Raw genomic sequence first — 114,027 nt, 5'->3', positions numbered from 1 at the left:
CGCCCTGCGGGAGCGGGGAGTCGTCCCCGTCGACTACCGCGCCGACGACCTGGCCGCACGGATCCGCGCCCTCGCCCCGCGCGAGGGCGTCCACGCCGTCTTCGACCACGTCGGCGGCCACGGCATCGTCGACTCCTGGCGCCTCCTCGCCCCCGGCGGCACCCTCGTCTCGTACGGCAGCGCCGCCACCCGTGACGCCGAGGGCTCCAAGCAGTGGCCCGTGCTGAAGCTCCTGGGCCGGGTGTGGCTGTGGAACACGCTGCCCAACCGCCGCCGTGCCTGCTTCTTCAACGTGTGGGCCGGCCGCGCCCTGGCCAAGAACCGGTTCCGGTCCCGGCTGCGTGCCGACCTCACCCAGGTCTTCGCCGCCCTCCAGCGCGGCGAGGTCACCGCCCAGATCGCCGCCCAGCTGCCGCTCGCCCGCGCCGCCGACGCCCTGCGGCTGGCCGAGTCCGGCACCGTCGCCGGAAAGGTCGTCCTCAACCCGTAGCGAGCGGACGCGTGCACCTGTGGACCTTCAGGAAGGTCAGAGGCTGTGTGCACGTCCACACCGAGGAGACCTGGACCGGCGCCCAGGTCGAGGCGGACGTCCCCACCGCCACGGCGGCCCTCGGCGCGGGCCTCGAGACATGGCTGCACGACCTCAGGTCCACCGCCGAAGGCCGGCGCACGGCACGGACGTAGCGCACGCCGGGCCCGCACCCGTGACATGTCGCACCCGAGACACGCCCCCGGACGGTCTATCCCGCCGCTTGCGAACTTTCAGGACATAACGTGCCGAATATGATGAGATTTCATATCTCCCGCCTGGCATGCACTGTGGCGATCATCGGGGCCGTGTTCGGGGCCGCCCCGCCCGTCGCCGCCGCCGACCAGATGACCCATGTGGTCTTTCCCGGGCAGTCGATCCAGCGGGCGGTGGACGCCGCCGAGCCGGGCGACACAGTCCTGGTGACCCCCGGTACCTACCGCGAGAGCATCACGGTGAGCAAACCCGGGATCACCCTGAGCGGCATGGGCCGCGCGACCGTCATCCAGCCGGGCACGGAAAAGGCCGGCAACCGCTGCGCCGAGGCCGGCAACGGCATCTGCGTGATGGGGACGAAGGAGCACGACGTCGAGCGCGTCACCATCGCCTCCCTCACCGTGACCGGCTTCACCAGTACGGGCGTGTTCGCCATGGCGACCGACGGGCTGACCGTGCGGAACGTGACCGCCGTGAAGAACGGGGTGTGGGGAATCGCCCAGGAGCGTTCGGCGCACGGGGTGTTCCGGAAGAACACCGCCCGGGACAACGGCGACGCCGGCCTGTTCCTCGCCAACACGATCAAGGAGGAGGCGGGCGCCGCGGACACCGGGGGAACCCTGGTCGAACGCAACCGCCTGGAGGGCAACCGGATCGGCATCACCGTCCGGCGCCTGAGGAACCTCACCGTCGCGCGCAACCACCTCACCGGCAACTGTGCGGGCGTCTTCGTCGTGGGCGACGAGAACAAGCCGAAGGCCGGTGCGCTGACCGTGCGCGACAACACCCTCGTCAAGAACAACAAGTCGTGCCCGAAGACCGCGCGGCTGGACGCGCTGCAGGGCTCCGGCATCGTGCTGACCGGCGCCGAGGACACCCTGGTGACACACAACCGGGTCATCGGCAACGTCGGCGCCTCCCCGCTGTCGGGCGGCATCGTCCTGTTCAAGAGCTTCGTGGGCACCACCAGCGACCGGAACCGGATCACCGACAACACGCTGGAGGGCAACGCCCCGGCCGACCTCGTCAACACGGACACCGGCAAGGACAACACCTTCACCCACAACACGTGCCGGGCCTCCCGGCCCGCCGGAATGTGCTGACCGGCCATGGTCACCCAGGAACTCGAAGAAGAAAGGCGGCCCATGACGACCGCTCAGACCGCCCCGCCGCCGTCCATGCGGCTCAGGGAACTGGCGTTCGGCGCGGCCTGCGCGGCCGCCCTGCGCGCGGCCGCCCGGCTGGGTGTCCCCGACGCCCTCGACGACAGCCCCCAGGCCGTGGAGGACCTCGCGGCCGCGGTGAAGACCGAGCCCAGGACACTGCGACGGCTCATGCGCGCCCTGTCCTGCTACGGCATCTTCGCCGAGCAGCCGGACGGGACCTTCGCGCACACCGACATGTCCCGGCTGCTGCGCGAGGACGACCCGAACAGCCTGCGCTCCATCGCGCTGTGGTGCACCGAGCCGTGGACCTGGGCCGCGTGGCCGATGCTGGACGAGGCGGTGCGCTCCGGCCGTAACGTCGTGGAGGACCTCTACGGCAAGGAGTTCTTCCAGTACCTCAACGAGGACGCCCCGGAATCGGCCGACGTCTTCAACCGCGCCATGACGACCTCCAGCGTGCAGTCCGCGCGGGACGTCGCGGACTTCCTCGACCTGTCGGGATGCGCGTCGGTGGCCGACATCGGCGGCGGGCAGGGCCATGTGGTGGCGAGCCTGCTGGAGAAGTACCCGACGCTCCACGGCACCCTGCTCGACCTGCCGCGCGTGGTGGAGAACGCCGACCCCCGGCTGCGTCCGGGAGGTGCGCTCGCGGACCGGATGCGCCTGGTGCCCGGCGACTGCCGCGCGGCCGTCCCGGTCAAGGCCGATGTGTACGTCATCAAGAACATCCTGGAGTGGGACGACGACAGCACGACCCGCACCCTGCGCAACGTCATCGAGGCGGGCGGCCCCGGAGCGCGGGTCGTGGCCATCGAGAACCTCGTCGACGACTCGCCGTCGATGAGGTTCAGCACCGCCATGGACCTGCTGCTGCTCCTCAACGTCGGAGGGGCCAAGCACACCACCGAGAGCCTGACCGGCAGGCTGACGGAGGCGGGCCTGGTCATCGACGACGTCCGCCCGGTCAACCCGTACCTGCACGCGTTCGACTGCACCGTCCCCGCCTGACGGCGGCGGATCCCCCGGACGCGCCTCGCCGGGCACGTGACCCTCACGTGCCCGGCGAGCGGCGGTCGTACGGCTGACGTACGGCGGTCGTACGGCGGTTCAGGAGCCGGCGTCGCGCTCCCAGCGGTAGAAGCACCGCGCCATCGCGTCCTTCGGTGACCGCCAGGTCGCCGGGTCGTACGCGCTGACGTACGCCGCGAGGCGCTCGCTGATGTCCCGGAACTCCGGGTGTCCGGCCGCCTTCGCGATGGCGGGCCCGGGGTCCTGCTCGGACTCGATGAGGTGCAGGTACACGTCGTCGAACTGGAAGAGGCTGCGCCGGGCGACCCCCACGAGGTGCGGCAGTTCGCCGCGGTCCGACTCCTCGAACACCTTGGCGATGTCCAGGGCCGACTCCGGGGCCATCCGGGCGACGATCAGGGACTGGTGCATCGTCTTGTCCTCCGTCCCTCTCAGTCGGACAGCATCTGGACGGGCCGGCGCTCTTCGGCGGCCTTCTCGATGCGGTCCCGGATCAGCTCCATCTGGACCTTGGAGTTCCGGTTGATGTTGTCCGTCATCCAGGCGTCGTCGACCGGCGCGTCCGGACGCATCGCGAAGTCCTGCGTCCACACCATCCGGGTGCCCTCGGGCACCTTCTCGTACTGCCACACGATGTTCATGTAGGCGAAGGGCCCGGTCTCGACCCGGCGAGCCCGCACGGTGAGCGTGTCGGGGTCCGGCTCCCGCTCCGAGACCCAGCTCCACACCTTGCCGTCCGCGTCCGGGTGCATGGTCAGCCGGAACGTGGTCCGGTTCCCCTCCCGGGACAGGATCTCGGCGGAGGCGTACTCGCTGAACAGCCGCGGCCAGCTCTCCACGTCGTTGGTCATGTCCCAGACCAGGTCCAGCGGGGCCGCGATGGTGATCTCGTTCTGCGTGTGTCCGGTCATCTCAGGCTCCCGCGAGAAGCGCGCTGTTGACGAGTTCGAGGAACTGCCGGGGGCTCTTGCTCTTCTCGGCGTCGGGGGGCATCGGAGTGCCGTACCGGTTCTCCAGTTCGCCCACGATGCCGAGCAGACCGAGCGAGTCGAGGCCGAAGGCGTCGAAGCCGGAGTCGCTGCGCTGCTGGAGCTCGTCGGGGGCGACGGTGACTCCGGCGGCCTTCTTCATGAGCTCGGCCAGCTCTTCCACGGTGATGCGGTCACTCATGGGGTTCCTCTCCTTGGGTCGTGATGTTCTGTGGTGATGGGTGGTCGCGAGGCCTCGCTACGAGGCGCCGGCGGCACCGCGCCGTAGCACCAGCGCCGCGTTCGACCCCATGAGTCCTCGGCTGAGGACCAGCGCCGTGCGCACCTCGGCGGCTCGCGCGCGGACGGTGACGAGGTCGAGGTCGTGGCAGACGTCGAAGACGTTCGGGGTGGGCGGGATCAGCCCGTGCTCCATCGCGAGCACCGCGGTGGCGACGTCCAGCACGGGAGCCGCGCCGTAGGCCCGGCCGACGGCGGTCTTCGGCGCCGTGACGGGCACGCGGGTGCCGTGCGGGCCGAGGGCGTCCGCGATCGCCAGCGCCTCGGCGCGGTCGGCCTCCGGGACCCCGAGGGCGTCGGCGAAGACCACGTCGATCTCCTCCGGCGCGCAACCGGCCTCGTCCAGGGCGCCCCGGATCGCCTGGGCCAGCCCTTCCCGGGACTCCTGCCAGCGGGAGGCGCCGGTGAACGTCGCCGCGTGTCCCGCGAGCGTGGCCCGCACGGGCACGCCCCGTTCCCGGGCCGGGCCCTCCGCCTCCACGACGAGCATCGCACCGCCCTCGGCGGGCACGAACCCGCAGGCCGCGCTGGTGAACGGGCGGTAGGCGCGGTCCGGTTCGTCGACCGTGCTCAGCTCCTCGTAACCGAGCTGGCAGACCATCGAGTAGGGGGCCAGCGGCGCCTCGGTCGCGCCGGCCACCATCACGTCGGTGCCGCGCCGCACGGCCCGCGCCGCGTGCGCAAGGGCGTCCAGACCGCCCGCCTCGTCGGAGGCGACCACCCCGCAGGGGCCCTTGAGACCGCGCCGGATGGAGATCTGGCCGGTGCTCGCCGCGTAGAACCAGGCGATGGACTGGTACGGCCCGACGAACCGGCTTCCCTTTCCCCACAGTTGCTGCAGCTCGCGCTGCCCGAACTCACCGCCGCCGGACCCGGCGGCGGTGACCACGCCCACGGAGAACGGCGCGGCGTCGGTGTCGGACCGGCCGAGCCCGGCGTCGTCCAGCGCCAGGTCGGCCGCGGCCATCGCGAAGTGCGTGAACCGGTCGGTCTGGACGAGGTAGCGCTCCTCGATCGCCGACGGCGGATCGAAGTCCCGGATCTGGCCGGCCACCCGCAGCGGCAGGTGCTCGCACCCGTCACGGGTGATCCGGTCCAGGACGGCGACACCCTCCATGGTGGCCTTCCAGAAGGCCTCGGTGTTGATTCCGTTGGGCGCGACCACGCCGATTCCGGTGACGGCCGCGCGCCGGGGGTGCGGTGCGCTCATTCGGTCTTCTCCCTCGGCAGGGTCATGATCACCGCGGACTGGAAGCCGCCGAACCCGCTGCCCACCGAGAGCACGCTGCGCAGTTTGCGCTCACGGGCGACGCGCGGCACGTAGTCCAGGTCGCAGTCGGGGTCCGGGGTCTCGTAGTTCGCGGTGGGCGGGACCACCTGGTGCGCCAGGGCCAGCGCGCAGGCCACCACCTCGATCGCCCCGATCGCGCCCAGGGAGTGGCCCACCATGGATTTGATGGAGCTCATGGGCGTGTCGTAGGCGTGCGCGCCCAGAGCGCGCTTGACCGCGGCCGTCTCGTGCCGGTCGTTCTGCAGGGTGCCCGACCCGTGCGCGTTGACGTAGTCGATCGCCGTGGCGTCGAGCCGGGCCTGACCGAGGGCGTCCTCGATGGCCCGGGCCATCTCCAGGCCCTCACCGGTCAGACCGGTCATGTGGTAGGCGTTGCCGAACGTGGCGTAGCCGCCGATCTCGCAGTACACGTGCGCGTCGCGGGCCCGTGCGTGTTCCAGTTCCTCCAGGACGAGCACCGCTCCGCCCTCGCCCATGACGAACCCGTTGCGCCGGGCGTCGAAGGGGCGTGAGGCGTGGGCGGGGTCGTCGTTGCTCGGGGAGGTGGCCTTGATCGCGTCGAAGCAGGCCATGGTGATCGGTGAGATCGGCGAGTCCGAGGCGCCGGCGATGCACACGTCGGCCCTGCCCTCCTCGATCGTGTGGAAGGCGTAGCCGACGGCGTCGAGACCCGAGGTGCAGCCGGTGGAGACCGTCTGCACCGGCCCGCGGGCCTCGAACCGCTCCGCCACCGCCGAGGCGAGGGTGCTCGGCGAGAAAGCCCGGTGCAGGTGCGGACCGGCCTCCCGGTGGTCCACGTCCCAGCGCTGCCCGCCGTGGCTGACCAGGACGTAGTCGTGCTCCAGCCGGGTGGTTCCGCCGACCGCGGTGCCCAGGGAGACCCCGACCCGCCACGGGTTCTCCGCGGCGAGGTCGAGACCGGAGTCCCGCACCGCCTCCGCCCCGGCGACCAGGGCGAACTGGAGGTAGCGGTCGCACCGGGCGATCTGCTCCGCGTCCAGCCCGTGGTCCGCCGGGTCGAAGTCGCACTCGGCGGCGATCTGCGAACGCAGCCCGGACGGGTCGAAGAACGTGATGCCGCGGGTCGCCGTCCGACCGCTGGTCAGCAGATCCCAGAACGCCGGGACACCGATGCCGCCCGGGGCGACGATCCCTATGCCGGTGACCGCGACGCGCCTCCTCATGAGCGCAACCCGGATCGCTCGGCCGCCCCGCCGGCGTGGACCGCCTCCGGGATCGGCATACCGTCGGCGTCCTCGGTGTCGACGTGTCCGAGCGGCGGGCTCGGGGCCAGCGGGCCGAGGTGGAAGACCATCCGGGCCTCCACGTTGCCGACGTTGCGGAAGCGGTGCCGCATGTGGGACGGGATCAGGAGCCCCTGCTCGGGCCGCAGTTCATGGGGCTCGCCGTCCAGGTCCACCTCGAGCTGCCCGCACACCACGTAGATGAACTCCTCGGAGTACGGGTGGTAGTGCTCGGCGATGCGGTCGCCGGGCTGCACGATGGCCACGCCCATGAAACCGCTGGTGGAGCCGACCGTGGCAGGGGTGAGCATGGCGCGCAGGTCGCCCCCGCGCCGGGTGTTGGGCTCGACCTCGCTGAGATCCACAACTCCGGGATGACGTTTGATCACGACGTTCCTCCGAACAGGTGCTGCATCGACATGAGGGCGTGGCCGGTCACGGCCCGGGGCCGGTGGATCAGGCGTCGGGCGCGCGGCGGTCGGTGACGAGGTCCATGCGGGAGACCGCGAGGAGGTGAGCGGGGGTGCTGTCCCGCAGCGCCGGACCGTCCACCCCGAGGGCTTCGGCGTCGAGGAGGGCCGTCAGTTCGGCCGCCCGGCCGTGATCCGTGAGACCGAGGACGGGGCCGGGGTCGCTGTCGAGGGGGCCGCGCACATCGACCAGCCGCATCACGACGTCGTCGCGCTGGAAGATCGTGCTGCGCAGCACCGGTCCCCGCGGGTCGTCCGCCGCCGCCTCGTCCTGCCGTGCGAGCAGCTCGGCAAGCTGCATGCCGCACCCCTCGCGGGCGGGGTAGTACAGCGCGTGCCGCACCGCCTCCGGGCTCTCCTGTCCGGCCGTCACATGGTGGACGGCGGGCAGCGCCGCGCGGGTGAAGAAGACCCGGGCGGACTCGGGGTCGTCCAGGTCCCGGTCCTGCTCCAGATAGGGGTTGATGGCTTCCTCGACGGCCCGCACCTCGGGCTGGCGGGCGACGTGGCGCAGCGCGGCGAGCAGGTCGCCCCGCACCTCGATGGCCCGGACCACCCGGTTGCCGTGCATGAACAGGGAGGTGCGGCACAGCCGGGTGGTGTCGTCGACCCGGGGTTCCGGCGAGGTGTAGCCGGCGAGGATCTCGGCGACGGTGGCCTCGCTGCCCGGCTTGACGGTGAAGGTGAGCGCGTGGCGGATGACTCCGTCACCGATCCGGGGCGCCGCCTGGAGCCGGCGCTTCTCGGGTCCGGTCGGCACCGCGGGACCGCCGGTCTCGCGGACGATGTGGAAGCGCAGCGACCTGGTGTCCCGGACGCAGCTGTGCAGCGGCTGCACCATCCGTACGTGTTCCTCGCTGTTGACCCAGGTGAGGAACGGCGGGGCGCTCTCCCACTCACTGGTGATGAGCCATTGGGAGGGGTTCTCGATGGACTGGCACAGCTGGTCGCTGACATGTCCGGGTACGGAGGCGACCTGGCTGCACAGGCTCTCGTACGCCTCCAGGAACTGCTGCTGGGCCCCGTCGTAGACGTCCACCAGCAGGACGACACGGAGCCTGGAGCCGTCGAACACGGACTGGGAGACCCGCTGCGACGCCTGTTGCGTAGGCGCTTTCGAAACACGGTCGGACGTGGTGGTCATCCTGCGCACATCTCCTTCGGGGGCAGGGGCGGACGAACGTCGGCCACGGGGCGTGACGTCGGCGTTCCTCGATCGTCAGCCCGCCCCGGGAAGCGCGCGACTCGGATGCACCGTGGGGGTGACCGGCGGTCCGGCGGCGGGGCGGGCGGGTTCAGAGCAGGTGGGCGAAGACCACGAGGTTGTCCTTGTAGTCCTTGGCCGTGTGGTCGTAGTCACCCGCACAGGTGATGAGCCGGACCTCGGGCCGGGCCGTGTCGTCGTACACCCGCCGGCTGGGGAAGTTGTCCTTCTCGAAGGTCTCCACGCTGTCGACCACGAAGGACGCTCTGCGCCCGTCGGCCCGGTCGACGTGGAAGACGTCCCCCTCCTGCAGTTCGCCGAGGTTCACGAACACGGCCGCCGACGTGGCGGTGTCCACGTGCCCGGCGATGATCGCGGTGCCCGGTTCCCCGGGGGACACGCCCTTGGCGTGCCAGCCGACGAGGTTGGTGTCGTGGGCGGGAGGAGGTTCGAGACGGCCCGTGGGGCCGATGGCGAGGTCCGTGAAGGGCGCGTCGACCGAGATCTTCGGAATGAGCAGACGTACCGGTCGCGAGCGCGGAAGTTGCCTGCCCGCCGGCTGTCCGGCCGCCTGTCCGGGCGGTGGGGCCGACGCGACCGGCACGGAGGCGGGTACGGACAGGGGCGGCCGGGAGGCCTCGGGCGAGGATCCCCCGTTTCCGCCGAACAGGCTCACCGCCAGCACCAGGACCGCCGCGGCGGCCAGCATCACCTTGGTGTGGGATCCCTCTCCGGCCGGGGCGGGATCGTCGGGGCCGGGACTGTCTGCGGGGGACGGAGGACCAACTGCCATCGGGCACCACCTCACCAGGCACGGCAGCAAAGAGGACGGACGGGGCTCGGGCCGGACCGGCCGGGCCGCCACGCGCCACGCGCGGGGCGGCCACGGCGGCTATCGCATCCGGCATGGGTCAGGCCAGGCTTCCGGCGACCCTCTTACGGCGTGCCGCGTACAGTCCGGTGCCGGCGACCATCAGCATGGCGAGCCCGCCCGTCGTCACCGCCGGGGAGGAGGCCAACCCGCCGCCCCCGGTGTGCATTCCACCGCTGGGCTTCTCGTGGCTGCCGCTCCAGCCGCCGTCGTGCTTGCCGCCGCCGGACTCCCGTCCCTGCTCGCTGTCCTTGTCCTTGTCCTTGTAGGTCTCCGGGTCGTACTTGGGGTTGGTGTGCTCCTTGCTGTAGGACGAGTCCGACGAGTCCCAGTCGTTCCCGGCCGCGTGCGCGCCGGGTGCGCCGAGAACGAGGACGGCCGAGGCCGCCGCCGTGGTCAGGAGGATGCGAGCAGAGCGCATGTGACGTTCCTTCCGCCGGTGGCAGGGCAGCTGGTGCTTCGTCAGCTGAGGTGACCCGCCCCCGACGTGATCCACCGTCAGTCAGCCTGGCGTTCGCCACCACTCAAGGCGGTCAGCCGGGTGAACCCGCCCGCATCCGGGGGACGTCAGGCCGATCCCAGGAGGGTGTCCAGGACCTGACGCAGCGCCGACTCGGCGTCCGGAACCGGCCCCGCCGACCGCCAGGCCACGAACCCGTCGGGCCGCACGAGTACGGCCCCTTCGGGCGTCGTACCGTGCACGGCCGGCCAGTCCGTGTCGCCCTCGGGTGTCAGCTCGGCGTCCGGTCCCTCGCCCAGCCGGTACGACGTCAGCGGGACGGACGTCCGCGCGGCGAGGCGGACGGCGGCCTCGTGCCAGCCGCTCGGCGCGTCGGCACCGCTGAGCAGGACGAGCGAGCGTTCGTAGAGGTCCAGCGTGGAGATCCGCTCGCCCTGGTGCCGTACCGCCATGTGGGGTGCCCTGCTGCCGGGTTCACCGGACAGGTCGAGGCGGTCCGGGACGACGGGGGTCGCGGGGTCGGCGCCCACCACGGCGCCCTGCGGATAGCGGTAGCCGAGGGCCACGTTGAGGATGCCGCGCTGCGGGCCGCCGCCGGTGCCGGGGGCCGGGGCGTAGCCGGGGTGGCTGTGCTCGGCCGAGCGGGCGGCGGCGCGGGCGCTGGTCGCCTCCGCCACCGGGCGGCGCTCGGCGTCGTACGAGTCGAGGAGCTCGTCCCCGGCCCAGCCGCCGAGGACCGCGGCGAGCTTCCAGGCGAGGTTGTGCGCGTCCTGGATACCGGTGTTGGAGCCGAACGCCCCGGTGGGGGACATCTCGTGGGCCGAGTCGCCGGCCAGGAACACGCGCCCTGACCGGTAGCTGCGGGCGACGCGCTGGGCGGCGTGCCAGGGGGCCCGGCCGGTGATCTCCACGTCGAGATCGGGGACGCCGACCGCGCGGCGGATGTGGGCGACGCACCGCTCGTCGGTGAACTCCTCCAGCGTTTCGCCGCGTTCGGGGTGCCAGGGGGCGTGGAAGACCCAGTTCTCACGGTTGTCCACGGGCAGCAGGGCGCCGTCGGCCGCCGGGTCGGTCAGATAGCAGACGATGAAGCGGCGCTCGCCCACGACCGCGGCGAGGCGGCGGGAGCGGAAGGTGATGCTGACGTTGCTGAACAGGTCACCCGGACCGCTCTGGCCGATGCCGAGCTGCTCGCGGACGGGGCTGCGGGGGCCGTCGGCGGCGACCAGGTAGTCGGCGAGGACGGTGGTGTGCTCGCCGGTCTCCCGGCTCTTGAGGATCGCGGTGACGCCGGAGGGCCCGCTGTCGAAGGACAGCAGTTCGGTGGCGTACCGCAGATCGCCGCCGAGCCGCGTGGCGTGGTCGAGCAGCACCGGCTCCAGGTCGTTCTGGCTGCACAGGCACCATGAGCTGGGACTGAAGCGGGCCAGTCCGCCGCCCGCGTCGATCTCCCGGAACAGCCACTCTCCCGCGTCGCCGACCAGGGTGGGGGTCTGCAGGATCCCGTGGTTGTCGGCCAGGGTGGCGGCGGCCTGACGGATCATCGGCTCGACACCGGCCGTGCGGAACAGCTCCATCGTGCGGACGTTGTTGCCGCGCCCGCGGGGGTGGATGGAGGTCCCGGCGTGCCGCTCGACCAGCGTGTGCGGTACGCCCAATCGGCCCAGGAACACCGAGGTCGACAGGCCGACCAGGGACCCGCCGACGATGAGGACAGGGACCCGGTGGGTCGTGGGGTCGGCATGGGCAGCTTTCTGGTTCATCACTCGCCTCCAGCGCGTCGTGTCCGCCGACTCGTCCGGATACGGCGGGGAGCTTCATGCATGCCCCGCGACACGATCACGGGCACAGGCTTCACCCGCTCAACACGCCGGGTTCCCCGAGTCGGCGGTCAGCCCGTCGCGCGGGCGTGCCCCCTCGCCGCCAGGACGACGCACATCACCGCCAGCGGCAGCTCCGCGCCGAGTGCCATCGCGGCCGCCGAGACCCGGTCCGCACCCGGTGCCGCGGTCAGCGTGTCGAACCAGGCGTCGACCACCAGCAGCACGGCCGTGGCGACGGCGGTGAGCGGGTGCAGGTGGTGGCGGCGCCGGGCCAGCAGTCCCGTCGCGATCAGGCCCACGGCCTCCGAGGCGTCCAGGCCGATCCAGACGGTGCGCCAGTTCGCGGCGGCGGCCGTCGCGGGCAGAGCGGCCGCCAGCACGAAGAGCCAGGGCAGCAGGACCAGCCCGCAGCCGACCAGGACGTGTTCCGTCCGGTGCCGTCGGCGCCCCGGCCGCACCGCCGGCACGCGCTCGGCACCCCGCGGCTGACGCTCGATCAGCGTGCTCATCGGATCGGACTCCTCGCGTTCCCGGCTCTCCTTCATGACCTCCAGCCTCACCGGCGCGACGGTCACCGTCAGTAACGCAGGTGTCCGTTCCGGGGTGGCACCACTTGCACCCCCAGGACGGAGGCCTGTGCCATGGACCGCCCCTGACCTGGGCACCTATCGTTCCCCCATGCACTCAACGGCCCGCCTGCGGCGCGTGATCTGCTCTTCGTCCCGGAAGCGATGGCGGCGATACCCGTCTCGGTGTGGACATCCCCCCGCCCCACGAGGGACCGCGTCCCCGGCTGCCCGGCCGCCGGGGGTACCGGGCCGGCGGGGTTGGCGGGCCGGGTCGCGTCGGTCGATGGCACGCTGTCGGTCGACAGCCCCGTCGGGGGGGGCTGACCGTCATGACCGTGGAGTTGCCGTGCGTGCTGTGATCGCCGAGGATTCCGTGCTGCTCCGGATCGGCGTGGTCAAGGTCCTGGAGATGGCCGGTTTCGAGGTGGCCGCCGAAGTCGGCGATGCCGAGGCCCTGCTGGCGGCGGTGGAGGAACACCGGCCGGACATCGCGGTGGTGGACGTGCGAATGCCTCCCGGCTTCGGGGACGAGGGGGTGCGGGCCGCGCTGGTCATCAGGCAGCAGTGGCCCGGGACGGCGGTACTGCTGCTCTCCCAGTACGTGGAGGAGCGGTACGCGGCCGATCTGCTGTCCGCCCACACCTCCGGGATCGGCTACCTGCTCAAGCAGCGGGTCGCGGACGTGGAGGAGTTCGCCGACGCGCTGCGCCGGGTGGCCGAGGGCGGCACCGCACTGGATCCACAGGTGGTCTCCCAGCTGCTGGTGCGCCGCCACAGCGACCCGCTGGACCGGCTCACCCCACGCGAGCGCGAGGTCCTGGAGCTGATGGCGGGCGGTCGGTCCAACGCCGGGATAGCCGCGCAGCTCGTCGTCAGCGAGAGCGCGGTGGCCAAGCACATCAACGGCATCCTCGCCAAACTCGACCTGCCGAAGGCCGATGCCGACCATCGCCGGGTGCTCGCCGTTCTGCGGTTTCTCGGGGTGGCCTGAGGACGGCGGAGTCCGGTTGGTCAGTGGGGGCCGGGGCCGGGGCTGGTGGTGGTGTTGGCGGCGCGGCGGTATTCGGCGTTGATGCGTTGTGCTTCTTCGAGTTGGTCTTCGAGGATGACGATGCGGCAGGCGGCTTCGATGGGGGTGCCGCGGTCGACGAGTTCGCGGGCGCGGGCGGCGATGCGTAGTTGGTAGCGGGAGTAGCGGCGGTGTCCGCCTTCCGAGCGCAGGGGTGTGATGAGTCGGGCTTCGCCGATGGCTCGCAGGAAGCCGGGTGTCGTGCCGAGCATCTCCGCGGCCCGGCCCATCGTGTACGCGGGGTAGTCGTCGTCGTCCAGGCGATCGCGCAGAGGCTTGTCCGGTGTCATGTGACCTCGTTGTGCAACGCGTCGAGGGGCCCCGACGCCGTACGGCATCGGGGCCCCGAGGGAAAGCGAACACCATCTGTCGGCCCTGACTCCGGTGCCGACCTTCTGTTTCCGCTACCCGGCCCGGCAGAGCGGGGTGCGGGGGGATCGCAACTGCCTGACCGGGGACCACCATCCGTTCCGGGGTCGTGCGGTACCCGGCCAAGGGCGTCCGGCCGGGCGGTACTGCTGTGTGGCAGCTCCTTGACGTGCGAGCCGCCCAGTGCGGCTCTCAGTCTCGTCGCCGTCTGGGAACACCTTGGCTTCGAGGCTCGAGAGCCGCACTGACCTGCGAACTTCGTGTACTGCTCCCCGACAGTTCGTGTCTGCCGGGTCTCGTTCGACCGTTTCTACGTGATGAAGCGTAACCATGTCGGAAGAGGATGTCTACTCTGGCGAGAGTAGATTTCACTCCTATGGCAGAGGAGAAACCCTTGCCCCTGTGCGGCGGGTCGGTCGGAGCCCTCCTTCTGCCCCGAATCTGCCGCCCGGACCGCGGGACGGTTCCGGGACTGAATAGGATCTGCTCTCATGTCGAACCCTGACGAGCTGCTCGTCGCGCTCTCCGCCGCGGTGGAGTCCGAACGAAGCAATCAGATGTCGTTGACCGTGGTCGTCGGCGGGGCCGTCATCACCGGCCGGCTGGCTCCCGAGGCCGTGTGGCGGGAGCGTGTGGCGGAGGTCCTGAAGGACTCCGACCGCCTCGGCCCGTTCTCCGACGTCTTCGCCCGCGCCCCGCGAGGGGACCGGCCCGACCGCGACGAGGCGCCCACACATCTGCACTTCCATCTCGCCCGGATCCTGCAGGGGAGCCTCGGTATCCCGGAGACGGGGGGCATGTACCGGGTCGCGATCAAGGACGTCAGCGCATGGACCGTGGGTGACCTCAGCTACTTCGACCGGTAGGCCGGGGCCGCGGGCCCGGCCGGTCACTGTGTGGAGAGCGCCGCCTCCGGGTTGCCGTAGTAGGCGCCGGGGCCGTGTTTGCGGGTGTAGTGGCGTTCCAGCAGGTGGGCGGGTGGTGGTGCCGTCGGGTTCAGGGACAGGGTGTGCAGGGCGATGTCGGCGACGGCCTCGCAGATGATCGCGTGTTCCAGGGATGTGCGGGCGCTGCTGCCCCAGGTGAAGGGGCCGTGCCCGGCGACGAGGGCGGCGGGGACCTCGACGGCCCGCTGGTCCTGTCCGTCCAGGAGGTCCACGATGACGCGGCCGGTGTTGTACTCGTAGTCCTTGGCGCACTCCTCCTGGGTGAGGTCGCGGGTGACCGGGATGGGCCCGTTGAAGGTGTCGGCGTGGGTGGTGCCGAGGACGGGGATGTCGCGACGGGCCTGGGCGAAGGCGACCGCGTGGGTGGAGTGGGTGTGGGTGACGCCGCCGATGGAGGGGAACGCCCGGTAGAGGCAGCGGTGGGTCTCGGTGTCGGTGGAGGGCCGCAACCCGCCCTCCACCACCGCGCCGTCGGAGAGGCTGACCGTGACCAGGTCGTCGAGGGTGAGTTCGTCGTAGGGCACTCCGGAGGGCTTGATGACGAACACGCCCGCCTCACGGTCGACCCCGCTGACGTTGCCCCAGGTCAGGGTCGCCAGGCCGACCTGGGGGATGGCCAGGTTCGCCTCCAGTACCTCCTGCCGCAGGCCGTCGCGGACTCGTGCGGTCATTCGGTCGTCTCCTCGCGGGTGGTTCATGGCGTTCACAGGGCCTGGGCCAGTCGGTGGTAGGCGGCGTTCCAGCGGATCTCCTTGGCGAACTGCTCGGTGGTGGTGTGCTCGTCGATGGTCAGGAGTTCGACGCCGGTCATGGCCGCGTAGTCGGTCAGGGTCTCCGGGTCGACCGCGGAGCTGAGCACGGTGTGGTGCGGGGCGCCGGCCAGCAGCCAGCTCTCCGCGGACTCGGCCAGCGAAGGGCGCGGCTTCCACACGGCCCGGGCGACGGGCAGGCGGCGCAGTGGTTCGCTGGGGGAGACAACGTCGACGGCGTTCGCGGTGAGGCGGAAGCGGTCGCCGAGGTCGCACAGGCCGACGACGACGGCGGGGCCCTCGGCCGCGTTGAAGACCAGACGCACGGGGTCTTCGCGGCCGCCGATGGACAGCGGGTGGATCTCGCAGCTGGGGCGGTCGGCGGCCACCGAGGGGCAGACCTCCAGCATGTGGGCGCCGAGGATGCGCGGGGTGCCGGGGCCCAGGTGGTAGGTGTAGTCCTCCATGAAGGTGGTGCCGCCGGGCTGTCCGGCACCCATGACCTTCATGGTGCGCAGCAGGGCGGAGGTCTTCCAGTCGCCCTCGCCGCCGAAGCCGTAGCCGTCGGCCATCAGCCGCTGCACGGCCAGACCGGGCAGCTGGCGCAGCCCGCCCAGGTCCTCGAAGTTGGTGGTGAACGCGGTGAAGCCACCCTCGGTCAAAAAGGTCCGCAGGCCCAGTTCGAGGCGGGCGGCGTAGAGCAGGGAGTCGTGGCGGATGCCGCCGGGGCGCAGGGCGGGGACGACGTCGTACGACTCGACGTACTCCTCGGCGAGTTTCGTGGCCGCCTTGTCCTCGACCGCGTCGACGACGGCCACCAGGTCGTTCACCGCGTAGGTGTTCACGGAGAACCCGAACCGCAGTTGCGCCTCGACCTTGTCCCCCTCGGTCACGGCGACGTCGCGCATGTTGTCGCCGAAGCGGGCCAGCCGCAGAGTGCGCGAGGCGTGCCGGCCGAGGGCGGCGCGGGCCCAGGCGGCGATGCGCCGGATCACGCGCGGGTCGGTGGCGTGACCGGCGACGATCTTGCGGTCGACGCCGACGCGGGACTCGATGTGCGCGAACTCGCGGTCGCCGTGCGCGGCCTGGTTGAGGTTCATGAAGTCCATGTCGATGCTCGGCCAGGGCAGCGACAGGTTGTACTGGGTGTGCAGGTGCAGCAGCGGCCGGTCCAAGGCGCTGAGTCCGGCGATCCACATCTTCGCCGGGGAGAAGGTGTGCATCCACACGATGACGCCCACGCAGGTGTCGGAGGCGCTCGCTTCCAGGCACATCCGGCGGATCGACTCGGCGTCGGTGAGCACCGGCTTCCACACGATCCGGGCCGGGAGCTTCCCTGGGGCGCCGAGGATCTCGGCGATGTTCCTGGACTGCTTGGCGACCTGGCGCAGGACGTCGTCGCCGTAGAGGCCCTGGCTGCCGGTGAGAAACCAGATCTCCTGGTCGGGGTGGGTGGTCTCGGTTTCCATGAGGGTTCCTTTCAGGAGGTCAGGCGGAGGCTTCGGCGCGCAGTCGGCGCAGTCGGCGCATGACGTCGTTGGTGCCGCGGCCGAAGTAGTCGTGCAGCACCCGGTACTCCGCGTACAGGCGTTCGTAGGCCGCCGCCCGCTGGGGGTCCGGCAGGTAGAGGCCGCGGTGGACCTTGCCCATGGCGTGGGCGGCGGCGCGGATGTCGGGGTGTGCCCCGGCGGCGACCGCGGCGTGCATCGCGGCGCCCAGCGCCGGGCCCTGGGCGGAGCCGATGACGCCCAGCGGGCGGCGGGTGACGTCGGCGTAGATCTGCATGAGCAGGGCGTTCTTCGTCAGTCCGCCCGCGACGATCAGTTCCCGTACCGGTACGGCGGCGGACTCGAAGGCGTCGATGATGGTGCGGGTGCCGAAGGCGGTGGCCTCCAGCAGGGCGCGGTAGACGTCCTCGGGGCGGGTGGACAGGGTCTGGCCGATCAGCAGGCCGCTGAGATCGTGGTCGACCAGCACCGAGCGGTTTCCGCTGTGCCAGTCCAGGGCGACCAGGCCGTGCTCGCCGACCTTCTGCCCGGCCGCGAGTGCGGTCAGGTACTCGTGCGCGGTCTGCCCGGCAGCCGCGGCCTTCTCCGCGTACTCGGCGGGGAAACCCGTGCGGACGAACCAGGCGAAGATGTCGCCGACACCGCTCTGCCCGGCCTCGTAGCCCCACAGCCCCGGCAGGATGCCGCCGTCGACGACACCGCACATGCCGGGCACGGTGCCGAGCCGGTCGGAGCTCATCACGTGGCAGGTGGACGTGCCCATGATGGCGACCATCTGGCCGGGCTCCACGGCCGCTGCCGCCGGGGCGGTGACATGTGCGTCGACGTTGCCGACGCAGACCGTGATGCCCTCGGGCAGTCCCGTCCAGGCGGCGGCCTCGGCGGTCAGCGTCCCGGCCGAGTCGCCGAGCTGACCGATGGGCTGGTCCAGCTTGTCGGTGACGAAACCGGCGAAGTCGGGGTGCAGAGCCCCCAGATGGGCGGGTGACGGATAGACCCCGTCCTGGTACTGGCCCTTGTAGCCGGCGGTGCAGGCGTTGCGGACGTACGTCCCGCACAGCCGCCACACGATCCAGTCCGCCGCCTCCAGCCATCGCTCGGTGCGGTGGTAGATCTCCGGGTCCTCCTCCAGGACCTGGAGCGCCTTGGCGAACTCCCACTCCGAGGAGATCTTCCCGCCGTAGCGTTCGAGCCACGGCTCCTTCGTCTCGGTGGCCAGCGCGTTGATCCGGTCGGCCTGTGCCTGGGCCGCGTGGTGGCGCCACAGCTTGACGTAGGCGTGCGGGCGGCCGGTGTACTCGGGCAGTTCGCACAGCGGAGTGCCGTCGGCGAGCGCCGGCAGGACCGTGCAGGCGGTGAAGTCGGTGCCGATGCCGATGACCTGCTCGGGTGTCACTCCGGCGCGGGCGAGGGCCTCGGGTACGGCGGTGCGCAGCACGTCGATGTAGTCGGACGGGACCTGCAGGGCCCAGTCCGGGGGCAGCCGGGTGCCGTCCGGCAGTTCCCGGTCCAGGACCGCGTGCGGGTAGACGTACTCCGCCGACGCGAGCTCCTCGCCGTCGCGGACGCGGACGACGACGGCACGGCCGGACAGGGTGCCGAAGTCGACTCCCACGACGCAGGGTTCCTCGGGCATGGCGGCCCACCTCTCTTGTTCGATATCTCGATCGATGTTCGGGATCTTGGGCGGAAGATCGGGGGCCCGGCCTCGGCCGGACCCCCGGCGGGTCAGTTGACCCGCACGACCTGCCACAGTTCGTCATCGGCACCGTTGTCGGCCGACTGCACGATCAGCGCGCCGTTGGCGGTGGAGGCCGAGGCGACGTCCGCCACCAGCCCGCTGCCGGAGTTGACGAGCTTGTAGTAGCCGCCTCCCGCGTCCGTGAGCGTCCACTTCTGGGAGCTCGCGGTGGACGAGGCGTTCTGGACGACGGCCGCGCCGGCCGAGGTCGAGCCGTTGCTGTCGAGGAACAGACCGCTGTTGACGTTCTTCACCGTCCACGCCCCGCCGCTCTGGGACGTGAACGTCCACAGCTGGCAGTTGTTGGCGGTGTTCACCCACTGGCCGGCCTGCTTGCCCGCGGCGGTGGAGGCTCCCGGCATCTCCATGAACTTGCCGCTGTTCTTGTTGACCAGGCGGTACTGGCCGGTGGCCAGGTTCGGCAGGGCGGTCTGGGCGAGGTTCCAGCGCTGGCAGGCGCAACCGGTGTCGGACCACTGGCCGGCGGCGGTGCCGACGGCGGTGGAGGCGCTGGGGATCTCCAGGTACTTGCCGCTGATCCGGTTGGTGGCGGTGAAGCCGCCCGCCGGGTTCGGGGCGATCGCCCACTCGTGGTCGAGGGTGCCGTTGTCGTCCCACTGCAGGACCTTGGCGCCGTTGGCGGTGGACTGGTTCTGCACGCCCAGCACCTTGCCGCTCGCCACGTTGAAGATCTTGAAGTAGCCGGACGTCTGCTGGACGAACCTCCACTGCTGGTCGGTGGCGTTGTCGGCGTTCTGCTGGGTGGCGCCCACGCCGTTGGTGGTGGAGCCGCCCGCGATGGTCAGGAACAGGTGGCTGTTGGCGTTCGACGCCGTGTAGGTGGCGCCGTCCGAGATGCCGCCGCCCAGGTCGATCGTGCCGTACGTGATGGGGTTCAGGCCGGTGCCGACGTGGCCGCCGCTGAGGACCAGCAGGCTGTGGCCGTCGGCCAGCGGGAGCAGGCCGCGGCTGTAGCCGCTGGGGACGGTGGAGGCGATGCGCGTCCAGGTGTTCGCGGCGCCGTTCTGCGTGTTCAGGAACAGGTCGTCGCTGCTGTTGGCGCTGACCACCAGGGTGCCGTTGGCACCGCCGGTGGGCAGCCAGGTGATGTACGGGGCGCTCTTGGGCTGGGTGCCGTCGGTCGCCTTGAGGGCGATGCCGGTCGCCGAGCCGAACGCCTCCGGGTTGGCGGAGATCTTGTAGTAGACGGCGAAGCCGCCCTCGGGAGCGCCCCAGAACTCGTACGTCATCACGTAGTTGCCGTTGGGGAGCTTGGCGACGACGGGCATGCCGGGGCGGTCGCCGTACGTCGACGTCGCCACGTCATCGACGACGGAACCCCAGGTGAGGCCGTCCGTGGAGACCTGGTGGACGATCTTCTGGCCGTGGTTCGGGTCGCGCTGGTCGGAGTAGTAGACGATCAGCTTGGTGCCCGACACCATCAGGAACGGCTCCCACACCGGGGTCTTGCCGTTGGTGGGGTCGGCCTCGCCGCCGGTGGCGATGGAGCTGACGTACGACCAGCTGGCGCCGTGGTCGGTGCTGGCGTACAGGTCGAGTTCGGTCGTCGACAGGTCGTTCGGGATGGAGTTGCCGGCGGCGAGGATCGTGCCGGCCGGGAAGGCGCCGATCTGCGTGGGCAGTTCGTACAGGAACGGCTGGTAGCGGTTGCCGAAGCCGTTGTGGGTGTCGCTGATGCTGGAGATCTGCGTCCAGCTGTTGCCGTTGTCGGTGCTGCGGTAGACCGGGAAGACCGGGGTGCCCGAGCTGTACTGCTCGAACGTGGCCAGCAGGGTGCCGTTGGACGATCCGCTGTTCTGGAGGCGGATGGCGCGCGGGTAGAGCGAGCCGGGCGCCGGGGCGCCCGACGGCGGGGTGTACATCGTCTGCGAGGCGCGCGAGATCGCGTGCGCCTGGCCGGCGGCCGGCAGGACGAGGGCGACGGCGGCTGCGAGCAGGGCCAGCAGCAGCGTGATCGCCTGGGTGCGGGGCAGGGCGCGGTGTCGGGCGCCTTCCCTGGTGGTGGACATGTGCGGCTCCCAAGGGATGTCCGGGAAGAGGGGTACTGCGGGGCCCGCCGCTCCCGGGAGAAAAGGGGGGAGTCGGGAGCGGCGGGTGTCGGAGGGGAGGTGTCAGCCGGCGCGGCGCAGCCGGATGACGTTCCAGGAGACCGGCGGCAGGCTCGCGGTGAGGCGGCCGCCGGTGACCGAACCGGTGTCGGCGGAGTACGGGCGGACCCGGTCGGGGTCGTCCTGGGTGTTGGCGGCGCGGATGTCCGGGTCGCTCAGTACCGCGTGCTCCACCGGGGCGTACCCGGGGAAGGCCCGCAGGTCCAGGGCGAGTTCGACGTTGTCGCCCTGGTGCCGGTTGATCGCGAAGACGGTGAGCTCCTCGCCGTCGTGGGTGGCCACGGCGTCCACGACGGAGACTTCGCCGAAACGTTTCGTCTCATAGGTGGGCGCCACCGGTTCCACCCGCAGGACCGTGCCGCGGGCGTGCCGGGCCGCCTGGGCGAAGGGGTGGAAGGTGGTCTGCCGCCAGCTCGGGCCGCCGGGCTCGCTGCGGATGGGGGCGATGACGTTCACGAGCTGGGCGAGACAGGCGGCGGTGACCCGGTCGCTGTTGCGCAGCAGGCTGATCAGCAGCCCGCCGACCACGACGGCGTCGGCGACGTTGTACTCGTCCTCGATCACCCGGGGCGCCACGGCCCAGTCGGTGGGCTTGTCCTGCGCCTCGAAACGGGTGTTGTACCAGACGTTCCACTCGTCGAAGGAGAGGTTGATCCGCTTCTTCCGGCCCAGCTTCGCCCGGATGTGGTCCGCGGTGGCGACCACCGACTCGACGAAGTGGTCCATGTCGACCCCGGAGGCCAGGAAGCTGCCGAGGTCGCCGTCGAGCTCCTCGTAGTAGGCGTGGCAGGAGATGTAGTCGACCTGGTCGTAGGCCTCCTCCAGGACGGTGGCCTCCCAGGCGCCGAAGGTCGGCATCGAGGAGCTGGAGCTGCCGCACGCGACCAGTTCGAGGCCGGGGTCGACCATGCGCATCGCCCGGGCGGTCTCGGCGGCGACACGGCCGTACTCCTGGGCGGTCTTGTGGCCGGTCTGCCAGGGGCCGTCCATCTCGTTGCCCAGGCACCACATGCGGATGCCGAACGGGTCACGGGCGCCGTTCTTGATCCGCTGGTCGGACCAGGCGGTCCCGCCCGGGTGGTTGCAGTACTCCAGCAGGTCGAGCGCCTCCGCCACGCCCCGGGTGCCGAGGTTGACGGCCATCATCGGCTCGACGCCGGCCTTCTCGGCCCAGCGCTGGAACTCGTGCAGGCCAAAGGCGTTGGTCTCGGTGCTGTGCCAGGCGAGGTCCAGGCGGGTGGGGCGGTCGGCGACCGGGCCGACGCTGTCCTCCCAGCGGAAGCCGGAGACGAAGTTGCCGCCCGGATAGCGCACGGCGGTCACGCCCAGCTCGCGCACCAGGTCCAGGACGTCACGGCGCAGGCCGTCCTCGTCGGCGGACGCGTGGCCGGGCTCGTAGATACCGGTGTAGACGCAGCGGCCCATGTGCTCGACGAACGAGCCGAAGGTCCGGGGGCTCACGTCGGCGACGCGGAAGGCGGGGTCGACGGTCAGGGAGGCGTGCAGCATGGAGGTCGCTCCGGGAGGTGCGCGTAAGGGGAGGGGCTGGGCTCACTTGAGGCTTCCGACGGTCAGACCGCCGCGCCAGTACCGCTGGAGAAGGAGGAAGGCCACGATCAGCGGGATGATCGCCACCAGGGAGCCCGCGATGACGAGGGTGAACAGCGCGTTGGCGCCCGACTGGATCAGCGCGCCCTGGTACCAGGACTGCAGGCCGACGGTCAGCGGGAACAGCTTGTCGTTGTTGAGCATCACCAGCGGCAGGAAGAAGTTGTTCCAGGTGCCGACCATGGAGAACAGCAGCACGGTCACCAGCGCCGGCTTCAGCGTCGGCAGCGCCACGGACCACAGCACGCGCAGCTCTCCGGCGCCGTCGACGCGGGCCGCCTCCAGCAGCTCGTCCGGCAGGGACTCCTGCACGTACACCCGCACCAGGTAGACGCCGAACGGGTTCAGCAGCGAGGGCAGGATGACCGCCCACATGGTGTTGGTCAGCGCCACCTTGCTCAGCAGCAGATAGGTGGGGATGGCCAGCGCGGTCGCCGGGACCATGATGGCGCCGAGCAGGCTGGAGAAGAGCAGGTTGCGGCCGGGGAAGCGGTACTTGGCGAAGGCGTACCCGGCGAAGGTCGCCACCGCGGTGGCGCCGACTCCGCTGACGCCCGCGTAGATCGCGGTGTTGCCCATCCAGCGCAGGTACTCGCCGTCGTTGTAGGTGAACAGCTGCCGGAGGTTGGTGAAGAAGGCGCCCGGCGAGTGGAACCACAGGGCCGCGGTGGAGAACAGGGCGTCGTTGTCCTTGGTGGCGGCGACGACCAGCCACCAGAACGGCATCAGGAAGTAGAGGATCATCGCCACCATCACCGCGTTGACGGTGACGCGTCCTTTGGCGGAGGACGTACGGCGGGGCGCCGGGACGGCGACGGCGGGGGCGGGGACGGCGGCGGTGGTCACTTCAGTCCGCTCCTTTTGCGCGCGGCGAACAGGAAGAGGTAGGAGCCGATGAAGACCACCGCTCCCAGGGAGAAGGAGATGGCGGCGGAGTAGTTGAACTCCGAGTACTGGAAGGCGAGGTTGTACGCGTAGAGGTTGGGCGTGTAGTCCGGTGTGATCACGGAGGACGCCGTCGGCTCCAGCACGCGTGGCTCGGTGAAGAACTGGAGCGTGCCGATGATGGTGAACATCATCGTGAGCACCATGGCCGAGGAGATCATCGGGATCTTGATGCGCAGGGCCGTCTGGATCTGCCCGGCGCCGTCGAGCTTGGCCGCCTCGTAGACCTCGCGGGGCAGGCCCTGGAGGGCGGCGTACAGGACGATCATGTTGTAGCCGGTCCACTGCCAGGTCACGATGTTGCCGAGCGAGGTCAGCATCAGGCTGTGGCCGAGCAGGTCGACCTTCCCCGTGCCGAGAGCGTGGCTGAGGGAGTTCACCGGGCCGAAGGTGGGGCTGTAGAGGAAGCCCCACATCAGGGCGCCGATCACCGCGGGGACGGCGTACGGCATGAACAGCGTCATCCGGAAGACCTTGGCGAGCCTGCTGGAGACCTCGTCGATGATGAGGGCGCCGAGCAGCGCGAGCCCCAGCATGACCGGGATCTGCACCAGGCCGAAGACCACCACGCGGCGCACACCGGACGTGAAGTGCGGGTCGGTGAAGGTCTGCTTGTAGTTGGCGAACCAGCTGAAGTGGTCACCGCCGACCAGGGTGGAGGTCCGCAGGCTCAGCCAGAAGGCGTACGCCAGCGGGGCCACCAGGAAGGCCGCGAAGAGCAGCCCGAACGGGGTGATCAGCAGCAGGCCCATGGCCTGGTGGCGGGTGTGGGCGGACTGCCGTCCGTTCCGGCGGCCCGCGCCCGATCCGGTCACAGGGGAGCGAAGTCCCTTTTTGCGGACGGTACTCGGTGTCGCGGCCGTCGCGGGTCCCTGCTGTCGGAGCAGGCTCATCACATCTCCTTGCGCGTCTTGCGGAGCCCCCGCCGGCGGGCGGTGCGACGCACGGGCACCGGCGGGGGCAGTGGGGGTCGGGGACTCGGGTCCGTTACTTGCTGACCTTGAATCCCTGCTTGCTCGCGTAGGAGGTCACCTGGTCCTGGACGTCGTCGTTGACGGACGACCAGGCGCTCTGGCCCTGGAGGGCCTTGCCCACCTCACTGGTGTCGGTGTTGTAGGCGAAGTCCTGGAACGGGCTCCAGTCGAAGGCACCGATGCCGTTCGCGGCGGGCACGAACACCTTGTTGATCTGCTGGCCGCCGAAGAAGTCGTACTTCTTGTCCTGGAAGTACGCCCCGTTGAGGACCGGGTTGACCAGCGGGAACAGGTAGGCCTGGTCGATGCCGATCTTCCAGGCCGCCTCGGAGGTGCCGAAGAGTTCCCGGGCGACCTCGGTGGCCTCCTTGGGGTGCTTGGTCTGCGAGGTCACCGAGAAGCTCGAACCGCCCCAGTCGCCCTGGGCGTTGCCGCCCGCCGTCCACTGCGGCAGCGGGGCGACCCGCCACTTGCCCGCGGTCTTCTGGGCGACGCTGGAGAGGTAGCCCGGACCCCAGCCGGCCGCGATGTACGTGGCGTACTTGCCGGTGCTGAGGCCGTTGTAGAAGTCCGTGGTGGCGTACGACTGGGTGTCGACCAGCTTGTTCTTGACCAGGTCGCCCCAGTAGGCGTACACCTTCTTGGCGTTGTCGTCGTTGAGCTTGACCCCTATGTCCGGCAGCTTGCTCGCCGAGTAGGTGTAGGGGCGCGAGCCGGCCTGCCACATCAGGCCCTGGCGCCAGCCGGCCGCGGTCTCGTCGCTGCCGAAGTCGGTCATGTACGCGCTGGGGTCGGCCTTGTGCAGCTTGGCGGCCTCGTCCTTGTACTCCGCCCAGGTGGTGGGGACCTTCAGGCCGTACTTCTTGAAGAGGTCGGCGCGGTACATCATCGCCATCGGACCGCCGTCGACCGGGATCGCGTAGACGTGGTCGCCGTCGGAGGCCTGCTTCCAGGCCCAGTCGACGTAGTTGCCCTTGTCGGCGTTGGCGCCGTACTTGCCCATGTCGAGCAGGCCCTTGGTGAGCTGGATGGTGGGCAGCTCCTGGAACTCCAGCATGACGACGTCGGGGGCGCCCTGGCCCGCCTTGAGCGCGGTCTTCAGCTTGGTGTACTCGTCCTGGCCGACACCCGCCTGCACCCAGTCGACCTGGACGTCCTTGTGGGTCTTGTTGAACTCGGCCACGACCTGCTTGAACTGCGGGTACCAGGCCCACACCTTGATGTGCACCGGGCCGCTGCCCGTGGTGCCGCTCCCGCTGCCGCCGCCCGAGCCGCAGGCCGCGAGGAGCACGCCGGCGAGGGCGGCGGAGGTCGCCGCGACCGCGGTCCGCCGCAGGGAACGGGGCGTGGGCTTTCTGGTGGAGGACATGAGCAATCTCCTGGGTGTGGTGCCCGAGGGCAGGGGCGAGGGAGGCAAGGCGGAGGTACGCCGGACACAGGGGTCGGCGAGGAGGGCCGAGGGCGTGCGGGCACCACGGCTTCGGTGAGGGCGGACGTCAACCGGCGCGGGAGGGTGGGCGCATGTGACGTCGGTGAAGGTGAGCGGGAGCTCGTGATCAGCGCACGGGCGCCGTCAGACCACCACGAGTAAAGAGTGAAGCCCTGTCAGGGCCGGTGCGGCTCCCGGGCCCTGAGTGGTGGCTGTTCCCACTGCGGCTCCTACGGTCCGGTCCGCGACGCGATGACGTCACGGTCCCTGGGTTCCCGACCCGGCTGGATCAGGCCCCCTTCTGCTACGCTTTGCAGCGCTGCAAAAGTGTTAACCGAGAACTTGCCGCGCTGCAAGAGGTAACCCGCAAGAAACTTTCAGCGCTGAAACCGGCATCCGGGACGAAGGTGTGCATATGGCAAATGGCGTCACACTCCGCGACGTCGCGGCGCTCGCCGGCGTCTCCAGCCGGACCGTGTCCAACGTGGTCAACGGCTACGCCCCGGTCTCCGAGGCCATGCGTGCCCGGGTGCAGAAGGCCGTCGACGAGCTCGGCTACCAGCCCAACGTCCTGGCCCGCAATCTCGCCTCCGGCCGCTCGGGCCAGATCGCGGTGGTGGTGCCGTACCTGGACACGCCCTACTTCGCCGAACTGTCCCAGGGCATCATCCGGGCGGCCCGGGTGCAGGGCTACAACGTCCTGATCGACCAGACCGACGGCGACGCGGAGCACGAGAAGCTGTTCCTCAGCCGCGGCTCCCAGCAACTGCTCTTCGACGGCGTCATCTTCAGCCCCCTGGGGCTCGCCCAGTCCGACCTCGGCGAGCGCGACGCGAACCTCCCGCTGGTCGTACTCGGTGAGCGGGTGAGCGACGGCGGCTTCGACCACATCGGCATCGACGACGTCACCGCCTCCCGGGAGGCCACGGAGCATCTGCTCGGCCTCGGCCGGCGCCGCGTCGCCGCGATCGGCGACCAGCCCTACCGCACCGGTGAGGCGGCCCAACTGCGCACCCAGGGTTACCGGTTGGCCCACGAGCGGGCCGGCATACCGGTGCGCGAGGAACTCGTCATCTCCACCCCGCGCTTCAACCGCTCCGACGGCGCGAGCGCCATGGCCCACCTGCTCGACCTGGCGGAACCACCCGACGCGGTCTTCTGCTACAGCGACCTGGTGGCCCTGGGTGCCCTGCACACGCTGGCCGCCCGCGGACTGCGGGTCCCCGAGGACGTCGCCGTCGTCGGCTACGACGACATCGAGGACGCCCGCTACTCCAACCCGCCCGTCACCACCGTCTCGCCGGACAAGAAGATGATCGCGGAGACGGCGGTCGAGCGACTGCTCAAGCGGATCGGCAGCTCGACTCCGGTCCCCGGCATGGAGATCCGGGCCCCGCACCGGCTCATCCCGCGAGCCAGCACCATGGGACGACAGGCGCCGGGCGCGGCCGACGGCGGGTGACCGTCCGGGCCGCCGCCCGTGGTGCCGGTCGCGACGCCCCGTACCCCTTTTGCACTAAGAAGCGGACCCCTTTTGCACTAATTGGGGAACGTGGAGGATCCCGCAGCCCTCCTTCTGTATGAAGGAAACCTCACAGGTAGGGAAATCGGGGATCAACCGGTATGGGTCTGACCAGCGAGACGACCGTGTATGTGATGGCGGCACTCGCCGCCGTGTCCGTGGCACTGCTGGTCTGGTGGTGGCCACGGTTCGCCCGGCAGGGCCTGCTGCAGGTGCTCGGACGCCTGGTGGCCCTCGGGACGACCCAGGTGGTGATCATCGCGGCGTTCGCGTGCTGGCTGAACTCGTCGTACCAGTTCTTCGGATCGTGGGGCGAACTCTTCGGCCACGTGGAGACGGCCCCCGTCGGCGTCACGCAGGCGGGCGGCACCGGCTCGGTGAACGGCGTCGCCGTGAAGGGGTCTCTGGTCCAGCCCGCCACCGACGAACAGCTGAGCCGGGTCAGCGGACTGCCCACCGGCCCCGCCGCGGTGAACGGGCGCGTGGAGTCGGTGAAGGTCCTCGGCCGCCGCACGGGTGTGATCGACCCGGCCTTCGTCTACCTGCCGCCGCAGTACTTCCAGAAGGCCTACCAGCGGCAGCGCTTCCCGGTGATCGTCGCGCTCAGCGGTTACCCGGGCAGCATCTTCAACCTCGCCCAGTACCTGCGGGTGTCACAGACGGCCGGGGCACTGCAGAAGAGCGGTCAGATGCAGCCGACCATCATGGTGATGATCCGGCCCACGATCGCCCCGCCGCGCGACACCGAGTGCGTGGACGTACCGGGCGGCCCGCAGACCGAGACCTTCCTGGCCAAGGACCTTCCCGAAGCCCTGAAGTCCGCCTACCGGGTCGGCCATGACGCCAGTGCCTGGGGCGTCATGGGCTACTCCTCCGGCGGCAGCTGCGCCCTCCAGCTGACGATGCGCGATCCGCACGTGTTCACGACGGCCGCCGCCCTGTCGCCCGACTACAAGATCAAGGACGATGCGACGACCGGCAACCTCTTCGGCAACGGCCCGGACCGCATCGAGCGGATCAACAGCCACGACCTGATGTGGCGGCTCAAGCACCTGCCCGTCCCCGACGTCTCCGTCCTGGTGGCCGAGAGCAAGCACGGTGAGCGCGGCTACCCGCAGACGCAGGCCTTCATCAAGGCCGTCAGGGCACCCATGCGGGTCGTGTCGATCCTGCCCGAGCACGGCAGCCACAACTTCCCGACCTGGGTGCAGGAGATGCCCCCCGCCCTGAAGTGGATGAACCAGCAGCTGACGTTCCCCCAGGACGTCGTGCCCCGCCACCACAAGAAGAAGGGCGCCGTGGTCGCCGACCCCCAGAAGCCCGGTCGTGCCCCCCTGCGCGCCGACGGCCCGGAGCCTACGCCTACGACCAGGACGCGCAGGTAAGGCCGGCGACGGCTACGTCGCCCGCCCGCCCGCCCGCACGAGCGAGAGCCGCGACCCTCACGGTGGGTCTGCCGTGCCTCACGGCTCTGCCGTGTCCGCCGTGCCGCCGACGGCCTCCCCTGGCAGCCACCTCGCCGTCGCCCCGAGCCACAGCCCCAGCCAGCCGAGGCCGAACAGCCAGCCGCCGATGACGTCGGTGAACCAGCGCACCCCGAGGTAGACGCGGGTGAGTCCGACCGACGTCCCCCAGCAGCAGGCGGCGAGGACCAGCAGGGTTCGGCGTTCTCGGCCTGTGCCGCGACGACCGGCGTGATCACCTTCCATCACGAGGTGGAGGTGGCGCAGGGTGAGGAGCCACGCTGACCGGACCCTGGTACTCCGGGGTGCCGGGGGCCGCGGGGGGCTGTAGGGGGCTGCAGGGAAACCTGCCCACCAGAAGCCCCAAAAGCGGGGTGGCCGCACAACGTGACTGCCGGAGTTGGCGGACCTGTGGAGATCAAGGAGATGGTGGGCGGAAAGCGAGCCGTTTTCCGCTCGACTCGGCTTCACCGTGCGGGAGTTGCCGATTCGCAGCGGGAACGGCGGCAACGCGTCTTTGCCCGTACTTTAGTCTGGTGCCGCGCCGGCAGCCTGGTGGGAACAGCTGTCCCGTTCCGTTCCCCGTGCGTCCGTGTCGCCTCGCTCGCAGCCGAAGACAGGGGGCCGCCTCATGGCGGATGAATTCAAGGTCGATCTGGGTCAATTGAACTCTTTTGGCCGGGTGCTGAAACAGTCCGTCACTGACCTGGAGGAAGCACGCTCAGCGCTCTCCGCTGTCAGTGCCGAACAGATCGGAACTCCGCGGCTGGACGAGGCGTGCGAGACCTTCCAGAACAGATGGAAGTACGGAACCGGCCAGCTGAAGGACATGATCAAAGCCGTGGACGAAGGCGTGGAAAAGACCGCGCTGAGTTACCGGCAGTTCGAGGAGAACCTCTCGAACGCCCTCAAGAAGATGGAAGAGACCAACGCCGCGAACACCGGGGGTAAGTGACCGGTGGCTGACAACCCGTTCCCGAGCCTCGGCTGGAATCCGGTACCCGGAGTACCCGAGCAGGTCACTTCCCTCTACCGCAAGGTGAAATCCGCGGCCGACACGCTCAACAACTGCCACCGTCAGATCGAGTATCTGCTCGGAGCGAGCTCCAGCTGGCACGGAGACGCCGCGAGCGCCTTCCGGGACACGCTGGACGGCGACCTCAAGACCGCCATGATGAACGCCGGGCATTCACTCGACAAAGCCGCCGCGGCGCTCGGTACATGGGAAGGCGACCTGACCTCCCACCGCGAACTGGCCAAGAAGTACGACGATGCCGCGCGCGAGAACAAGGCCGACGCCGACAAGGCCCGGGCCCGCTACGACCAGGCCGCGGGGAACCCGGACCTCAAGCTCGCCGGCAAGGAATACCCCAGCCAGGCGGAGGCGGACGCCGCGACGGAGCGCCTGCGTACCGCCGAGCGCGAACTGACCGAGGCCACCACTCACCTCAACAACGCCAACACCGCCTACAACGACGTCATCGCGAAGGCCAAGGAACTCGAGGGCACCCACACCGACGCGGCCGAGACCGTCGCCCGCAGCCTCGACGAGGCCGACGACAAGCTCGCCCCCAAGGAGCCGGGCTGGTTCGACAAGGCCCTCAGCGCCATCGGCGAGGGCCTGAAGGCGGTCGGCGAGTTCCTCGTGGAGCATGCCGGGACCATCGGCGCCATCGCGGGTCTGCTGGCCCTGCTCCCCACCCCCTTGGCGCCGGTCTTCCTCGGTATCGCGGTCGCGGCGAGCGCGGTCTCCATGGCCAAGAACCTCGCGAGTGAGGACTTCAGAGACTCGCTGATGGGTGAGTACGGCCTCAAGGAAGGTGCGTTCGCCTGGGCCTCCATGGTCGGTGACGGCCTCGGCATGGTGCCCGGTGTCGGCGCCCTCGCGAGGGCCGGCAGCGAGGCGGGTCTCGCGGCGGCGGTCGCCCGGGAAGGGGGCGAGGCCTTGTCGCTGGGCTCGAAGCTGGGTGCGTTCAGCAAGGAAATCGTTCCCGCCTTCAGTTTCAAGGCCCTCGATGCGGCGACCTCCCCGGCCACCGGAGCGCTCCAGTACGGCATCAACGGCGTCAACGTGGCGGCGAACATGGCGTCGTCCCTGGAGAACATGGGCGTGCTGCCGAAGAACGGTCCCGGACACGACGCGTCCGAGATCACCAAGGGTGCGGCCGCCTCGACCGGTCTGGTCGACGGTGTCAAGGGCATCGCCCTGGACGTCGGACAACTGATGGCGGGGATCAGGCTGTGAACGGATTCATTGACACGGTCGCGACCGAACCGAAGCCGGAGTTCTGGTACGGGCTGCCCCACGGATACCTCCAGCTGGACCTCCAGCCGTCACCCGAGGGCATCCAGGAGGTGGCCCGGCAGCTCAGCGCCCTTCCCGAAGACGTGCGGGACCGCGCCGACCAGGTGTTCCGCCTGTACGCCGTCGTCCTGACGATGTTGCGGAGTCAGCAGGTCATGGGGTGCGCGCTCGGCATGCACCCGGACGAGCGCGGCGAGCCCACGCTGTCCGTCCTCACGGCCTCCACCGTCCCGACGTCGGGAGCGCACCCCGAAGCCGTGCTTCTCCAGATGCTGGGAGACGGCGGGACGGGGCCGGACAACGGCCTCGTGCCCGTGGAGCTGCCCGTGGGCACCGGATACCTGTGGGAGACGGAACGGACCACGGTCGCGCCGACCGCTCCCCCCGAAGGTCAGGAAGGCCCCGCGGAGGGAACCGTCTGGCAGGGCACCGTGGCGATCCCGGTTCCCCGTACCTCGTCGATCATCACCGTGCAGCTGGTCACCCCGGCCGTGGAGCTCGCCGAGGACTACCGCGGCGTGCTGCTCGGTGTCGCCCGCACGGTGACGTTGGACGACCCGACGGTTCCGGACCCGGCCGAAGCGGACAACGCGTCCGGCCCGTTCCCGGGTTCCGGCTCAGGGACTGACGAGAGGAGCCCGTTCGGATGACAGTGCCAGAACGATGGAAGGACGGTCTGGAGTCGGACACCCCGCCCGCGCCGTACCCGACCGACGGAACGGACTTCAAGGGTGCGGTGCGCTACCACCAGCGCGTCGCGCTGAAGAAGTTCCTCAAGTTCTTCCCGGTGTTCCTGCTGTTGTGGATCCAGCTGTTCGTGTTCCACATCGACTATCTGCTGCCGGTGGGCATTGTCGGAATGTTCGGCATGGTGTGGACACTGTTCCTTCTCGCCGGCCGTCTGAGTCTGGCCCGGAAGTGCTCGAAGGTGTTCCGGACCTACCCGCTCGAATTCCGCACCCCCGTCGAGAAGATCGGCATGGAGTCCACCCACACGCTCTACCTGCGCTTCGGAGATCAGACCGGCACGCCCTTCACCCTGCGTGCCAAGGATGCCTTGGGGCGGGGTCGGTGGCCCGTCGGCATCACGGACGGTGTCTGGTTCGCGGGTGACGAGCCCTTCGGGGGCGCGTTCATCGTGCCGGGGAGCGGTGAAATGCTCTTCCTGCAGCCCAGGGACTGGGCCGAGACGGAGAAGTACCGGAAGGACGCCGGCCCGGAGCGCATCGAGAAGGCGAAGCGCGCGGGCATCAATCGCCCCGCCCGTCTCAGGTAGCCCCCGGCTGCATGCCCGAAGACTGTGAGCGGAAGGTTCGGCGGTAGGTGTCCGGAGGCACACCGACCGTGCGGTTGAAGTGCCGGCGCAGCGTCGTGGCGGTGCCCATGCCGGTGGCCGCCGCGATGGCGTCGACGATGTCGTCGGTGGTCTCCAGCAACTCCTGTGCGCGGCGGATCCGTTGGGTCAGCAGCCATTGCAGCGGAGTGGTGCCGGTCACCGCCCTGAACCGGCGGCCCAGGTGGCGCGAGCTCATCCCGGCCTGGCGGGCCAGGTCCTCCACGGTGAGAGGGCGGTCGAGGCGTTCGATCGCCCAGGGGAACAGGCCGGCGAGCGGATGGTCGTCCCGGGCGGGCACCGGGGCGGCCACGAACTGCGCCTGGCCGCCCGCCCGGTGGGGCGGCACCACCAGGCGGCGGGCGACGGCGTTGGCGACGGACGAACCGTGGTCGAGACGGACGAGGTGCAGGCACAGGTCCAGCGCGGCGGCCTTGCCGGCGGAGGTGAGCACGCTGCCGTTGTCCACGTAGAGCACGTCCGGATCGACCTCCACCCGCGGGTAGCGCGCGGCCAGGGCGTCCGTGTGCACCCAGTGCGTGGTCGCCCGCCTGCCGTCCAGCAGGCCGGCGGCGGCCAGCACGAAGGCGCCCGTGCACAGGGAGGCCACGCGCGCACCCGCCTCGTGGGCCGCCCGCACCGCGCCGACGAGCTCGGCGGGCGGGTCCTCGTCGGTGTCCGCCCAGCCGGGGACGATCACGGTGCCGGCGTGCCGGAGCCGGTCGAGCCCCTGGTCGGGCTCCAGCCGGAACCGGCCGAGCCGCACGGCGTCCGACCCGCAGAGCTCCAGGTCGTACCAGGGCACGGTCACGCCGATCGGAGCGGCGCCGAACACCTCGTAGGCCATGGACAGTTCGAAGGGCAGCATCCCCTTGGTGACGGCCAGCGCGACGACGGTACCCATGTCCGAAAGTGTACGGGGCGCGTCGTTCCGGACACTCACGCGGAAGCGCCCGCTCCCGACACGATGGTCGTGGCAGATCAAGCAGATCAGCAGATCAATTCGAGCACGGGGGAGAACCCATGGGACTGGGACTGGGACTGGCACCGGGAACGGGAACGGGCCGGACGGTGACGGTGTTCGGCGCGTACGGACACACCGGACGCTTCGTGGTGGCACAGCTGCGGAAGCGCGGGTTCGTCCCGGTCCTCTCCGGCCGCGACGCCGGCAAGCTGCGGGCGCTGGCGGCATCCGAACCGGGACTCGAGGTCCGGCCGGCGTCCGTCGACGACCCTGCCTCGCTCGACCGCGCCCTGGACGGCGTCGACGCCGTGATCAACTCAGCCGGGCCCTTCGCGGTGACCGCCGCTCCGGTGATCGAGGCGGCACTGCGCGCCGGGATCCCGTACGTCGACGTGGCGGCCGAGATCGAGGCGAACCTCGACACGTTCACGCACTTCGCGGACCGCGCCCGCGCGGCGGGAGTGGTGGTCGTCCCCGCGATGGCCTTCTACGGCGGCCTCGGCGACCTGCTGGCCACCGCAGCGATGGGGGACTGGACGGCGGCAGACGAGGCGAACATCGCGTACGGACTGAGCAGTTGGCACCCCACGCCAGGGACGCGCACCGCGGGTGCGGTCTCCGGTGAGCGTCGCGGCGGCCGGCGGGTCCGCTACACGCAGGGGCGGCTGGAGTACCACGACGACGCGCCGACGCTCCTGAAGTGGCCCTTCCCCGACCCGATGGGCACCAGGGAGGTCGTCGCGGAGTTCACGATGGCCGACGTGGTCACCCTTCCCAGCCACCTCTCCATCCCCGAGGTACGCACCCACATGGCGAGCGAAGCCGCCAGGGACCTCTCGGCCCCGGACACCCCGGCGCCGACCGCGGCCGACGACAACGGGCGGTCCGACCAGACGTTCCTCGTCGAAGCCGTCGTGCGTTCCGGCGACACCGAACGGCGCGCTGTGGCACGCGGCCGGGACATCTACGCGGTCACCGCGCCCCTCGCGGTGGAGGCGGTCCACCGCATCCTCACCGGCCGCACCCGCACACTCGGTGTCGCCTCGGCCGGCGAAGTCTTCGACGCGCCCGACTTCCTCCGGGCACTGTCCCCGCACATCACCGTCGAACTGCGCTACTCCTGATGCGCCTGGGGCTGCTGATACTCTCGTGCCGCTGTGCGTGGGGGGCAGCTCGGGGAGCTGGACGTTTTCACAGCACGTCGACGTGCGCCTGATCGGCCGCCGCCGTTCCGTCACGCCTTTTTCTGTTGAGAGGCCCAGGAGGCGACGATGGCCCGTCGTACCACCGCCCGCACCACCGTCCGGGGGATCGCCGCGCTTGCGGTCCTCGCCGTCACCGCAGGTCCCGGCCCGCTCGCCGTCACCGCCGCCGCGGACGACGGTGTCGCGAACTCCGTCCTCTCGACGGAGAAGGTCTTCCAGGCGGACCGCTACATACCGCGCGGGGACCGGATACACACCGCAGGACCCAGCGGCTATCTGCATGTCCAGGAGGGCCGTTCCGGCTATCTGTGGACGTCGTACGACACCGGCGCGACGACCGAGCTGGGCGCCCTGTCCCGGCTCGAACTCCCCGCCTACCTGGGGTCCTCGTCCGACGTCGTGACCGATGTGGTCTCGCCCACCCAGAAGGTGGTCCTCAGGGACCTGTCCGCCGGTACCGGCACGGACATCGCCCTCACCCACGGCACGTACCGGGCCACCTTCGGCACCCATGTGCTGACGCAGGCCCAGGACGCCGACGGCCATCGCGTGCTGTGGCTCTACGGCGACGGCGCTCCCGCCGACGGCACCCTCGTCGACGGCTGGCCGACCGGAATCACGGCCAACTTCGGCGTGCTGGGCGGCGACAGCGGCACCGCTGTCATCGGCTACCAGTCGGCAACGGGCGAGCGGCACCTGGCGCTCGTGGACCTCGCCTCCGCGAAGGTCACCGGAGACGTGGTCGTCCCCGTCGCCCCGACAGGGCTCGCGCTGAGCGCCGACCGGCTGGTCTGGTGGGCCGACCTCAAGACGGCCCACGTCCTGGCCCGGGCCGACCTCTCCGCCGCCGAGACGACCGTGCCGCTGCCCGGCACCGAGGGCACCCCGTCCGTGGGCATCGCCGGGCGCTGGCTGGTCGTGGCCCGTTCCGTCCCGTCGAGCCCGAGCGACTGGGTCGACAAGTCCGGCGAGCGTCTGATGGCCGTCCCTCTCACCGGCGGCGACCCGGTCACCCTGCTCCGGCACGCGAACAGCTCCCTCGTCACGGCACCCGACGGCGCTCTGCTGGCCGTCGGCGGCACCGACGCCGGGCACTGGGCGGTACGCAGGGTCACCGACACGGGGGCCGGCACCCCGACGCTGACGGAGCTGACCGCCGTACCGTCGATGCCCGCGAGGATCGCCCGGCTGTCGCTGCAGAACGGCACACTGGCCACCGACGAGGCCGACAGCAGCTTCATGGGCGCCTACTGGACCCGGCGGATCGCCCCCGACGGAAAGCCGAGCGCGCCGACCTGGCAGACCTGGGACGGCCGCGGAGCGGGCCCTTACACCACCGGCGACGGAAAGGTGGTGACCTTCACCGCCGCCTCCGACCCTGTCGACTCCTATGTCCAGTCCCTCGACAACCAGTGGGGCTTCTATCTGCCCTCGGCCTCCGGGACCGTCCTCGACATCACCGGCCGCTACGCGATCGTCAACGGTTCCTCCCCCGCCAAGCAGTACGTCGGCGACCTCGGCGTCTACTCCGACCTGCAGCCCGTCGTCACCCGCTCCGTCACGGCCGCCTCCGTCTGGGGGACCAGCCTGTGGACGCCCGGTTCCGGCACCGGTGTCGTCACCGCCAAGGACCTGAAGACCGGCAAAACCACCGACACCGTCGCCACCGGCGCCCCGTGCGTGCCCAAGGAGCTTCAGGCGGTGGGCCGTTGGATCTACTGGTCCTGCGGCCCGACCGCGACCGCGGGGGTGTACGACCGTACGGCGAGGAAGAACATCACCGTCCCGTCCGGGGAGGCCCTGCTCGGCGACGGCTATCTCGTCCGGCACGACACCTCGGCCGGGGCGCTGCTGCTCACCGCCTTCGCAGACGGCACCGCGACCACCCGCAGGATCGGCGACCTCGCGGCGGGCACGTCGAGCTCGCGCGGGGTGACCTGGACCGTGGACAAGTTCGGCGGACCCGCGGCCTACGTCGACGCGGACAAGCGGATCCATCTCGTCCCCAGCGGGACCGCCACCCAGCGACTCTCCGCCGTCGAGTCGGAGGCGACCGACAACATGTGGGAGATCAGTGCCGCGAGCAGCCCCTGGTGGCAGTGGCGCGGACTGCTCTCCAAGCCCGCCGCCTCCTGGACGGCCACCCTCACCGGCAAGGCCTCCGGCGCGGTGGTCCGTACGCTCTCCGGCGGCGAGGTGGAGGGGAACCTGACCGCGCGCTGGGACACGCGCGACAGCAGGGGCGCGCTCGTCCCCAACGGCACCTACACCCTCAAGCTGACGGCCCTGCCCGCCGACGGTTCGGGGCCGGCGCTGACGGTGTCCCGGACGGTGCAGGTGTCCGTCGGAGCCGCCGTACGCCACGACTTCACCAACGGCGGTACCTGGGCACCCGACGGGACCGGCGACCTCCTGACCCTCAGCTCGTCCGGCGTCATCAGCTACCGGCCGGGCGACGGCACGGGAGCCTTCGGCAAGGCCATGTCCGCCTCGGGCTGGCCCTCCTCCGTGACGCCGGTCCCCTTCGGCGACCTGAACGGCGACCGCCGCAACGACGTCCTCGTCCGGTTCAGCAGCGGCGAGCTGCGGGTGTACCGGACCATGCGCGGGCAGGCCTTCATCACGAGCACTCCGCACACCTCGCTGGGCAAGGGCTGGAACCAGTACGACGTGCTGACCTCGCCGGGCGACGTGTCCGGCGACGGCCGCCCGGACCTGATCGCCCGCAACTCGTCCACGGGGGCCGTGTATCTCTACAAGGGCACGAGCACCGGCAAGCTCTCCGCCCGCGTGAAGCTCTACGACAACTGGAAGACGTACAAGAAGATCGTGGGCGTCGGAGACCTCGACGGCGACGGCATCGGTGACCTGATCGCCCAGGACAAGTCCAACAACCTGTACCGCTGTACCGGCACGGGCAACGGCACCTTCAAGGCGCGCGTGAAGCTGTTCGGGGCGTGGGGAGGGTCGTACAACGTGGTCGTCGGCGTCGGGGACATCACCGGCGACGGCAAGGCGGACCTCGTCTCCCGCGACACCTCCGGCAACCTGTGGCGCAACAACGGCAACGGAAAGGGGTCGTTCGGCTCCCGCACGAGGATCGCCACGGGATGGCAGGCGTACAAGGGCGTCTTCTGAGGTCCTGACGCGGCAGCGCTGCGCTCCGTGCCGCCGGGTGGGTCAGTCGGGGCCGCTCCAGTCGAAGGGGAAGTGCTTGCTCGACTTGCCCGAGCGGTCCCAGGAGAAGCCGAACGCGTCCGCGCGGTCGACGGTGGCCCGGCCCCAGGTGGCGACCTGGCCGGGTCCGACTTCGGCACCCGGGGCGTTGTGGACCTGGACCCGCGCGCCGTCCGCGCTGGTCGGGCCGGTGAGCGCCTCGGCGGCCGCCGTGACACGGCCGGGGATCTCGGCCCGCCAGGTGGCGAGGTCATCGTCTATCTCGACGCGGATGGGTGCGACGTCCATGCCGCGTATCTCGGGGTGGAGCATCTGCCCGAACCGCGCCGGCCAGCCGCCCGCCTCGCCGCCGAAGACGGCCCCGAGAGCACCGCGCTGCTGATCATCGGCGCGTTCGTCGAGGAAGACCGCGGCGTAGGGGTCGCTGTGCTCGGCGGCCCAGACGTTGCCCGTGAAGGTGCCGAGCATCAGGACGTTGAGGCCGTCGAGACGGACGTCGCCGTAGCCGCCCTCCCGGACGTGCCAGACCAGGACGCCTTCGCACACTCCGTAGGTCGGGGGCTGCGCGAACGTGCACGGACAGGGGATGGCGCAGTTGCACACATCGAACCAGTCGCCGGTCAGATGCCAGCGCGTCGCGGTGGTGGCCTGTTCTGTCATCTCGCTTTCCTCCTGCCGAGCCCCAGGAGGCTCACTCGGAGTGGCGAGACCGCGTGTGCCGAGCCCGGGTCCGGGAACGGGAGACGGCCTCCCTTCCAGCTTGCACCTGTCTTCCCCGGTGGGGAACCCGGTCACCGGCAAGGGATCACATGTCGTCCATCGACGGCATCGAGTCCCGCAGCCCGGGCAGCAGCCAGTCCTGGAAGGGGGCGAGCACGGCCAGGACGAGGAATACGACACCCACGGCGCGGGCGAGCAGCGGGCCCCGGGACCACAGCTTCTCCACGAAGACCACCACGGCCAGCCCCGCCATCGCTGCCACGTTCATCACGCCCAGCGGAACGAGGACGACCATCAGCCCGACGCAGCAGCCGACGCAGTAGGCGCCGTGGTGGAGGCCCACCCGCAGGTCGCGGGCCCGCCCCCGGAAGCCGGAGTAGCGCACCAGATGGCCCAGGGGGTCGCGGCAGTGCCGCAGGCAGACGGTCTTCAGGGGGCCCAGCTGGTACAGGCCCGCGAGCAGGAGGGCGATCGAACCGATCCAGCGGCCGGCCGCGGGGTGGTCGCCCACCAGGCTGCCGGTGAAGGCCAGCGCCACGTAGGTGAGCAGCCCGAACGCCGTCCACACCAGCAGGTACCCGGCGACGAACTCGACGGTACGGGCGGTCCGGGCCCAGCCGGAGGACTGCCGGCCGATGCCCCGGACCCAGGTGATGGCCACCGGCGCCATGGACGGCAGCATCATGGCCGCCATCATCGTCACCCAGAGCAGCAGGAACAGCGGCAGCGCCATCCCCATCGTGCCGGGCTCGACCCCCATGTCCCGGGCCTGGCCGATCGTGAGCACCCAGGCGGGCACCGCGATCAGGACCACGAGCGACCAGGCGGCAGCGAGATCCCGCGTGGGCAGCAACCCCCCACCCGTTCCGGTCGGGGCGACCGACCGGCCGGCTGTGAGAGCGGAACTCCGGCTGTGACGCATCGGCGTGTTCTCCTGCGGCTCCTTCCAGGAGAGCATTTCGCCACCCTCGGCGCGACCGGGCCCGGGGTGTTCCGCGTGAGCGGCCGGCGGCGAGGTAATGGAAGGCTCAAGCTTCTGCCGTGCTGTGCTCTTCCAACGATCAGGCTTGTTCCCTCAATGCCTCATCGTCGGCAGGACATCCTGATTTCCATGGTCCGGCCGCCCGAACCCGCCGTACGGTTCCGCCAACTCCAGATGGGGACACCGTCCACGTGGCACGGAACAAGACCCAGTACGCCCCCGCGAACATCGGATCGGCCGGCACCGCGGACGCACCGGTCACCTTCGTCGGCGCTCCGGGCGACAATGCGGCCGCCACCGCCGCCGTCGTCCTTCTGACCAGGACCTCGACACCGGCGATGACCTTCTCCGGCGCCCGGTACGTCGACGTGTCGGGGTGGTCGTGAAGGTCGGATCATGCCGCTGTCGACCGTGGCTGTCCGCTCCTGCGGGCACGCGCTGGCACGGTGTCGCGGAGACGGGGAAGGCGGCCGGCGGGTGACCGGCGGGTCCGCGGTGCTGTCGAAGGCGTCCGGCCGGGAGCCCGGTGTCAAGGTCGGGTCGGGAGCCAGCCCTGCTGCACGGCGCGTACGCCGGCCTCGAAGCGGCTGCGTGCGCCGAGGCGGTCCATCAGTTCGGAGGCGATCCGCCGGGCCGTGCGATGCGACACTCCGAGCCGCTTGGCGATCGCCTCGTCGGTGTGGCCCTCGGCCAGTAGGCGCAGGGCGGTGGCCTGCTGGCCGGTGAGCCCGTTCGGATCGGTGGGGACGACTTGCCCGAGCGGCTGGGCGGCCTCCCAGGTGGCCTCGAAGAGCGCGCACAGCGCGGTGAGTGTGCCCTGCCCGGTCAGGAGGACCGCGCCGGCGGCGGTGTCGTCGCTGCTGACCGAGATCATGGCGATCCGCCGGTCCATCAGGATCATCCGGGTCGGCAGCGACGGCACCGTGCGAACCTGGCCACCCAGCCGGGCCAGCCAGTCGGCGTGTTCGACGGTGGGCCGGTTGGTGCGGACGCTGTCGAGGTAGATCGTGCGCATGCTCACCCCGCGGGCGAGCAGATCCTGGTTGAGCGGCCGTGACGCGGCCATGTTCTCGGCGGTCTGCGGCCCGCCCGGGGCGAAGGCCAGGAACTCCTCGCTCACCTCACGGGTGAGCACGGCCAGCCGGTCGCGTATCTGGTCGAGGCCGACCAGTTGCTCCACGTCGGGATGGCTGGCGGCCGGACGGAGCTCCGCGTACTCGGAGATGAGCTGGGCCGCGGCAGCCCGCGAGGCTTCCAGGCGCTGCTGGTGGGCCGCCAGTTGTGCCTGCTGCCGGGCCATCAGGATTTCCATCCCGATGTCCGGGGAGACCGCCCGGAGCCGGCCCGCGTCTCCGGCGGCGGGGCGCACCAGAGCCAGTTCACTGAGTGTGTCGAGCGCCTCTCGCACCTGTTCCTCGGGCACCCCTACGGAATCGGCGAGGGCCGCGACACCGGCGGCCGGCTGTCTGAGCATGGCGCGGTACACCGTCTCGCCGACGGAATCGAGTCCGAGTGTGGTCAGCATGTGGTCCCCCAGTATTCCTGCACGGAACATCCCCTTGTCCGAACGAGATCTTCGCAGAGGGGTGCGGGATCGTCACCAGGGAAGGACGGAACGGGCCCCGGCCGCAACCGGCCTGCCGCGGCACTGTCAGGCCGACGGCAACCGCTGAGACTCTGGAGCCCATGTACCTCGTCCACGCGCACCTGGCTCTGCCTTCGGGTGAACAACCGCCCCCGAACATCGCGGCTGTGGTGCGCTCCGCGATCAGTGCCGGCGACCGCGTCGAGCACGTCGCCGTACACACCCGTCCCGGGTCCGGACTCACGCTCGGCTTCTACGTGCTGGCCGGTGGGCTCGAGGAGGCGGAGGAGCGGGCGGTTCGGGTCTGCGACCGACTCCTGCGAGAGGTACCGCAGTTGGCGACGGCCCGGCTGACCGGGGCCGGGGTGCCGCTGATGCCGCTGGCCTTCGCGCCGCAGCCGGTGGACTGAAGCGGCCCGTGTGGACGCATGAGTCCAAGGCCCTTTCCGTCCATCCCTGAACTCTGTTCACAGGCCTGAGCTGCGACGAAGCTATCGATCACCGGCCGGCCGAAGCGTCACCGCGGGACGCGAGGCAGACCGGACACCGCAGTTCACCTCCGGATGGAACGGAAACAGCCATGCTTCGCACCCGCATCGCCAAGGCCGCCGCGGTCGCCTCCTTCGTCATCGTGGCGGCACTCACCGGCCCGGCCATCGCGTCCCCGTCCGAGGCAGACGCGGCTGCGACCTCCTCCGTTCTCGCTGACGCCGGCTGGCAGGTCGCCCCGGCTGACGCCGGCTGGCAGTAGTCCGCTCGCGCCGCCACTCACCTCAACGATCCTTCGTGCACCAACGCCCGCTCGTAGGTGATCGGTTGTGCCTTCTCCGCCGATTCCGGGCCACGCCATTTCCCACCGTCCGATGGCTGCCTGCCTGCCTGCCGGACCGCAACCGCCCCAGGGGGAACGAAAAATGATGAACATCCGCAAACCCGGCCGTAGAGTCGCGGGCCTGTTGGCGGTCGGCGCCCTCAGCACCGCGCTCCTCACGGTGACCGCGCCCCTGGCCGAGGCGGCCACCACCTGCTCGGGCGGCGTCAACATCTATGGCGTACTCGACGACGGCAGGCTGACGTTCAGTCAGCTCAACCCGGCCACCGGAGACCTCGCCAAGGTGCTCGTGGGGCCTGACCTCGGTTTCGAGCCGCAGGCCATGGCGACCCTCAACTTCAACACCGTCCTGCTGACGTCGACCTCCGGCGCCCTCTACCGCGTCGACATCAAGACCAACAACACCAGCCTCGCCCTGATGAACGCACCGGTGAAGATCGCCGACAGTGGCTGGACCCACGACAAGCTCACCTACGACGGTCACGGCCATCTCTACGGCACCACCGCGGCCGGTCTGCTGCTGCGCTACAACGTGACCGAGGACAAGCCGGCCGGCTCCCAGCACATCGGCGTGCGCACCGAGATCGACACGGGGTTCGTCCTGAAGACCCTCACCGCCACCGGCGACGACCGGCTCAGCGCCACCACCGAGGACGGACGGCTGCTCGACTACACCATCGCCGGCGCCGGCTCCTGGAAGGGCAACACCCTCAAGTCCTCCGGCTGGTCCGGCTTCAACCAGCTCGTCTCGCCCGGCTCCGGCCTCTACTACGGCCGCCTGTCCACCGGTGCCATGTACTGGTACAAGGACGCCAACCCGACCGACGGCTCCGGTTCCGACATCTCGTACCACCTCGACGACCCGGTCAACACCCGGGGCTGGACGCAGAAGCTGCTGTCCGCCCAGCCGGGCACCTACACCTGCACCACCCCCACGGACACGGTCGACCGCGACAACATCACCGAGGTCAAGGCCGCCGGCCGGCAGCTGATGAACAACAAGGACGCCTCCTGGGCCACCTCCGCGCAATGGGCCTGCCTGGAGACGCTCTGGGACCACGAGAGCAACTGGCGCTGGAACGCGACGAACCCGTCGTCCGGTGCCTACGGCGTTCCGCAGGCGCTGCCCGCCACCAAGATGGACGTCGCGGGCGACGACTGGAAGCAGAACCCCCTCACCCAGATCAAGTGGGGTCTGAGCTACATCGACGGCCGCTACGGCTCCCCGTGCAACGCCTGGAACTTCTGGCAGGCGAACAACTGGTACTGATACCGGCGGACCCGAAAAGGGCGGCGCCCCCTCGAACCGAGGGGGCGCCGCCCTTTTCGCGTGGGCGTAGGCGTAGGCGGATGGGAATTAGGTCCTCGGCGAGTCCATGGAGTCGACCGCACTGCTCACGGTATGCCGACGCCCCGTACTCGTGGTCCGGGACGTGCGCGGTGGTGTCGAAGCCGCCCTGGCGCTCTCCGTGTACGTCACATCAGCACGATCCGGGTGTCCTCGTCGGCGTTGCGCACGGGGACGGGCACGGGCACGGGCACGGTAGGTGAAACGCGAGAGGGCCCCGCCGGGGTCGGCGGGGCCTTCGAGGTAGGTAGTGGGGGCGCGTCAGGCGATCTTGTCGTAGCGCAGGGCGATGTAGGACGAGGCCGGGTGGCTGTCGATGGTGCCGCTGTAGACGTTCGCGGTCGAGTAGTTCATGTCCGAGGACGGGCTGCCCTCGGAGTAGTAGTAGAAGGAGCCGGCGTCCTGGTCCTTCCAGCCCGCGAAGAGGACCACGTGCCCCTCGCCGCTGGAGTTCAGCGCGTCACCGGGCCGGAGGTCGGCCTTGGAGATCTGCGTGCCCGCGCCGGGGAGGGACGACGTCGTCAGCGAGGTGGTGAGGTGCCAGGCCATGGAGACGAACCCGGAGCAGTCGGTGCGGTACGAGTGGTCGCCGTCGACGTCGCTCGCGTAGGCGCTCTGGCTGTACTGGACGTTGCGGCTGTACCAGTTTTTGGCTCGGTCGATGACCTCGTTGCGGTAGATCGTGCCGCCCTGGACGGACTTCGGCGGGGCCGGCGCCACGTAGGCGCAGTTGTCCGCGTAGGCCGACAGCAGGCTCTGGGTCCAGCCGGACGCGTCCACCGGGTCGTTGGGGTGGTACGCGATGTCGCTGCCGTCGCCGTCGGTCGGGTCCGAGTCGTGGTACCAGTACATGCCGCCGTTGGTACGGCCGTAGTAGAGGCCGCCGCCCGGCGAGGAGAGCGAGTCCACCCCCGACCAGCCGCTCGACTTCAGGACCGCGCGGTCCCAGTCGTTCACACCGTTGATCTTGTAGCTGAGCAGGCGGCCGTCCGAGGTCGAGGCGATGATGCGGTCGTCGCCCGCGGCGGCCAGCGTCTTGAGGACGAAGCCCGTGTCGATCACGACGTGCTGGCCTATGTGGGCCGGCCCTGTGGGCTTGTCCTGCGACACCAGGTACTGGTGGAGCTGCCCGTCGACCGTGCCGTAGAGGTGGCCGGCGCCGTCGTAGACCATCTTGTCGAAGGTCCAGCCGCCGTCCCAGATCTTGGCGACGCCGGCCACCGTGAGGGAGGTGTTGTTGGTCTGGACGTCGACGCGGTAGAGGTCACCGGCGGTCGAAGTGACCAGCACCGTGTTGAAGTTGAGGGTCGCCATCGCCTTGGGCGTGAAGCCGAGGTTCGGGCCGATGAGCGTCTTGACGCGATCCCCGGTGTTCGGCTCGACCTGCGTGTACGTCAGCTTGCCGTCCGAAAGAGTGCCGTAGATCGACACGTTGCCGGTGCACGAGGCGACGGCCTGCGCGGCTCCGCCGGCGACCGTGACCAGACCGAGGGACATCGCACCGACGGCGAGCGCGGCGGAGGTACGGCGGATGGTGTTGCTCAGCTTCATGAGTCTCTCCTGCGGCATGAAAGTCGAGCGGGCGAAGGCACATCCCTGGCCCGGACAGCTGCCCTGCAGGTGCAGCTGTGAAGGATGTCGTGGGGTGTGACGCCCGGTGGCGGTGACTACTTTCGCCGCAGGTCACGGGGGTTGGAAGAGAGATCGCCTGGACGCAAGCGTCCCTGGCCCGTAGCGTCCTGACGGGCCGTCGGCGCGCCGGAGCCGGGCCGGTGAGGCGGTGCGAGGCGTGACAGACGGCGGGCCGGCCGGTGGTGACGGCGGGGGCGGTGCCCGACGGCGCGCTCAGCGTCAGCGAGTGCGAGCGCCCGTCCCACCTCGTGGCGACCGGCGGCATCCCTGACGAGCACCGCCGCCGCCGGGCGCGTAGCGTGGAACGTGAGGCCGGATGGGCACGTAGGTGCGGGCAACTACTGACAGCCGCTGCAGCCGTTGCGGGCGACCGCCGTCGCGGGGCGGTGTTCCCCTTCCACGCCAGGAGGGAATGGCGATGCCGGAGCACAGAGTCGGCACCCTGGAGGAATTCGAGACAGCTCGACAGGAACTCCTCGCGGAGGAGAAGGCGCTCACCCGACGCGGCGACGAACTCGCGCGGAAGCGGCGGGAACTTCCCTGGGTGCCGGTCGACAAGGACTACGGCTTCGAGACCGAGAACGGCACCAAGGCGCTTGCGGACCTCTTCTACGGGCGTTCCCAGCTGCTCGTCTACCACTTCATGTTCGGCCCGTCGTACGAGGCCGGATGCCCGGTCTGCTCCTCGATCGCGGACACCCTCGACGCCAACGCGATCCATCTCAGGGCCAGGGACGTGACGCTGATCTGCTCCTCACGGGCTCCGCTCGACAAGCTCCTCGCCTACCGGGAGCGGATGGGCTGGAGCTTCGACTGGGTTTCCACGGTCGGCGGCGACTTCCACCGGGACCTCGGCTTCCTGTACACCGAGGACGAGTTGAGACTGTTTCTCGAGGGTGACATCCCACCGATGGTGAGCCAGATGGCACAGGCGACGGGCACGGACGTGTTCGGGTATGTCACCGAGGGCCCCGGGCTCAGCGCCTACGCGTTGTCCGACGGCATGGTCTACCGGACGTACGTCACCACCGCGCGCGGCCTTGAGCCCGCCATGGCCTACTACGGCCTCCTCGACCGGACCCCGTCGGGCCGCCATGAGCAGGACGAGGAGACCCACTGGCTGCGCCGCCACGACGAGTACGGGGGGACCTGAACGGCCTCGTACGACAACCCGGGCCCGATCGCTGCCTGCCAGGCATGGAGCCCGGAACCGGCGAGAAACGTGCCTGGCCGGCCGAGCTCCCTCGTCGGTGGGGGCGGGCAGTCGCCTGCAGAACCGCGGTGACTCGATGCCCTAGCGAGGGCCCTCAGCCGGAGCGGGGCCGCAGGCCGTTGTGGCTGCGGCCCCGCTCGGGCGTCGGGGTCAGGACGGGTCGCCGTACTGGAGGCCGCGTCCGTTGGTGCCGATGTAGACGCGTCCGTAGGTGTCGGGGTCGCCGGTGATCATGCCGAGGCTGCCGATGGCGCCCCACTGGTGGGCGTCGTCGTTGACGCGGAGCCAGGTGGCGCCCTTGTCGGTGGAGCGGAAGACTCCGGTGACGTCCTTGACGGTGCCGATCAGGTACAGGGCCTGGTAGTCGGTGCCCGTCTTGGCCTTGCCGAAGCCGAGGGCGGAGGCGGACTTCACCGACCCGAGCGTGGTGAAGGCGCGCCCGCCGTCGGTGGAGTGCAGCAGCCCCTTGTCACCACCGGCAATCCACAGGTCTCCCGCCATGCCCGGGACGGCCGCGAGCCGGCCGGAGGGCAGGTTGCCGGCGCGGGCGGTGAAGGTCGCGCCGCCGTCGGTGCTGGCGTACAGCGTGCCGCCGGACAGGGAGTAGAAGGTATTGGCCGAGGAGCGGTCGGCGACGACCACGGCGTCGGTGCCCAGGCCGCTGACCTTCGACCAGCTCGCTCCCTTGTCGGTCGAGCGGTACGGGGCCCGGCCGCCCTCGGTCCACACGATGGTGGAGCCGTCCGCGGAGAGGGCGACATGGCCGCTGTTCGCGCTGGGGACCGGTTCCGCGGTGAAGCCGTTCCAGGTGCTGCCACCGTCGGTGGAGTAGGCGCCGTCCTGCGCGCCGCCGGTGCCGACGCGGACCATCATCGCGGGGGACGACTGGGCGAAGTCGATGTCGGTGCTGCTGCTCATCAGCGGGTTCTTCAGCCGTCCGGCGGGTACCTCGGTCAGGGAGTCGTGGCGGAAGCCGCCCTGGTCGCCCATGGAGGTGATGACGGTGGCGCCGCCGGGCGGAGCGATCGCGTCCGCCAGCGAGGTCTCCTCCAGCCCGCGGGCCCCGGAGGCCCAGTGGCTGGTGCCACCACTGTCGGAGGCGTTCGCGTCCTTGCTGCGCCAGATGCCGTTGCCGGTGCCGTACAGCACGTGCCCGGAGTCGAAGGGGTCGATGGCCAGCGCGGTCATCCAGTGCCCGGTGTTGGTGCCGACGTACGGAGCGCCGGAGGCATCGCGCTGTGACTTGTCGGCCAGGGCCTTCCAGGTCGTGCCGCCGTCGGTGGTCCGGTAGATCTCGTCCTCGGGCCACCAGCGGTCCAGGGTGGTGACCATCACCGTGGACGGCTTCTGCGGATCGACGGCCAGACCGGAGAACCCGTAACCACCCTGCGACGGCGAGATGTTCTTCCACGCGCCGCCGGCCGGGGCGTACTTCCACACCGAGCCCGCCGTCGCGTCCATGGGGCCGATGCTGTTGCTGTAGGACAGGTACAGCGTCCCGTCACCGGTGACCACACCGTGCTGCGGCGTCTGGCCGGTGGGCTGCCCGGAAAGCGCCTGCCAGCTGCTGCCGCCGTCGGTGGAGCGGTACAAAGACGTGGACGTGTCGTTGACGCCGACGTAGACCGTGTTGCTGCCGGACGGGCCGTACGTCACGAAGGAGATGCCCGCGCCGGTGCTCGCCCCGCCCTTGACGGGGAACGCGGAGACCTGGCTCCATGTCACGCCGTAGTCGGTGCTGCGCCACAGGCCGTTCTTGCGGGTGCCCAGCAGCAGGGTGCCGTGGTTCGCGGGGTCGACCACGAGCCGCTCGCCCGCCCCGCGGCCGGGTTCGTTGCCGCCCAGCTTGAACGGCAGATCGGTCCGCTGGAAAGTACGGCCCCGGTCGGTGGAACGCAGGATCGCGCCGTTGCCCGCCCACTCGTTGGTGTAGGTGCCCGTCGCGAGGTAGAGCCGGCCCGGGTCGACGGGGTCGGTGGCCAGCGCGTCGATGCCCAGCAGGTTCCAGTCCTTCTCACCGAGCCAGTCGGTCAGCGGGATCCACTGCTCGGCCGCGGTGTCCCAGCGGTAGGCGCCGCCCATGTCGGTGCGCGCGTACAGCAGGCCCTTCTCCTTCTGGTTGAACACCAGCCCGGTGACGTAACCGCCGCCCACCACCTGGGCGTTCTTCCACACATACGGTCCGGCCGCGGCCGTGGTCTGCGCACCGCCGGTCCCGGCCGTCTGGGTCCCGGCCGTCTTCACCAGCTTCCACTGCTGGTTGGTGCTGCCCCTGCTGGGATATTGGATGATCGGCGCGCCCTGGGCCGTGGAGCCTCCGGAGACGTCCAGGACCTGGCCGCTCCTGCGGGAGGTGAAGGTGACGGCGTCGGAACCGCTCACATCGTCGATCCGCCACTCCTGGGAGGTGGAGGAGCTGTCGGTCTGCTGCTCGGCGGCGGCCGCCTGGGCGGTCGAATCGCCCGCTATGCCGAGCATCTTGCCGCTGTTGCGGTTCACCAGTTCGTAGTAGCCGTCCCCCGTGGGCTTCAGCTTCCACTGCTGGTTGGCGGTGTTCTGGTCGGTCCACTGCTGGATACGGGTGCCGTCGGCAGTGGAGAAGCCGTTGACGTCCATCACCTTGCCGCTGCGCACGGAGACCAGTCTGTAGTAGGCATCACCGTCGACCGTCGCGGCCTGCGAATCCTCCTGCGCGAACAGGAGATACGGCACGACTGCGAGGGGCACGCCGAGCAGCAGAGCAGTGGCGGTCCAGCGACGGCGGTGACGCCCGCGGCGCCCGCCGTTCGTGGGGTTGTTCATGGGGAGGTGCTCTCCTTGCATGCCGTTCACCGGAGGTCCGGATCCAGACACCGAACTGGCCGGATCCGATCCCTAGTGGTCACAGGCTCCGCAAAGGGTTGCCTCGAGCCGGGAACTTTTTCAGGGCCACGGTGATCGGGGTCGGCGGCTACCGGGACACCGGCCTGCTCATCCCGCACCACCACCGCAGGCGTGGCGGGCGCGGTCGAGCCGAGTCGCGGCCCGGGAGTGCGGAACCCAACGCCTCCGACCGCAAGGTCCGCTCCCGCCTCCCGGCATTCCTGCGCCGGGAGCTCCGCCGGCACCTGGACCTGTACGCCGAGAAGGGGTCGGTCGGGCTGCTTCTCGTAGGGGAGAAGGGGGGCAGCGTTTCCGGCGCACCCCCTTCGATCGCTCCCAGTCGCGCTGTCTCGGCGGCCAGGCAGGAGGGCGCGTCCTGTTCCGCCCGTTGCCCGGCCGCAGCCCTCTCCGCGCGTGCCGGCCGTCCCACGCCCTGAAGATGGAACACCCGGGCTTCGGCGAGCGCCCATGACAGGCTCAGTTGGGGGCCGTCCGCGATGGCGGCATCGCGCTCTGCCTCCTGCTGAGCCCGCTCGGACTACGGTGCGCTGAGGGCTCACCGACAAGTGAAGCCCCGGGCCGCTGACCTGGGGCTTCAAGAAGAGCGGGTGACGAGAATCGAAACCCGCTTCAGGGGTGCGGCCGAATCCTTGCCTGGGGTGCCCGGGGCTACTGCGTAGTGCTGTCCTGTCTGGTCAGCACCACGCGGCTTTGCGCTCGATCCCGCTCGTGACACCTCGTGCCAAACCGTCCGCTCACGCATACGAGGGGCGTCGTGGGATCGCGCTGGGCTCCTTTGAACCGTGCCACACGAGGTTCCGTCGTCACGGCGCCCGCCTCAATCTCCCGCCGCCACCGGCGGGTCAACGCGCAGCCCGAGAGGGCCACGACCGGATGTCGTGGCCCTCTCGGGCCCTACAGAGGAGCGGGGCCTCCCGTCACCGGGCCGACCGGGAGAGGGGCGGGATCCGCTCCTGGTCAGTCCTTTCCGGCGAGTCGCCAGATCTGGTTCTTCTTGGTGGTCAGGGTGCTGCCGGTGTCGCAGGTCCACTGGTGGACGAGGGCGCCGGGGGCGGTGGAGATGGTGCTGACGTCCACGCACTTGCCGCTGTGCACGGCGACGAGCTGGTAGTCGTGGCTGTTGCCGAGCGCGGTCACCGGCCGGAGCGTGAAGCGCTGGTTGGGGCCGTTGAGACAGGTCCATTGCTGGACAGCGGCGCCGTCGGCAGTGGAGATCTGGCTGATGTCCAGGCACTTGCCGCTGTAGTGGTTGACGACGGTGTAGGTGTCGGTCGTCCCGGCGACAGGGTGGAAGTCGAAGATCTGCTCCTGTCCGCTCCCGCAGGTGTTCTGCCGGTACTGGGTGCCGTCGGCGGTGGACTGGCCGGGGTTCTCCAGGCAGAGCCCGCTGTGCTGGGCGACGGCCGTGGAGGAGAAGCCGGCCGCGGCGCCGATGTGCAGGCTCGCGGGGGCGAAGGAGACCTGGTCGAGGTGGGGCGCGGAGCTGGACCGCATGGGCTGCCCGATGTCGCTGCCGCCGCCGGAGTAGACGACGCCGATGGTGGTGCCGTCCCAGTTGTACAGCTGTGAGGCGGTGAACTTGACGTTGTTGGCGCCCTTGGTGAGGGTCACGGGGACGGTGTAGTTCTGGAACTGGTTCCAGTGCAGGGTGCTGGCGAAGTTGACGCGGGTGGAGGTGCCGCCGTTGACGCTGACGTCGGCGTGCTCGGCGTACAGGTCGGGGTTGTAGTGGTTGGAGGGCAGTTCCTCGTTGTTGGCGAAGCGCATGGTCATGGCGTAGGTGCCGGCCGTGGGCGCGTTGACGTTGAGGGTGAGGGAGTTGGCGGTTCCGTTGCCGATGCCCTTGACGACGCCACCGTTGGCCTGGCTGTAGGTGTTGTCGACGGCCGCGGTACCGGTGAGGGTGCCGTTCTCGGCCTGGTAGGTGACGACGTTGCCGGTGGTGACGGGGTCCGAGGCGCTGAACGGGGTGACGGCCAGGTCGTCCAGGGCGAGGGTGCCGCCGGAGCCGGTCACCTTGACCTTGTTGATGCCGCCGTTCAGGTACACCCGGTCGGTGGAGGTGTACCAGGCGCCGGTCGTCGCACCGGAGAGTGTCTGGTCGTTGACGGTCTTGCCGTTGACGGTCAGGTCGGCCTGGCCGGTGTTGCGGAAGCGGGCGGTCAGGTCGGCGTATCCGGCCCTCGGCGAGTAGACCCAGAAGGTGGCGGACTTGCCGGAGGTGAGGTTCACCGCGCCCGCGCCGGACTGGCCCTGGGAGGTGTAGGTGGCGGTGCCGCTGTCGGAGAGGCCCGCCTGCTCGGCCTCGTAGAGCGTGGTGCCCTGGACAGAGGCGTCCTTGTACTGGAGGTCGATCTTGTCGATGATCGCGTCGCCGACGGTCGTCGCGCCGTTGTCGCCCGTGGTGGCCAGGGTGATGTTGTGGCTGCCCGCGGTGAGGTGCACGGTGGCGTCGTCGTGTCCCCACACCACCCACTGGAAGCCCACCGGAATGTCGATCCTGGTGGAGGCACCGCCGTCGACCCGCGCGTAGATGTTCGTCGGGCCCTTGACGTCGGGGTCCTTGGCGTAGCTGTTGCCGAACACCGACAGGTTGTAGTCGCCCGTGGTGGGGACGGAGACGGGGAAGGAGATCACCGTGGTGGAGCCGGTGCGCAGGCCCCCGACGTCCTTGGTGCCGGAGGTGGCGAACTTGCCGACGTTGCCGGTGGTGCCTTCGGTGTTGATGTCGTAGCCGCTGCCGCTGAGCGTGGCGTTCTCGGCCTCGTACGTGCCAGTCCACGTGCTGTCGGAGGCGGTGGCGCTGCCGGTGCCGCCCGGCGAGACGATCACCTGGTACGCGGACATGCGGTCAAGGGTGATGGGGACGGTGATCGAGCCGTCGGAGCCCACGGCGACGTCGGCGTCGGAGAGCCGGGTCGGGGTCGCCGCCGCGCCGATGTAGCCGCTGTATCGGTCCTGGAACACGCTGACGTGCACGGTGCTGCCGAAGACAGCGGGGTCGATGTTCTTGACGACCGTGTCGGAGGCACCGCTGGTGCCGCCCCCGGCGAGGATGACCCGGGCCTGCTTCTTGGCCGTGTCCAGACTCGCCACGCCCTGCAGGGTGTACGCGGCGTTGGCTCCGCTGCTGGTGACCTTGACGGTGTTGCCGCCCTTCATGGAGCTGTACCAGTTGTACAGCCACCACTGGGCGTTGGGCGTGTTCTGAGCCGCGGCGGAGTCGCCGAGGTTGCCGTTGATGTTCCAGTACGGCAGGTTGCCGTCGACCTTCTCGTCCTCGATGCCCGCGATCCACTGGACCATCTGGCCGGGGTCGGTCAGGTGGTAGCGGTGGGCGTACTCGTTGAGGTTGACGGTGATCGGGGTGACTCCCGCGGCGGCCTCCGCGGTCCGGTAGGCGTCCACGGTGCTGCGGACGTCCGCCGGGCTGCCCAGGGTGTGCCAGGTCACGACGTCCGGCAGGCAGTTGTTGGTCTTGCAGTAGCTGAGGAAGGTGCCGAGAGCGGAGGCGCTGAAGCCGGCGAGGTTGGGCCCTGCCAGCCGTGCCGCGGGCCAGATGCCCTTGATGAAGTCGTAGGTCTGGCGCCACTCGGAGTTGAAGGCGGCCAGCGTCGACGAGTTGCTCCGCATGCCGTTGAACCAGCCTATGTCCGGCTCGTTGTAGGGCACGAAGACGATGTGACCGGCGTACGGGCTGGCCATCGCCTGCTCGACCTGGGTTCTCATGTACCCCTGGTACTGCGCGTAGCTGGTCCGTTCGTAGACCGTGCGGTACACGTCGGTCATGTAGATCATGACGTCCCTGCCGCCGCTGTCCACGAACGGCTTCGCTATCTCGAGAGCGTCCGATCCGGGGTGCTGCTGACCGTCCTGGTACTTGGTGTTGGTGGTCGTCAGCCCCATCCCCTCGATGAGGTTGTTCGTCGGTACGTCCGGTCCGTACAGGCCGTACAGTGCCCCGGAGGCGCCGCCGCGGAAGGCCCCGGTGGAGTTGCCGAGGTCGACGGTGAGGGTGGGGTTGGCGGCGGAGGCCGGCGTGGCCGTCACGGCGGTGACACCGGCGACGAGGGTCAGCGGAAGCAGCGTCGTCGCGACGCCGCGCAGAAGGCGTCTCGCGGCCGAGCGTCTTTGCCCGAGTGCTGGCATGTGCTTACGTCCCTTCGGATGGGGTTGTTGTCGCTGTACTGCCGGCCCCCGTGCCGGACGTGTGGGTGGGTCGTCGCTCGCGGTTCAGACGACGGTGGTGACGGCGATGTCCGCGCGGTGCTGGTGGTCGCGTGCGAGGAGGAGGTAGCTGCCGGCGGTCCAGGTGTAGGCGCGGTCGCGCAGGCCGGTGCCGGTGAGGGCGTCGAAGTTCTCGGCGAAGCCGTGGGTTTCGCACAGGGCGCGGAAGCGGGCGCTGATGTCGTCGGCCAGGCGGTGGTGGCCGGCTCGGCGCAGGCCGTCCTCGATGAGGACGGTGGCGGGTGCCCAGATCGGACCGCGCCAGTAACCGTCGGACAGGTAGTGCGATGACGTGGGCAGTTCGGTGGCCAGTCCGTACGAGGTCAGGTGGGTCTCGATCCGGGCGGCCAGGGCCTTGCCGACGTGCTCGGGGAGGTGCTCGCCCAGTGCCATCGGCATCAGGTCCAGCAGGCTTGAGCTCGCCCAGGTCGCGGCGCTGTCCGCGCCGCGCGCCATGAACCGCTCTCCTGTCCACAGCTCGTCGAGCATCGCGGCCTGGGTGGCCTCGGCGGTACGAGTCCACCGGCGGGCGTCGTCCGGCTGGTCCAACTCGTCGGCCAGGGCGGCCAGTTCGCGGAGCTGGAGGACGAGGAAGGCGGCCAGGTCTGCAGTGACGACCACGCGCTCAGGGTCGAAGGTGGTGGCGTTGTCCCAGCCGCTGTCGTTGCCGTGCTGGTAGTGGGGCAGGGCGGCGCCGGGAGCGCGCCGGGCGGTGAGCCAGAAGTCCGTCCACCGTGCCAACCTGCCGTAGACCTCGAGGAGATCCTTCCGGCTGAGGGGTTCGGGCAGCAGTCTGCGCAGGTGGGACAAGGCCCAGCCGTGGATGGGCGGTTTGACGAAGTTGTACAGGACCTCGGAGTGGGCCACCGAGTCGGGCAGAGCGCCGGTCTCGTCCTGGTGGTCGAAGGGCAGGGAGAACTGGTCCCAGGCCAGCTGCGGGTGTCCCGGCGCCAGGGCGAGGGCGTTGAAGCAGTGGTCCCAGCTCCAGACCTTGTCCATCCAGTGCTTGGACATCAGCACGGCGGGGCGGGTGACCAGGCCGGCCGGGCGGACGGTCGCCGACCAGACGACGTAGGCGGCGAGTTCGGCGGCCGGGGTGGTGGACGAGCGCCAGGGGGCGACGGCGTCGACGAACTCGGCGAACGACTGTCGCGCGGCCGCCATGACCTCGCCGAAGGTCGCCGACGGCCGGTAGGGCTGTCGCGCACTGTCGAATTCCTCGATCGCGACCTCCCACGATCCGTCGGCCCCGGCGGTGACCGCGAGACCACGGTCACCGGCGCCCAGCGTCTGGGCACCGGACACCTCGGTGACCGTGCCGGACAGCACGGTGATCCGGTAGCGGCGGCCGGTCTCGTACGAGGTGAATATGTGGGCGTTGTCCACGGGGTCGCGGTAGAAGTAGGTCCCGCTGAAGGGGGTCAGGCTCTTCGCCGCCGCGGTGACACGCAGGCCCAGCCGCTCGCCGTGCACGCGTACGGTGTCCGGCGTCTCGTACGCGAGTTCCACACGGCCGCGCTCGCCGATCCAGCTGAGCAGGCCCGGGGCCGCCTCGATACGCGTCTCGGCCCGCTCGCCCGTCGCCGCGTCCAGGGGGACGAGGCGCAGGACGGCGTGCATGCCGTTCTGGTGCGAGACGAGGTGGAGGTCCTCGGCACGTGTCTTCTCCGCCAGCACGGGAGAGAAACCGAACCAGGAGCCGTGTGTGCTGAACGGGATCTCGTGGACGGAGAAGTACGGGCCGGATCGGGCGGCGGTCATGTGGCGTAACTCGTTTCTTGGGCAGTGGAGGTCGGCGGTCTGCCGCCCGGTGACGGGGAGTGGTCAGTCCTTGACGGCGCCGGCGGTCACGCCGGCGGCGACGTAGCGCTGGGCGAGGACGAGGATGACCGTGGCGGGCAGGGAGGCGACGACGGCGGTGGCCATGATGGCGTTCCACTGCTGGTTGTTGTTGCCGATGTAGTGGTAGATGCCGAGGGTGATCGGCTCGTGGGCGCCGCCGTTGGCGAGGGTGCTGGCGAAGATGAAGTCGGACCAGGACCACAGGAACGCGAACAGCGACACGGTGACGACGGAGTTCCGGCTCATCGGCAGGACGATCGACCAGAAGGTGCGCAGGGCCCTTGCTCCGTCCATCTGCGCGGCCTGGATCAGCTCGCCCGGGATGCCGGACATGAACGCCGTGAAGATCAGGACCGCGAAGGGGACGGCGAGGGTGGAGTCGGCGACGATCAGGCCGGGGACGGACTGCAGCAGGCCGAGCTGGAGGTAGATGGCGTAGAAGCCCATCGCCATGATGATGCCGGGGACCATCTGGGCGACCAGGAGGAGGAAGCTGAGTACGCCGCCGCCGCGCGGGCGGAGTTTCGCCAGCGCGTAGCCGGCGGGGGCGGCCAGGGCCACGGTCAGGGCGACGGTGCCCAGGCCGATGACGAGGCTGGTGCCGAGGTAGGGCAACTGCTGGTCGAGGACGGCGCGGTAGCCCTCCAGGGTGCCGTGGGCGGGGAACAGGTCGGGCGGGCTCTTGCGCATGTCCTGGTCGCGGGTGAAGGACACGTTGAGCATCCAGTAGACCGGGAACAGCATGACCGCGGTCAGGAGGACGCCGACGGTCGTCTTGACCCACGTGAGGTTGCGGCGCTGCGGGGTGCTGATGGCGATTCCTGTCATGACAGCGCCTGCTTTCGCTGGACCTTCAGGTAGATCAGGCCGAAGACCAGGGCGGCGACGACGAGCAGGTTGCCGACGGCCGCGCCGGGGCCGAAGGCGGGCAGCAGGTTGCCGAAGCCGAGTTGGTAGGACCAGGTGGCGAACGTGGTGGACGAGTCGGCCGGGCCGCCCTTGGTCATGATCCAGATGATGTCGAAGACCTTGAGCGTGTAGACCAGGCCCAGCAGCAGCGTGATCGCGGACACCGGGCGCAGCAGCGGGAAGGTGATGCTCCAGAAGCGGCGCCAGGCGTTCGCCCCGTCCAGGGCGGCGGCCTCGTACAGGCTGGTGGGGATGGACTGCAGGCCGCTGTAGAGGACGACGAGATTGAAGGGGACGCCGATCCAGATGTTGGCGATGATCACAGAGGTCAGCGACCAGGAGGGTGAGGTCAGCCAGTTCACCGGGCCGATGCCGATGGCGTGCAGAAGGGCGTTGACGATGCCGGAGTCGCTGTTGAGCATCCACGACCAGGTGGACGCCGAGACGATCAGCGGCAGCAGCCAGGGCACGAGGAACAGGGCCCGCAGCGTGGCGGAGAGCCGGAAGTTCTGGTTGAAGAAGACCGCCAACGCGAGCCCGATGGCGTACTGGAAGACCAGACAGACGGCGGTGAAGACCGCGGTGTGCAGCAGGGCCGGGGCGAAGGTCGGATCGTCGAAGACCTTGCGGTAGTTGGCCAGTCCGGTGAAGGGCGCGTCGCCCTGGACGAACGAGCGGACGGTGTAGTTGCGCAGGCTCAGGTCGAGGTTGCGGTAGAGCGGATAGGCGTAGAAGAGAGCGAGGTAGAGGGTGACCGGGGCGAGGAAGGCCCAGGCTGCCCACTGCTGGGAGGTCGGACGGCGCCGGGCTCGGGCGTGGGCCCGGGCCGGGGCGGCGGTGGCCGCCCCGGCCCGGCTCCGCACCGGCCGGCGGTCCGGCACCTGTGTCGTGGATTTCATCGGCTGGCCGGCGTCCTCGACTACTTGACGGCGGACTGCGCCGAGCCGAGGGCGTCCTTCGGCGACGCCGACCCGCTGAGGGCGGACTGGACGGCCTTCCACAGCTGCTCGGATATCTTGGGGTACTTGGTGCCCAGGTCATCACTGGTGCGGCCCTTGGCGGCCTTGACCGCCTCGACCCACGGCTTCAGCTTGGCGTTCGCGGCCACCTGCTTGTCCTGGACCTCGGCGGTGGGGGCCACGTAGGACAGCGTCGTGTCCGTTTCGAGCAGGTTCTGGCTGTTGGTCAGGCAGGACACGAGCTTCTGGGAGGTGGCGTAGCGGCCGGTGTCCTTCTGGACCGGCATCGTGACGAACTCACCGCCTGTCGGGGCTTCCGAGGCGCCTCCCGTGGAGGCGGGGACGGGGATGACCCCGTAGTCGAAGCCGGCCTTGTCGGCGTTGCCGAGCTGCCAGGTGCCGTTCTCCGCGAACGCGTAGTCGCCGCTGGCGAACTCCTGCCAGCTGGTCGTCTGGGTGTTGTTGATCACCGAGTTGGGGGCGTAGCCCTTGTCCAGCCAGCCCTTCCAGAGCGACAGGGCGGAGGCCGCCTGGTCGGAGTCGAGCGCGGTCAGCTTGGCGCCCGAGCCCCAGAACCAGGGCAGGAACTGGAAGCTGCCCTCCTCGGTACCGATCGCGGAGAACGTGATGCCCTTCTTGCCCGCCGCCTTGACCTTCGCCAGGGCCGCCGTCAGCGACGTCCAGTCCTTGACCGAGGAGATGTCCACCCCGGCAGCCTTGAGGACCTTCTTGTTGTAGTAGAGGGCAAGGGTGTTGGCGCCGATCGGCGTGCCGTAGGTCTTCCCGCCCGACTGACCGGCCGCGAGCAGGTTCGGGCTGACCTTCGAGGTGTCCAGCTTGCTGTCGTCGGTAGTGGTGAGCACGCCCGCCTCGGCCAGCGTCGACACCACCGGATTGTCGACGATGAGGATGTCCGAGGAGTTGCCCTGCTGCGCCGCCAGCAGCGCCTTGTTCGTCAGGTCGCTGGTGTCGAAGGCGGTCCGCTTGATCTTCACGCCGGCCTCGGTACCGCAGCCGTCAAGCAGCTTCGCCCACTCCGAGCCCTTGGCGAACTGCGGGTACGGGTCCCAGATCGTGTACGTCTTGCTGTCCGCGGCCTTCGTGGAGGTACCGCTCGCGCCGGAGGAGCACGCGGTGGCGCCGGCGGTGACGGCGGCGACGGTCAGGACTGCGGCGGTGAGACGCCTTCTGCTGGTTCGCTTCATTGCGGGTTCCTCATGGGTGCTCGGCACGGGTGTGCCCTGGAATCGGCACAGGTGTGCCCTGGGAGGGCGGGGTCGGGGACTGCTGGGCTCAGGGCACGGTGAGTCGCGCCTTCGCCCGGAATCGGGTGCAGGGTGCAGGGTGCGGGGGGATGAGGAGGGCGGTCAGGGGTGCGCGGGGGCACCGAGATCGGGGGCGGCGCCGGCGGACCCGGGGCCGGGGGGCGCGGTGCTGGCTCGCAACGAGATCGGCGGCGCGAGCAGGTGGTGACGAGCAGGCGTGGCGGGATGGTTCAGCCGCTCCACGAGCAGTTCCACAGCGAGGCGGCCCATCTGTTCCGCTGGTACGTCCGCCGCGGTGAGCTGCGGGGTCACCGTCTCCGCCCACCTGCCGGCGACCACTCCGGTGACGGAGAAGTCGTGTGGCACCCGGCGGCCGGCCTGGGCCAGCCCCCGGTAGATGCCGCCCAGCGCGGCCTCGTTCAACGTGACCAGGGCAGTGGTCGCCGGGTCGTCGTGCAGGATCCGTTCCAGGCACGCCTGGCCCGAGGCGGCGTCGTCCCCGCAGCAGTACGTCCGGACGGTCAGCCCGCGTTCCGCCGCGGCCTTGGTGAAACCGTCCAGACCGCGGTGCGCGGACTCGTACCCGGCCCGCAGAAGCGGCTCGGGACGGTTGACGAAGGCGACCCGACGGTGACCGAGGTCGGCCAGGTGATGTACACAGGCCGCCGCCAGTGCCGTGTGGTCCAGGCCCACCCACCAGCTGCCCTGCGGGTTCGCGGTGCGGCCGATGGCGACCGAGGGGAATCCCACCTCGGTGAGGTGGTCGAGTCGGTCATCCTGCAGACGCATCTCCATCAGGATCGCGCCGTCGACCCTCCGCTCGCCCAGAAGCCGCTGGAACGAGCGGTCGCTGTCCATGCCGCTCGGCGAGAGCAGCACATCGTAGTCGTGGGCCGCGGCGGCCTCGGTGACGCTGCCGATGAAGTCCAGCTGCATGCCGGTGTAGTGGTTCCCGGCCGGCGGGAAGACCAGACCGATGGTGTTGGTCCGGCCGTTGGCCAAAGCCCGAGCACTCGCGTTGGGCTGGTAGCCCAGTTCGTCGATGACTCGCTGGATCTTGCGGCGGGTGTCCTCGGACACCGGGCGCTTGCCGCTCAGGGCATACGACACGGTGCTCCGCGAGACACCGGCCTTCTTGGCAATCTCACCGATGTTCACGGGGACTCCTCGCCGAAGACAGTCGAACCGGTTCGGTTCTACAGGTGAACCAAGCCGACCGATTACCGACCATCGAACCGGTTCGCGTGAAGTGAAGGTAGGAGCAAGCCGGACGGGTGTCAACGCCTCGCGGTCGATTTCTCGTAACGACCCGGAAACGTCGTCGAGCAGAGATGGGTGTCCGGATTGCCTCGGTAAGCACCCGCTTATCGGTTGGCTCGAGGTCGGATGTGAGGACCTGTGCACCCTGTCCGGGTCCGAACGGTCGGCCGCGCTCGTCCAGGTGACCCGTGTCGAGACTGTTGCCGGCCAGATTCCTCGATGCTAGGTTTCGTCGAACCGGTTCGATGAAATCGAGCGACAGACATGATCCCGTTCGAGACGACAACGACATGCACCGGGATGCCGATCAGTGCCCCTTCCTCCCTCTGTACTCGGCGACCGGATCGCGCGCTCGGACGGACCGGTTGGCCGGCGAAAGACCGCTGGACGATCCGGTACGGGGCGACATCGCGCGGGGCTCTCCGTAGTCGGCTGAGGATCGGGACGCTCGTGCGGCCGACGCCTTGAGGCGCCAAGTCCTAACTGTCCAGGGGTACTTGGCTACGTCGAAGTTCTGCGCCCGCTCCCAATTGCCGTGCGTTCCATGCCGAGCAGTGGATATAAAGACGGACGGCCGGGCGGGCGTTCCGAAGAGGGCCCCGTCGTCGAACGCGTCAGAGGTGGGTCGCAATGTTGTTGTGGAGGATGCGCAGATGGGTCACGGTGACCGCCGCGGCCGCCGCGCTCGGCATGGGAGGTGTGACAGCCGCGCACGCCGCGGATCAGCCGGAGGTCACCTATGCGGGGAGCGTGTCGGACGATCTCGGGATCCTGCAGATCAATGCCCGGTCCGGGGCCGACATCACGGGCATCACGGCACACCTGGTCTCGTACGCCTCGCAGACCGAAGTCGCCGAGATCGGGACCAAGGACTTCCGGCTCTTCTCCGGCACCCGTCAGGACGGCAACTGGCGTACCAAGAAGCCTTTGAAGCTTCCGGAGTTCGGCTCCTACCGCATCGATGTGGAGGTGACGGACGGCGAGGGCGGCCATGTGCTGAGTCGGTCCGCGGGGGACTTCGCCTACTTCGTCGTGGCGCAGTTCGGCGCGCTCACCGTCGACCGTACCGCCATCGACCGGGAACACCGTGACGTGCGGGTGGAGGGGACGCTGTACGGGCGGTGGCCGACCCGTCAGGTGAAGCCCCTCGTGGCACGTCAGGTCGAGATCAATGTCGACTACTCGACGCAGACCACTGTGACCACCGACGCCCAGGGTCACTTCACCGCCTCGGTGCGGCTCGACGCGGCCGCGCCCATCCAGGCCGTGTTCAGCATGGACGGTGGCACGCCGACGGTGCTTTACGGGGAGTCGGAGCCGGTTCAGATCGGTGTCGACCAGATTCCCACCCGTTTCACGTCCACGGTTGGTTCGACCGACATCGACTTCGGTCAGCCGGTCACGCTGAGCGTCAAGGTCGAGCAGAAGACCGCGGACGGCTGGGTGCCGCTGGCCGGGCAATCCGGGGGCGTCCTGTTCGGCCCCGACGACGCGCAGACCGACCTCGTGGGTCGCTTCACCACTGCTGACGACGGCACTTTCACGATGGCGTACACGCCGTGGCAGGGCGGCCGCTTCCAGCTCGCCCTGGACACCTCGGACGACCCGTTCCTCCAGGCCGGCACCGGCACGAGCGACGTCGTCCACGTGCACCGGGCGTCGGAGTTCACAGCCTTCACGGCCGCCCGCTCCGACACGGGACAGGTCCACACCGAGGGGCTCATCGACTTCCCCGACGGGTGGACGCCCGCCTCGATCAACGTCCACATCCAGTACTCGCCCGACGGCGTGAACTGGTCGACGCTCACCACGGTCGAGGCTTCCTGGGGCGGCAACGGCAACGATTTCGCCGCGGACCTCGACCACAGTGGCGCCGGCTACTACCGGGCCGTCTTCGACGCGGATGACAACTTCCAGTCGGCCACCTCGCAGACGGTCTTCGTGCCGGCGTCCGCCTAGGGCCGATGCCGCTCCCACACGCAGGGCGCTTCAGCCCGGCCAAGGCCGCCGGGTGCGACGCCGGGGAACCTGCCCCGCAGGCGGGGGCCCGGCGGTCCGCAGAGCGGGCGAACTGCCGGGCCCGGGCCCAGGGACCCGGGTCCGGCAGCGGGCGACACCGCGTCGCTGTTCCTCACAGGACGGCCTTGTACCCCTGCCAGCCCGTCGCGATCTTCGTACGGCCGCCGAACGACCCCTTGCCGTCACCACTGTTGCGGTACAGGTTGCCGCTGGTGTCGCGCGAGACGAGGTCCGTCCTGCCGTCGCCGGTGATGTCGCCGACGCCGACGACCGTGTTGTACGAGCCGCCCCAGCTGCCGAACACCTTCACGCGGGCCTTGAAAGTGCCGCTGCCGGTGCCGTCGTACCGGTACAGGTTGTTCGACGTGTCCTGGGCGAGGAGGTCGCCGATGCCGTCGCCGTTCAGGTCACCGGCCCCGACGACCTTCTTGTACGTCTTCCAGTTGTCGTACAGCTTCACGCGCGCCGACAACTTGCCCGTACTGGTGCCCTTGTACAGGTAGACCGTGCCGGTCGAGGCGTTGCGGGCGATCAGGTCCGGGCGACCGTCCCCGCTCACGTCACCCGGCGCGGTCAGCACGTCGTACTGGCCCCAGCCGGACGTGCCGAGTGAGGTGTACGGCGTCGAGGGCGTCGCCGCCTTGCCGCACGAGGGGCGGTAGGCGCGCAGAGCGCCGCTGCTCAGCCGGACCAGGACGTCGTTGCACCGGTCGCCGCTGAGGTCGCCGAACGGCACGAACTTCGCGGTGGTCGGCCAGCCGGTACCGGAGACCTGGCCGCCCAGCGTGCCCGTGCCGGTGCCGCGCTGGATGGTGAGGGTGCCGGAGGAGCTGAGGGTGAGGACGTCGCCGACGCCGTCGTTGCCCGCGTAGTCGCGCGGGGCCGCCGCTCCGGCCGTCACCGCGAGGTTGCCGGAGAGGCTGAGGGCGGCGCCCTGGCCGTCGGCGGGTTGGGCGGTGAGTGTCCAGGTGTAGGTGCCGTTGGGGACAAGGCGGCCCGTGGAGTCCTTGCCGTCCCAGGCGGCTGTCAGCAGACCACGGGCGGCGGAGCCGGTCACGGTACGCGCGGTGGCGCCGGACGCCTTGTGACGGACGGTCACCTTCCAGGAGGCGGCGGGCTTCGACAGCCACCAGGTGCCGGACCAGCTCGCGGCCCCGGGGGTGACTGTGGAGTCGATGGCAGACAGGGCGGACGCCGGAACGCCGGTGTTCACGAGGTGGACGCGCTGCTCGTCGTCGGCATAGGCGACACCGCCGCCGAAGCGGTCCACGGTCCAGCCGGTTCGCACCCCGCTGAACCCGGTTCCGTACCGGCCGAGTTCGGTCCAGTTGACGAGCTTGCGGCTCGGCAGGTCGGTGGAGGACCCGCTGGACGGCAGACCGCCGTGCAGGTCGATGAGCGTCAGCCCGCTGTCCGAGTCGGTGCCGCCGACGTGTTGGACGAGGTAACCGTCTCCGAGGAGGCTCCTGCCGGCCGGGGTGGTGGCGGTGAGCCTGGTCGTACGGTCGTAGACACCCGAGCCCTGGTCGTTGCCCCAGGCGTCCTCGCAGGTCCAGTACACCCAGCGGCCCACGGCCTGGAGGACCGACGGGGTGCAGCCGTTGCGGGTGGTGAAGGACTCCACGGCGGTGCCGGACGGGAGCCGGGTGGCCGTGACCTTGCCTCCCGTGGCTGCGCCGCTCCACAGGGTGTTGCCCCAGACGGCCGCGGCGACCCGGTCGCGCTTCTGTACGACCTTGCCCGCCGAGGCGTCGGGGAACTCGCCGATGTACTGCGTGCCGGAGGAGGCGCCGTCGACGACCGCGTACCGTCCGGAGAGATCCTTGAGCCTCGGGCTGTCGTCCCCCGTGTCGAGGGTGGGGCCCCAGGTGGTGTCACCATTGGTACGCAGCATGGTCAGACCGGACTCGGTGGCGTCGCGGCGGCCGTGGTGGCCGGTCCCGTCGGCGAACATCGGGATGCAGCGGGTGGCGCCGCCGGAGCAGTCGCCGTCCCACCCGCTGACCAGCCCGTCCACGGTGGTTCTGGCGACGCTCGGGGTGCCGCTCGTGGTGAGCCAGGTGCTGCGATAGGCCCCGAGGATCGTGTTGGGCGCGTACAACGTGCTGTTGTCGGCCGTGGTGAGGATGCCGCTGCCGAGCGAGAGGCCGTTGATCTGCGCGGGCATCGGCTGCACGGCGGTCAGGCGGCTGCGGGTGACCGAGCCGTCGGCGGTGGGGGCGATTCGGTACACGCCCCAGTCGAGGTCGCCCTGCTCGACGTACTGCGCGGCGCCCGCCACGAGGACGGAGCCGTCCGGCGCCTGGACGATCTGATGGGCGGCCGGGTCCATGACCTTGGTCATGTCGGTGTCCGTGCCGTCGGACGTGAGGGCCCACAGCGGCTGGCCCCGGTACTTGTTGTCGCCGGGCGACACCGGTTCGACACCGAGCAGCTTGTCGCCGACGATCCCGTAGGCGGCTTGGTAGGACAGGGCGCCTGTGTCGAAGGTACGGGGCGCGGCGGACAGTTCGTCGCGGTCGTACACGTCCGCTTTGCCGCGCCCACTGCGCAGCCGCACCACCGAGTCGGCACCCAGCCGGAAGCCGGTCACCTCCCAGCCTTCCTCCGGGTTGACCCGGTCGGGCAACGCGCTGAGCGCGCCGGTGGCGAGGTCGACGATGCCCCAGTGGCCCCAGTTCTCCTCGCTGTCGCCGGTGTTGTAGCGGAGGATGACGGACCGGGCGTCGCCGTCCTCGACCACCACGTCGGACGCGCCCTCCGGCAGCCCGGTCACGGGCGTCTCAGCGACCCCGCCCCCGTCCTGGACGCGCCACAGCTGGTAGGCGTTCGGGTTTCCGCTGACGCCGCTGGTGCTGGTGAGGACGGTGCTGCCGAAGGTGCCTCGGTAGGTGTGGTAGTCGGGCACGGGTACCACGGCGGTGCTGCCCGAGGTGCCCGCGCCCTGGAGGAGGGTGACTTGTGAGTCCTCCTCCGAGTACAGGGCGACGGTGTCGGACCCGTCCCCGTAGTAGCCGGGCTGGAAGGACGCGGCCTCACGGAAGTAGCCGCTGTCGATGTCGTACCGCACCGGGAGGTCCAGCCGCTTCTCCAGGGCGGTTGTGGTTCCGGTGGCGTAGTCCGTCCACAGGAACCGGTCGTCGCCCTCTTGGGCCCAAAGGAATCCGCTGGTCCCCGCGTTGAGGATTTGCGTGGCCCTGGGGACGGCGCGCGGGGCGGCAGGCAGCACGACCTCGTCGGCCGCGGCTGCCGACAGCGGAGCGGCTGCCGCCGAGGACGGCACAGCGGCGAGCGGAAGGCCGAGACTCAGTGCCGTCGCCAGGACGGCGGCGGTACGTGTCGCCGATGGGCCGAGGCGTGCTGAGCGTGAACCATGAGCCGGTCTGTGTCGGCGTCGGCCGAGTCGAGCCACCGTTCCTCCTGAAGGCAAGAAGAAGGCATGGCGGGACGTATGGCAACGCCTTGGCACTTCCCCCGGCCCCCCGGCCGCTCCCCCCACGCGCGTGACGGGAGCCTAACAGCATGTCCATGACTGGCCGTCGCGAGCCGTTGGTTCCCCGCTGTTCCCCGCTCGATCTGGTGCGGTTGTGGTGCGGCGCGCTCCGGTCTCGTCGACACCGGTCCCTGCCCCCTCCGGGCGAACGCTGGGAGGGCCACACCACCGGCAGGTCTTGCCCGAGCTTGCCCGGCGTGCTCCCCGAGCGTCGGCCCCGGCAGGTCGACCACCACAGCGATGTTAACACTTGCATTAACATTGTGGCCGCGGCTCAAGGGAAGTGGTTCTCGTCGGGGAGGACTGGGACAGCTCTGAACAGGTAGAAGACGCTATCGACATGTTGGCGGCAACGGGCCCGACGCTCGGCTGTCCGCTGGTGGATCGGATCAAGGGTGCTGAGAACCATCACCTGAAAGAGTTGAGGCCGGGATCATCCGGGAGCAGTGAGATCCGCATCCTCTTCGCCTTCGATCCGGTGCGCCGGGCAGTACTGCTGGTGGCCGGCGACAAAGCCGGAAACTGGCAGTGCTGGTACGACATCAACATTCCGCTTGCTGAGGAGCGGTACCAGGCGCATCTGGCCGATCTTGAAACTAGGGAGTACGAATGAGCACCGTGAGCTGGGAGGAGACCAAGCGCAAGGCGCGCGAGCGGCGTGCGGCCTCGGGGTTGCCGGTGCGGTCGCCTCAGGAGAAGCAAGCGGCCATGGACCGGCTGACCGCCGAAGTGCGCGCTCACAAGCTCGCGGAGGTCAGGCGTGAGCAGGCGTTGACTCAGCGCCAAGTGGCCGCGTCAATGGGGGTCTCGGCACCTCGGGTCTCCGCCATCGAGAACGGTGAGCTGGATCGCGCGGAGGTCGCGACCCTCCGGGCCTACGTGGAGGCGCTCGGCGGTCGACTGCGCGTAGTCGCAGACTTTGGGGACGCGGAGTACACCGTCGCCTGAGGCGCGCGCCAGAGCTCTCGTCAACCAGTAAGGCCCAGGTCGCCGACCTGGGCCTTCTCCACCGAGCGGGTGACGAGAATCGAACTCGCGCTCTCAGCTTGGGAAGCTGCGTGCTTTCGTGGCCCGCTCGTGCGCTGACCTGGGCGAACGGCCTGGGCGCTGCCCCGGCGACCTCGCCACCTTTCACCGTGATTCCCCGTTGTTCCCCGCTCGATCTGGTGCGGCTGTGGTGCAGCTGCCATGTCTCGTGCGTGTCAGAACGTCGACCATTCTTCGCCGGGAACACAGTCCCAACTGTTCTCAGCCCACTCGCGGGTGAGGAAGAGCGGCCGGGTGAGGACGATGTCGCCTGCTCGTTGAGCGCGCACGATGAGTCCGAGGTCCCCCCGAGCCCGGATCTGCCGCGTGCGTGTAGATGAGGTCGAATTCATCGACTTCCGCGTGCTTGCACAACCATTCCTCGGTCTCGGACGGCACGCGGGCGACGAGAGCAGTGCCGTCCAGCATGACCTGCGGGCCGGCAAGAGCATCGACGGCTACGCAGGCCAGGGTCTGCCCCGGCGCGTAGTAGACGGTCACCTTGGGCCTGGTGAACTGCGACGCGACGAGTTCGTAGTCGCCTGACGAACGCTGGAGAAGGCGACGGGCCGAGGGCTTGCTTCCGAGGACTGCACTCACGTCGTCGGGAGCCATCCCGAAGTGAAGGGGCCCCACACTGACCTGCGGCACAAAGACCCACTGCGTCCACTCGCTGTCCCTCTTCACGTCCCAGATACCCACCGATGCCCCCGGAGCTCGCCGACCGCTGCTCGGCCCCGGGCTGGTCCAGGAGCCGGGTGGCAGCGTAGCTGGCATGGCGTGCACGCTTTCCAACTGTGTTGGTGGGGTCCTGGTTGTCGTTCAGGACGGTTCACCTGGGTTCATTGGCGGTTGGCCATTGGTGTGAGGATGACTCCAGGTCTCGCCTGAACGGCCGTGAACGGGGCTGAATGAGACGGAAACTGAGACGACTGTGCGGCGCCTTGGTACTGCTCACGGACTTGCTGTCGCGTCGTCGAAGTAGCCAAGGAGTTCGCCGCAAGGGGTCCAGCGGTCCCGAGGGATGACGCCGCGGGCGTCGGCTTCGATACAGGCGCTTGGGGTGGGCAGGTTCGACAGGCCGTCCTCGATGACGCTGTCTGGGACAGTCTCAGAGACATCAGGCAGCTCCATGGTTGTCTCTGTAACGGTGACGGTTGGTGTCGGGTGGGGCTCATCGTCCGAAAGGCCGAGGACGAACGAGATGCCGCCGAGGAACATGACGCACGCCAGGGCAGCAAGGAACAGCCACCAGACGGCAACGAGCAGGCTGGGTTCCGCTGACGGCCGACGAGTCACCACGGCTCATCATCTCGCTCGTAGGCGGTCTGCGTGGTGGTTTCAGCAGCTCATGATGGCTGGCCCGAGCAGTTGGGGGCTCATGAGCCCTGAGCTTGGGCAGCTAAGGGCATCTAGGGCTCGCTGCGGGCCTGACCTGCGGCGGACCGGCGTCGGCGCCTGGTGAGCGATCGGCTGGTTCCCCGGTAGTCCCCGTAGGTCCCCGCACGATCTGGCACAGGTTTGGCACGGGCACCGTTGCCAGGATCGCCCCCGCCGGTCGTCCTCGCACAGCCCAGGTGAAGGAGCAAGGAGAAACCTTGCTCCTTCTGCCAGCTCGGGTGGCCAGGTCAGACCTTTGGAAATCTCATGGCACAACGCCACAAGTGCCGGGGATGATGCTGAGGTGACAGAACCGGACCCCGGCGAAGCCTTGATTCGCCTTGAGAACTTGATCTCGGAAGACCTTCACGAACTTATCGACCCCGCCAATCGCGCATCGTTGATCGGATGGGGACTCTTCTTCACCGTCGTTCATCAGATCAGGGCCGTGCTCTTGTTGCACCGCGCCGGCGCCTGTGGGGCCGCGAGCCCGAATCGACGCAGTGCTCTGGAGCACACCGTCACGCTTCGTTGGTGTGTAGATCAGGGTGACCGCATAGGCGACATCTACAACCGTAAGTTGGGGATGGACCAAATCCAACTCGCGAAGGCTATTCGATCAGATGGCACAGCCGATCGATATCAGGAAGCCTACCAATTCATGGCAGATACGGTTAAGACTGTCAAGGAATCGATCGCGCCGGACCCAAATGAGCGGTTGGCAAAGATCGAGCATCTAATGAAGAATTATGGGCTCACCAGGGAGTGGAGCTACTACACGGTCGAGTCTCGTTTTACACATCCCACCCTGACTGGAACGCAGATGTTTTTCCAAGAGGATGGTGACGCATTCCGGGTCAGTCAAATGCCGATCCACGAGGAGCTCGTCTCCTGCCCGCTTTTCTGTCTATGGATTTTTCACACGGCTATGCTGTGCTTCAACGAACTGTTGAGGGGGAAGCCGTGGGCTTCGGAGCTTGAGAAGGTCGCCAATGAGTACGGTTTCATGACTACTCTGCCCACGTGGCAGGGCCCTGGAGACGGAGCGAGTACCGGCGACACTGGCTCTTTAGAGACTTGATTAGGCTGAATCTCCTGGGGTGACCGATTATGAAGAGGAAGCATCTATGGCGGGAACGAACCCGGATATCGGTGAGCTGGCTCTAGCTTTTGAAGAGATGGCGCAATACCCGATCTCTGGAGAAGTGGTAATCAAGTACCGAGATGGTCGGGCAGTGCAAGCGCGTCTGAGCGATGGTGATGGCGAAAGTACACTTAGGGAAATCGCGTACAACTTTTCCAGTGGCGTGATCCGATTCGAATCCGTCAGGGGTGGTCGATTCGAGGTGGATCCAGAGGTTGTGGTTGCGAGATCCGAATTCCGTCCTATCGTGTACCTGGATCAATGCCACTGGAGCACTCTGTCTAATTCGATTTTTGAGCCTGCGCGCATCAGAAATGAGCGTGATCGCGATGCCGCAGCCGAGTTGCTTGATTTGGCGGAACGCGGAAAGGTAATCATCCCGGTATCTTCTGCACATACGCTGGAAACGTCCGCACTCTTTGACGTGAGGCGCCAAAACCTGGCATCCACCATTCTCAGACTATCGCGGGGTTGGCAGATGCGTAGCCCAATCGTAGTTCGAATGCACGAGATGGCCAGCGTCTTGGGGCGCAAGCTCGCCGTCTCCTCATTCGTGCCCGAAACGGATGTTTTCAGTTTGGCTGCCGGGGCTATGGATACGAATAGGCGTGTTTCGGATGCATCTGGGCTCCCACCCGGTTTGGCCGCGCTTTTCGACAGGATGACATCTTTTTCTGCGATCTACGACGTGCTTATGAATCCAGCAAGGATTCCTTCTCCAAAGCCTGGTTGGCATGAGCACTATCAAAAAATAGCTCGCGACCCAGAATTCCAGGCTCGGACGCCTAAGCAGAAGATTATTGATGGTCGTGCACTGGCGATTGCGGATGTGGCACCGGAAGCCCTCGCTGTTGCCCAATCGCTCGGCATAGACTCCTTGGAGCAGGTTTCGATTGTGCTTTACGAGGAGTTTTCCTCCATGCCGTTCATGCGCCTGTACGGGGATGCCATTGGCCACCGTCTGGCGATTCGCGCAAACTGGGAGCCGAATGATCTAGTAGATATGCTGTACTTGGGATGTGCTGCAGCGTATGCCGATGTCGTTGTTGCAGAACGAACTGCTACGAACTATTTGCAAAGGGCCTGGGGGAATAGAGATTCGGAGTGTCCAGTGGTCGCCAAACTCCCGGATGCGGTTGATCGCCTCTCTCAATTGCTGACGTGACACGTTGAGGTCATACTTTCAGCTTGTTTAAACCGGGCAGCTCGGGCAACCTTAGGCTGGCGGAGTCTCGATGCGTACTCGTCCGCAGGAATTGGCCGATCTGACCCCGCCTAGGTAATCAATTGACTTTAGGCTGGCGGATCTTCGTGAGGAGTTCGGTCATTCCTTGAGATTGCAGTTCTCGCCAGTCCTTCACTTGCGTCTGAGGAGATTCCATCTCATCATAAATGCGCTCACAAGTCGCGACCGTCTCTTCGGTAATGTAGATCAGACCAGGCCAGGCATTGACAGTGATCGGGAGTTCGTCATCCAAAGCCCAGTGAAATACAGGCCACCGATTGAACCTCGCGAAGTTTAGAGCCTCTTTCATCTGCGACAGGCGTGCCAAGATGTGAGATATGACGGCACTGTGGCCTGGCGGCAGATTCAGGAACCCGGATGGTCCAACATATTGAGCAATCCGTTTGTCACGCTCTTCTTCCGTCAAGTCCCAGATGGAATGGAACTTGTTCTCTAGAGCCGTGATTCGCTCCTGCAGTCCTTTCACCTTCATTGCAGCTACCTCATCGGCTGTATTGTGACGAAAGTCGACAAGGCTAGTCAGAGTAAGGTTTGTATTCCTTGCGGCACGGATCGCTCCCGCTTGAAAACCATTTTCGGCGAACACCAAGCCGCGATCTGCCCCCACATCGGCGACAATTGCAGAGAAAGTGAGGATTCGCTCTTTCGGTACCGCCCGTTTCCACTTCTTGCATTCGACGATCCACAACTGTGCGATGCCTGCTGATGTAATTCTCGCAGTCACGTCAATATCGTGTGCGGCCCTGACGCCCGTGACCCTCTCCTCGACCGCCGTGGTGAAACCGAGTTCGGATAGCATTTCTGCGACTTCATGCTGGTACTGCTGCCATTCAGGCCGCTTAACGGTCAACGTAGGTTTCCTCGTGATTCGAGTCGGGTACGACCGCACTTCCTTGCGAAATATCCAGGCTCACCGTCGACCATCGAAATTTGAGGGAGTATCAGGTGTCTAGGAAATCCCATTGCTCGCCAAGTACCCAGCGCAGCGCCGAAAGCTTCCCGTGCATGAAACCCCATTCCCAATCAGTTACGGGTGGGAGCTCATCTTTTCCATATTTAGCCTCAATGCGATCTCTCGCAGAGATAATTGTCTGCCTTAGAGTGTCCGGTAGGATTGGGTTCATGTGTCCCGTTTCCGTATCCCTCATCAGGCTTCGGCCGTACCAGATCTTATCGAAGTACTCCTGCTCTGCGGCAAGGATGTCCGTCAAAGAGCGAGTCTCAGACGCATTTTGAATAAACTCCACCTCTTCGGCCTCGTCGAGGTAGTCACTCCCTAGCTTTTCTCCCAGAATTGTGATGAGTCCGTCCACATCGTAGATGTAGTGGGAATTATCGGGACGGAAGATCCCCGCGATGTCCGGGTGTGGCTGCCGACGGTCACCTTTTGGGATTGAGAAGTCGGTATAGTTTGAGGTTGCGAAGATATATTGATCTCGCGAGCTTCCAAGCCTAACGGCAGAAGCGAACTGTTCAATAATCAGTGCGTCCGCAATGCTGTTCTTGCTCTCCAGGTGAAGAGGTGCCCGCCTTTCCAGACCGCGCTTTACAACCGCTGCATATTCAGAATCACTCGGCTGCAATGATGTTCCAGAGCGCAACAAGTCAGAGATCTCAGAAAAGTTCTGCAGAGAACGCGTACTGACGTGCGGGATCTGGTGAGCCATCTCTGCGATCCACTGTTGCGCTGCATCATTCCCGTAATCGTGCAAATCCTGGCGCAGAAGCCTAAATCGCTCGCGCACGCTGCTAGACGTAGCCGCTTCTGCGCGAGGTCGATTTCGCTCGAATTCATCCAAGATTACGGAAGGGGCCAGGATCTCTAGCTTCCTCTGGAAAGACAAGACCCTTAAAGGAACGATGATCCGCTGACCATCTCGGCGTTTCGCGATGTTTAGCCAGACCGACGTGTCAATGAGTAAAACCAGCATAAGAGGATGGTACGGAGATCCTGAGGCTTCCGTGGTGCATTTGGGTACTGAACTTGATCGGGTGATGTCGGGGCCGTTCGCCTGCCAGGTGCTGGGCAGCTCCGGAAGTTCTGGCCTGGGAGATACGCACCGGGCGGCGGCTTGACCGAACCTGAGAAGGGCCGCGCGGGAGCGGATCCCGCTGGAGGCAGTTCACTGCGAGGGCGCGGAGAAGAACCCGGAGATTCGTTGCCGCGTTGCGGGTGAGAGGCGGTCCGTTGAACGCTGGCGTCGGCAGCGGCGGGAGCTGGGTGCTCGCGGCAGGAGGGACGCTCGTCCGGGCGATGGGTGATGCCGGCCTGGCGGGGGCGTGTGAGACTCGGAGTTGGTCGCAGGAGTTGTCACGGCGTTATCGAGTGGCGAGAGGAGAAGGCGGATGGGTGCGGATTCGGCCCCTGAAGTCCATCCCGTCGCGCAGGGGGCTGTAGTCCTCGCTAGCTTCGAGAACCGTCATGTCGCCGAGCGGATGCTGGCCTCACTGGGACGGGAGTTCCGGAAGAAGGCCCGCAAGGGTCACGTGGCCGCCGTCGTGATCAGCGGCAACAAGGACGGTTCGCTGAAGGTCACCCAGTCCCGAGTGCTGACGGGTGCGGGCATTGCGGACGCCCTCCTCCGCATCTCTTTGTCGTGGATGGTCGGGTTTATGGGCACGGTGTCGATACTGAGAGGCGCCAAAAGGGGCGGTCATGCCGGCCATGTGCACGAGGGACACGTTGGATCGGATGAACAAGCCGCCCACAGGATTCTCGCTCAGGCCGGCCCGACCGCAGCCATCATCCTGGTTGGTTGCCAGGATGGGGAAACACGAAAGACAGTGGCCGCGCGAGCGGCCGACCGGGCCATCGCCAGCTGGGACGGCACACGCTCGCAGTTCCTGGCCGACCTCGAGCCGGGCAGCGAGCACGACTGGGTGCGCGCCGCTCTCGGCGAGCCCTCAAGCACGGAAAACTGACATCGACCGCCGCATAGACGAGGCGTGCCCCGTCAGGTTTTGAGCGTCCCGGTCCAGTGAAATGCGGCTACGCGCGGTGGCAGGATGACGAGCATTTTGACCAGCGCCGCCAAGACGCGCGAACCAGGGCCGGCAGGGGGTGCCCCGACGCTTAAGGGAACGTCTTGGTCCATGGCTGAGGAGAGACGACGATGGCGACCTTGGGTGATCCCACCCCCCGGCAGCGCCGCTCCCTCTTCCTGCGCACGGGGCTGCGCGCGCTGGTGACTGCCATGCTGCTGGTCGTGTTGTACTACGTCTTGCCGATGAAGAGCGTTCTGGATACGCACACGGTGCTGCTGCTGGTCCTGTGCCTGGCTGTCTTTGTCGCCGTTCTGGCCTGGCGGATTCGGGGGATCACCCGTTCGCACTACCCTGGCCTGCGGGCGATCGAGACACTCGCCGTGGCGGTGCCGTTGTACATCCTCGCGTTCGCCGCCACGTACTTCCTCACGGAGCAGGCGGACGGTTCCTACTTCACCCAGCCGATGACACGCACCGGCGCTTTGTACTTCAGCGTCACAGTGTTCTCAACTGTCGGCTTTGGCGACATCGCCCCCAAGACCGACGCCGCCCGGCTGGTCGTGACCGCACAGATGCTCCTGGACCTCCTCCTGCTCGGTTTCGGGGTCAGAGTCTTCGTCAGCGCGGTAAACCTCGGAAGACAGCGACGTGCACAGGACAAGCCAGATGACTCTGCGCACGCCGGATGACCGGGGTACCGCGGCGGGCCCCGTGGGGACGCCGCGACCTGGACTGAGTGCAGATCCCGGCCGGTTCACACGATCGACGGACGATCAGTTCCGGTGATCATCTCCCCCGGGCGGCGCGGGCACACCCACCCAGCCCAGGTCAGCCCTCCCACCAGCTCATTCAGGATGGATCTTGCTCAATTCGGACGACAGCATGGCGCGGCTACTTGAACTTGATCGGGTGATGTAGGAGCCGTTCGCGTGACAGCCCTCCCTCGGTTTCGGTAGCCCTGGATCGTGAGGTACGCGCAGGGCGGCGGTTTGACCGACGCCGAGAGGGCCGTGCGGGAGCGAATCCGGCTACAGGCGGTGGAACGCTTCGAGGGCGAGGAGAAGACCCGGGACATCGCTGCCGCGCTGCGGGTGTCGGAGCGGTCGGTGGAGCGGTGGCGTCGGCAGTGGCGCGAGCGCGGCGAGGCAGGGGTGCTGTCGAAGGGATCACCAGGGCGCCCGAGGCTCGTTGAGCAGCAGATCGCCAGGTTGGAGCGGGAGTTGGAGCGCGGCCCGCTGGCCCACGGCTGGGTGGATCAGCGGTGGACGCTGGCGAGGGTGAAGACGCTGATCGGCCGGCTATTCCACGTGTCCTACACGGTCGAGGGCACGTGGCGTCTGCTGAAGCGGCACCGTTGGTCGTGGCAGCAACCCGCTCGCCGGGCGATCGAGCGCGACGACGCGGCGGTGGAACTCTGGAAGAAGGAGGTGTGGCCGCGGGTAAAAGCGTCGCGGCGGCGTGCAACGGCTGGATCGTCTTCGAGGACGAAGCCGGACAGTCGATGACGCCGCCACGCGCCAGGACCTGGGGCCGTATCGGGCACACACCGGTCGTCCGCGTGCGCGGCCGGGGCTCCGGTCGGGTCTCGATGGCCGGCGTGGCGTGCTACAGACCAGGCGAACGGTCCCGGCTGATCTACGCAATCCGCGCGTACCGGGGCCGCAAGGGCGAGCCGAAGGGCTTCGTCTGGCGCGACTTCCGCGATCTCATCGTCCGCGCCCGCCTCCAGCTCGGCGGCCCCATCGTGCTCGTCTGGGACAACGCCCGCATCCACCTCGTGCCACCGCTAAAAGCGTTCTTCGAGGCCAACGCCCACTGGCTGACTGTCTTCCAATTACCCACCTACGCACCAGACCTCAACCCCCAGGAAGGCGTCTGGTCGCTGGTCAAGCGCGACATCGGCAACCTCGCCGCTGCCAACCTCGATCAGCTGACGCGAGCCGTCAAACGCAAGCTCAAGATGATCCAGTACCGCCCACAGCTCATCGACGGTTGCCTCACCGGGACCGACCTGTCCATAAGCGACTGACCGACATCACCCAATCAAGTTCAGTAGCTTCTTCCTTGACGTGGAGGACCCGCCGCAACCGCATACGTGAGCTGAGGTCGGTGGAGCGGCTTTGGGGTGGCGCTGCTTTGGCGCGAGTGATCATGGCCCCGTAAGCTTCCGGCGCGTCGGGCAGTCTGTGGACCTGCCCGGTAAAGCACGACGTAGGGGCCATGATCTTCGAGGCTCGCGCCAAAGTGGCTCCGTAAAGCCGTGGAGCCGACCGCCCCAGCCACGACGTCCCCCTTCTCTGGCATCAGGCGGCAGCATGCTCTGAGCGCGGTACGGGCGCCGGCCGGGCTGGAGCGGGGCGGAGACAGGAGCGCAGGCCCGGCCGGGGGCCGTACCGCGCGCGGGGAGCGGAGCGAGCCGCCTTGAATCAGTAGAGAAAGTTGTAACTCAGTCTGCGGCGTGGGCCTGTTGGGTCTCTGTCTGAGAGGGCTTGACGGGCTTGGCGTCGGCTCGGAACTCGTCAAGGAGCTCGAAGAACATCTCCATGGCGGGCCTGCCGGACCGCTCTGCTTCACGTTCGATCTCTGCGGCCCAGCCGAGGGAGGAAGGGCGGCCTTGGCGCTGACATAGCCACTCGGAGAAGTGGTTCTGGCTGCCTGGCGTCCAGAAATCGAACGGCTCGGCAATGTCGTGGATGCCTAGCGCGACGCGGTAGCCGGTGAGCATGGAGTCGAGGTGCTGCAAGGAGTTGTTGCGGACCCACATGCCAGGACGGAGTCGTACTTCCTCCAGGAAGTCGTACACGTCGGTGAGATCTTCGATGCGCCTGGGTTTGCGTATCGTCCCGGGTACGTCTGAGTCGGTCATGCAGGCACTCTATTGAGGAGCAGAGGTCGGTGGAGCGGCTTTGGGGTGGCGCTGCTTTGGCGCGAGTGATCATGGCCCCGTAAGCTTCCGGCGCGTCGGGCAGTCTGTGGACCTGCCCGGCTGGGCAGTCCTCCGAGAAGGCCGCGCTGATCTACCAGCACTCCGACGAGGAGCGGCAGCGAGACGTCGCCTCCGGCCTTGACGACATGGTCCGTGCCGAGCGTGCGAAGCACCACAAGCAGCAGGACGACCGCCCCGTGCACCACAAGGAGAAGTCCACCGGAAGCTAGCCGAGTCCTTATGGTGCGGTTGTGGTGCGTAACCCGCCCACCGGTCTAGACAACAAAGAACCCCCGGGCCTCTGGCCTGGGGGTTTCACATGGAGCGGGTGACGAGAATCGAACTCGCGCTCTCAGCTTGGGAAGCTGATGTTCTACCATTAAACTACACCCGCGTAAGACGCCGGACGGAACCCGTCCGAACGCAACGTCACCTTACCTCATCCCAGGCCCCCGGCGCTGAAGCCGTGGGGCCCGAGTGTGTTCGCGGGGTGGGACGGGGGCTGCGGGGCACGGGAGTTGGGGCGTACGGTGGTGGGGTGGCAGAGGGTCCGCGCGGGACCGGAGTGCCGCCTGGAGGGCCGTCCCGCCCATCCCGTAATGTGGCTTTTGTCGTCAGGCGAGTAGCAGCCGGACGCGGCTCTTGGGGAAGGGACTCTAGGACTTGATGGAGCGCACCGTCGTCCGTTGTGCCGATGGGCACGTGTTCAGTACCGCTTCGTTCCCGATGCAGCAGGCCGAGCGCCTCGGTCCCGGACGGCTCGTCCGGTGTCCTCGCTGTGCCCGGCTTCGCAGCGTCGTTCCGGTGGCCTTGGAGAAGCACTGAAGAGAAGCGGTGGAGATCGGTAGCAGGCGCGCGGGTCCGTCCGATGGTGGTCGGTCCGCGCGCCTTGCGTATCCTCGGGGCGTGCTTCTCTCAGACAAGGACATCCGGGCCGAGATCGACGCCGGGCGGGTACGGATCGATCCCTACGACGAATCCATGGTGCAGCCGTCCAGCATCGACGTGCGCCTCGATCGCTTCTTCCGGGTGTTCGAGAACCACCGCTACCCCCACATCGACCCCGCGGTCGAGCAGGCCGACCTCACGCGGCTCGTGGAGCCGGAGGGTGACGAGCCGTTCATCCTGCACCCCGGGGAGTTCGTCCTCGCCTCCACGTACGAGGTCATCACGCTCCCCGACGACCTCGCCTCCCGCCTGGAGGGCAAGTCCTCCCTCGGCCGGCTCGGACTCGTCACCCACTCCACGGCCGGCTTCATCGACCCCGGCTTCAGCGGCCACGTGACCCTCGAACTCTCCAACCTGGCCACGCTCCCCATCAAGCTCTGGCCGGGTATGAAGATCGGCCAGTTGTGCATGTTCCGGCTCTCCTCGCCGGCCGAGTTCCCCTACGGCAGCGAGCGCTACGGCTCCCGCTACCAGGGCCAGCGCGGACCCACCGCCTCCCGGTCCTTCCTCAACTTCCACCGGACCCGGGTATGAGCGGCGCGGACGCGCGGGAGGACCTCACCTACGAGGCGTTCGGCACCGCCGTGCGCGAGCTCGCGCAGACCATCGCCGACGACGGCTACGAGCCCGACGTGGTGCTCTCCATCGCCCGCGGCGGAGTCTTCGTCGCCGGGGGTCTCGCGTACGCCCTCGACTGCAAGAACATCCACCTGGTGAACGTCGAGTTCTACACCGGCGTGGGGACCACCCTGGAGATGCCGGTCATGCTGGCCCCCGTCCCCAACGCCATCGACTTCTCCGACAAGAAAGTCCTCATCACCGACGATGTCGCCGACACCGGCAAGACGCTCAAACTGGTCCGCGACTTCTGTCTCGACGCCGTCGCCGAGGTCCGCTCCGCGGTCATCTACGAGAAGTCGCAGTCCCTGGTGAAGTGCGAGTACGTCTGGAAGCGCACGGACGACTGGATCAACTTCCCGTGGAGCGTTCTGCCTCCGGTGCACAGGTCGGGCGAGGCGCCCAAGGAGAACCGGGAAGCGGTCTGAGCCGGGAGTTCTCCGACCGGTCCGGCCGTGGGATCAGGTGAGCCGGCCCGCCTCGTGCAGCGCGTCGAAGGCCATCGCGTCGACCGCCGAGACACGGTCCCGGTCGGTATGGCGGAACCATGCCTTCTCGGCGATCTCCCGTGACGGGGTCAGCTCACCGCGGTGATCGGCGGTGTAGCAGATCATCCGGAAGGGGCCGTGCTCCGGATGGCCCTCGCCGATCTCGAACGTGCCGAAGTGCACCATGGAAGCGGGGTCGATCGCCGCCCGCAGTTCCTCGTCGATCTCCCGCACCAGGGTCTCGCTGTCGGACTCGCCAGGTTCGCGATGACCGCCCGGGAAGTAGAAGCGGTCTCTGCCGTGACTGCGCGTCACCAACACCCGGCCGTCCCGCACCAGGACCCACGCCACCTTCTCCGGTACGCCGTTGCCACTCGTCATGGCCCGGGACCGTACCGGAGGGCATCGTGCGGCGTGCGGCTAGAACGTCCCCAGCTTCACGATCGACAGCAGTGCGATCAGCTGGATCGCGGAGGCGCCGAGTGCCTTCGGCCACGGCAGGTCGTGGGACCTGGACACCATCAGGGTGAGCAGAGCGCCGGCCGCCACCCAGGTCGCCCAGCCGAGGAGCTGGACGAAGGAGGCGTCGCCGCCGAAGAACATGGCCACGATCAGACGGGGGGCGTCGGTCAGGGACATGATCAGCATGGAGAGGCCGACCGTGGGCTGCCACGCGCCGTCGCCGCCGAGCTGGCGGGCCAGGGCGTGGGTGACGACGCCGAGGACGAAGGCGGACAGGACCATGGCGACCGCTGTCGTCAGGACGATCGGGATCGCGTTCGACAGCGTGGCGTTGATCGCGTCCTGTCGGGCGCCCTCGAAGCCGAAGACCGCGAGGAGGCCGTACAGGAAGGTCACGATGAGGGCCGGGCCCCACATCGTGTAGTCGCGCATCTGCAGGAAGGTCTGCTTGGGGGAGAGCAGGATGCCCTTCAGGAGTTCCTTCCAGTGCAGGCGGGGGCCCACGGGGCCCGCCGGGGCCGAGCCCGCGCGGTAGGTGCCGCCCTGGTTGTAGGGGTCCTCGCCGACGGAGAACGCCTGGGTGTGGCCCGGGTTGTTCGCCGCGTACGGGTCATGGCCGCCCTGTGGGGCGCCGCTGCCGTCGCCGAAGTACTCCGGCTCGTCGTAACCCCCGCCCCCGCCCTGGGTCCACTGGCCCGGGTGGGGCTGCGGCGCGGGGGGATAGCCGTACGGCTGTCCCTGGGGCGCCTGCTGCCCGTACGGAGGTTGTTGCGGTCGCGTGTGAGGAGCGCCGTTGTCCCGGCCGCGTCCGATCCTGAATCCAGCCACGTCTTCGAACGTACCTGGTCCCGGGGAGTGACGTGTGCGGCCCGGCGTTTCGGGGACGGCTTTGCTGCTGAGCTGTGACATCCCTTAAGGGAGGTCTCGTCCGTCCCCTACGGGGTTTCCGTGCGGAACGCCGACGTCGAGAGCGTGACCGCCGGCTCGGCGCTCACGAGCCCCTTCTTCGTGCCGGGGTAGACCGCGACGGTGTCCTTCGTCCCGCTCCGGTACGTCCGCACCGCCAGGTCCGCCCGGCCGTCGCCGTCGAAGTCGCCGACCGCGACCAACCGGGTGGTGCCGGTGGCGGGGGGTTCGACGGTGACCGTCGCCTTGGTGGAGGGGCCCCTCGTACGGCCCTGGAGGACGCGCAGGCGCGAGCCGCTGGAGATCTCGACCTGCGGCCCTTCATCCACCCGGCCTCCGCCTCCGTGACCGGGACCGTCGGCGGGAGGGCCGTCCGCTGTCTCTCGGCCGGGCAACAGGTCTGCTTCCACCACGGGTACGAGTCGAGTCCACGGAGCGCGACCGGCCGGACAAAACGCGGCGCCCCCGGGCCCGTCAGGACCCGGGGGCGCCGAACAGCACCGTGGTGACCGCTACTTCACCGGCTCCGGCTCCGGAGCGCTCTCCGGCTCCGCCGAGTCCTGCGGGTCGCCCGGGGTCTTGACGGACTCCAGCAGCAGCTGGGCCACGTCGACGACCTGGATCGACTCCTTGGCCTTGCCGTCGTTCTTCTTGCCGTTGACCGAGTCGGTCAGCATGACCAGGCAGAACGGGCAGGCCGTCGAGACGATGTCGGGGTTCACCGAAAGAGCCTCGTCGACGCGCTCGTTGTTGATGCGCTTGCCGATCCGCTCCTCCATCCACATCCGCGCGCCACCGGCACCGCAGCAGAAGCCGCGCTCCTTGTGGCGGTGCATCTCCTCGTTCCGGAGGCCGGGCACGTTCGCGATGATCTCGCGCGGGGGCGTGTAGATCTTGTTGTGGCGGCCCAGGTAGCACGGGTCGTGGTAGGTGATGATGCCCTCGACCGGGGTCACCGGGACCAGCTTGCCCTCGTCGACGAGGTGCTGGAGCAGCTGGGTGTGGTGGATGACCTCGTAGTCGCCGCCGAGCTGCGGGTACTCGTTGCCGATCGTGTTGAGGCAGTGCGGGCAGGTCGCGACGATCTTCTTGGCCGACTTCGGCTTCGCGGACTCGGCCACGACCTTGCCGTCGTCGTCCAGCTCCTCGCCGAACGCCATGTTCAGCGCCATGACGTTCTCCATGCCGAGCTCCTGGAACAGGGGCTCGTTGCCGAGACGCCGGGCGGAGTCACCGGTGCACTTCTCGTCGCCGCCCATGATCGCGAACTTGACGCCCGCGATGTGCAGCAGCTCGGCGAAGGCCTTCGTGGTCTTCTTGGCCCGGTCCTCCAGGGCGCCCGCGCAGCCGACCCAGTACAGGTACTCGACCTCGGTGAGGTCCTCGATGTCCTGGCCGACGACCGGGACCTCGAACTCGACCTCCTTGAGCCACTCCAGGCGCTGCTTCTTGGCCAGGCCCCAGGGGTTGCCCTTCTTCTCCAGGTTCTTGAGCATCGTGCCCGCCTCGGAGGGGAACGCGCTCTCGATCATCACCTGGTAGCGGCGCATGTCGACGATGTGGTCGACGTGCTCGATGTCCACCGGGCACTGCTCGACACAGGCACCGCAGGTGGTGCAGGACCACAGGACGTCCGGGTCGATGACGCCGTTCTCTTCGAGCGTGCCGATCAGCGGGCGCTCGGCCTCCGCCAGAGCCGCCGCCGGCACCCCGGCCAGCTGCTCCTCGGACGCCTTCTCCTCGCCCTCCATGGACTTGCCGCCACCCGCGAGCAGGTACGGCGCCTTGGCGTGCGCGTGGTCGCGCAGGGACATGATCAGGAGCTTGGGGGAGAGCGGCTTGCCGGTGTTCCAGGCGGGGCACTGCGACTGGCAGCGGCCGCACTCGGTGCAGGTGGAGAAGTCCAGCAGGCCCTTCCAGGAGAACTGCTCGACCTGGGAGACACCGAAGACGTCGTCGTCACCGGGGTCGGTGAAGTCGATCGGCTTGCCGCCGGAGGTCATCGGGAGCAGCGCGCCGAGCGAGGTCTCGCCCGTCGCGTTCCGCTTGAACCAGATGTTCGGGAACGCGAGGAAGCGGTGCCAGGCCACACCCATGTCGGTCTTCAGGGCGACCACGATCATCCAGATGAACGAGGTGGCGATCTTCAGGCCGGCGAAGAAGTACGTGAGGTTCTGGAGCGTCGAGACGTCCATGCCCTCGAGCCAGTGGACCACCGGGTACGAGATGAAGAACGAGGCCTCGTAGCCGTCCACGTGGTGCTGGGCACCCTCCAGGGCGTGCAGCATGAAGATGCAGACGCCGACGACGAGGATGACGGTCTCGACGAAGTACGCCTGGCCGAAGTTGGAGCCGGCGAAGCGGGACTTGCGGCCCGGGTCGCGCGGGTGGCTCAGCTGGCGGATCACGATCAGGGTCAGGATGCCGAGCACGGTCATCGTGCCGATGAACTCGACGAAGACGTTGTACGGCGCCCAGTCGCCGAGGACCGGCAGGATCCAGTCGGCCTGGAACAGCTGGCCGATGGCGTTGACGATCGTCAGCAGCAGGGTGAAGAAGCCCACCGCCACGAACCAGTGCGCGACACCGACGATGCCCCAGCGGTTCATCCGGGTGTGGCCGAGGAACTCCTTGGCCACGGTGACGGTGCGCCGGCCGGGTTCGTCCGTGCGGGTGCCCGCGGGCACGTCCTGACCGAGCCGCATGAAGGTGTAGATCTGCAGGAGGGCGCGGGCGAACAGGGCCACGCCGACCACGATCAGAACCAGCGACACGATGATCGCGGCGAGTTGCATTTGGGGGCTCCTCGGGCCTGCGAGGGGTCTACGAGTGATCCGTGAGGAGGGATCCTCGTCATTACTAAGCGGTAACTTATGCAGTCCGTCTGAGACTACCCCCATCTTCCGCCGCACTGTAGCCGGGCACGCCGTGATCTGAATCGCTGAGGGTTACCTTAAAACCCGATCGTGTTATTCGTGATGAATTGGTACATGCGGCGCTAATTTAGGCTCGTGCTCTACGGGATCCTTGCCGCCACCTCCGCCCTGCTCCTCGCCGCCGTGCTCGCCGCCGTGCTGCGGGTGGCCGCCCTGCGCCTCGGCATCGTCGACCGGCGATGGCGACGGCCGATGCCGCTGTCCGGCGGCGTCGCGGTGGTGGCCGCCACCTGCGGGGTGGCGTTCGTCGGGGACTGGCGGGGCGTCACCCCGCTCGGGCCCGAGGTGGGACGCCTGCTCGTCGCCGGGGCCGGCGTGGCCCTCCTCGGGCTCGTCGCCGACGCGCGCCGGGTCAAGGCGCGGTTCCTCGTGGGCGGTACGGCCGTGGCGGCGGCCTGTGTCGTGCCGTACGAGGAGACGGGGGTGGCCGCCGGGCTCCTCGCGGTCGGCTGGATCGTGTTCGTCGCCCTCGGGTTCAAGGCGCTGGACCACGCCGACGGACTCGCCGGGACCGTCGGGGTCGTCACCGCCTTCGGGGCGGGGGCCTGTGCGGCGGCCGAGGTGATGGACGGGCTCGCCGTGCTGCTGAGCGTCCTGGCCGCCGCGCTGACCGGGTTCCTGATGCACAACTGGCATCCCGCGCGCGCGGGGCTCGGCGCGTGCGGGTCGCTGTTCACCGGGTTCGTGCTCGCGGCCGCGGCTGTGACGACCCGCGCGGGGCAGGAACTCGGCTCCGGCGCGGGGGTGTTGTTCGCGCTGACGGCGTTGGTGAGCGCCGACGTCGTGCTCGTCGTCCTGGCCCGGGGACTGTCCGGGCGGCCGCTGCTGCGGGCCGCCCCCGACCATCTCGCCCACCGGCTGCGGCGGCTCGGGCTCACTCCGCAGGGGGCGTGCGTCGTCCTCGGTGCCGCGGCCTTCGGCGGGGTACTCGTCGGGGTCCTGGTGCACCTCGGGTGGCTCGCCGCGACCGGCGCCCTCTGGGTCGCCGGGGGCGCCCTGGTCGTCGTACTCGCACTCCTTCGTGTCAAAGGCCACAGTGTCCCGCGTCCGGTATCGACGCAGGTCAGAGCCCAGTTGCGTGTAAGGAACGGATAAGAGTTGAGCCCGTATGACTCAGGTCTGTTGACCGGGCGGGGGGCGTCGTGCACACTTGAGCCTGTTCCACTCAAGTCAGCTGGAGGAATCAACCATGGCACGTGCGGTCGGCATCGACCTGGGCACGACTAACTCCGTCGTCAGCGTTCTCGAAGGCGGCGAGCCCACCGTCATCACCAACGCCGAGGGTGCCAGGACCACGCCGTCCGTCGTCGCCTTCGCGAAGAACGGCGAAGTGCTGGTCGGCGAGGTGGCCAAGCGCCAGGCGGTCACCAACGTGGACCGGACCATCCGTTCGGTGAAGCGTCACATGGGCACCGACTGGAAGACGGAGCTGGACGGGAAGCCCTTCAACCCGCAGCAGATGTCCGCCTTCATCCTGCAGAAGCTGAAGCGGGACGCCGAGTCCTACCTGGGCGAGAAGGTGACCGACGCGGTCATCACCGTCCCGGCGTACTTCAACGACTCCGAGCGCCAGGCGACCAAGGAGGCCGGCGAGATCGCGGGCCTGAACGTCCTGCGCATCGTCAACGAGCCCACCGCGGCCGCGCTCGCCTACGGCCTCGACAAGGACGACCAGACGATCCTCGTCTTCGACCTCGGTGGCGGCACCTTCGACGTGTCCCTCCTGGAGATCGGCGACGGCGTCGTCGAGGTGAAGGCCACCAACGGTGACAACCACCTCGGTGGTGACGACTGGGACCAGCGTGTCGTCGACTACCTGGTGCAGCAGTTCAAGTCCGGTCACGGCGTGGACCTCGCCAAGGACAAGATGGCGCTGCAGCGTCTGCGCGAGGCCGCCGAGAAGGCGAAGATCGAGCTGTCCTCCTCGACGGAGACCTCGATCAACCTGCCCTACATCACCGCCTCCGCCGAGGGCCCGCTGCACCTGGACGAGAAGCTCACCCGGGCTCAGTTCCAGCAGCTGACCGCGGACCTCCTGGAGCGCTGCAAGACCCCGTTCTTCAATGTCATGAAGGACGCCGGCGTCTCCATCAACGAGATCGACCACGTCGTCCTCGTCGGTGGCTCCACCCGTATGCCCGCCGTCGCCGAGCTCGTCAAGGAGCTCACCGGCGGCAAGGACGCCAACAAGGGCGTCAACCCGGACGAGGTCGTCGCCATCGGCGCCGCCCTGCAGGCCGGTGTCCTCAAGGGTGAGGTCAAGGACGTCCTGCTCCTCGACGTGACCCCGCTGTCCCTCGGCATCGAGACCAAGGGCGGCATCATGACCAAGCTCATCGAGCGGAACACGACGATCCCGACCAAGCGGTCCGAGATCTTCACCACCGCCGAGGACAACCAGCCCTCCGTGCAGATCCAGGTCTACCAGGGCGAGCGCGAGATCGCGGCGTACAACAAGAAGCTCGGGATGTTCGAGCTGACCGGTCTGCCGCCGGCCCCGCGCGGTGTCCCGCAGATCGAGGTCGCCTTCGACATCGACGCCAACGGCATCATGCACGTGACCGCGAAGGACCTGGGCACGGGCAAGGAGCAGAAGATGACCGTCACCGGCGGCTCCTCGCTGCCGAAGGACGAGGTCGACCGGATGCGCCAGGAGGCCGAGCAGTACGCGGAGGAGGACCACCGCCGCCGCGAGGCCGCCGAGACCCGCAACCAGGGCGAGCAGCTCGTCTACCAGACGGAGAAGTTCCTCAAGGACAACGAGGACAAGGTCCCCGGTGAGGTCAAGACCGAGGTCGAGGCCGCCGTCGAGGAGCTGAAGGCCGCGCTCAAGGGCGAGGACACCGCGGAGATCCGCACCGCCACCGAGAAGGTCGCCGCGGTCTCCCAGAAGGTCGGCCAGGCCATGTACGCCGACGCCCAGGCCGGACAGGCCGCCGACGGCGAGGACGCCGGTGCCTCCCAGGCCAAGGCGGACGACGACGTCGTGGACGCCGAGATCGTGGACGACGAGCGCAAGGACGGTGCCGCGTGACGGAGGAGACCCCGGGCTTCGACGAGAAGCCCGACGTCCCTTCCGGCGCCACCCCCGACGACGCCGAGCCGAAGGCCGCCGACCCCTCTTCGGAGGCGGGGGCGGCCCCGGCCGGGGACGCAACAGCGCAGATCGCCGGCCTGACGGCCCAGCTGGACCAGTCGCGCAAGGCGCTCGACGAGCGCACCGCGGACCTCCAGCGGCTCCAGGCCGAGTTCCAGAACTACCGCCGCCGCGTGGAGCGGGACCGGATCACGGTCAAGGAGATCGCCATCGCGAACCTCCTGACCGAACTCCTGCCCGTGCTCGACGACATCGGCCGCGCGCGGGAACACGGTGAGCTTCTCGGCGGGTTCAAGTCCGTCGCGGAGTCGCTGGAGACCGTCGCCGCGAAGATGGGCCTGCAGCAGTTCGGCAAGGAGGGCGAGCCCTTCGACCCGACGATCCACGAGGCCCTGATGCACTCGTATGCGCCCGACGTCACCGAGACGACGTGCGTGGCGATTCTGCAGCCCGGGTATCGCTTCGGCGAGCGCACCATCCGCCCCGCGCGGGTGGCCGTCGCCGAACCGCAGCCGGGCGCGCAGGCGGTCAAGGCCGAGGACGGGTCCGAGGCCGGCGACGACAAGGACAACGGCCCTGAGGAGGGCTGAGGTCGAAGAGAACGATCGGGACACCGGAAAGGGGGCGCGTCGAGGATGAGCACCAAGGACTTCATCGAGAAGGACTACTACAAGGTCCTCGGCGTCCCCAAGGACGCCACCGAGGCCGAGATCAAGAAGGCGTACCGCAAGCTCGCCCGCGAGTTCCACCCGGACGCCAACAAGGGCAACACCAAGGCCGAGGAGCGCTTCAAGGAGATCTCCGAGGCGAACGACGTCCTCGGTGACCCCAAGAAGCGCAAGGAGTACGACGAGGCCCGCGCCCTGTTCGGCAACGGCGGCTTCCGCCCGGGGCCGGGCGGCGCGGGCGGCTCCTTCAACTTCGACCTGGGCGACCTCTTCGGAGGCGGCGCCCAGGGCGGGGGCCAGCAGGGCGCCGGTGGCTTCGGCGGTGGACTCGGAGACGTCTTCGGGGGCCTGTTCAACCGGGGCAGCTCCGGAACTACGCGCGTCCAGCCAAGGCGCGGCCAGGACATCGACACCGAGGTCACCCTCAGCTTCACCGAGGCGATCGAAGGTGCGACCGTCCCGCTCAGGATGTCCTCGCAGGCCCCCTGCAAGGCCTGTTCGGGCACCGGCGACGCCAACGGCAACCCGCGCGTGTGCCCGACCTGTGTGGGCACCGGCCAGGTGGCCCGGGGCTCCGGGGGAGGCTTCTCCCTCACCGACCCGTGCCCGGACTGCAAGGGCCGCGGCCTGATCGCGGAGAACCCCTGCGAGATCTGCAAGGGCTCCGGGCGGGCCAAGTCCTCCCGCACCATGCAGGTCCGCATCCCGGCGGGCGTCTCCGACGGGCAGCGGATCCGGCTGCGCGGAAAGGGGGCGCCCGGTGAACGCGGCGGCCCCGCGGGCGACCTGTACGTCACCGTGCACGTCGACACGCACCCCGTCTTCGGCCGCAAGGGCGACAACCTCACGGTGACGGTCCCGGTGACCTTCTCCGAGGCGGCGCTCGGCGGCGAGGTCAAGGTGCCGACGCTCGGCGGCCCCGCCGTGACGCTGAAACTGCCCCCGGGCACGCCCAACGGCCGCACCATGCGGGCGCGGGGCAAGGGCGCCGTCCGCAAGGACGGCACCCGGGGAGACCTGCTGGTCACCGTCGAGGTGAGTGTCCCGACCGAGCTGTCGGGGAAGGCTCGTGACGCGCTGGAGGCGTATCGCGAGGCGACCGTGGGTGAGGATCCACGGGCGGAGCTGTTCCAGGCCGCGAAGGGAGCATGACGGAGATGGACGGTCGTCGACGGAACCCGTATGAACTGACCGAGGAAACCCCGGTCTACGTCATTTCGGTGGCGGCCCAGCTCTCCGGCCTGCACCCGCAGACGCTGCGTCAGTACGACCGCCTGGGCCTGGTGTCCCCGGACCGCACCGCGGGCCGGGGCCGGCGCTACTCGGCCCGGGACATCGAACTGCTGCGCACCGTCCAGCAGTTGTCGCAGGACGAGGGCATCAACCTCGCAGGCATCAAGCGCATCATCGAGCTGGAGAACCAGGTCGCGGCGCTGCAGTCCCGGGTGGCCGAGCTCCAGGCGGCCGTCGAGGGCGCCGCGGCGGCCATCCAGCAGCGCGAGGCGGCGGTGCACGCGTCGTACCGCCGTGACCTGGTGCCGTACCAGGAGGTCCAGCACACCAGCGCGCTGGTGGTGTGGCGTCCCAAGAAGGCCAAGGACTAGGCACAGCAGAGGAGAAGGGGCCCGGAGAATCCTCCGGGCCCCTTCTCCGTCCGTGCGGGCTCAGATCCAGGAGTCCCAGACGCCGTACGCGATCGGCGTGGTCGCGGCCTCGGCGCCGGCGGCGTCGAGGCGGACGACGCGGTAGTAGTACAGGCCCAGCGTGTCCTCGTGGACCGTGCTGTCCATGAAGAACACGGCGTCGTGCATCGTGCCCTCGGTGAGGGTGACGTAGGCGGCCGACGCCGGGTCCCAGCGCTCCACGCGGTAGCTCGCGAACCGGTCGCAGTCGCCGAGGCCGGAGCTCTCGGAGCAGCCGACGTACAGCTGCGGGTACTGGGCCTGACGGATCTCGGTCCCCGTCCAGCCTGGCGGCCGGGTGTCGGGCAGGGTGACGGAGAGCTCGGCGGGGTGGAAGGCCTCGGGGCCGGCCCACCAGTCGATCAGGGGGGAGCCGTCCGTGGCGGCCACCTTGTAGGTGTGCGCGGCGCCGTCGGGGACCGTCGGGCAGAGGATCTCGGTGTCGGCCAGGGAGTCGCCCCGTCCAGCAGTTCTGGTCCCATACCGTCTCGCCGGTCTCCGGGTCCGTGACGCCCTGCCACACCTTGTAGCTCGTGACGTCGTCGTCGGCGGGCGGTGTCCAGGTCAGGCGCACACCGAGCGGGATCTGCTCGGCGGCCAGGTTCTCCACCGGGGCCGGGCGCACGGTGTCCGGCGTGGTCCCGGTGGCGGCGGGGCCGGGCCGCGACTCATGGCCGAACGGGTCGATCGTCATGACCGTGTAGTCGTACGTCGTCTCGGAGGCACCGGAGACGTCCCAGCAGACGCCGTTGATCTGCCGGGGACCGGCGTAGTCGGGGGCGTCGCCGGTGTTCCAGGTCCAGTACGTCTCCGGGTCCGTCAGCGGCAGGTCCTGCGAGTTGTTGGGCTTGCAGGCGGCCACCACGCTGCGCTCGCCGGTCGCCTTGTCGGTGCGGACGATCCGGTAGGTGAGCAGGGGCCTGTCCTCGCCGAAGGTCCACGGGTCGGCGCTGCTCCACTCGATCATCACCCCCTCGTCGAACCTGTTCGCGGTGGTGCTGAACGGTGCGATCGCCTCGGGCCGGTCGGCCATCGTCAGCGTGACCTCCACCGGAGCGGCCGCGTTGCCCTTCGCGTCCACCGAGCGCACCGCGTACCGGTAGCCGTCGGCGACCGCGAGCAGCTGGCGCGGCACGGCGTCGGTCCCCGTGGTGGTGGTCGGGGTGTTGCCCTTGGCGCCGGGCAGCGCGTCGAGCCAGCCGCCGGTCGCCGGGTCGTACTGGAGGACCTGGTACGAGGCCGCCCCGTCGACGGCCGACCACACCACGTGCGGAACGCCCGACCGGTACTCGACGCGCGCGTCGGCGGCGGTGGCGGGCGGTGTCAGGTCGGACGTGGTGAAGGTGGTGGCCGCCGAGTACGCGGACCAGTTCCCGACGGCGTCCCGGGCCCGGCCGCGATAGGTGACCTTGCTGCCGTCGGCGGCGTAACCGGTGTCGCAGATCGCTCCCTTGGTCCCGGTGTACACGGTGGCCCATGTGCGGGTGACGGGGTCGAGCCGCTGCATCTCGTACAGGGCGATGTCGGCCGCGTTCTCCGAGGTCGTGACGAGCTCCGGTGCCGCGTAGGGCTGGCCCACCGGACACGAGTCCATCTCCAGGAACGGCGCCGCGGGCGGAGTCGTGTCCACGGTGGTGACGGGCTGGTCGGCGGTGCCGCCCGAGGTGTTGCCCGCCTTGTCGCGGGCGCGGACCTCGTAGTAGTACGTGGCGCCGGTGGGCGGCGGGGTGTCCGTGTACGAGGTCGAGGTGGTCGTCGTGAGCGGCTTGGTGCCGTACGACGTGCCCTTGAGCCGCCGGTGGACCTGGTACCCGGCGAGGTCCATCTCCTTGTTCTTCGCCCAGGTGACCTTGGTCTTGCGGGTGCTCTTGTCGTAGGTGACGGAAGTGCCGGTCGGGGTGAGGGGCTTGACCTTGTCGACGTCGGCGGAGGTGCGCGGGGTGTAGGTGACCTTGACCTTGGCGGCGCCGGTCCAGTTGGCGTAGTCGATGCGCAGGGTGTGTGTCCCGGACGGGACGGTGACGTTGGCGGTCTTCGCGACCGTGGTGGAGACGTTCTTCCAGAGGTCGATCTTGCGGACGCCGTCGAGGTAGACGCGGATGCCGTCCAGGCCGGTGGCGTTGAGTGCGAAGGGGCCGCCGGAGCCGAAGTCGCGGGTCACGGTCCAGCGGACGCCGAAGTTGTCCTTCGGGAGGCCGGTGACGGGGGCGCCGCTCCAGGACTGGTCGATCGCGTCGTCGCAGTCGGTCTTCTTCGGGGTGCCGGACAGGCTCGTGTTCGCGTAGAACTGCCGCTTGAACACGGGAGACGCACAGTTCACGGCCGCGGAGGCGGGGGTCGCGGCGACGGTGAAGAGGGTGCCCGCGGTGGCGAGAACGACGGTGGTGGCGGTCGTCCGTCTGGCTGACTTCATTCGATCCTCTGGTCGGGTAAGGAACAGCAGTTGTGCGGCTGCTGTGATCACGACTCGCGAGGTGTGAAGTTGGTTGTACTAGTGTTCGCGCCAAGTCTTCACACCGTCGGCGGAGAGTGGCGTTGCGCACTCGTTAAGTGATTCCGCTTGACGTCGGTGGGCGGCCCCGCGTTGGCTTTTCAGTCACATGGGCCGCAATGCCGCGCCCGCGTCCGGAAAGCACCAGAATTGAGCAGCCCCATGCGTCGTATCGCCATAGCCGTGGCCGCGTCCACGATGACCTTCTCGCTGGCCGCCTGCGGCGCGCTCGGCGCCGCGAGCGGGAGCGAGGCGAGTCCGACCAAGGGCAACGACATCACCGTGGGTGTGCTGATGCCGGAGAAGACGAACACCCGCTACGAGGAGTTCGACTACCCGATCATCAAGAAGAAGGTCGCCGAGCTCACCGGCAAGCAGGGCAAGACCGTCTACGCCAACGGCGAGGCCAACGCCAAGAAGCAGGCCACGCAGATGCAGCAGATGATCGACCAGAAGGTCGACGTCATCCTGCTGGACGCCGTGGACTCGCACGCCATCGCCGGCACGGTGCAGAAGGCCAAGGACGCGGGCATCCCCGTCATCGCCTACGACCGGCTCGCCGAGGGCCCGATCGACGGGTACGTCTCCTTCGACAACGAGCTCGTCGGCGAGGTGCAGGGCCGCTCCCTCCTGGAGGCGCTCGGCTCGGGCATCGACACCTCCGACAAGATCGTGATGATCAACGGCTCGCCGTCCGACCCGAACGCCGGGCAGTTCAAGGCGGGCGCGATGTCCGAGCTCAACGGCAAGGTGACGATCGCCAAGACCTACGACGTCGACGGCTGGAAGCCGGAGACCGCGCAGAAGAACATGGCCGAGGCGATCAGTGCGATCGGCAAGGGCAACATCAAGGCCGTGTACTCCGCCAACGACGCCATGGCCGGTGCCGCCATCCAGGCGATGGAGGACGCGGGCATGAGCAAGCTCCCGCCGATCACGGGCCAGGACGCGGAGCTGGCCGCGGTGCAGCGGATCGTCGCGGGCGAGCAGTACATGAGCGTCTACAAGCCCTACCCGGACGAGGCCGAGGCCGCCGCCGAGATGGCCGTGACGAAGATCCAGGGCAAGGGCATCCAGTTCGACGCCCTCGCCACGGACAGCGTCGACAGCCCCACGAACAAGAAGATCCCGGCCCAGCTCGTCCAGGTCGTCGCGCTGACGAGGGACAACATCAAGAGCACGGTCGTCAAGGACGGCATCTACTCCGTCAAGGACATCTGCACCTCGCAGTACCAGAGCGCCTGCCAGGCGGCGGGCCTGAAGTAGCCGTGCGGAGGGGGCCGCGGGGGATTCCCCCCGCGGCCCCCTCTTCGCCGTTCACGCCACCCGCGTGAACTCCACGGTCACCTCCGGCGGCCCTCCCGCCACACCCCGGTAGATCCCCTTGTGCGGGGTCACGTCGTCGTAGTCCCGGCCCCGGCCCACCACCACGTGGGACTCGTCGGCCCGGACCCGGTTGGTGGGGTCGTAGCCGCACCACTCGCCCGCCCAGTACTCGACCCAGGCGTGGCTCTGTCCCGCCACCGGCCGGTGCAGCTCCGCGTCCCGCTCGGGATGCAGATAGCCGGAGACGTATCGCGTCGGCAGGCCCACGCCCCGCAGCAGCGCGAGGGTGACATGGGCGATGTCCTGGCAGACACCGGCGCCCTGCTCCCAGGCCTCGGCGGCGGAGGTGTTCACGCCCGTGGTGCCGGGCAGGTAGGAGACCCGGTCGGCGACGAGGGCGGACACGGCGACCGCCGTCGCGTGGACGTCGAGTCCGGCCGAGGTCTCCCGTGCCTTCTCCACCAGTCCGGCGGGAACGGTCGTCCGCACGGTGGAGTCGAGGAACTCCAGCAGGCGGGAGTCCGCGGTCTGCCGGCCGAGCTCGGCCCAGGTCGGCGGGGCGGGGAGCGGTCCCGCCGGGTGGGTCTCGACCAGGCTGGAGGCCGTGATGCTGAGATGGCCGTGCGGGTCCATCAGGTCGAAGCCGGTGACCTGGGTGCCCCAGTAGTCCCAGTACGACCAGGTGGGCGTGGTCGGGTTGACGGTGACCCGGGAGTCCAGGGTGGTCTGGGCGGGCAGGGTCAACGGGGTCATGCGGACCTCGTTGTGGGACGAGGCCACGGGCTGGGCGTACGAGACCTTCGTGACGTGCTTGATCCGGAGGCGGCTGGTCATGCTCACGCTCCTTCCTGGGCCCACTCGACGGGCCCCTGGTACGGGAAGAACCGCTCCGCCACCGCCTCCGCGGAGGCCATGCACGCGGTCTGCAAGTCCCTCAGCAGCAGCGGGAGTTGCTCCTCCAGGGCCTGCAGGTCGAGATATTCGAGACGGGTGCGCAGCCGGCCGATGGGGCGGCGCGCGGGATCCTGGCGCGGTCGGCCGAGCGCGGTCAGGCACTCCTCGGCTGTCGTCAGGGCGTGCAGCGCGGAGCGCGGGAAGTCGCGGTCGAGGAGCAGGAACTCGGCCACGCGCGGGGTGTCGCCGAAACCGCCGTACACGCGCGCGTACGCCTCGTCGGCGCCCGAAGCGCTCAGCAGGGTCGGCCAGTCGGGCGCGTGGGCCGCGTCCAGGACCCGGACCGACAGCAGTCGTACGGTCATGTCCACCCGCTCCAGACTCCGGCCCAGCACCACGAAACGCCAGCTGTCGTCGCGGCTCATGGTGGAGTCGGCGAGCCCGAAGAAGAGGGCCGCGCGCCGCCGTACGAGCTCCAGATAGGCGTAGGGGCCCGTACGGCGGGCCGCGAGCCGCTGGTCGGCCAGGGCGTGCCAGGTGGAGTTCAGGCACTCCCACATCTCCGAGGAGACGGCCTCACGGGCGCTGCGGGCGTTGAGCCGGGCGGCACCGAGCGCTCCCTCGATGGAGCAGGTCGAGCGGGCGTCGAAGGCGAGCTGGTCGAGGACCTGCTGCATGTCGACCCGGGTGCCGCCCGCGTCGACGCCGAGGATCGCGTACAGCGACCGGCAGGCCACGTCCTCGTCGCGCCACGGGTCCTCCAGCAGGCGGTGGAGGTAGGCGTCGAGGATCCGGCCGGTGTTGTCCGCCCGTTCGACGTACCGGCCGGTCCAGGTCAGTGCCTCGGCTATCCGGGAGAGGATCACGTCGTTCACTGCTGGGCCCCTTCCTGTACGACGGTGGGGTTGCCGTCGGGACCGTGCTGACGTGGGGCGATGTCCAGGAGGGCGGTCCCGTTCGCCGGCGTGGGCGGCTCCGCGGGGCCCTCGGCGAGCACCCAGGTGTCCTTGGAGCCGCCGCCCTGGCTGGAGTTGACGATCAGGTTGCCCTCCTGGAGGGCGACCCGGGTCAGGCCGCCGGGCAGGACCCAGATGTCGTTGCCGTCGTTGACGGCGAAGGGGCGCAGGTCGATGTGGCGGGGTGCCATGCGTTCGCCCGTGAGGGTGGGAGAGGTGGACAGGGCGACCGGGCGCTGGGCGATGAAGCCGCGGGGGTCCCTGCGGACGGCCGCTCGGGTCCGCTCCAGCGTCGCGCGGTCGGCCTTGGGTCCGATGACGATGCCCTGGCCGCCGGCCCCGTCGACGGGCTTCACGACGAGCTGGTCGATCTGGTCGAGGACGGCGTCCAGTTGCCCGGGTTCGTCGGGCCGGAACGACTCCACGTTGGGGAGAATCGGTTCTTCGGAGAGGTAGTAGCGGATCAGGTCCGGGACGTAGGTGTACAGCAGCTTGTCGTCCGCGATGCCGTTGCCGACCGCGTTGGCGAGGGTGACATGGCCCGCCATGGCCGCGCCGAGGATGCCCGGGCAGCCGATCACCGAGTCGGGGCGGAAGTGGAGCGGGTCGAGGAAGTCGTCGTCCAGGCGCCGGTATACGACATGGACGGGCACCTCGCCGCGGGTCGTGCGCATCCACACCCGGTTGCCCCGGCACACCAGGTCGTGCCCCTCGACCAGCTGCACGCCCATCAACCGTGCGAGCAGGGCGTGTTCGAAGTAGGCGGCGTTGCTGGGGCCGGGGGTGAGGACCACGACCCGTGGGTCCTGGGCGCCGTCGGGCGCGGCGGCGCGCAGGGCGGCGAGCAGCTTCTGCGCGTAACCGTCGACGGGGAGCACGTGCTGCTCGGCGAAGAGGGAGGGGAAGACCCGGGTCATGGCGCGCCGGTTCTCGATCACGTACGACACGCCGCTGGGCACCCGGACGTTGTCCTCCAGGACCCGGAAGTCGCCTTGTTCGTCCCGTACCAGGTCGATGCCGGCGACATGGATGCGCACACCGCCCACGGGTTCGAGCCCGTGCGCGGCGCGGTGGAAGTGCGGGGAGTTCAGCAGCAGCCGCCAGGGCACGACCCCGTCCTCGAAGGCACGGGCCGGTCCGTAGGCGTCGGCGAGGTAGGCCTCCAGGGCCCTGACTCTCTGGCCCACCCCGCGTTGTATGAGATCCCATTCGAGGGCGTCCAGGATCCTGGGCACCAGGTCCAGCGGCCAGGGCCGTTCCTCGCCCGCGAAGGCGTAGGTCACGCCCCGGTCGGTGAAGGCGCGGGCCATCTGGTCGGCCCGGAACCGCAGTTCACTCGGCTCGATCGGCTGAAGCGCCGCCAGCACCGGCTCGTAGGCGGTCCTGACCTCGCCCGGCCGCTCGAACATCTCGTCCCACGCGTCGGCCAACGCGTACGCGTCAAATATGTCCGCCATGGCCTGACGTTAAGTGCGGCACGTAACGGGGTGATCACTTAGGGGTTTCCGCGAGTTGACGTGCGGAGCGGGTTGTTCCGTCGCCGGGTGCCGGCACCCGGAGCAAGGGGCTTCACGATGCACTCGTGAGGGTGGCCGTCCACCGTCAGCTTGTTGCAGGCGGGCGGACGGAGGGCCGTAGATAATGTCGCATACCTGCTGATTTCCCTGCCCCTGGCGCGATGAGCCGTGTTGCGGAGCCGGTCCGGGCCGCGCATAGTTGCGGAGCCGAGGGGGCTTCGACGCTCCGATGGGGAACAGGACAAGAGGGCGGTAGACGCTGGAACCGGGGGTGGGATGGGCAATGGCCGGGCTCGGGGCGGACGACCATCCACACGGTGCTGACCGGCTGTGCGAGGCCGGGGACAGGGTGTACTCCCGGGCCGTACGGCGCGGCCGTGTGCCGCGCGCCGACGCCGAACCGGTGCCCTGTCTGCTGGAACTGGCCCTGCTGCACCCGGACCCCGACGACATGGACTGGCTGGTGCCGACGGCACCCCAGGAGGTCATGACCCGGCTGCTGCGCGGTGTTCACGACGAGGTGAGCGCGAGCCAGCGGCGGGTGGGGGCGGCGGTCGCGGCGGTGGAGCGGTACGCGGGGCTCGGGCCCAGTGTCGTGCCGGGCGTCGGTGAGGGGACCGCGATCCGGGTCCTCGACGGCCTCTCCCGGATCCAGGCCGCGATGGACGAGGCGACCGAGGCGTGCACGACGGAGGTCCTCACGGTCCAGCCCGGCGGCATCCGTCCCGAGCACGAGCTGACCGAGGGGCTGCACCGGGCGCTGGCGCTGCGCGGCCGGGGCGTGCGGATGCGGGACCTGTACACGCATGTCGCCCGGCACGGCCAAGGGCTCCTGAACTACCTGGAGTTGATGGGCGGCACGGTCCAGGCGCGGACACTGGACGAGGTCATCGACCGGCTGATCCTCTTCGACCGCACGGTGGCCTTCATCCCCGCCAACGCCGATCGCACCCTCGCCCTGGAGCTACGGCACCCGGCGCTGGTGGAGTACCTGGTGACGGTCTTCGAGCGGCTGTGGCGCCTGGCGATCCCCCTCACCGCCCCCCTGCCCGACACCGGCATCGAGGGCATCTCCCACCGCGAGCAGTCCATCGCCGCCCTGCTGGCCGAGGGCCACCAGGACGCGGTGATCGCGGAACGCCTCGGGATCAGCGTGCGCACCTGCCGGGCCCACATCGCGCGGCTGTCGGAGACGCTCGGGGCGGCCAGTCGTACGCAACTGGGCGTCCGGATAGCGCAGGTGGGCCTGGACGGTCCGACGGCCGTCCCCTCGATCACGCTCCCCGGTCAAGAATCCCGGACCGTCCGATGAGGCAGCCGAGCTGGGCGCGGCTCTCGCTGCCGAGGGTGGCGGCGAGTTTGGCGATGTGGACGCGGGCGGTGCGGATGTTCATGCCGAGCCGGTCGGCGATGACGGCGTCGGTGTGGCCCTCGACGAGCAGGGCGGCGATGGCCCGTTGGCGCGGGGTGATGCCGTTGCGCGTGGGCTGCTGCACCGCCTCCGGGTACATCGGGGTGGCCAGCCGCCACAGCCGGTCGAAGGCGGTGACGAAGAAGGCGACCAGGGCGGGGTGGCGGATCTCCAGGGCGAGGGTGCGGTCCTTGTTGGCGGGGATGAAGGCCACGGCCCGGTCGACGATGATCAGACGCTCCGTCACCTCGTCCAGGCTGCGGGCCTCCACATCGCCGTTCAGCCGCTCGTAGCGGGCCACGATGCTCGGCGCGTGCCGGAGCGTGTGCTGGTAGAGGGTGCGGATACGGCCGCCGCGGTCGAGCAGGGCCTGGTCGCGGTCGAAGGCCTCGACATGCACGGGCGGGGGCTGCTGGGCGTGTCTGTCGCTGGTGTTCGGCTGGACGGCCAGCAGTTCGGAACCCGCGGCCACGGCCTGGCCGATGACCCGGCTGATCAGGTCGAGACCGCTGAGGACATTGATCGACGAGGAGTCGTCGGCACCCGTACGGCCGCCGTCGATCCGCATCAGCGGCTCGAACGTCTCGGCCAGCAGGGCCTCGCGCCGCCGTTCGTCCGCGACGCGCTCCTCCGCGATCCGCAGCATGCGGTGCAGGGCGACGGCGGGGGCGACCGGTTCCAGCCGCTCCGGGTCCGTGACGGCCGGGTGCAGGAGCCCGAAGTCGAGCAGACAGGGCGCTTCCCCGGCGTCCACGCCGGGCACATGCCCCTCGCGCAGGGCACGCGCGTACAGCTCCGTCCCTGCCGCGCACAGGTTCTCCACGCCGTGCTCGGGATGGGGCACCGTGCTCACTCGGTCACTCCCCTCCTGCTTGCGTGTGGGCCCCGGTCACGGACGGGCGTCCCCCTCCGATGCCGGCTTGCCCTGGTCGAGGAGCCCCGACTGCGCGATGAGGAAGCCGAGTTGAGCGCGGCTCCCACTGCCCAGGACGGTCGCCAGCTTGGCGATGTGGGCGCGGCAGGTGCGTACGTTCATGCCCAGGCGGCGGGCGATCGCCTCGTCGACGTGCCCCTCGACGAGGAGTTTGGCGATGGAGTGCTGGATGTCCGTGATGCCGTCCGGCGCGGTCTCGTAGGGGGCGCCGGCGCTGAGCGGGACCGCCCGGCTCCACATGAACTCGAAGACCTTGACCAGATAGCCGACCAGACCCGGGTGCCGCAGTTCCAGGGCGACCTGCCGGTCGTCCCGGACCGGGATGAAGGCCACCGTCTCGTCGCAGATGATGAGCCGCTCCACCAGCTCGTCGATGGTGCGGTACTCCACCTTGCCGTCGGCGAACTGCTCCATGTAGGCCAGCCGCTCGGGGCTGTACCGGGCGACGTGCTGGTAGAGGGTCCGGATCCGGACGCCCCGCTCGATGAGGGTCCTGTCCCGTTCCAGCCCCTCGATGAGCCGGTTCTCGGGACGCTGGCCTCGGCTCGGCTGGACCGTGAGCACCTCGGACTGGCACTGGGACGTCGCCAGGTCGAGCGCCGTGTTGATCCGGTCGAGCCCCTCCAGGACAGTGATCGAGTGCGCCGGCGCCACCTGCTGGGCGCTGAGCGCCATGAACGGTTCGAAGGCGTCGGCCAGCTCGATCGACATGCGTCTGCGCTCGGTGATCTCGTGCTCCAGCGGGTTGAGACGCTGGGCGAGCGCGACCGAAGGCGGAACCGGAAGCATCCAGTTCGCGTCGTCCGGGTCGGGGTGCAGAAGGGCGAAATCCAGCAGACAGGGAACCGACTCCGCGTCCGCGCGGGAGACGCGTCCTGTCCGCAGAGCGTTGGCGTAAAGACGGCCACCTTCTTCACACAACTCGGTCACCGCATGGGGATGTGTCACCTTTGTCCCATTCGATACCAAATTTCCACCCCCCAGGGTCCTGAACATGCAGGAACATGATGCACCGTTCGTGTGGCCATGACGTGCCCGAATGAGCCATCGTCTTACTCGACGGGGGAAAAGGGGACCTTCAAGTGAGGACGAAGCCGACTATGCGTAACAGAATGCTTCGCTCGGTGCTTGTCGCCGCCTTCTCCGCCGTTGTGGCTCTCGGCGCACTCGCCGGCCTCTCCGGCGCGAAGAGCGACGTTCAGGGAGTGGGTGGGGCCGGGACCGCGCAAACCGTGGTCGCCGGCGACGAAGCACAGGCTTTCCCGGCGGACACGGTCTGGGACTGACATGACTACTCCACCCGACGACCGCTCCTTCCGCAGAGAAATGGCCACCGCCTACCGCTCCGGCTGGCACTTCATCGACCTCGTCACCGCGATCCCCCACTCCGGTGACTCGTTGATGGTGACCGTCTTCGGCGAACCGGTGGTCGTCACGCGGGACGAGGACGAGGACGTACGGGCGTATCGGTGTCTGCGGCGGCCTCGGGGGGCGCCGCAGCCCGTTCGATGTGCCATCCGGTACGGAATGATCTTTGTGAATCTGGACCAACGAGACCATCGGCTGGTGGAACCGGAAACCCCCACCCCGCGGACCATCTCAGCCACCCCCCGCAGTGCCTGACGCGATTCCCCCGTCGTAACAGATCGCTCAGGTGCTTCCCCCCGCAGCGGCGTCACCGTGACCTGAACACGGTGACGCCGCTGCAGTTTTGGGCGACATTTCGGGGTATCGGCCGATCGCGCCGTGGCTCAGAAATGCCCCATCGCTCCCGTGAGCGAGATCTCGACGACCACCCGCAGCGGGTTCGGCGCCGGCGTCCGCTCGTAGCGCTCGGCGTACCGGCGCACCGCCTCCGCCACCCGGTCCGGCTCGGTGCGCACGCGCGCCCGCCCTTCCAGTGTCGCCCACCGCCGCCCCGCCACCTGGCACACCGCCACCGCGGCCCCGTCCTCCCCGGCCGCCAGCACGTGCCGTACCTTCGCGCTCGTCTTGCTCGCGATCACCCGAGCAAGACGGGCCTCGGGGTCGTATGTCACCCCGACGGGCACCACGTGCGGGCTCCCGTCCGGGCGTGGTGTCGTCAGTGTGCACAGATGCCGTTCGCGCCAGAAGCTGAGGAACGACGGGTCCGGGGCACCCGGATCCTGGGCGTAGGAGGTCATGCCGGGAAGCTAGTCCCTCATTCCTCCCACGGGCTGCCTTGAGTGGAATAGACTCAACTTTATGTACGCTGACTGAGTCAGTAACAGGAGTCGGTACAGGAGCTGACACCGAGGAGGAGTACGGACACGTGGATGCCGAGCTGACCAACCGGAGCCGGGACGCGATCAATGCGGCCGGCAACCGGGCCGTGACCGAGGGACACCCGGACCTCACCCCCGCCCACCTGCTCCTCGCGCTGCTCCAGGGGCAGGACAATGCGAACATCACCGACCTGCTGGCCGCCGTGGACGCCGACCAGGCCGCCGTGCGGGCCGGGGCCGAGAAGGCGCTCGGCGCGCTGCCCAGCGTGGCCGGGTCCACCGTGGCGCCCCCGCAGCCCAACCGGGACCTGCTCGCCGTCATCGCCGACGCCCAGGCCCGTGCCAAGGACCTCGGCGACGAGTACCTCTCCACCGAGCACCTGCTCGTCGGCATCGCCGCCAAGGGCGGCCCGGCCGCCGAGGTGCTGACCGGGCAGGGTGCCACCCCGAAGAAGCTGATCGACGCCTTCCAGAAGGCCAGAGGAGGGCGCAGGGTGACCACCGCCGACCCGGAGGGGCAGTACAAGGCCCTGGAGAAGTTCGGGACCGACTTCACCGCCGCCGCACGCGACGGCAAGCTCGACCCCGTCATCGGCCGCGACCAGGAGATCCGCCGGGTCGTGCAGGTGCTGAGCCGCCGTACGAAGAACAACCCCGTCCTCATCGGCGAGCCCGGCGTCGGCAAGACCGCCGTCGTCGAGGGGCTCGCCCAGCGGATCGTCAAGGGGGACGTGCCCGAGTCGCTCAAGGACAAGCGGCTCGTGTCGCTCGACCTGAGTGCCATGGTGGCCGGCGCCAAGTACCGCGGTGAGTTCGAGGAGCGGCTGAAGACCGTCCTCGCCGAGATCAAGGACTCCGACGGGCAGATCATCACCTTCATCGACGAGCTGCACACGGTCGTGGGCGCGGGCGCCGGCGGGGACTCCTCCATGGACGCCGGCAACATGCTCAAGCCCATGCTCGCCCGCGGTGAGCTGCGCATGGTGGGGGCGACGACTCTCGACGAGTACCGCGAGCGGATCGAGAAGGACCCCGCCCTGGAGCGCCGCTTCCAGCAGGTGCTGGTCGCCGAGCCCAGCGTCGAGGACACCATCGCCATCCTGCGCGGGCTCAAGGGGCGCTACGAGGCCCACCACAAGGTCCAGATCGCCGACAGCGCGCTGGTGGCCGCCGCGGCCCTCTCCGACCGGTACATCACCTCCCGCTTCCTGCCCGACAAGGCCATCGACCTCGTCGACGAGGCGGCCTCCCGGCTCCGGATGGAGATCGACTCCTCGCCCGTGGAGATCGACGAACTCCAGCGCGGTGTCGACCGGTTGAAGATGGAGGAGCTCGCGCTGGTCAAGGAGACCGACCCGGCCTCCCGCGAGCGCCTGGAGCGGCTGCGCCGTGACCTCGCCGACAAGGAGGAGGAGCTGCGGGGCCTGACCGCCCGCTGGGAGAAGGAGAAGCAGTCCCTCAACCGGGTCGGTGAACTGAAGGAGAAGCTGGACGAGTTGCGCGGCCAGGCCGAACGCGCCCAGCGCGACGGCGACTTCGACACCGCCAGCAAGCTGCTCTACGGCGAGATCCCCACCCTGGAACGGGACCTGGAGGCCGCCTCCGAGGCCGAGGAGGAGGCCGCCAAGGACACCATGGTCAAGGAGGAGGTCGGCGCCGACGACATCGCCGACACCGTCGCCGCCTGGACCGGCATCCCGGCCGGCCGCCTCATGGAGGGCGAGACGCAGAAACTCCTGCGCATGGAGGAGGAGCTGGGCAAGCGGCTCATCGGCCAGGGCGAGGCCGTGCGGGCCGTCTCCGACGCCGTACGGCGCACCCGGGCCGGGATCGCCGACCCCGACCGGCCCACCGGCTCCTTCCTCTTCCTCGGCCCCACCGGCGTCGGCAAGACCGAACTCGCCAAGGCGCTCGCCGACTTCCTCTTCGACGACGAGCGGGCCATGGTCCGCATCGACATGAGCGAGTACGGCGAGAAGCACAGCGTCGCCCGGCTCGTCGGCGCGCCTCCCGGTTACGTCGGCTACGAGGAGGGCGGCCAGCTGACCGAGGCGGTGCGCAGGCGGCCGTACAGCGTGGTGCTGCTCGACGAGGTGGAGAAGGCCCATCCGGAGGTCTTCGACATCCTGCTCCAGGTGCTGGACGACGGCCGCCTGACGGACGGTCAGGGCCGTACGGTCGACTTCCGCAACACCATCCTGGTGCTGACGTCCAACCTGGGCAGCCAGTTCCTGGTCGACCCGATCACCAGTGAGGCGGAGAAGAAGGAGCAGGTCCTGGAGGTCGTGCGGGCCTCTTTCAAGCCGGAGTTCCTCAACCGGCTCGACGACCTGGTCGTCTTCTCCGCCCTCACCAAGGACGAGCTCGGCCGGATCGCGCGGCTCCAGATCGACCGGCTCGCGAAGCGGCTCGCCGAGCGCCGGCTCACCCTGGAGATCACCGACGCGGCCCTGGACTGGCTCGCCGTCGAAGGCATGGACCCGGCCTACGGCGCCCGCCCGCTGCGCCGCCTCGTCCAGACCGCGATCGGCGACCGGCTCGCCAAGGAGATCCTGTCCGGCGAGGTCAAGGACGGCGACACGGTCCGGGTGGACGCCTTCGGCGACGGTCTGATCGTGGGTCCGGCGACCGGCAAGACGCTCTGAGCGCGGTGGTGACGAGGGGCGGCGGCGCCCCCTCGTCACTCCGTGAACGCCACGAACCGCACCACGGACCAGTTCGGCCCGTCGTAGGTGACCTCCAGCTGCACGGAGGCGCTCTGCCCGGCGACCGCGCCCCGGTTCATGCACGCGTAGATTTCGGTGTCGCCGCCGCATTGCACGTTCCGCAGGCCGGGCCCGTCCGGGTAGCTCGCCGCCACCCAGGCGCTCACCTCGGTCTGCCGCAGCAGGAAGCGGGCCTCGTACCGGGGGTTCTGCGCGGCCTCCAGCACACACGAGAGGTCGCGCGCTCCGGTCGGCGGCTTCGCCCCGCCGTAGGCGAACGCCTCGGCGCACGAGATCTTCCGGACGCCCGTGTCGACGGAGTCGTCCGTGAACAGCCAGGCGACCAGCAGCGCGATCAGGGCTGCCACCCCCAGGGTCGGCACGGCCAGGATCGCCGTGAACATGCCCCATCTGGTCCTGCCCGGCCGGACCACTTCCGGCACTGTTTCGGTCTGCGTCTGTGTCATGTGTTCCCCGTTTCCTCGGCCCCTGTTTACCGTGGCTGACCGGATCATGTCAGCCCTGGGAGGACAGGGTCCGTCTGGGCTTGCCACCCCCCTCCCCGCATGGGGGAGGATGGCGGAATCCGTACGAAGGGAAATTCACGGTGACCATCGATCCGTCCTCGATTCCGAACTTCGGGGGCCAGCCCGAGCCGCAGCCCCAAGGACCGGCGGGCCCCGTCGTCCCGGATCAGGATCTCGTGAAGCAGCTCCTCGACCAGATGGAGCTGAAGTATGTCGTCGACGACGAGGGTGACCTCGCGGCGCCGTGGGAGCAGTTCCGTACGTATTTCATGTTCCGCGGCGAGGGTGACCAGCAGGTCTTCTCGGTGCGGACGTTCTACGACCGGCCCCACCAGATCGACGAGAAGCCCGCGCTGCTGGAATCCATCGACGACTGGAACCGGCGCACCCTGTGGCCCAAGGTCTACAGCCACACCCATGACGACGGCACCGTCCGTCTGATCGGTGAGGCGCAGATGCTCATCGGCACCGGCGTCAGCCTGGAGCACTTCGTCTCCTCGACCGTGAGCTGGGTGCGCGCCGCCATCGAGTTCGACAAGTGGCTCGTCGAGCAGCTCGGCCTCGAGGAGGAGGTCAACGACGCCGAGAAGCCCGAGGACGACGAGTAGACGTTCCTCCCGCTGCAAGTCGTATCGGCGAGTACGACCAGATACGCGCGTAGGCGAACGAGAGCCCGGCCAGGGCACCGGCCACCACGGCCGCGTGCCGGGGCCGGGCTCTCCCGTTTTGGCCTACGGCCCGCTTTCCCACTGCTGCCGCCGCTCGCACCGGTGCTGGTGCGACCCTCGCGGTGGCCGACCCACGGCAGGTACCCGAACCGGCCGAGCGCGGCGGCCGTCCACAGCCTGTGGATAACTTCGCGGTTTGTTCGAAGCCCCGCACGAGCTCGTACGCCGCCGTCGCGAGGGCGGCCGCGAGCCCGCGGGGCCGGGACAGCCCGGCGTACAGCGACCACGCGGCGAAGGCCGTCAGGACCGGTTCCGTGTACGCCGGAGACCGCGGCCGCGCTCCACGACACCAGCAGGCCCGCCGCGCCTCCGCTGAGCGGGGTCAGAGCGGTGACGGCCGGACCAGCCCCGGGTACAGCGGAAGGAAGGCCACAGATACTGAGGACGACACCCGGCCGGACGCGCACGGAACGGCCGCAACCGTGCTCGGCGATCCCCAGATACCACCGCGAGTCCCAGGACCGCCCGAGCAGCGTGAGCCGCCCGTGCACGGTGCCTCAGGCGGTCACCACGAGCACGAGGAGCCCGGTGAGCCGGGCGCCGGCAAAGAGGTGGCGAGGGGGCGGGTGTGGGTGCTGGCGTAGGTGCCGGCGTGCGTCACATCAGCGCACTGCAGAAGAAGTCAGGCATGAGCGAGTATCGCGCCCTGGTCCAGCCGTGATCCGTCGCTGTGCGGCAGAAGGGGAGCTCGGATAGAGGTAAGCTTGAGGTGGCCGCACGGGAGCGTTCTTGGTCACACTTGAATCGTATCCGTGCGGCCTTTCGCATGTCTTGGCTGCTGCTGATCTTGAGGCGGAAAGCCAGGCCAGTGCAGGGACCTCGGGCCCATAGAATGGCCGTCGTGACCGACAACTCTCAGCGCCCCGCAAGCGGGCCGAACAGCGCCCCCGAACTGCCGACTCAGTACGCGCCGGCCGAGGTAGAGGGGCCGCTGTACGAGCGCTGGGTAGAGCGGGGTTACTTCGAGGCTGACGCGAAGAGCGACAAGCCCGCGTACACCATCGTCATCCCGCCGCCGAACGTCACCGGCAGCCTGCACCTTGGCCATGCCTTCGAGCACACGCTGATCGATGCCCTCACCCGCCGTAAGCGCATGCAGGGCTACGAGACGCTGTGGCAGCCCGGCATGGACCACGCCGGTATCGCGACGCAGAACGTCGTCGAGCGGGAGCTTGCCAAGGAAGGCAAGTCCCGCCACGACCTGGGTCGCGAGGCGTTCGTGGAGCGGGTCTGGCAGTGGAAGGCCGAGTCCGGTGGTCAGATCGCCGGGCAGATGCGGCGCCTGGGCAACGGCGTCGCGTGGAGCCGCGACCGGTTCACCATGGACGAGGGTCTGTCCCGTGCCGTCCAGACCGTCTTCAAGAAGATGTTCGACGACGGTCTGATCTACCGCGCCGAGCGCATCATCAACTGGTGTCCGCGCTGCCTGACGGCCATCTCGGACATCGAGGTCGACTACCAGGACGACGACGGTGAGCTTGTCTCCATCAAGTACGGCGAGGGGGACGACACGGTCGTCGTCGCCACCACGCGTGCGGAGACCATGCTCGGTGACACCGCTGTGGCCGTTCACCCGGACGACGAGCGCTACAAGCACCTCGTCGGCAAGCGCATCAAGCTGCCGCTGACGGGCCGGACGATCCCCGTCGTCGCCGACACGCACGTCGACCCGGAGTTCGGCACCGGTGCCGTCAAGGTCACGCCCGCCCATGACCCCAACGACTTCGCCATCGGCCAGCGGCACGGCCTGGAGTCGCTGACCGTCATGGACGAGCGCGGTGTCATCACGGCCCACGGGCCTTTCGAGGGGCTTGACCGCTTCGAGGCGCGTTCCGCGATCGTCGCCGCGCTACGCGCCGACGGCCGGATCGTCGCGGAGAAGCGGCCGTACGTCCACTCCGTGGGCCACTGCTCGCGCTGCAAGACGACCCTTGAGCCGCGGCTGTCCCTGCAGTGGTGGGTGAAGGTCGAGACGCTCGCCAAGGCCGCGGGAGACGCGGTCCGCGACGGCCGGGTGAACATCCACCCCGCCGACTTGTCGCAGCGCTACTTCGACTGGGTCGACAACCTCAACGACTGGTGCATCTCACGGCAGTTGTGGTGGGGCCACCGCATCCCCGTCTGGCACGGCCCGAACGGTGAGACCGTGTGCGTCGGCCCCGACGAGCAGCCGCCGACCGGGGAGGGCTGGGAGCAGGACACCGACGTCCTCGACACCTGGTTCTCGTCCGGCCTGTGGCCCTTCTCCACGCTGGGCTGGCCCGAGAAGACCGCGGACCTGGCCAAGTTCTATCCGAACTCGGCCATGGTCACCGGCTACGACCTGATGTTTTTCTGGGTCGCCCGGATGATGATGTTCGGCCTGTACGCGATGGACGGCGAGATCCCCTTCCACACCATCGCGTTCCACGGCATGGTCCGTGACGAGCATGGCAAGAAGATGTCGAAGTCGTTCGGTAACACGGTCAATCCGCTGGACTGGATGGACAAGTACGGCTCCGACGCTCTTCGGTTCACGCTCGCGCGGGGCGCTAACCCCGGTACCGACGTGCCGATCGGCGAGGACTGGGTCCAGGCGTCCCGGAACTTTGCCAACAAGATCTGGAATGCGACGCGGTTCGCGCTGATGAACGGCGCCACGATCGAGGGCGAGCTGCCCCCGGCCGAGCAGCTGTCGGCCACGGACCGTTGGATCCTGTCCCGGCTGAACACTGTCGTGGCCGAGGCGGACGCGTATTACGACGACTACCAGTTCGCGAAGCTTGCCGATACCCTGTACCACTTCGCGTGGGACGAGGTCTTCGACTGGTACGTCGAGCTGTCCAAGACGACGTTCATGGCCGGCGGCGACGCGGCCAGGGTCTCGGCACGCGTCCTGGGCGAGGTCCTGGACGTGACGCTGCGCCTGCTGCATCCCATCGTTCCGTTCGTGACGGAGACGCTGTGGACCACGCTCACCGGACGTGAGTCCGTCGTGATCGCCGACTGGCCGGCGGACAGCGGGTTCCGTGATGCCGCGGCCGAGGCGGAGATCGAGAGCCTGCAGCAGGTGATCACTGAGGTTCGGCGCTTCCGTTCGGACCAGGGCTTGCAGCCCGGTCAGAAGGTTCCGGCGCGTCTGGACCTGTCGGGTACGCAGCTCGCTGCCCACGAGGCCGCCATCCGTCAGCTGCTCCGGCTCCAGCCGGAGGGTGATGGCTTCAGTGCCACGGCGACCCTCCCGGTTGCCGGCGCCACGGTCGCGCTCGACCTGTCCGGCACGATTGACGTCGCGGCCGAGCGTAAGCGGCTGGCCAAGGACTTGGCTTCGGCGGAGAAGGAGAAGGCCCAGGCGGAGGCCAAGCTCGGTAACGAGGCGTTCCTGGCGAAGGCCCCGGACAACGTGGTCGAGAAGATCCGTACCCGCCTGACGAAGGCCGAAGGGGACATCGTCCGGCTGCAGGACCAGATCAGCAACCTGCCCGCCTAGTAGCCAGACCAGAGAAGGCAGCCCCGGACACATAGTCCGGGGCTGCCTTCGTGAGGTGGTCTTTCCCTACGGGATTCCCAGGCCCTCGAAGGGGCTTGCCAGAGAGAACTGCCGCTGCCGGGCGACCGTCAGGGCCTGTTCGAGGTCGAACTCGGCCATCCGGATCAGGTCGACGAGCCGGGAGGGCTTCGAGGCGAGGACGAGGCGCGTGATGTCCTCGGCGGTGCCGTCGCGGTTGAAGTGGTGCCGGAACAGGTCGAGGTTCTTCTTTACCACCAGCAGGGTCATGTCGAACTCGGAGATCTCGGCGTTGGAGACTCGTCGTGTCCGCGAGTGGACCCGGTATTCGTGCAGCGGGCCGGCGATGTACACGATGTGGTTGGCCTCGCCCCTGCGGAACCGCCCGGCGAGGAGGTTCACGGCGAACGCCCAGTCCCCCCACTTCCGTACGTCGGGGTCGTAGAGACCGCCGTGGATGGCGTCGTCCCGGCGGCAGACGATCGAGGTGGGCACGTGGTGTTTGCGCAGGACCAGTTCCTCGCGGCACGGGTAGGAGGAGATGGTGAGCCCGTCGAAGTCGCCGATCATCCGGGACATGGTGTGGGCGAAGGCCACATGCTGGTGCGTCTTGAGGAGCTTGACGGCACGGTCCGGGTAGCTGCCGGCCTTCAGCAGCTCAGAGTCCGTGGCGAGCCGGTCATCGGCGTCGAGCTGCATCACGTACTCGAAGCTTGCGGCTTCGATGCCGGCGTTCCTGGCCGCATGGTGCCCGCTGTGCTCCTGCTGGACGATGCGGACTCCGGCGCGCCCGGCGCACTGCGCGATGGCACGAAGAGTGCGCTGGTCGTCGGAGCCGTCATCCACGACCACGACTTCGTACGGGAACACGTGCGGCTGCTCGATCAGGGACGCCACAGCCTCCAAGAGATAGTCCCCCGAGTTGAAGCAGGGGATGACGAAGCTGATCCCCTCAGGCGCGATCGACTTCACGGCATTCTCCCTGTCTCTGGTCAGGTGGCCCGGTTGGCGGCGATGACGGTGGCCCGGATCGCCTCGAAGCAGTTGCGCCCGGTCCGGCTGTCCTGTTCCGCGTGCTCGGACCAGAGCAGCGTGAGGTCCCAGCCGTCGTAGATGCGCTCGATGACGTGTCTGAAGAAGTCCGGGGAGTAACCGGCCTCCCCCTCGATGCACAGCACCTGACCGTCCGCGGACCTGCGGCTGATCCCTGTGAAGACTTCGAGGTAGTGGTAGTTAGCCCCGCGCGCGTGAGCGACCGCGGTGGTGAGGAGGGACTCCACATCGCGTCTCGCGACGTAGTGCAGGACGTCCTTGGCGACGATGACCCCGAAGTCCTGGTCGATGGCGAAGTCCTCGGCGAGGCACTCCCGCGGTTCGATCCGGTCGGCCCAATCACTTGTGCCGTCGATGCGCTGAAGAAGCGAGTCACTGGGAACCTGATCGACGGCTACGACGCGGAACCCTGCGCGCGCTAAGGCAATGGTGTAGGTCCCGGCTCCGTACCCCAGATCCAGTGCGGTGCGGGGGGTTGCGTCTCCGATGGATGCCAGGAGCGTGTTGAACCGCTCCGAGGTGGCGGCCTGGAGGTTTTCCGCGGTGTTCCGGCCGCGCCGGATCGCGTCCGCATAGAAGGCATGCACGGATGCCCTCGAAACTGGCTGATTCATGGGTAACTCCTCTGTGGCCTGGTTGGTTTGGAGCAGCCGGGGCCTAGAAGGGCACCGAGACCAGGTGCCCCGGGGTGAGCACCGACGAGGCGAGCGCCTCGGTGACCTGCATGGGCCGGAAGTGGCTCGCGAGGGAGCTGCGCCGCTCGGAGCCGCGAAGCCAGTGCTCCATGAGCCGACGGTTGCTGTCGCTGTGGAACAGCCCGCCGAACGACTCCTCCGATACGTACTGCTCATCGGGCAGAAGCGCGGCGTTGGCTCGCGTGGTCACGCGAGCCAACGCGTCGATCCCATCCGCGCTGTCGCCGCGGGGGATGTCGTGGCAGTGAACGTGGGTGGAGAACAACGTCGACAGCTGGGCCTCCAGGTCGACGCTGGACGTGCGGCCATTGACGTTGTAAAGGCCCTCCGGGAGTTCGCACCAGCTCCGGATGGAGGGGGTGGTCTGCTCGAAGGACAAGGTCCCGAGCGAGATGGTCCTACCTGTGACCGCATCCAAGAGGCGGAGCGTAGAGGTCACATCGGTCTCGCCGAAACGAAATGCGGCGTCTGAGTCCGCCGACCATCGCGCGCCGTCGTCCTGGAACCAGTTGGCGATCGGCTGCGAGATGCGCTGGTGCTGGTCGATCGGAAAGGCGCCGAAGGAGCTGATCTCCAGCCTGAGTTGGCGCTCGGGGAACACTTCCGAGTTGAGAGACAAGATTTGGGTCGCGAGATCCACGTAGTGGTACGCGCCGTGCATCATCATCCCGTAGCCGTACTTGTACGGGTGATCATCGCGGCTTTCGAACTCCCGCTGGAGGTTCCACACGCCGCCCGCGGCCCGGAGATGGAAGGAAGTCAGAGGCGCTTCCCACCGCTCCATCCGCTCCCTGAGCGACGCGACGACCTTCTCGTTGTAGATCTGGTGGTACCGGCTCAATGTCATCACCGAGTGCTCCGCGGAGGATCCGGCAGCGACACCGATGAGTTCCTCCATGGTTTTCGTGATGTACGACGGCTTGAATCGGCCGGCCACGACGGGAGCCAGTACGGGCTTCTCGACCAGCGAGTCGATGTGGTTCTCCACGCAGAACCGGAGGTATGCCTCGTGAGCCCGTACCTCCGTGGCGATGTATACCTTCGCCGGCACGCCGGGGACTCGCAGGCGTTGGACGGCGGCCGTGATGAGCTCTTGCGGTGTCTCTCGTGCACGGTCGCCGGAATCCGGCAGGTAAATGACTCCTCGCGGCTTCACGCTCGCCGCCTGGATGCGCCGGTCGATTTTCGTCCGCTGCGACTCCAGGTCGATGATTGAATAGGAGTCGATGTGACCGGAGTTGACGGCATCGCGAATGCACGGCAGATACTTGTTGGCGACGATCTCATCGAAACCGACCACGATGAGATGATGCATGGGTATCATGAGAACACCTTCCTGCTGGCCGAATGAGATGGATGCTGTGACGCTTTTGGGCGTACGTCGGTAGGTGCTGAATTGCGTGATGGGCGAGTGGCCCGAGCTCAACGGCTGGAATTCTCTGGCTGCCGCCCCGGCTCCTCAGGGGGTGACGACTTGGCCATCAGTCGGACAGCCCCCTTCGATCTCGTACGGGTACTGGAGACCGAGGCGGGTAGACGATGACCGCGTCGGTGTGACCATGACAGCGGTCCGGACGCGCTCGGAGTATCACGAGCAGTTGCCCAAGCGGCTCATCATCGGCTCATGGTTGGTTGGTCCGACTTTTCAACATCCGCTTTCACATGCACTCATGAGAGGCTGACCTAGGCTCCGGATCATGACCAGAGATGGGCAGGCGGTAGGCGCGGTGGGGAAGAGTCGGCCGGGCTGGCGCCCGGACAGATTGAGGCAGCAACGCGAAGCCCACGGCCTGACGCTGGAGGGCGCGGGGGAGCAGCTGCGTGAGGTGGCGGGGGCTGCGAAACTCACAGTGCCGGCCGCCAACTTCCAGACGCTGTGGCAACACGAGCAGGGCGAGGTCTACCCCGGGCCGCACTACCGCCGCGCGTACTGCCTGTTGTATCGCGCGACCGAGCCCGAGCTCGGCTTCCGTAACGCCCTGCCCGACGAGGCCAGGAAGCTCAAGTTCACCGCGTCGAGCGAACCGCACAACGGGGCCCATGTGCTGGCTGTGGAGCGCGCGTTGCTCCAACTGTCGCCGGGTACGGAGGAAACCGACGGGCAGGGCGTACAGCAGCGAATCCTCGATGCCTGGAAGCGCCGTCACACCGGCGGCGACCCCAACAAGCCGACCCTGCTGATGGTCGGTGGCTACGCCGGCAGCGGGAAATCGGAGTTCGCCCGCTTCATATCCCAGCTCACTGGTTGGCCCGTCCTCGACAAGGATCCGATCACGCGTCCCCTCGTCGAGCGCCTCCTCGTAGAGATGGGCAGTGACCCCAATGACCGGCACACCGACCTGTACCGGGAGAAGGTCCGCCCGCTGGAGTACCAGTGCCTGCTGGAGACCGCGTACGCGAACATCGACTGCGCGATCAGCACGGTCCTGAGCGCACCGTTCATCACCGAGAGCACCGACCCTCGGTGGATGGGCCGCCTGATCAATCGCTGCGAAGCGCGCGGCGTCACCGTAGCTGTCGTCTGGATTCAGTGCGACCTGGACACGATGCATGAGTACATCACCTTCAGGTCCGCCGCCCGAGACAGCTGGAAACTCCAGAACTGGGACACGTACGCCGCCGGTATCGACCTCGAACTGCGGCCCGTCGTGCCGCATTTGGTGGTCGACAACCGGCTCGGCGCCGCGATATCGCTCACGGACCAGGTGCGCCAGGTCTTCGGCACGGTGTTCCAATGAGGCAGGGCATCCTGCTGTACGGGCCGCCGGCGGCAGGCAAGGACACGATCACGACGGCACTCTCCGAACTCGACGCGCGGTACGTGCCGTTCTCTCGGCTGAAGATCGGGACCGGCAAGACTGAGGGCTACCGGATGGGCACACCGGAGCAGCTGGTCGGCCTGGAGGCACGCGGCGACGTCATCTTTCGCAACGACCGGTACGGCAACATCTACGTCGTCGACCGGCCCGGCCTCGATCAGGCCATGGAGGGCGACAGGGCACCCGTCGTCCATCTCGGGCAGATGCTGGGGATGGAGCAGGTGACCGTTCTCTTCCCGGCGCACTGGGTGCGCGTTCTGCTGTGGTGCTCCAAGGAGACCACCGCACGACGATCACTCCAGCGGGGCGACACCGACACGGCGGCCCGGCTGGCCGCGTGGGACGCCACTCAGGCCGATCTTGCGGCTCATCCACGGGCTCAGTGGGAGCTGTGCGTGGACACGGATGCGACGGCACCCCGTGAAGCCGCACGGAAGATCGACGACATCGTGCGCACAATGTCACCTCGCTCCTGACATAGGTGCACCCTGCTGAACTCAGGTTGTCCAGCTCACCTTAGGCGCAGGGCTTCGAGTGCCTCGCTGATGTCCAGGTGCTCGTCTCTGTTTCCGTCCCACCGGGTGAGGGTCTCGGCCGCGGCGCGTACGAGGGAGTCGGGCAAGCCGGCATCAGCGAGCAGGGCTGCCGCGTCCTCAAGTTCTGGGCCCCAACGCCAGGCGCGGGCAGCGGTCTTGGGGATGTAGTCCGTCTCCACGAGGTAGCTGCGGGTGCGCCTGGCCGCGATCTCCAGTAGCTCGTCCGCGACACCGTACGTGTCCGCCGCCCCGTATGCGACGGCGGCCAGCACGCGGGAGACCTTCTGGTAGCTGGAGTACGAGAGCTTGAGTGCGGAGGCTTTGCCGATGGTGTCGCCAAGGACGTGGGGGCGCACGTCGGTGCCGGCAAAGAGTTCGGCGATCTCGTCGGCTTGCTTGCCGGGACCGGACAGATAGAGCGTCGGGTACTTGCCGCCCACCGGAGGCGATCCGACCACGGCGGCATCGATGACCGGCATCGGGGCCAGACGGTCGGCGATGTGCTGCACACGCGACGGCGAGACGGCGTTCGCCTCAACGTAGATTGTGCCCGCGTCGGCCGCACCGAGCTCGGCTACCCGGGCGGCAGTCTCCTCCGCTGCGGTGGGCGGGCACAGGGAGAGCAGCACGTCGGAGCGGGAGACGAGCTCGGACAGTGCCTCGGCTTCGAGGCCCGCGCTCTCGGCCCGGCGGCGGGTTGTTTGGCTGCGTCCGTCGGGGCACCACAGGACGAGGTGGCCGCGGGCGCGCAGCTGGGCGCCGATGGCGGATCCCATGCTGCCGGGGTGCAGCAGCCCGATGGTGTACCTCATGTCGTGGTCCTCATGTTGCCGACGGAGTGCAGAAGCAGCACGTCGATGGCAGCGCGCGCGTGTGGCACGGTGTGTTCCGGCCCGGGACTGTCAGGCGGCCAGGAGCGGTCGTTGGCGATCCAGATGGTTCTCAGCCCCGCGGAGCGTCCACCGCCGATGTCGTTGACGGGGTTGTCGCCGACCATCCAGCCTCCGTCGTCCAGCTCGGTGCCGCAGCGGGCCGCCGCCAGGGCGAAGTGCCGGATCTGCGGTTTGCGTGCGTCGGCCTCTTTGGAGACGAAGACGCCGTCCACTCGCTCGGCGATACCGGTGGCCCGCAGCTTGGCGCGCTGGATGTCCACCGCACCGTTGGTCGCCACCCCGACTCGCCAGCCGGACGCACGTAGCTCGTCCAAGCCGTCGAGGACGTCGGCGGGGCACGACACCAAGGACGCGATATCGGTGCAGTACGTGCGCCACAATTCTGCGGCTGACATGAGCAGCCGGTAGCGGGCGCGGATCGTGTCGAAGGTGGACGGATACGCCCGGTCCGCCACCAGACTCAAGATGTAGGCCTGTTCCTCGTCTCCCAGACCGTGCCGGGTGGTGAACTCGGCAACCCAGTCGGTGAGCGTTCCTTGCCGGTCCACGAGGGTGTTGTCGAGGTCAAAAAGAACCAGGAGGCGCTGCACCCCTGAACCCTATGCGCCGAGGTCGGCCCGTGAGTCAGCTACGCCGCCGCCCGTCGGATCCCCGTCGGGGTGGCGACGGGCGGGACGGAGGAGATGCCGACCACCTCGACCTGAACACCCCACGCTTCGAGCGTCCTGGCCGTCTGAACCAGGGTGACCTGTGAGAACGGGAACAGGGTGTCGGCGGTGAGATCGGTGCCGTCCTTCAGAAGGATCGCGAAGACGACCTTCGAAGGCCGGAAGTCCTCCGGTGGACCGTGCCCCTGCCGGGCCGCGGCGACCTTCTCGGCGAACCGTTCCCTGCCTTCCGGGGAGTTCCGCAGAGTCTGTACGGCGACGAGTGCCTGACTGAAGAGATGGCTCAGTGCGTCGGAACCCATGGCGCGCTTCACCATGACCAGCACGTTGTCCGGGCTCAGCAGGTCGCAGATCTCCACGCCGTTCCCCCGGTGCAATGTCGTCTGAACGTTGTCGCGGTCGAAGCTGACGTATCCGGGCCGCTGGTCCGGCACGGTCTCGTTGTAGGTGCGCTCCTTGTCTCCGAGGACCCACGGGGGCAGGTCGACGGAGGGAGAATCGGTGATCAGTCGCTCGACGTGGACGCGGGTCGCCTTCAGATACTCCTGGTCGATCTCGTACCACTGGTCGTCCATCAGGAAGAATCGGTGGTGGTCGAGTGACACTTCCGCCTCGATCCACCGGAGCGCGCTGGACGTCCAGATCTCGTCGGCCCGGTCGGCGCGGTTGTGCCGGTAGAGGGTGACGGTTCCTTCCCGGAGCGCGGCCACGCGGCTGCCCGCACGCTGGACGCGCGCACGGCTAAGGACGTATGCAAGGTCGAAGTCGTCGGTCGACCGGCCGGCCGAGTCGCTGTTGATCCTGGCCCTGAACGCCCGGGCGGCCATGTAGTCGTCCCAACGGTCGGCGGGGACGGCGACGCTGATTCTGCCGTCGGGCTCCT

The 114,027-nt window shown here is 68.8% G+C and carries 99 protein-coding genes, 1 tRNA gene and 1 pseudogene (2 of these 101 only partly in view); 44 read left to right on the top strand and 57 right to left on the bottom strand.

Annotation, left to right across the window (positions count from 1 at the left end; translation table 11 throughout):
* The 4 genes from RKD20_RS21295 to RKD20_RS21280 all read left to right on the top strand — a co-directional run.
* Positions 1–490 carry the 3' end of a medium chain dehydrogenase/reductase family protein gene (locus RKD20_RS21295; RefSeq protein WP_424879121.1) on the top strand. Its footprint begins 545 nt before the window's first position, so 490 of the gene's 1,035 nt are visible here — the last part of the coding sequence; its start codon lies off the left edge, out of view; the stop codon is at positions 488–490.
* 47 nt (positions 491–537) lie between these two features.
* A complete protein-coding gene (locus RKD20_RS21290) occupies positions 538–684 on the top strand; it encodes a hypothetical protein (RefSeq protein WP_424879120.1) in 147 nt (48 codons plus the stop codon).
* A 99-nt stretch (positions 685–783) separates the two neighbouring features.
* Positions 784–1,848 (top strand): right-handed parallel beta-helix repeat-containing protein, encoded by a 1,065-nt coding sequence (locus RKD20_RS21285; RefSeq protein WP_424879119.1) that lies wholly within the window; start codon positions 784–786, stop codon positions 1,846–1,848.
* A gap of 42 nt (positions 1,849–1,890) precedes the next feature.
* Entirely contained in the window at positions 1,891–2,919 is a 1,029-nt protein-coding gene (locus RKD20_RS21280; RefSeq protein ID WP_424879118.1) for a methyltransferase, read from the top strand.
* A 99-nt stretch (positions 2,920–3,018) separates the two neighbouring features.
* On the opposite strand, the gene RKD20_RS21275 is transcribed toward RKD20_RS21280, so the two are convergent.
* The 11 genes from RKD20_RS21275 to RKD20_RS21225 all read right to left on the bottom strand — a co-directional run bounded on the left by RKD20_RS21275 (position 3,019) and on the right by RKD20_RS21225 (position 12,080).
* Positions 3,019–3,351 (bottom strand): TcmI family type II polyketide cyclase, encoded by a 333-nt coding sequence (locus tag RKD20_RS21275; protein WP_424879117.1) that lies wholly within the window; start codon positions 3,349–3,351, stop codon positions 3,019–3,021.
* 20 nt (positions 3,352–3,371) lie between these two features.
* Complete coding sequence (locus RKD20_RS21270) at positions 3,372–3,851, bottom strand: SRPBCC family protein (protein WP_424879116.1); 480 nt, start codon at positions 3,849–3,851, stop codon at positions 3,372–3,374.
* Between the two features lies 1 nt (position 3,852).
* The gene (locus RKD20_RS21265) at positions 3,853–4,110 is read right to left on the bottom strand and encodes an acyl carrier protein (RefSeq protein WP_020119318.1); all 258 of its coding nucleotides are present in this window, start codon (positions 4,108–4,110) and stop codon (positions 3,853–3,855) included.
* 57 nt (positions 4,111–4,167) lie between these two features.
* Positions 4,168–5,418 carry a ketosynthase chain-length factor gene (locus tag RKD20_RS21260; RefSeq protein WP_424879115.1) on the bottom strand — a complete coding sequence of 417 codons (1,251 nt, stop codon included), beginning with the start codon at positions 5,416–5,418 and terminating at the stop codon, positions 4,168–4,170.
* On the bottom strand, positions 5,415–6,683 hold the full coding sequence (locus tag RKD20_RS21255) for a beta-ketoacyl-[acyl-carrier-protein] synthase family protein (protein ID WP_424879114.1): 1,269 nt from the start codon (positions 6,681–6,683) through the stop codon (positions 5,415–5,417). The genes RKD20_RS21260 and RKD20_RS21255 overlap by 4 nt, the downstream gene beginning before the upstream one ends.
* Positions 6,680–7,132: a cupin domain-containing protein gene (locus RKD20_RS21250; protein ID WP_028807957.1), complete on the bottom strand. Its 453-nt coding sequence runs from the start codon at positions 7,130–7,132 to the stop codon at positions 6,680–6,682. The genes RKD20_RS21255 and RKD20_RS21250 overlap by 4 nt, the downstream gene beginning before the upstream one ends.
* A 67-nt stretch (positions 7,133–7,199) precedes the next feature.
* Positions 7,200–8,357, bottom strand: coding sequence for a SchA/CurD-like domain-containing protein (locus RKD20_RS21245; protein WP_424879113.1), 1,158 nt, complete (start codon positions 8,355–8,357; stop codon positions 7,200–7,202).
* Positions 8,358–8,508: 151 nt separating this feature from the next.
* Positions 8,509–9,210 (bottom strand): class F sortase, encoded by a 702-nt coding sequence (locus tag RKD20_RS21240; RefSeq protein WP_424879112.1) that lies wholly within the window; start codon positions 9,208–9,210, stop codon positions 8,509–8,511.
* A gap of 118 nt (positions 9,211–9,328) precedes the next feature.
* Positions 9,329–9,709 (bottom strand): hypothetical protein, encoded by a 381-nt coding sequence (locus RKD20_RS21235; protein ID WP_424879111.1) that lies wholly within the window; start codon positions 9,707–9,709, stop codon positions 9,329–9,331.
* Between the two features lie 146 nt (positions 9,710–9,855).
* Positions 9,856–11,511 (bottom strand): FAD-dependent oxidoreductase, encoded by a 1,656-nt coding sequence (locus RKD20_RS21230; protein ID WP_424879110.1) that lies wholly within the window; start codon positions 11,509–11,511, stop codon positions 9,856–9,858.
* A gap of 128 nt (positions 11,512–11,639) precedes the next feature.
* Entirely contained in the window at positions 11,640–12,080 is a 441-nt protein-coding gene (locus RKD20_RS21225) for a hypothetical protein (RefSeq protein WP_424879109.1), read from the bottom strand.
* A 406-nt stretch (positions 12,081–12,486) separates the two neighbouring features.
* Here RKD20_RS21225 and RKD20_RS21220 point away from each other — a divergent pair, with 406 nt between their 5' ends.
* Positions 12,487–13,131: a response regulator gene (locus RKD20_RS21220; protein ID WP_424879108.1), complete on the top strand. Its 645-nt coding sequence runs from the start codon at positions 12,487–12,489 to the stop codon at positions 13,129–13,131.
* 20 nt (positions 13,132–13,151) lie between these two features.
* Here RKD20_RS21220 and RKD20_RS21215 read toward each other — a convergent pair whose 3' ends face one another.
* Positions 13,152–13,499 carry a MerR family transcriptional regulator gene (locus RKD20_RS21215; RefSeq protein WP_424879107.1) on the bottom strand — a complete coding sequence of 116 codons (348 nt, stop codon included), beginning with the start codon at positions 13,497–13,499 and terminating at the stop codon, positions 13,152–13,154.
* 570 nt (positions 13,500–14,069) lie between these two features.
* On the opposite strand from RKD20_RS21215, the gene RKD20_RS21210 reads away from it, so the two are divergent.
* Positions 14,070–14,444, top strand: coding sequence for a hypothetical protein (locus RKD20_RS21210; protein ID WP_424879106.1), 375 nt, complete (start codon positions 14,070–14,072; stop codon positions 14,442–14,444).
* 23 nt (positions 14,445–14,467) lie between these two features.
* On the opposite strand, the gene araD is transcribed toward RKD20_RS21210, so the two are convergent.
* The 8 genes from araD to RKD20_RS21170 form a co-directional block, all read right to left on the bottom strand.
* Complete coding sequence (gene araD / locus RKD20_RS21205; RefSeq protein ID WP_424879105.1) at positions 14,468–15,196, bottom strand: L-ribulose-5-phosphate 4-epimerase AraD; 729 nt, start codon at positions 15,194–15,196, stop codon at positions 14,468–14,470.
* A 32-nt stretch (positions 15,197–15,228) separates the two neighbouring features.
* On the bottom strand, positions 15,229–16,743 hold the full coding sequence (araA, locus tag RKD20_RS21200; RefSeq protein WP_424879104.1) for an L-arabinose isomerase: 1,515 nt from the start codon (positions 16,741–16,743) through the stop codon (positions 15,229–15,231).
* A 19-nt stretch (positions 16,744–16,762) separates the two neighbouring features.
* Positions 16,763–18,418, bottom strand: coding sequence for a ribulokinase (gene araB, locus RKD20_RS21195; RefSeq protein ID WP_424879103.1), 1,656 nt, complete (start codon positions 18,416–18,418; stop codon positions 16,763–16,765).
* Between the two features lie 92 nt (positions 18,419–18,510).
* Positions 18,511–20,553 carry an RICIN domain-containing protein gene (locus RKD20_RS21190; protein WP_424879102.1) on the bottom strand — a complete coding sequence of 681 codons (2,043 nt, stop codon included), beginning with the start codon at positions 20,551–20,553 and terminating at the stop codon, positions 18,511–18,513.
* 102 nt (positions 20,554–20,655) lie between these two features.
* Positions 20,656–22,161: an alpha-N-arabinofuranosidase gene (locus tag RKD20_RS21185; protein ID WP_424879101.1), complete on the bottom strand. Its 1,506-nt coding sequence runs from the start codon at positions 22,159–22,161 to the stop codon at positions 20,656–20,658.
* A gap of 42 nt (positions 22,162–22,203) precedes the next feature.
* A complete protein-coding gene (locus tag RKD20_RS21180; RefSeq protein WP_424879100.1) occupies positions 22,204–23,106 on the bottom strand; it encodes a carbohydrate ABC transporter permease in 903 nt (300 codons plus the stop codon).
* Complete coding sequence (locus RKD20_RS21175; RefSeq protein WP_424879099.1) at positions 23,103–24,098, bottom strand: carbohydrate ABC transporter permease; 996 nt, start codon at positions 24,096–24,098, stop codon at positions 23,103–23,105. Before RKD20_RS21175 ends, RKD20_RS21180 begins: the two co-directional genes overlap by 4 nt.
* Before the next feature lie 94 nt (positions 24,099–24,192).
* Positions 24,193–25,548 (bottom strand): ABC transporter substrate-binding protein, encoded by a 1,356-nt coding sequence (locus RKD20_RS21170; protein ID WP_424879098.1) that lies wholly within the window; start codon positions 25,546–25,548, stop codon positions 24,193–24,195.
* Positions 25,549–26,023: 475 nt separating this feature from the next.
* On the opposite strand from RKD20_RS21170, the gene RKD20_RS21165 reads away from it, so the two are divergent.
* On the top strand, positions 26,024–27,070 hold the full coding sequence (locus tag RKD20_RS21165; RefSeq protein ID WP_424879097.1) for a LacI family DNA-binding transcriptional regulator: 1,047 nt from the start codon (positions 26,024–26,026) through the stop codon (positions 27,068–27,070).
* A 161-nt stretch (positions 27,071–27,231) separates the two neighbouring features.
* Positions 27,232–28,515: an alpha/beta hydrolase gene (locus RKD20_RS21160; RefSeq protein WP_424879096.1), complete on the top strand. Its 1,284-nt coding sequence runs from the start codon at positions 27,232–27,234 to the stop codon at positions 28,513–28,515.
* Between the two features lie 78 nt (positions 28,516–28,593).
* Here the strand turns inward: RKD20_RS21160 and RKD20_RS21155 are convergent, their stop codons facing one another.
* The gene (locus RKD20_RS21155; protein ID WP_424883280.1) at positions 28,594–28,839 is read right to left on the bottom strand and encodes a phosphatase PAP2 family protein; all 246 of its coding nucleotides are present in this window, start codon (positions 28,837–28,839) and stop codon (positions 28,594–28,596) included.
* A 385-nt stretch (positions 28,840–29,224) separates the two neighbouring features.
* Between RKD20_RS21155 and RKD20_RS21150 the strand changes: the two genes are divergently transcribed.
* Genes RKD20_RS21150 through RKD20_RS21135 form a run of 4 tightly spaced genes read left to right on the top strand, consistent with a single transcriptional unit; the run spans position 29,225 to position 32,174 of the window.
* Positions 29,225–29,548 carry a hypothetical protein gene (locus RKD20_RS21150; protein WP_424879095.1) on the top strand — a complete coding sequence of 108 codons (324 nt, stop codon included), beginning with the start codon at positions 29,225–29,227 and terminating at the stop codon, positions 29,546–29,548.
* 3 nt (positions 29,549–29,551) lie between these two features.
* Positions 29,552–30,838, top strand: coding sequence for a putative T7SS-secreted protein (locus RKD20_RS21145; RefSeq protein WP_424879094.1), 1,287 nt, complete (start codon positions 29,552–29,554; stop codon positions 30,836–30,838).
* The gene (locus RKD20_RS21140) at positions 30,835–31,548 is read left to right on the top strand and encodes a hypothetical protein (protein ID WP_424879093.1); all 714 of its coding nucleotides are present in this window, start codon (positions 30,835–30,837) and stop codon (positions 31,546–31,548) included. The genes RKD20_RS21145 and RKD20_RS21140 overlap by 4 nt, the downstream gene beginning before the upstream one ends.
* Entirely contained in the window at positions 31,545–32,174 is a 630-nt protein-coding gene (locus RKD20_RS21135) for a hypothetical protein (protein ID WP_424879092.1), read from the top strand. The genes RKD20_RS21140 and RKD20_RS21135 overlap by 4 nt, the downstream gene beginning before the upstream one ends.
* On the opposite strand, the gene RKD20_RS21130 is transcribed toward RKD20_RS21135, so the two are convergent.
* On the bottom strand, positions 32,167–33,135 hold the full coding sequence (locus RKD20_RS21130; protein WP_424879091.1) for a helix-turn-helix domain-containing protein: 969 nt from the start codon (positions 33,133–33,135) through the stop codon (positions 32,167–32,169). The two genes, RKD20_RS21135 and RKD20_RS21130, sit on opposite strands and share 8 nt — an antisense overlap.
* A 119-nt stretch (positions 33,136–33,254) precedes the next feature.
* Here RKD20_RS21130 and RKD20_RS21125 point away from each other — a divergent pair, with 119 nt between their 5' ends.
* Together RKD20_RS21125 and RKD20_RS21120 are read left to right on the top strand one after the other, a co-directional pair.
* Positions 33,255–34,319 (top strand): saccharopine dehydrogenase family protein, encoded by a 1,065-nt coding sequence (locus RKD20_RS21125; protein ID WP_424879090.1) that lies wholly within the window; start codon positions 33,255–33,257, stop codon positions 34,317–34,319.
* A 147-nt stretch (positions 34,320–34,466) separates the two neighbouring features.
* A complete protein-coding gene (locus tag RKD20_RS21120; RefSeq protein WP_424879089.1) occupies positions 34,467–37,538 on the top strand; it encodes an FG-GAP-like repeat-containing protein in 3,072 nt (1,023 codons plus the stop codon).
* Positions 37,539–37,580: 42 nt separating this feature from the next.
* Here RKD20_RS21120 and RKD20_RS21115 read toward each other — a convergent pair whose 3' ends face one another.
* On the bottom strand, positions 37,581–38,237 hold the full coding sequence (locus RKD20_RS21115; RefSeq protein ID WP_424879088.1) for a DUF1326 domain-containing protein: 657 nt from the start codon (positions 38,235–38,237) through the stop codon (positions 37,581–37,583).
* A gap of 145 nt (positions 38,238–38,382) precedes the next feature.
* Positions 38,383–39,255, bottom strand: a complete 873-nt coding sequence (locus tag RKD20_RS21110; RefSeq protein WP_424879087.1) for a DUF2182 domain-containing protein — start codon at positions 39,253–39,255, stop codon at positions 38,383–38,385.
* A gap of 215 nt (positions 39,256–39,470) precedes the next feature.
* Between RKD20_RS21110 and RKD20_RS21105 the strand changes: the two genes are divergently transcribed.
* A complete protein-coding gene (locus RKD20_RS21105; RefSeq protein WP_424879086.1) occupies positions 39,471–39,665 on the top strand; it encodes a hypothetical protein in 195 nt (64 codons plus the stop codon).
* A gap of 143 nt (positions 39,666–39,808) precedes the next feature.
* On the opposite strand, the gene RKD20_RS21100 is transcribed toward RKD20_RS21105, so the two are convergent.
* A complete protein-coding gene (locus RKD20_RS21100) occupies positions 39,809–40,804 on the bottom strand; it encodes a helix-turn-helix domain-containing protein (RefSeq protein ID WP_424879085.1) in 996 nt (331 codons plus the stop codon).
* Positions 40,805–40,965: 161 nt separating this feature from the next.
* On the opposite strand from RKD20_RS21100, the gene RKD20_RS21095 reads away from it, so the two are divergent.
* The 3 genes from RKD20_RS21095 (at position 40,966) to RKD20_RS21085 (ending at position 42,966) form a co-directional block, all read left to right on the top strand.
* A complete protein-coding gene (locus tag RKD20_RS21095; protein WP_424879084.1) occupies positions 40,966–41,274 on the top strand; it encodes a hypothetical protein in 309 nt (102 codons plus the stop codon).
* Positions 41,275–41,444: 170 nt separating this feature from the next.
* Positions 41,445–41,615: a hypothetical protein gene (locus RKD20_RS21090; RefSeq protein WP_424879083.1), complete on the top strand. Its 171-nt coding sequence runs from the start codon at positions 41,445–41,447 to the stop codon at positions 41,613–41,615.
* 163 nt (positions 41,616–41,778) lie between these two features.
* Positions 41,779–42,966, top strand: coding sequence for a tachylectin-related carbohydrate-binding protein (locus tag RKD20_RS21085; protein WP_424879082.1), 1,188 nt, complete (start codon positions 41,779–41,781; stop codon positions 42,964–42,966).
* 339 nt (positions 42,967–43,305) lie between these two features.
* On the opposite strand, the gene RKD20_RS21080 is transcribed toward RKD20_RS21085, so the two are convergent.
* Positions 43,306–44,595, bottom strand: coding sequence for a tachylectin-related carbohydrate-binding protein (locus RKD20_RS21080; RefSeq protein WP_424879081.1), 1,290 nt, complete (start codon positions 44,593–44,595; stop codon positions 43,306–43,308).
* Positions 44,596–45,094: 499 nt separating this feature from the next.
* Here RKD20_RS21080 and RKD20_RS21075 point away from each other — a divergent pair, with 499 nt between their 5' ends.
* Positions 45,095–45,829, top strand: a complete 735-nt coding sequence (locus RKD20_RS21075) for a DUF899 domain-containing protein (protein ID WP_424879080.1) — start codon at positions 45,095–45,097, stop codon at positions 45,827–45,829.
* Between the two features lie 210 nt (positions 45,830–46,039).
* Here the strand turns inward: RKD20_RS21075 and RKD20_RS21070 are convergent, their stop codons facing one another.
* From RKD20_RS21070 to RKD20_RS21040, 7 genes are all read right to left on the bottom strand, one after another.
* Positions 46,040–48,691 carry an RICIN domain-containing protein gene (locus RKD20_RS21070; RefSeq protein WP_424879079.1) on the bottom strand — a complete coding sequence of 884 codons (2,652 nt, stop codon included), beginning with the start codon at positions 48,689–48,691 and terminating at the stop codon, positions 46,040–46,042.
* Between the two features lie 1,038 nt (positions 48,692–49,729).
* A complete protein-coding gene (locus RKD20_RS21065) occupies positions 49,730–52,921 on the bottom strand; it encodes an RICIN domain-containing protein (RefSeq protein WP_424879078.1) in 3,192 nt (1,063 codons plus the stop codon).
* Between the two features lie 84 nt (positions 52,922–53,005).
* Positions 53,006–54,760, bottom strand: a complete 1,755-nt coding sequence (locus RKD20_RS21060; protein ID WP_424879077.1) for an amylo-alpha-1,6-glucosidase — start codon at positions 54,758–54,760, stop codon at positions 53,006–53,008.
* Between the two features lie 63 nt (positions 54,761–54,823).
* Positions 54,824–55,669 (bottom strand): carbohydrate ABC transporter permease, encoded by an 846-nt coding sequence (locus RKD20_RS21055; protein WP_424879076.1) that lies wholly within the window; start codon positions 55,667–55,669, stop codon positions 54,824–54,826.
* Positions 55,666–56,649, bottom strand: a complete 984-nt coding sequence (locus RKD20_RS21050; protein WP_424879075.1) for a carbohydrate ABC transporter permease — start codon at positions 56,647–56,649, stop codon at positions 55,666–55,668. Before RKD20_RS21050 ends, RKD20_RS21055 begins: the two co-directional genes overlap by 4 nt.
* 20 nt (positions 56,650–56,669) lie before the next feature.
* Positions 56,670–57,914, bottom strand: a complete 1,245-nt coding sequence (locus RKD20_RS21045; RefSeq protein WP_424879074.1) for a sugar ABC transporter substrate-binding protein — start codon at positions 57,912–57,914, stop codon at positions 56,670–56,672.
* Between the two features lie 162 nt (positions 57,915–58,076).
* Complete coding sequence (locus RKD20_RS21040; RefSeq protein ID WP_424879073.1) at positions 58,077–59,132, bottom strand: LacI family DNA-binding transcriptional regulator; 1,056 nt, start codon at positions 59,130–59,132, stop codon at positions 58,077–58,079.
* Between the two features lie 747 nt (positions 59,133–59,879).
* On the opposite strand from RKD20_RS21040, the gene RKD20_RS21035 reads away from it, so the two are divergent.
* Positions 59,880–61,193: a hypothetical protein gene (locus RKD20_RS21035; protein ID WP_424879072.1), complete on the top strand. Its 1,314-nt coding sequence runs from the start codon at positions 59,880–59,882 to the stop codon at positions 61,191–61,193.
* A 172-nt stretch (positions 61,194–61,365) separates the two neighbouring features.
* Here RKD20_RS21035 and RKD20_RS21030 read toward each other — a convergent pair whose 3' ends face one another.
* Positions 61,366–64,536 (bottom strand): FG-GAP-like repeat-containing protein, encoded by a 3,171-nt coding sequence (locus tag RKD20_RS21030; RefSeq protein WP_424879071.1) that lies wholly within the window; start codon positions 64,534–64,536, stop codon positions 61,366–61,368.
* A gap of 493 nt (positions 64,537–65,029) precedes the next feature.
* On the opposite strand from RKD20_RS21030, the gene RKD20_RS21025 reads away from it, so the two are divergent.
* The 3 genes from RKD20_RS21025 to RKD20_RS21015 all read left to right on the top strand — a co-directional run bounded on the left by RKD20_RS21025 (position 65,030) and on the right by RKD20_RS21015 (position 66,318).
* A complete protein-coding gene (locus RKD20_RS21025) occupies positions 65,030–65,359 on the top strand; it encodes a type II toxin-antitoxin system RelE/ParE family toxin (RefSeq protein WP_424879070.1) in 330 nt (109 codons plus the stop codon).
* On the top strand, positions 65,356–65,694 hold the full coding sequence (locus RKD20_RS21020) for an XRE family transcriptional regulator (RefSeq protein WP_280911682.1): 339 nt from the start codon (positions 65,356–65,358) through the stop codon (positions 65,692–65,694). Before RKD20_RS21025 ends, RKD20_RS21020 begins: the two co-directional genes overlap by 4 nt.
* Positions 65,695–66,135: 441 nt before the next feature.
* Complete coding sequence (locus RKD20_RS21015) at positions 66,136–66,318, top strand: hypothetical protein (protein WP_424879069.1); 183 nt, start codon at positions 66,136–66,138, stop codon at positions 66,316–66,318.
* Positions 66,319–66,726: 408 nt separating this feature from the next.
* Here RKD20_RS21015 and RKD20_RS21010 read toward each other — a convergent pair whose 3' ends face one another.
* Positions 66,727–67,074 (bottom strand): hypothetical protein, encoded by a 348-nt coding sequence (locus tag RKD20_RS21010; RefSeq protein WP_424879068.1) that lies wholly within the window; start codon positions 67,072–67,074, stop codon positions 66,727–66,729.
* Between the two features lie 382 nt (positions 67,075–67,456).
* Between RKD20_RS21010 and RKD20_RS21005 the strand changes: the two genes are divergently transcribed.
* Both RKD20_RS21005 and RKD20_RS21000 read left to right on the top strand, forming a co-directional pair.
* Positions 67,457–68,233, top strand: a complete 777-nt coding sequence (locus RKD20_RS21005; protein ID WP_424879067.1) for a DUF5677 domain-containing protein — start codon at positions 67,457–67,459, stop codon at positions 68,231–68,233.
* 19 nt (positions 68,234–68,252) lie between these two features.
* Positions 68,253–69,461 carry a hypothetical protein gene (locus RKD20_RS21000; RefSeq protein ID WP_424879066.1) on the top strand — a complete coding sequence of 403 codons (1,209 nt, stop codon included), beginning with the start codon at positions 68,253–68,255 and terminating at the stop codon, positions 69,459–69,461.
* A gap of 118 nt (positions 69,462–69,579) precedes the next feature.
* Here the strand turns inward: RKD20_RS21000 and RKD20_RS20995 are convergent, their stop codons facing one another.
* Both RKD20_RS20995 and RKD20_RS20990 read right to left on the bottom strand, forming a co-directional pair.
* Positions 69,580–70,392: a restriction endonuclease gene (locus tag RKD20_RS20995; RefSeq protein ID WP_424879065.1), complete on the bottom strand. Its 813-nt coding sequence runs from the start codon at positions 70,390–70,392 to the stop codon at positions 69,580–69,582.
* A gap of 91 nt (positions 70,393–70,483) precedes the next feature.
* Positions 70,484–71,473, bottom strand: a complete 990-nt coding sequence (locus RKD20_RS20990) for a PIN domain-containing protein (RefSeq protein WP_424879064.1) — start codon at positions 71,471–71,473, stop codon at positions 70,484–70,486.
* A gap of 415 nt (positions 71,474–71,888) precedes the next feature.
* On the opposite strand from RKD20_RS20990, the gene RKD20_RS20985 reads away from it, so the two are divergent.
* The 3 genes from RKD20_RS20985 (at position 71,889) to RKD20_RS20975 (ending at position 74,556) form a co-directional block, all read left to right on the top strand.
* Positions 71,889–72,464: a hypothetical protein gene (locus RKD20_RS20985; protein ID WP_424879063.1), complete on the top strand. Its 576-nt coding sequence runs from the start codon at positions 71,889–71,891 to the stop codon at positions 72,462–72,464.
* A 191-nt stretch (positions 72,465–72,655) separates the two neighbouring features.
* Positions 72,656–73,216 (top strand): potassium channel family protein, encoded by a 561-nt coding sequence (locus RKD20_RS20980; protein ID WP_424879062.1) that lies wholly within the window; start codon positions 72,656–72,658, stop codon positions 73,214–73,216.
* A 276-nt stretch (positions 73,217–73,492) separates the two neighbouring features.
* Positions 73,493–74,556 (top strand): IS630 family transposase gene (locus tag RKD20_RS20975; RefSeq protein ID WP_424879061.1). Its coding sequence is split into 2 segments (ribosomal slippage): positions 73,493–73,940 and positions 73,940–74,556, totalling 1,065 coding nucleotides; the frame shifts between segments, so codons are not numbered across the junction.
* A gap of 417 nt (positions 74,557–74,973) precedes the next feature.
* Here RKD20_RS20975 and RKD20_RS20970 read toward each other — a convergent pair.
* Both RKD20_RS20970 and RKD20_RS20965 read right to left on the bottom strand, forming a co-directional pair.
* Positions 74,974–75,393: a hypothetical protein gene (locus RKD20_RS20970; RefSeq protein WP_424879060.1), complete on the bottom strand. Its 420-nt coding sequence runs from the start codon at positions 75,391–75,393 to the stop codon at positions 74,974–74,976.
* Between the two features lie 380 nt (positions 75,394–75,773).
* Positions 75,774–75,847 (bottom strand) — tRNA-Gly (locus RKD20_RS20965).
* 512 nt (positions 75,848–76,359) lie between these two features.
* On the opposite strand from RKD20_RS20965, the gene dcd reads away from it, so the two are divergent.
* Positions 76,360–76,935: a dCTP deaminase gene (dcd, locus tag RKD20_RS20960; protein WP_424879059.1), complete on the top strand. Its 576-nt coding sequence runs from the start codon at positions 76,360–76,362 to the stop codon at positions 76,933–76,935.
* Positions 76,932–77,447, top strand: a complete 516-nt coding sequence (locus RKD20_RS20955) for a phosphoribosyltransferase (protein WP_424879058.1) — start codon at positions 76,932–76,934, stop codon at positions 77,445–77,447. The genes dcd and RKD20_RS20955 overlap by 4 nt, the downstream gene beginning before the upstream one ends.
* Before the next feature lie 33 nt (positions 77,448–77,480).
* On the opposite strand, the gene RKD20_RS20950 is transcribed toward RKD20_RS20955, so the two are convergent.
* From RKD20_RS20950 to RKD20_RS20940, 3 genes are read right to left on the bottom strand one after another with little or no spacing between them, the layout of a single operon-like run.
* Positions 77,481–77,888 (bottom strand): NUDIX hydrolase, encoded by a 408-nt coding sequence (locus RKD20_RS20950; RefSeq protein WP_020119278.1) that lies wholly within the window; start codon positions 77,886–77,888, stop codon positions 77,481–77,483.
* 39 nt (positions 77,889–77,927) lie between these two features.
* Positions 77,928–78,878 (bottom strand): YIP1 family protein, encoded by a 951-nt coding sequence (locus tag RKD20_RS20945; protein WP_424879057.1) that lies wholly within the window; start codon positions 78,876–78,878, stop codon positions 77,928–77,930.
* Positions 78,879–78,904: 26 nt separating this feature from the next.
* Complete coding sequence (locus RKD20_RS20940; protein WP_424879056.1) at positions 78,905–79,204, bottom strand: FG-GAP repeat protein; 300 nt, start codon at positions 79,202–79,204, stop codon at positions 78,905–78,907.
* A gap of 15 nt (positions 79,205–79,219) precedes the next feature.
* Here RKD20_RS20940 and RKD20_RS20935 point away from each other — a divergent pair, with 15 nt between their 5' ends.
* Positions 79,220–79,384 (top strand): nucleotidyltransferase domain-containing protein, encoded by a 165-nt coding sequence (locus tag RKD20_RS20935; RefSeq protein ID WP_424879055.1) that lies wholly within the window; start codon positions 79,220–79,222, stop codon positions 79,382–79,384.
* A 3-nt stretch (positions 79,385–79,387) separates the two neighbouring features.
* Here the strand turns inward: RKD20_RS20935 and RKD20_RS20930 are convergent, their stop codons facing one another.
* On the bottom strand, positions 79,388–81,670 hold the full coding sequence (locus RKD20_RS20930) for a (Fe-S)-binding protein (protein ID WP_424879054.1): 2,283 nt from the start codon (positions 81,668–81,670) through the stop codon (positions 79,388–79,390).
* A 216-nt stretch (positions 81,671–81,886) separates the two neighbouring features.
* On the opposite strand from RKD20_RS20930, the gene RKD20_RS20925 reads away from it, so the two are divergent.
* From RKD20_RS20925 to RKD20_RS20905, 5 genes are all read left to right on the top strand, one after another.
* Positions 81,887–82,906: an MraY family glycosyltransferase gene (locus RKD20_RS20925; RefSeq protein WP_424879053.1), complete on the top strand. Its 1,020-nt coding sequence runs from the start codon at positions 81,887–81,889 to the stop codon at positions 82,904–82,906.
* Positions 82,907–83,000: 94 nt separating this feature from the next.
* Positions 83,001–84,845, top strand: coding sequence for a molecular chaperone DnaK (dnaK, locus tag RKD20_RS20920; protein WP_359428881.1), 1,845 nt, complete (start codon positions 83,001–83,003; stop codon positions 84,843–84,845).
* Positions 84,842–85,498 (top strand): nucleotide exchange factor GrpE, encoded by a 657-nt coding sequence (grpE, locus tag RKD20_RS20915; protein WP_424879052.1) that lies wholly within the window; start codon positions 84,842–84,844, stop codon positions 85,496–85,498. Before dnaK ends, grpE begins: the two co-directional genes overlap by 4 nt.
* A gap of 45 nt (positions 85,499–85,543) precedes the next feature.
* On the top strand, positions 85,544–86,728 hold the full coding sequence (gene dnaJ / locus RKD20_RS20910) for a molecular chaperone DnaJ (protein WP_424879051.1): 1,185 nt from the start codon (positions 85,544–85,546) through the stop codon (positions 86,726–86,728).
* A 5-nt stretch (positions 86,729–86,733) separates the two neighbouring features.
* Entirely contained in the window at positions 86,734–87,180 is a 447-nt protein-coding gene (locus RKD20_RS20905; protein ID WP_424883279.1) for a heat shock protein transcriptional repressor HspR, read from the top strand.
* Positions 87,181–87,240: 60 nt separating this feature from the next.
* Here RKD20_RS20905 and RKD20_RS20900 read toward each other — a convergent pair.
* Positions 87,241–89,671: pseudogene (locus RKD20_RS20900) on the bottom strand (PA14 domain-containing protein).
* A 240-nt stretch (positions 89,672–89,911) separates the two neighbouring features.
* Here RKD20_RS20900 and RKD20_RS20895 point away from each other — a divergent pair.
* A complete protein-coding gene (locus RKD20_RS20895; protein ID WP_424879050.1) occupies positions 89,912–91,015 on the top strand; it encodes a sugar ABC transporter substrate-binding protein in 1,104 nt (367 codons plus the stop codon).
* 51 nt (positions 91,016–91,066) lie between these two features.
* Here RKD20_RS20895 and RKD20_RS20890 read toward each other — a convergent pair whose 3' ends face one another.
* Genes RKD20_RS20890 through RKD20_RS20880 form a run of 3 tightly spaced genes read right to left on the bottom strand, consistent with a single transcriptional unit; the run spans position 91,067 to position 94,382 of the window.
* Entirely contained in the window at positions 91,067–91,909 is an 843-nt protein-coding gene (locus RKD20_RS20890) for a transglutaminase family protein (RefSeq protein ID WP_424879049.1), read from the bottom strand.
* A 2-nt stretch (positions 91,910–91,911) separates the two neighbouring features.
* A complete protein-coding gene (locus RKD20_RS20885; RefSeq protein WP_424879048.1) occupies positions 91,912–92,844 on the bottom strand; it encodes an alpha-E domain-containing protein in 933 nt (310 codons plus the stop codon).
* Entirely contained in the window at positions 92,841–94,382 is a 1,542-nt protein-coding gene (locus tag RKD20_RS20880) for a circularly permuted type 2 ATP-grasp protein (RefSeq protein WP_424879047.1), read from the bottom strand. Before RKD20_RS20880 ends, RKD20_RS20885 begins: the two co-directional genes overlap by 4 nt.
* Before the next feature lie 343 nt (positions 94,383–94,725).
* On the opposite strand from RKD20_RS20880, the gene RKD20_RS20875 reads away from it, so the two are divergent.
* Positions 94,726–95,754 carry a helix-turn-helix transcriptional regulator gene (locus tag RKD20_RS20875; RefSeq protein ID WP_381335423.1) on the top strand — a complete coding sequence of 343 codons (1,029 nt, stop codon included), beginning with the start codon at positions 94,726–94,728 and terminating at the stop codon, positions 95,752–95,754.
* Here RKD20_RS20875 and RKD20_RS20870 read toward each other — a convergent pair.
* Entirely contained in the window at positions 95,717–96,706 is a 990-nt protein-coding gene (locus tag RKD20_RS20870) for a LuxR C-terminal-related transcriptional regulator (RefSeq protein WP_424879046.1), read from the bottom strand. The two genes, RKD20_RS20875 and RKD20_RS20870, sit on opposite strands and share 38 nt — an antisense overlap.
* A gap of 36 nt (positions 96,707–96,742) precedes the next feature.
* Positions 96,743–97,783, bottom strand: coding sequence for a helix-turn-helix transcriptional regulator (locus RKD20_RS20865; protein WP_424879045.1), 1,041 nt, complete (start codon positions 97,781–97,783; stop codon positions 96,743–96,745).
* 291 nt (positions 97,784–98,074) lie between these two features.
* Here RKD20_RS20865 and RKD20_RS20860 point away from each other — a divergent pair, with 291 nt between their 5' ends.
* The gene (locus RKD20_RS20860) at positions 98,075–98,410 is read left to right on the top strand and encodes a hypothetical protein (RefSeq protein WP_028807949.1); all 336 of its coding nucleotides are present in this window, start codon (positions 98,075–98,077) and stop codon (positions 98,408–98,410) included.
* A 128-nt stretch (positions 98,411–98,538) separates the two neighbouring features.
* On the opposite strand, the gene RKD20_RS20855 is transcribed toward RKD20_RS20860, so the two are convergent.
* Positions 98,539–98,952: a pyridoxamine 5'-phosphate oxidase family protein gene (locus tag RKD20_RS20855; protein WP_424879044.1), complete on the bottom strand. Its 414-nt coding sequence runs from the start codon at positions 98,950–98,952 to the stop codon at positions 98,539–98,541.
* 128 nt (positions 98,953–99,080) lie between these two features.
* On the opposite strand from RKD20_RS20855, the gene clpB reads away from it, so the two are divergent.
* Positions 99,081–101,678, top strand: coding sequence for an ATP-dependent chaperone ClpB (clpB, locus tag RKD20_RS20850; protein WP_424879043.1), 2,598 nt, complete (start codon positions 99,081–99,083; stop codon positions 101,676–101,678).
* 35 nt (positions 101,679–101,713) lie between these two features.
* Here clpB and RKD20_RS20845 read toward each other — a convergent pair whose 3' ends face one another.
* Entirely contained in the window at positions 101,714–102,205 is a 492-nt protein-coding gene (locus RKD20_RS20845) for a hypothetical protein (protein WP_424879042.1), read from the bottom strand.
* Between the two features lie 140 nt (positions 102,206–102,345).
* Between RKD20_RS20845 and RKD20_RS20840 the strand changes: the two genes are divergently transcribed.
* Positions 102,346–102,873 carry a YbjN domain-containing protein gene (locus RKD20_RS20840; RefSeq protein ID WP_424879041.1) on the top strand — a complete coding sequence of 176 codons (528 nt, stop codon included), beginning with the start codon at positions 102,346–102,348 and terminating at the stop codon, positions 102,871–102,873.
* Between the two features lie 952 nt (positions 102,874–103,825).
* Positions 103,826–106,462, top strand: a complete 2,637-nt coding sequence (locus RKD20_RS20835) for a valine--tRNA ligase (protein ID WP_424883278.1) — start codon at positions 103,826–103,828, stop codon at positions 106,460–106,462.
* A 66-nt stretch (positions 106,463–106,528) separates the two neighbouring features.
* Here RKD20_RS20835 and RKD20_RS20830 read toward each other — a convergent pair whose 3' ends face one another.
* From RKD20_RS20830 to RKD20_RS20820, 3 genes are read right to left on the bottom strand one after another with little or no spacing between them, the layout of a single operon-like run.
* Positions 106,529–107,452 (bottom strand): glycosyltransferase family 2 protein, encoded by a 924-nt coding sequence (locus RKD20_RS20830; RefSeq protein WP_424879040.1) that lies wholly within the window; start codon positions 107,450–107,452, stop codon positions 106,529–106,531.
* 20 nt (positions 107,453–107,472) lie between these two features.
* The gene (locus RKD20_RS20825; protein WP_424879039.1) at positions 107,473–108,147 is read right to left on the bottom strand and encodes a class I SAM-dependent methyltransferase; all 675 of its coding nucleotides are present in this window, start codon (positions 108,145–108,147) and stop codon (positions 107,473–107,475) included.
* Positions 108,148–108,190: 43 nt separating this feature from the next.
* Positions 108,191–109,543 carry a hypothetical protein gene (locus RKD20_RS20820; RefSeq protein WP_424879038.1) on the bottom strand — a complete coding sequence of 451 codons (1,353 nt, stop codon included), beginning with the start codon at positions 109,541–109,543 and terminating at the stop codon, positions 108,191–108,193.
* A gap of 382 nt (positions 109,544–109,925) precedes the next feature.
* On the opposite strand from RKD20_RS20820, the gene RKD20_RS20815 reads away from it, so the two are divergent.
* Complete coding sequence (locus RKD20_RS20815) at positions 109,926–110,966, top strand: AAA family ATPase (protein ID WP_424879037.1); 1,041 nt, start codon at positions 109,926–109,928, stop codon at positions 110,964–110,966.
* Complete coding sequence (locus RKD20_RS20810; RefSeq protein WP_424879036.1) at positions 110,963–111,523, top strand: phosphotransferase-like protein; 561 nt, start codon at positions 110,963–110,965, stop codon at positions 111,521–111,523. Before RKD20_RS20815 ends, RKD20_RS20810 begins: the two co-directional genes overlap by 4 nt.
* 35 nt (positions 111,524–111,558) lie before the next feature.
* Here RKD20_RS20810 and RKD20_RS20805 read toward each other — a convergent pair whose 3' ends face one another.
* The 3 genes in view from RKD20_RS20805 to RKD20_RS20795 are tightly spaced (at most 38 nt apart) and all read right to left on the bottom strand, a layout consistent with a single transcriptional unit that may run on beyond the window.
* Positions 111,559–112,395 (bottom strand): DUF1932 domain-containing protein, encoded by an 837-nt coding sequence (locus RKD20_RS20805; protein WP_424879035.1) that lies wholly within the window; start codon positions 112,393–112,395, stop codon positions 111,559–111,561.
* The gene (locus RKD20_RS20800; protein WP_424879034.1) at positions 112,392–113,066 is read right to left on the bottom strand and encodes an HAD family hydrolase; all 675 of its coding nucleotides are present in this window, start codon (positions 113,064–113,066) and stop codon (positions 112,392–112,394) included. The genes RKD20_RS20805 and RKD20_RS20800 overlap by 4 nt, the downstream gene beginning before the upstream one ends.
* Before the next feature lie 38 nt (positions 113,067–113,104).
* Positions 113,105–114,027 carry the 3' portion of a TIGR04141 family sporadically distributed protein gene (locus RKD20_RS20795; protein ID WP_424879033.1) on the bottom strand. It continues 763 nt past the right edge of the window, so the window shows 923 of its 1,686 coding nt (coding positions 764–1,686); the start codon falls outside the window, past its right edge; the stop codon is at positions 113,105–113,107.

Origin of the sequence: Streptomyces sp. SLBN-8D4 (assembly GCF_049739545.1) — a bacterium.
Lineage (GTDB): Bacteria > Actinomycetota > Actinomycetes > Streptomycetales > Streptomycetaceae > Streptomyces > Streptomyces canus_C.
This window is presented reverse-complemented; position numbering and strand designations above follow the sequence as displayed.

Coding starts and splice junctions, on each gene's coding strand:
- RKD20_RS21285 (WP_424879119.1), top strand. CDS start 784: ATGATGAGATTTCATATCTCCCGCCTGGCATGCACTGTGGCGATCATC.
- RKD20_RS21280 (WP_424879118.1), top strand. CDS start 1,891: ATGACGACCGCTCAGACCGCCCCGCCGCCGTCCATGCGGCTCAGGGAA.
- RKD20_RS21275 (WP_424879117.1), bottom strand. CDS start 3,351: ATGCACCAGTCCCTGATCGTCGCCCGGATGGCCCCGGAGTCGGCCCTG.
- RKD20_RS21270 (WP_424879116.1), bottom strand. CDS start 3,851: ATGACCGGACACACGCAGAACGAGATCACCATCGCGGCCCCGCTGGAC.
- RKD20_RS21265 (WP_020119318.1), bottom strand. CDS start 4,110: ATGAGTGACCGCATCACCGTGGAAGAGCTGGCCGAGCTCATGAAGAAG.
- RKD20_RS21260 (WP_424879115.1), bottom strand. CDS start 5,418: ATGAGCGCACCGCACCCCCGGCGCGCGGCCGTCACCGGAATCGGCGTG.
- RKD20_RS21255 (WP_424879114.1), bottom strand. CDS start 6,683: ATGAGGAGGCGCGTCGCGGTCACCGGCATAGGGATCGTCGCCCCGGGC.
- RKD20_RS21245 (WP_424879113.1), bottom strand. CDS start 8,357: ATGACCACCACGTCCGACCGTGTTTCGAAAGCGCCTACGCAACAGGCG.
- RKD20_RS21240 (WP_424879112.1), bottom strand. CDS start 9,210: ATGGCAGTTGGTCCTCCGTCCCCCGCAGACAGTCCCGGCCCCGACGAT.
- RKD20_RS21235 (WP_424879111.1), bottom strand. CDS start 9,709: ATGCGCTCTGCTCGCATCCTCCTGACCACGGCGGCGGCCTCGGCCGTC.
- RKD20_RS21230 (WP_424879110.1), bottom strand. CDS start 11,511: ATGAACCAGAAAGCTGCCCATGCCGACCCCACGACCCACCGGGTCCCT.
- RKD20_RS21225 (WP_424879109.1), bottom strand. CDS start 12,080: ATGAGCACGCTGATCGAGCGTCAGCCGCGGGGTGCCGAGCGCGTGCCG.
- RKD20_RS21215 (WP_424879107.1), bottom strand. CDS start 13,499: ATGACACCGGACAAGCCTCTGCGCGATCGCCTGGACGACGACGACTAC.
- RKD20_RS21210 (WP_424879106.1), top strand. CDS start 14,070: ATGTCGAACCCTGACGAGCTGCTCGTCGCGCTCTCCGCCGCGGTGGAG.
- araD (WP_424879105.1), bottom strand. CDS start 15,196: ATGACCGCACGAGTCCGCGACGGCCTGCGGCAGGAGGTACTGGAGGCG.
- araA (WP_424879104.1), bottom strand. CDS start 16,743: ATGGAAACCGAGACCACCCACCCCGACCAGGAGATCTGGTTTCTCACC.
- araB (WP_424879103.1), bottom strand. CDS start 18,418: ATGCCCGAGGAACCCTGCGTCGTGGGAGTCGACTTCGGCACCCTGTCC.
- RKD20_RS21190 (WP_424879102.1), bottom strand. CDS start 20,553: ATGTCCACCACCAGGGAAGGCGCCCGACACCGCGCCCTGCCCCGCACC.
- RKD20_RS21185 (WP_424879101.1), bottom strand. CDS start 22,161: ATGCTGCACGCCTCCCTGACCGTCGACCCCGCCTTCCGCGTCGCCGAC.
- RKD20_RS21175 (WP_424879099.1), bottom strand. CDS start 24,098: ATGAGCCTGCTCCGACAGCAGGGACCCGCGACGGCCGCGACACCGAGT.
- RKD20_RS21170 (WP_424879098.1), bottom strand. CDS start 25,548: ATGTCCTCCACCAGAAAGCCCACGCCCCGTTCCCTGCGGCGGACCGCG.
- RKD20_RS21165 (WP_424879097.1), top strand. CDS start 26,024: ATGGCAAATGGCGTCACACTCCGCGACGTCGCGGCGCTCGCCGGCGTC.
- RKD20_RS21160 (WP_424879096.1), top strand. CDS start 27,232: ATGGGTCTGACCAGCGAGACGACCGTGTATGTGATGGCGGCACTCGCC.
- RKD20_RS21155 (WP_424883280.1), bottom strand. CDS start 28,839: ATGGAAGGTGATCACGCCGGTCGTCGCGGCACAGGCCGAGAACGCCGA.
- RKD20_RS21150 (WP_424879095.1), top strand. CDS start 29,225: ATGGCGGATGAATTCAAGGTCGATCTGGGTCAATTGAACTCTTTTGGC.
- RKD20_RS21135 (WP_424879092.1), top strand. CDS start 31,545: ATGACAGTGCCAGAACGATGGAAGGACGGTCTGGAGTCGGACACCCCG.
- RKD20_RS21130 (WP_424879091.1), bottom strand. CDS start 33,135: ATGGGTACCGTCGTCGCGCTGGCCGTCACCAAGGGGATGCTGCCCTTC.
- RKD20_RS21125 (WP_424879090.1), top strand. CDS start 33,255: ATGGGACTGGGACTGGGACTGGCACCGGGAACGGGAACGGGCCGGACG.
- RKD20_RS21120 (WP_424879089.1), top strand. CDS start 34,467: ATGGCCCGTCGTACCACCGCCCGCACCACCGTCCGGGGGATCGCCGCG.
- RKD20_RS21115 (WP_424879088.1), bottom strand. CDS start 38,237: ATGACAGAACAGGCCACCACCGCGACGCGCTGGCATCTGACCGGCGAC.
- RKD20_RS21110 (WP_424879087.1), bottom strand. CDS start 39,255: ATGCTCTCCTGGAAGGAGCCGCAGGAGAACACGCCGATGCGTCACAGC.
- RKD20_RS21100 (WP_424879085.1), bottom strand. CDS start 40,804: ATGCTGACCACACTCGGACTCGATTCCGTCGGCGAGACGGTGTACCGC.
- RKD20_RS21095 (WP_424879084.1), top strand. CDS start 40,966: ATGTACCTCGTCCACGCGCACCTGGCTCTGCCTTCGGGTGAACAACCG.
- RKD20_RS21090 (WP_424879083.1), top strand. CDS start 41,445: ATGCTTCGCACCCGCATCGCCAAGGCCGCCGCGGTCGCCTCCTTCGTC.
- RKD20_RS21085 (WP_424879082.1), top strand. CDS start 41,779: ATGATGAACATCCGCAAACCCGGCCGTAGAGTCGCGGGCCTGTTGGCG.
- RKD20_RS21080 (WP_424879081.1), bottom strand. CDS start 44,595: ATGAAGCTGAGCAACACCATCCGCCGTACCTCCGCCGCGCTCGCCGTC.
- RKD20_RS21075 (WP_424879080.1), top strand. CDS start 45,095: ATGCCGGAGCACAGAGTCGGCACCCTGGAGGAATTCGAGACAGCTCGA.
- RKD20_RS21070 (WP_424879079.1), bottom strand. CDS start 48,691: ATGAACAACCCCACGAACGGCGGGCGCCGCGGGCGTCACCGCCGTCGC.
- RKD20_RS21065 (WP_424879078.1), bottom strand. CDS start 52,921: ATGCCAGCACTCGGGCAAAGACGCTCGGCCGCGAGACGCCTTCTGCGC.
- RKD20_RS21060 (WP_424879077.1), bottom strand. CDS start 54,760: ATGACCGCCGCCCGATCCGGCCCGTACTTCTCCGTCCACGAGATCCCG.
- RKD20_RS21055 (WP_424879076.1), bottom strand. CDS start 55,669: ATGACAGGAATCGCCATCAGCACCCCGCAGCGCCGCAACCTCACGTGG.
- RKD20_RS21050 (WP_424879075.1), bottom strand. CDS start 56,649: ATGAAATCCACGACACAGGTGCCGGACCGCCGGCCGGTGCGGAGCCGG.
- RKD20_RS21045 (WP_424879074.1), bottom strand. CDS start 57,914: ATGAAGCGAACCAGCAGAAGGCGTCTCACCGCCGCAGTCCTGACCGTC.
- RKD20_RS21035 (WP_424879072.1), top strand. CDS start 59,880: ATGCGCAGATGGGTCACGGTGACCGCCGCGGCCGCCGCGCTCGGCATG.
- RKD20_RS21020 (WP_280911682.1), top strand. CDS start 65,356: ATGAGCACCGTGAGCTGGGAGGAGACCAAGCGCAAGGCGCGCGAGCGG.
- RKD20_RS20990 (WP_424879064.1), bottom strand. CDS start 71,473: ATGCTGGTTTTACTCATTGACACGTCGGTCTGGCTAAACATCGCGAAA.
- RKD20_RS20985 (WP_424879063.1), top strand. CDS start 71,889: ATGGGTGCGGATTCGGCCCCTGAAGTCCATCCCGTCGCGCAGGGGGCT.
- RKD20_RS20980 (WP_424879062.1), top strand. CDS start 72,656: ATGGCGACCTTGGGTGATCCCACCCCCCGGCAGCGCCGCTCCCTCTTC.
- RKD20_RS20970 (WP_424879060.1), bottom strand. CDS start 75,393: ATGACCGACTCAGACGTACCCGGGACGATACGCAAACCCAGGCGCATC.
- RKD20_RS20955 (WP_424879058.1), top strand. CDS start 76,932: ATGAGCGGCGCGGACGCGCGGGAGGACCTCACCTACGAGGCGTTCGGC.
- RKD20_RS20950 (WP_020119278.1), bottom strand. CDS start 77,888: ATGACGAGTGGCAACGGCGTACCGGAGAAGGTGGCGTGGGTCCTGGTG.
- RKD20_RS20945 (WP_424879057.1), bottom strand. CDS start 78,878: ATGTCACAGCTCAGCAGCAAAGCCGTCCCCGAAACGCCGGGCCGCACA.
- RKD20_RS20930 (WP_424879054.1), bottom strand. CDS start 81,670: ATGCAACTCGCCGCGATCATCGTGTCGCTGGTTCTGATCGTGGTCGGC.
- dnaK (WP_359428881.1), top strand. CDS start 83,001: ATGGCACGTGCGGTCGGCATCGACCTGGGCACGACTAACTCCGTCGTC.
- dnaJ (WP_424879051.1), top strand. CDS start 85,544: ATGAGCACCAAGGACTTCATCGAGAAGGACTACTACAAGGTCCTCGGC.
- RKD20_RS20905 (WP_424883279.1), top strand. CDS start 86,734: ATGGACGGTCGTCGACGGAACCCGTATGAACTGACCGAGGAAACCCCG.
- RKD20_RS20895 (WP_424879050.1), top strand. CDS start 89,912: ATGCGTCGTATCGCCATAGCCGTGGCCGCGTCCACGATGACCTTCTCG.
- RKD20_RS20890 (WP_424879049.1), bottom strand. CDS start 91,909: ATGACCAGCCGCCTCCGGATCAAGCACGTCACGAAGGTCTCGTACGCC.
- RKD20_RS20880 (WP_424879047.1), bottom strand. CDS start 94,382: ATGGCGGACATATTTGACGCGTACGCGTTGGCCGACGCGTGGGACGAG.
- RKD20_RS20875 (WP_381335423.1), top strand. CDS start 94,726: ATGGCCGGGCTCGGGGCGGACGACCATCCACACGGTGCTGACCGGCTG.
- RKD20_RS20865 (WP_424879045.1), bottom strand. CDS start 97,783: ATGTTCAGGACCCTGGGGGGTGGAAATTTGGTATCGAATGGGACAAAG.
- RKD20_RS20860 (WP_028807949.1), top strand. CDS start 98,075: ATGACTACTCCACCCGACGACCGCTCCTTCCGCAGAGAAATGGCCACC.
- RKD20_RS20855 (WP_424879044.1), bottom strand. CDS start 98,952: ATGACCTCCTACGCCCAGGATCCGGGTGCCCCGGACCCGTCGTTCCTC.
- RKD20_RS20845 (WP_424879042.1), bottom strand. CDS start 102,205: ATGACACAGACGCAGACCGAAACAGTGCCGGAAGTGGTCCGGCCGGGC.
- RKD20_RS20835 (WP_424883278.1), top strand. CDS start 103,826: ATGGCCGTCGTGACCGACAACTCTCAGCGCCCCGCAAGCGGGCCGAAC.
- RKD20_RS20825 (WP_424879039.1), bottom strand. CDS start 108,147: ATGAATCAGCCAGTTTCGAGGGCATCCGTGCATGCCTTCTATGCGGAC.
- RKD20_RS20820 (WP_424879038.1), bottom strand. CDS start 109,543: ATGCATCATCTCATCGTGGTCGGTTTCGATGAGATCGTCGCCAACAAG.
- RKD20_RS20815 (WP_424879037.1), top strand. CDS start 109,926: ATGACCAGAGATGGGCAGGCGGTAGGCGCGGTGGGGAAGAGTCGGCCG.
- RKD20_RS20810 (WP_424879036.1), top strand. CDS start 110,963: ATGAGGCAGGGCATCCTGCTGTACGGGCCGCCGGCGGCAGGCAAGGAC.
- RKD20_RS20805 (WP_424879035.1), bottom strand. CDS start 112,395: ATGAGGTACACCATCGGGCTGCTGCACCCCGGCAGCATGGGATCCGCC.